Source organism: Paenibacillus chitinolyticus, from assembly GCF_045038035.1.
In the GTDB taxonomy this organism is placed as follows: domain Bacteria; phylum Bacillota; class Bacilli; order Paenibacillales; family NBRC-103111; genus Paenibacillus_F; species Paenibacillus_F chitinolyticus_A.
Genome location: NZ_CP173427.1, coordinates 1,723,199 through 1,838,541 on the forward strand (window position 1 = coordinate 1,723,199; position 115,343 = coordinate 1,838,541).

99 protein-coding genes and 1 other RNA gene (2 of these 100 running past the window's edge) are annotated in these 115,343 nt (G+C 56.7%); 91 read left to right on the forward strand and 9 right to left on the reverse strand.

Annotated elements, in window-relative coordinates:
* From ACI48J_RS07895 to leuS, 3 genes are all read left to right on the forward strand, one after another.
* Window positions 1–56 carry the 3' end of a class I SAM-dependent DNA methyltransferase gene (locus ACI48J_RS07895; protein WP_405082382.1) on the forward strand. It extends 733 nt beyond the left edge of the window, so 56 of the gene's 789 nt are visible here — the last part of the coding sequence; its start codon lies beyond the left edge, outside the window; the stop codon is at window positions 54–56.
* A gap of 137 nt (window positions 57–193) precedes the next feature.
* Window positions 194–325 carry a hypothetical protein gene (locus ACI48J_RS07900; RefSeq protein WP_405082383.1) on the forward strand — a complete coding sequence of 44 codons (132 nt, stop codon included), beginning with the start codon at window positions 194–196 and terminating at the stop codon, window positions 323–325.
* Window positions 326–481: 156 nt separating this feature from the next.
* Complete coding sequence (gene leuS / locus ACI48J_RS07905) at window positions 482–2,929, forward strand: leucine--tRNA ligase (RefSeq protein WP_405082384.1); 2,448 nt, start codon at window positions 482–484, stop codon at window positions 2,927–2,929.
* 309 nt (window positions 2,930–3,238) lie between these two features.
* Here leuS and comER read toward each other — a convergent pair whose 3' ends face one another.
* Window positions 3,239–4,069 carry a late competence protein ComER gene (gene comER, locus ACI48J_RS07910; RefSeq protein WP_405082385.1) on the reverse strand — a complete coding sequence of 277 codons (831 nt, stop codon included), beginning with the start codon at window positions 4,067–4,069 and terminating at the stop codon, window positions 3,239–3,241.
* Between the two features lie 240 nt (window positions 4,070–4,309).
* On the opposite strand from comER, the gene ACI48J_RS07915 reads away from it, so the two are divergent.
* The 7 genes from ACI48J_RS07915 (at window position 4,310) to holA (ending at window position 13,770) form a co-directional block, all read left to right on the forward strand.
* Window positions 4,310–5,020, forward strand: coding sequence for a ComEA family DNA-binding protein (locus ACI48J_RS07915; RefSeq protein ID WP_405082386.1), 711 nt, complete (start codon window positions 4,310–4,312; stop codon window positions 5,018–5,020).
* 139 nt (window positions 5,021–5,159) lie between these two features.
* Window positions 5,160–6,452: a homocysteine synthase gene (locus ACI48J_RS07920; protein WP_405082387.1), complete on the forward strand. Its 1,293-nt coding sequence runs from the start codon at window positions 5,160–5,162 to the stop codon at window positions 6,450–6,452.
* Window positions 6,453–6,460: 8 nt separating this feature from the next.
* Window positions 6,461–6,973 (forward strand): dCMP deaminase family protein, encoded by a 513-nt coding sequence (locus ACI48J_RS07925; RefSeq protein WP_009675401.1) that lies wholly within the window; start codon window positions 6,461–6,463, stop codon window positions 6,971–6,973.
* A 321-nt stretch (window positions 6,974–7,294) separates the two neighbouring features.
* A complete protein-coding gene (locus ACI48J_RS07930) occupies window positions 7,295–10,123 on the forward strand; it encodes a ComEC/Rec2 family competence protein (protein WP_405082388.1) in 2,829 nt (942 codons plus the stop codon).
* 577 nt (window positions 10,124–10,700) lie between these two features.
* Window positions 10,701–11,234 carry an RNA polymerase sigma factor gene (locus ACI48J_RS07935; protein WP_254634720.1) on the forward strand — a complete coding sequence of 178 codons (534 nt, stop codon included), beginning with the start codon at window positions 10,701–10,703 and terminating at the stop codon, window positions 11,232–11,234.
* A complete protein-coding gene (locus ACI48J_RS07940; RefSeq protein WP_405082389.1) occupies window positions 11,231–12,427 on the forward strand; it encodes a zf-HC2 domain-containing protein in 1,197 nt (398 codons plus the stop codon). Before ACI48J_RS07935 ends, ACI48J_RS07940 begins: the two co-directional genes overlap by 4 nt.
* Window positions 12,428–12,750: 323 nt before the next feature.
* Window positions 12,751–13,770 carry a DNA polymerase III subunit delta gene (gene holA / locus ACI48J_RS07945; RefSeq protein WP_405082390.1) on the forward strand — a complete coding sequence of 340 codons (1,020 nt, stop codon included), beginning with the start codon at window positions 12,751–12,753 and terminating at the stop codon, window positions 13,768–13,770.
* Between the two features lie 173 nt (window positions 13,771–13,943).
* On the opposite strand, the gene rpsT is transcribed toward holA, so the two are convergent.
* The gene (gene rpsT, locus ACI48J_RS07950) at window positions 13,944–14,216 is read right to left on the reverse strand and encodes a 30S ribosomal protein S20 (RefSeq protein WP_009675361.1); all 273 of its coding nucleotides are present in this window, start codon (window positions 14,214–14,216) and stop codon (window positions 13,944–13,946) included.
* Window positions 14,217–14,419: 203 nt separating this feature from the next.
* On the opposite strand from rpsT, the gene gpr reads away from it, so the two are divergent.
* The 20 genes from gpr to ACI48J_RS08050 all read left to right on the forward strand — a co-directional run bounded on the left by gpr (window position 14,420) and on the right by ACI48J_RS08050 (window position 38,393).
* Window positions 14,420–15,421 (forward strand): GPR endopeptidase, encoded by a 1,002-nt coding sequence (gene gpr, locus ACI48J_RS07955; RefSeq protein WP_326056696.1) that lies wholly within the window; start codon window positions 14,420–14,422, stop codon window positions 15,419–15,421.
* A 203-nt stretch (window positions 15,422–15,624) separates the two neighbouring features.
* Window positions 15,625–16,836, forward strand: a complete 1,212-nt coding sequence (gene spoIIP / locus ACI48J_RS07960; protein ID WP_405082391.1) for a stage II sporulation protein P — start codon at window positions 15,625–15,627, stop codon at window positions 16,834–16,836.
* Window positions 16,837–16,921: 85 nt separating this feature from the next.
* A complete protein-coding gene (locus ACI48J_RS07965; RefSeq protein WP_405082392.1) occupies window positions 16,922–17,419 on the forward strand; it encodes a hypothetical protein in 498 nt (165 codons plus the stop codon).
* Window positions 17,420–17,510: 91 nt separating this feature from the next.
* Window positions 17,511–19,328, forward strand: coding sequence for a translation elongation factor 4 (lepA, locus tag ACI48J_RS07970; protein WP_326054545.1), 1,818 nt, complete (start codon window positions 17,511–17,513; stop codon window positions 19,326–19,328).
* A 130-nt stretch (window positions 19,329–19,458) separates the two neighbouring features.
* Window positions 19,459–20,610: a radical SAM family heme chaperone HemW gene (gene hemW, locus ACI48J_RS07975; RefSeq protein WP_405082393.1), complete on the forward strand. Its 1,152-nt coding sequence runs from the start codon at window positions 19,459–19,461 to the stop codon at window positions 20,608–20,610.
* A gap of 213 nt (window positions 20,611–20,823) precedes the next feature.
* Window positions 20,824–21,285, forward strand: a complete 462-nt coding sequence (locus ACI48J_RS07980) for an N-acetyltransferase (protein ID WP_009675383.1) — start codon at window positions 20,824–20,826, stop codon at window positions 21,283–21,285.
* A 136-nt stretch (window positions 21,286–21,421) separates the two neighbouring features.
* On the forward strand, window positions 21,422–22,447 hold the full coding sequence (hrcA, locus tag ACI48J_RS07985; protein ID WP_009675428.1) for a heat-inducible transcriptional repressor HrcA: 1,026 nt from the start codon (window positions 21,422–21,424) through the stop codon (window positions 22,445–22,447).
* Between the two features lie 117 nt (window positions 22,448–22,564).
* Window positions 22,565–23,149: a nucleotide exchange factor GrpE gene (grpE, locus tag ACI48J_RS07990; RefSeq protein WP_326054547.1), complete on the forward strand. Its 585-nt coding sequence runs from the start codon at window positions 22,565–22,567 to the stop codon at window positions 23,147–23,149.
* A 67-nt stretch (window positions 23,150–23,216) separates the two neighbouring features.
* Window positions 23,217–25,061 carry a molecular chaperone DnaK gene (gene dnaK / locus ACI48J_RS07995; RefSeq protein WP_405082394.1) on the forward strand — a complete coding sequence of 615 codons (1,845 nt, stop codon included), beginning with the start codon at window positions 23,217–23,219 and terminating at the stop codon, window positions 25,059–25,061.
* A 129-nt stretch (window positions 25,062–25,190) separates the two neighbouring features.
* Window positions 25,191–26,315 carry a molecular chaperone DnaJ gene (gene dnaJ / locus ACI48J_RS08000; protein ID WP_326054550.1) on the forward strand — a complete coding sequence of 375 codons (1,125 nt, stop codon included), beginning with the start codon at window positions 25,191–25,193 and terminating at the stop codon, window positions 26,313–26,315.
* Window positions 26,316–26,519: 204 nt separating this feature from the next.
* Window positions 26,520–27,863, forward strand: a complete 1,344-nt coding sequence (locus ACI48J_RS08005) for an APC family permease (RefSeq protein WP_405082395.1) — start codon at window positions 26,520–26,522, stop codon at window positions 27,861–27,863.
* A 199-nt stretch (window positions 27,864–28,062) separates the two neighbouring features.
* A complete protein-coding gene (locus ACI48J_RS08010; RefSeq protein ID WP_326054554.1) occupies window positions 28,063–28,236 on the forward strand; it encodes a YfhD family protein in 174 nt (57 codons plus the stop codon).
* Window positions 28,233–28,604: a hypothetical protein gene (locus ACI48J_RS08015; RefSeq protein WP_405082396.1), complete on the forward strand. Its 372-nt coding sequence runs from the start codon at window positions 28,233–28,235 to the stop codon at window positions 28,602–28,604. Before ACI48J_RS08010 ends, ACI48J_RS08015 begins: the two co-directional genes overlap by 4 nt.
* Before the next feature lie 409 nt (window positions 28,605–29,013).
* Window positions 29,014–29,988, forward strand: a complete 975-nt coding sequence (gene prmA / locus ACI48J_RS08020; RefSeq protein ID WP_326054557.1) for a 50S ribosomal protein L11 methyltransferase — start codon at window positions 29,014–29,016, stop codon at window positions 29,986–29,988.
* Between the two features lie 9 nt (window positions 29,989–29,997).
* The gene (locus ACI48J_RS08025; RefSeq protein ID WP_326054558.1) at window positions 29,998–30,702 is read left to right on the forward strand and encodes a site-2 protease family protein; all 705 of its coding nucleotides are present in this window, start codon (window positions 29,998–30,000) and stop codon (window positions 30,700–30,702) included.
* Window positions 30,703–30,881: 179 nt separating this feature from the next.
* Window positions 30,882–31,712 carry a 16S rRNA (uracil(1498)-N(3))-methyltransferase gene (locus ACI48J_RS08030; RefSeq protein ID WP_405082397.1) on the forward strand — a complete coding sequence of 277 codons (831 nt, stop codon included), beginning with the start codon at window positions 30,882–30,884 and terminating at the stop codon, window positions 31,710–31,712.
* Window positions 31,713–31,716: 4 nt separating this feature from the next.
* A complete protein-coding gene (mtaB, locus tag ACI48J_RS08035; RefSeq protein ID WP_326054560.1) occupies window positions 31,717–33,078 on the forward strand; it encodes a tRNA (N(6)-L-threonylcarbamoyladenosine(37)-C(2))-methylthiotransferase MtaB in 1,362 nt (453 codons plus the stop codon).
* 291 nt (window positions 33,079–33,369) lie between these two features.
* Window positions 33,370–34,587 carry an LLM class flavin-dependent oxidoreductase gene (locus ACI48J_RS08040; protein WP_405082398.1) on the forward strand — a complete coding sequence of 406 codons (1,218 nt, stop codon included), beginning with the start codon at window positions 33,370–33,372 and terminating at the stop codon, window positions 34,585–34,587.
* A gap of 55 nt (window positions 34,588–34,642) precedes the next feature.
* Window positions 34,643–35,716: an aliphatic sulfonate ABC transporter substrate-binding protein gene (locus ACI48J_RS08045; protein ID WP_405082399.1), complete on the forward strand. Its 1,074-nt coding sequence runs from the start codon at window positions 34,643–34,645 to the stop codon at window positions 35,714–35,716.
* A 238-nt stretch (window positions 35,717–35,954) separates the two neighbouring features.
* Entirely contained in the window at window positions 35,955–38,393 is a 2,439-nt protein-coding gene (locus ACI48J_RS08050) for a PBP1A family penicillin-binding protein (RefSeq protein ID WP_405082400.1), read from the forward strand.
* A 219-nt stretch (window positions 38,394–38,612) separates the two neighbouring features.
* On the opposite strand, the gene ACI48J_RS08055 is transcribed toward ACI48J_RS08050, so the two are convergent.
* Window positions 38,613–39,572 (reverse strand): peptidoglycan-binding protein, encoded by a 960-nt coding sequence (locus ACI48J_RS08055; RefSeq protein WP_405082401.1) that lies wholly within the window; start codon window positions 39,570–39,572, stop codon window positions 38,613–38,615.
* 296 nt (window positions 39,573–39,868) lie between these two features.
* Between ACI48J_RS08055 and ACI48J_RS08060 the strand changes: the two genes are divergently transcribed.
* A complete protein-coding gene (locus tag ACI48J_RS08060) occupies window positions 39,869–40,312 on the forward strand; it encodes an NUDIX hydrolase (RefSeq protein ID WP_405082402.1) in 444 nt (147 codons plus the stop codon).
* Entirely contained in the window at window positions 40,309–40,986 is a 678-nt protein-coding gene (gene deoC / locus ACI48J_RS08065; RefSeq protein WP_405082403.1) for a deoxyribose-phosphate aldolase, read from the forward strand. The genes ACI48J_RS08060 and deoC overlap by 4 nt, the downstream gene beginning before the upstream one ends.
* On the opposite strand, the gene ACI48J_RS08070 is transcribed toward deoC, so the two are convergent.
* On the reverse strand, window positions 40,952–42,298 hold the full coding sequence (locus ACI48J_RS08070; protein WP_405082404.1) for a Na/Pi cotransporter family protein: 1,347 nt from the start codon (window positions 42,296–42,298) through the stop codon (window positions 40,952–40,954). The genes deoC and ACI48J_RS08070 overlap by 35 nt on opposite strands.
* Window positions 42,299–42,380: 82 nt before the next feature.
* Here ACI48J_RS08070 and ACI48J_RS08075 point away from each other — a divergent pair, with 82 nt between their 5' ends.
* The 4 genes from ACI48J_RS08075 (at window position 42,381) to ACI48J_RS08090 (ending at window position 45,283) form a co-directional block, all read left to right on the forward strand.
* Window positions 42,381–43,745 (forward strand): class I SAM-dependent rRNA methyltransferase, encoded by a 1,365-nt coding sequence (locus tag ACI48J_RS08075; protein ID WP_405082405.1) that lies wholly within the window; start codon window positions 42,381–42,383, stop codon window positions 43,743–43,745.
* A gap of 100 nt (window positions 43,746–43,845) precedes the next feature.
* Window positions 43,846–44,379 (forward strand): DinB family protein, encoded by a 534-nt coding sequence (locus tag ACI48J_RS08080; protein WP_405082406.1) that lies wholly within the window; start codon window positions 43,846–43,848, stop codon window positions 44,377–44,379.
* A gap of 122 nt (window positions 44,380–44,501) precedes the next feature.
* Window positions 44,502–44,951, forward strand: coding sequence for a sporulation protein (locus ACI48J_RS08085; RefSeq protein ID WP_405082407.1), 450 nt, complete (start codon window positions 44,502–44,504; stop codon window positions 44,949–44,951).
* Window positions 44,952–45,007: 56 nt separating this feature from the next.
* The gene (locus ACI48J_RS08090) at window positions 45,008–45,283 is read left to right on the forward strand and encodes a hypothetical protein (protein WP_405082408.1); all 276 of its coding nucleotides are present in this window, start codon (window positions 45,008–45,010) and stop codon (window positions 45,281–45,283) included.
* 66 nt (window positions 45,284–45,349) lie between these two features.
* Here ACI48J_RS08090 and ACI48J_RS08095 read toward each other — a convergent pair whose 3' ends face one another.
* Window positions 45,350–45,703 (reverse strand): hypothetical protein, encoded by a 354-nt coding sequence (locus tag ACI48J_RS08095; protein ID WP_326057206.1) that lies wholly within the window; start codon window positions 45,701–45,703, stop codon window positions 45,350–45,352.
* Window positions 45,704–45,827: 124 nt separating this feature from the next.
* Here ACI48J_RS08095 and ACI48J_RS08100 point away from each other — a divergent pair, with 124 nt between their 5' ends.
* From ACI48J_RS08100 to ACI48J_RS08145, 10 genes are all read left to right on the forward strand, one after another.
* Window positions 45,828–46,751, forward strand: a complete 924-nt coding sequence (locus ACI48J_RS08100) for an AEC family transporter (RefSeq protein WP_405082409.1) — start codon at window positions 45,828–45,830, stop codon at window positions 46,749–46,751.
* A 242-nt stretch (window positions 46,752–46,993) separates the two neighbouring features.
* Window positions 46,994–47,428, forward strand: coding sequence for a GNAT family N-acetyltransferase (locus ACI48J_RS08105; protein ID WP_326057204.1), 435 nt, complete (start codon window positions 46,994–46,996; stop codon window positions 47,426–47,428).
* A 215-nt stretch (window positions 47,429–47,643) separates the two neighbouring features.
* Complete coding sequence (locus tag ACI48J_RS08110; RefSeq protein ID WP_326057201.1) at window positions 47,644–47,862, forward strand: spore germination protein; 219 nt, start codon at window positions 47,644–47,646, stop codon at window positions 47,860–47,862.
* 119 nt (window positions 47,863–47,981) lie between these two features.
* Entirely contained in the window at window positions 47,982–51,566 is a 3,585-nt protein-coding gene (addB, locus tag ACI48J_RS08115; protein WP_405082410.1) for a helicase-exonuclease AddAB subunit AddB, read from the forward strand.
* Window positions 51,563–56,002: a helicase-exonuclease AddAB subunit AddA gene (gene addA, locus ACI48J_RS08120; RefSeq protein WP_405082411.1), complete on the forward strand. Its 4,440-nt coding sequence runs from the start codon at window positions 51,563–51,565 to the stop codon at window positions 56,000–56,002. The genes addB and addA overlap by 4 nt, the downstream gene beginning before the upstream one ends.
* 79 nt (window positions 56,003–56,081) lie before the next feature.
* A complete protein-coding gene (locus tag ACI48J_RS08125; protein WP_405082412.1) occupies window positions 56,082–57,269 on the forward strand; it encodes an exonuclease SbcCD subunit D in 1,188 nt (395 codons plus the stop codon).
* 15 nt (window positions 57,270–57,284) lie between these two features.
* Complete coding sequence (locus ACI48J_RS08130; RefSeq protein ID WP_405082413.1) at window positions 57,285–60,920, forward strand: AAA family ATPase; 3,636 nt, start codon at window positions 57,285–57,287, stop codon at window positions 60,918–60,920.
* Window positions 60,921–61,260: 340 nt separating this feature from the next.
* Window positions 61,261–63,696, forward strand: a complete 2,436-nt coding sequence (gene nirB, locus ACI48J_RS08135) for a nitrite reductase large subunit NirB (RefSeq protein ID WP_405082414.1) — start codon at window positions 61,261–61,263, stop codon at window positions 63,694–63,696.
* Window positions 63,697–63,750: 54 nt separating this feature from the next.
* Window positions 63,751–64,086 (forward strand): nitrite reductase small subunit NirD, encoded by a 336-nt coding sequence (gene nirD, locus ACI48J_RS08140; RefSeq protein WP_326057409.1) that lies wholly within the window; start codon window positions 63,751–63,753, stop codon window positions 64,084–64,086.
* A 116-nt stretch (window positions 64,087–64,202) separates the two neighbouring features.
* Window positions 64,203–64,991, forward strand: coding sequence for a formate/nitrite transporter family protein (locus ACI48J_RS08145; protein ID WP_326057411.1), 789 nt, complete (start codon window positions 64,203–64,205; stop codon window positions 64,989–64,991).
* 302 nt (window positions 64,992–65,293) lie between these two features.
* Here the strand turns inward: ACI48J_RS08145 and ACI48J_RS08150 are convergent, their stop codons facing one another.
* Window positions 65,294–66,019: a Crp/Fnr family transcriptional regulator gene (locus tag ACI48J_RS08150; RefSeq protein ID WP_326054340.1), complete on the reverse strand. Its 726-nt coding sequence runs from the start codon at window positions 66,017–66,019 to the stop codon at window positions 65,294–65,296.
* A gap of 294 nt (window positions 66,020–66,313) precedes the next feature.
* The gene (locus ACI48J_RS08155; protein ID WP_326054339.1) at window positions 66,314–66,841 is read right to left on the reverse strand and encodes a hemerythrin domain-containing protein; all 528 of its coding nucleotides are present in this window, start codon (window positions 66,839–66,841) and stop codon (window positions 66,314–66,316) included.
* A gap of 165 nt (window positions 66,842–67,006) precedes the next feature.
* Between ACI48J_RS08155 and adhE the strand changes: the two genes are divergently transcribed.
* The 34 genes from adhE (at window position 67,007) to rnpB (ending at window position 101,721) form a co-directional block, all read left to right on the forward strand.
* Window positions 67,007–69,616, forward strand: coding sequence for a bifunctional acetaldehyde-CoA/alcohol dehydrogenase (gene adhE / locus ACI48J_RS08160; protein WP_405082415.1), 2,610 nt, complete (start codon window positions 67,007–67,009; stop codon window positions 69,614–69,616).
* A gap of 194 nt (window positions 69,617–69,810) precedes the next feature.
* Window positions 69,811–72,081: a formate C-acetyltransferase gene (pflB, locus tag ACI48J_RS08165; RefSeq protein WP_326054335.1), complete on the forward strand. Its 2,271-nt coding sequence runs from the start codon at window positions 69,811–69,813 to the stop codon at window positions 72,079–72,081.
* A 40-nt stretch (window positions 72,082–72,121) separates the two neighbouring features.
* Window positions 72,122–72,880: a pyruvate formate-lyase-activating protein gene (gene pflA, locus ACI48J_RS08170; protein ID WP_405082416.1), complete on the forward strand. Its 759-nt coding sequence runs from the start codon at window positions 72,122–72,124 to the stop codon at window positions 72,878–72,880.
* Between the two features lie 326 nt (window positions 72,881–73,206).
* Window positions 73,207–74,151, forward strand: a complete 945-nt coding sequence (locus ACI48J_RS08175; protein WP_405082417.1) for a polysaccharide deacetylase family protein — start codon at window positions 73,207–73,209, stop codon at window positions 74,149–74,151.
* A gap of 173 nt (window positions 74,152–74,324) precedes the next feature.
* Window positions 74,325–75,734 (forward strand): hypothetical protein, encoded by a 1,410-nt coding sequence (locus ACI48J_RS08180; protein WP_326054331.1) that lies wholly within the window; start codon window positions 74,325–74,327, stop codon window positions 75,732–75,734.
* A gap of 20 nt (window positions 75,735–75,754) precedes the next feature.
* Window positions 75,755–76,471: a response regulator transcription factor gene (locus ACI48J_RS08185; RefSeq protein ID WP_405082418.1), complete on the forward strand. Its 717-nt coding sequence runs from the start codon at window positions 75,755–75,757 to the stop codon at window positions 76,469–76,471.
* On the forward strand, window positions 76,452–77,858 hold the full coding sequence (locus tag ACI48J_RS08190) for an ATP-binding protein (protein WP_405082419.1): 1,407 nt from the start codon (window positions 76,452–76,454) through the stop codon (window positions 77,856–77,858). The genes ACI48J_RS08185 and ACI48J_RS08190 overlap by 20 nt, the downstream gene beginning before the upstream one ends.
* Before the next feature lie 378 nt (window positions 77,859–78,236).
* Window positions 78,237–79,313: a ribosome small subunit-dependent GTPase A gene (rsgA, locus tag ACI48J_RS08195; protein ID WP_405082420.1), complete on the forward strand. Its 1,077-nt coding sequence runs from the start codon at window positions 78,237–78,239 to the stop codon at window positions 79,311–79,313.
* A gap of 132 nt (window positions 79,314–79,445) precedes the next feature.
* Complete coding sequence (locus tag ACI48J_RS08200) at window positions 79,446–79,766, forward strand: hypothetical protein (RefSeq protein ID WP_405082421.1); 321 nt, start codon at window positions 79,446–79,448, stop codon at window positions 79,764–79,766.
* A gap of 173 nt (window positions 79,767–79,939) precedes the next feature.
* A complete protein-coding gene (locus ACI48J_RS08205) occupies window positions 79,940–80,287 on the forward strand; it encodes a histidine triad nucleotide-binding protein (RefSeq protein ID WP_009675046.1) in 348 nt (115 codons plus the stop codon).
* Between the two features lie 122 nt (window positions 80,288–80,409).
* On the forward strand, window positions 80,410–80,583 hold the full coding sequence (gene rpsU, locus ACI48J_RS08210) for a 30S ribosomal protein S21 (protein WP_024094532.1): 174 nt from the start codon (window positions 80,410–80,412) through the stop codon (window positions 80,581–80,583).
* Between the two features lie 16 nt (window positions 80,584–80,599).
* A complete protein-coding gene (locus ACI48J_RS08215) occupies window positions 80,600–81,040 on the forward strand; it encodes a GatB/YqeY domain-containing protein (RefSeq protein ID WP_009675051.1) in 441 nt (146 codons plus the stop codon).
* Window positions 81,041–81,248: 208 nt separating this feature from the next.
* Window positions 81,249–82,019: an NfeD family protein gene (locus ACI48J_RS08220; protein ID WP_405082422.1), complete on the forward strand. Its 771-nt coding sequence runs from the start codon at window positions 81,249–81,251 to the stop codon at window positions 82,017–82,019.
* Window positions 82,020–82,071: 52 nt separating this feature from the next.
* Entirely contained in the window at window positions 82,072–83,055 is a 984-nt protein-coding gene (floA, locus tag ACI48J_RS08225) for a flotillin-like protein FloA (protein ID WP_405082423.1), read from the forward strand.
* A gap of 147 nt (window positions 83,056–83,202) precedes the next feature.
* Window positions 83,203–83,718, forward strand: a complete 516-nt coding sequence (locus ACI48J_RS08230; protein WP_405082424.1) for a hypothetical protein — start codon at window positions 83,203–83,205, stop codon at window positions 83,716–83,718.
* A 603-nt stretch (window positions 83,719–84,321) separates the two neighbouring features.
* Window positions 84,322–84,600, forward strand: coding sequence for a sporulation protein YqfC (gene yqfC, locus ACI48J_RS08235; protein WP_326050092.1), 279 nt, complete (start codon window positions 84,322–84,324; stop codon window positions 84,598–84,600).
* Between the two features lie 25 nt (window positions 84,601–84,625).
* Window positions 84,626–85,816, forward strand: coding sequence for a sporulation protein YqfD (yqfD, locus tag ACI48J_RS08240; protein WP_405082425.1), 1,191 nt, complete (start codon window positions 84,626–84,628; stop codon window positions 85,814–85,816).
* Window positions 85,817–85,822: 6 nt separating this feature from the next.
* Entirely contained in the window at window positions 85,823–86,794 is a 972-nt protein-coding gene (locus tag ACI48J_RS08245; protein WP_042230044.1) for a PhoH family protein, read from the forward strand.
* A gap of 42 nt (window positions 86,795–86,836) precedes the next feature.
* Window positions 86,837–89,053: an HD family phosphohydrolase gene (locus ACI48J_RS08250; protein WP_405082426.1), complete on the forward strand. Its 2,217-nt coding sequence runs from the start codon at window positions 86,837–86,839 to the stop codon at window positions 89,051–89,053.
* 33 nt (window positions 89,054–89,086) lie between these two features.
* Window positions 89,087–89,623, forward strand: coding sequence for an rRNA maturation RNase YbeY (ybeY, locus tag ACI48J_RS08255; RefSeq protein ID WP_326050085.1), 537 nt, complete (start codon window positions 89,087–89,089; stop codon window positions 89,621–89,623).
* A complete protein-coding gene (locus ACI48J_RS08260) occupies window positions 89,620–90,321 on the forward strand; it encodes a diacylglycerol kinase family protein (RefSeq protein WP_405082427.1) in 702 nt (233 codons plus the stop codon). The genes ybeY and ACI48J_RS08260 overlap by 4 nt, the downstream gene beginning before the upstream one ends.
* A 63-nt stretch (window positions 90,322–90,384) precedes the next feature.
* Window positions 90,385–90,789 (forward strand): cytidine deaminase, encoded by a 405-nt coding sequence (locus ACI48J_RS08265; RefSeq protein WP_405082428.1) that lies wholly within the window; start codon window positions 90,385–90,387, stop codon window positions 90,787–90,789.
* A gap of 17 nt (window positions 90,790–90,806) precedes the next feature.
* On the forward strand, window positions 90,807–91,706 hold the full coding sequence (era, locus tag ACI48J_RS08270) for a GTPase Era (protein WP_042230034.1): 900 nt from the start codon (window positions 90,807–90,809) through the stop codon (window positions 91,704–91,706).
* A gap of 112 nt (window positions 91,707–91,818) precedes the next feature.
* The gene (locus ACI48J_RS08275; protein ID WP_326050078.1) at window positions 91,819–91,965 is read left to right on the forward strand and encodes a YqzL family protein; all 147 of its coding nucleotides are present in this window, start codon (window positions 91,819–91,821) and stop codon (window positions 91,963–91,965) included.
* A gap of 49 nt (window positions 91,966–92,014) precedes the next feature.
* The gene (recO, locus tag ACI48J_RS08280; RefSeq protein WP_326050077.1) at window positions 92,015–92,761 is read left to right on the forward strand and encodes a DNA repair protein RecO; all 747 of its coding nucleotides are present in this window, start codon (window positions 92,015–92,017) and stop codon (window positions 92,759–92,761) included.
* A gap of 229 nt (window positions 92,762–92,990) precedes the next feature.
* Window positions 92,991–93,818, forward strand: a complete 828-nt coding sequence (locus tag ACI48J_RS08285) for a pyruvate, water dikinase regulatory protein (protein ID WP_326050076.1) — start codon at window positions 92,991–92,993, stop codon at window positions 93,816–93,818.
* Between the two features lie 103 nt (window positions 93,819–93,921).
* Window positions 93,922–94,365 (forward strand): YaiI/YqxD family protein, encoded by a 444-nt coding sequence (locus tag ACI48J_RS08290; RefSeq protein ID WP_326050075.1) that lies wholly within the window; start codon window positions 93,922–93,924, stop codon window positions 94,363–94,365.
* Window positions 94,366–94,426: 61 nt separating this feature from the next.
* Complete coding sequence (gene dnaG / locus ACI48J_RS08295) at window positions 94,427–96,253, forward strand: DNA primase (protein ID WP_405082429.1); 1,827 nt, start codon at window positions 94,427–94,429, stop codon at window positions 96,251–96,253.
* 39 nt (window positions 96,254–96,292) lie between these two features.
* Complete coding sequence (rpoD, locus tag ACI48J_RS08300) at window positions 96,293–97,417, forward strand: RNA polymerase sigma factor RpoD (protein ID WP_009671652.1); 1,125 nt, start codon at window positions 96,293–96,295, stop codon at window positions 97,415–97,417.
* Window positions 97,418–97,476: 59 nt separating this feature from the next.
* A complete protein-coding gene (locus ACI48J_RS08305; protein ID WP_405082430.1) occupies window positions 97,477–98,463 on the forward strand; it encodes an alpha/beta hydrolase in 987 nt (328 codons plus the stop codon).
* Between the two features lie 82 nt (window positions 98,464–98,545).
* Complete coding sequence (locus ACI48J_RS08310) at window positions 98,546–99,373, forward strand: hypothetical protein (RefSeq protein WP_405082431.1); 828 nt, start codon at window positions 98,546–98,548, stop codon at window positions 99,371–99,373.
* Window positions 99,374–99,376: 3 nt separating this feature from the next.
* Window positions 99,377–100,135, forward strand: a complete 759-nt coding sequence (locus tag ACI48J_RS08315; RefSeq protein WP_405082432.1) for a tRNA (adenine(22)-N(1))-methyltransferase — start codon at window positions 99,377–99,379, stop codon at window positions 100,133–100,135.
* The gene (locus ACI48J_RS08320; protein ID WP_405082433.1) at window positions 100,111–101,226 is read left to right on the forward strand and encodes a Nif3-like dinuclear metal center hexameric protein; all 1,116 of its coding nucleotides are present in this window, start codon (window positions 100,111–100,113) and stop codon (window positions 101,224–101,226) included. The genes ACI48J_RS08315 and ACI48J_RS08320 overlap by 25 nt, the downstream gene beginning before the upstream one ends.
* 80 nt (window positions 101,227–101,306) lie before the next feature.
* Window positions 101,307–101,721: RNase P RNA component class A (rnpB, locus tag ACI48J_RS08325), an RNA gene on the forward strand.
* A gap of 361 nt (window positions 101,722–102,082) precedes the next feature.
* Here the strand turns inward: rnpB and ACI48J_RS08330 are convergent.
* Window positions 102,083–104,164 (reverse strand): S8 family peptidase, encoded by a 2,082-nt coding sequence (locus ACI48J_RS08330; protein WP_405082434.1) that lies wholly within the window; start codon window positions 104,162–104,164, stop codon window positions 102,083–102,085.
* A 192-nt stretch (window positions 104,165–104,356) separates the two neighbouring features.
* On the opposite strand from ACI48J_RS08330, the gene ACI48J_RS08335 reads away from it, so the two are divergent.
* The 10 genes from ACI48J_RS08335 (at window position 104,357) to ACI48J_RS08380 (ending at window position 112,896) form a co-directional block, all read left to right on the forward strand.
* The gene (locus ACI48J_RS08335; RefSeq protein WP_009674001.1) at window positions 104,357–104,857 is read left to right on the forward strand and encodes a YpuI family protein; all 501 of its coding nucleotides are present in this window, start codon (window positions 104,357–104,359) and stop codon (window positions 104,855–104,857) included.
* 144 nt (window positions 104,858–105,001) lie between these two features.
* A complete protein-coding gene (locus ACI48J_RS08340) occupies window positions 105,002–105,211 on the forward strand; it encodes a DUF1540 domain-containing protein (RefSeq protein WP_016423477.1) in 210 nt (69 codons plus the stop codon).
* A gap of 47 nt (window positions 105,212–105,258) precedes the next feature.
* Window positions 105,259–105,675, forward strand: coding sequence for a hypothetical protein (locus ACI48J_RS08345; RefSeq protein ID WP_405082435.1), 417 nt, complete (start codon window positions 105,259–105,261; stop codon window positions 105,673–105,675).
* A gap of 141 nt (window positions 105,676–105,816) precedes the next feature.
* Window positions 105,817–106,740: an ABC transporter ATP-binding protein gene (locus ACI48J_RS08350; RefSeq protein ID WP_405082436.1), complete on the forward strand. Its 924-nt coding sequence runs from the start codon at window positions 105,817–105,819 to the stop codon at window positions 106,738–106,740.
* Complete coding sequence (locus ACI48J_RS08355) at window positions 106,737–107,510, forward strand: ABC transporter permease (RefSeq protein ID WP_405082437.1); 774 nt, start codon at window positions 106,737–106,739, stop codon at window positions 107,508–107,510. The genes ACI48J_RS08350 and ACI48J_RS08355 overlap by 4 nt, the downstream gene beginning before the upstream one ends.
* Before the next feature lie 123 nt (window positions 107,511–107,633).
* Window positions 107,634–108,419 (forward strand): lytic transglycosylase domain-containing protein, encoded by a 786-nt coding sequence (locus ACI48J_RS08360; RefSeq protein ID WP_405082438.1) that lies wholly within the window; start codon window positions 107,634–107,636, stop codon window positions 108,417–108,419.
* A 231-nt stretch (window positions 108,420–108,650) separates the two neighbouring features.
* Window positions 108,651–109,817, forward strand: a complete 1,167-nt coding sequence (locus ACI48J_RS08365) for a cysteine desulfurase family protein (protein WP_405082439.1) — start codon at window positions 108,651–108,653, stop codon at window positions 109,815–109,817.
* A 2-nt stretch (window positions 109,818–109,819) separates the two neighbouring features.
* On the forward strand, window positions 109,820–111,037 hold the full coding sequence (gene thiI / locus ACI48J_RS08370) for a tRNA uracil 4-sulfurtransferase ThiI (RefSeq protein ID WP_405082440.1): 1,218 nt from the start codon (window positions 109,820–109,822) through the stop codon (window positions 111,035–111,037).
* Between the two features lie 151 nt (window positions 111,038–111,188).
* On the forward strand, window positions 111,189–111,860 hold the full coding sequence (locus ACI48J_RS08375) for a TerC family protein (protein ID WP_405082441.1): 672 nt from the start codon (window positions 111,189–111,191) through the stop codon (window positions 111,858–111,860).
* A gap of 211 nt (window positions 111,861–112,071) precedes the next feature.
* A complete protein-coding gene (locus tag ACI48J_RS08380; RefSeq protein WP_405082442.1) occupies window positions 112,072–112,896 on the forward strand; it encodes an IucA/IucC family C-terminal-domain containing protein in 825 nt (274 codons plus the stop codon).
* 363 nt (window positions 112,897–113,259) lie between these two features.
* Here the strand turns inward: ACI48J_RS08380 and ACI48J_RS08385 are convergent, their stop codons facing one another.
* Complete coding sequence (locus tag ACI48J_RS08385; RefSeq protein WP_405082443.1) at window positions 113,260–114,468, reverse strand: MFS transporter; 1,209 nt, start codon at window positions 114,466–114,468, stop codon at window positions 113,260–113,262.
* 162 nt (window positions 114,469–114,630) lie between these two features.
* Between ACI48J_RS08385 and ACI48J_RS08390 the strand changes: the two genes are divergently transcribed.
* Window positions 114,631–115,343 carry the start of an alkaline phosphatase gene (locus ACI48J_RS08390; protein WP_405082444.1) on the forward strand. It continues 1,021 nt past the right edge of the window, so 713 of the gene's 1,734 nt are visible here — the first part of the coding sequence; it begins with the start codon at window positions 114,631–114,633; its stop codon lies off the right edge, out of view.

Consider the following 115,343-nt stretch of genomic DNA (forward strand, 5'->3'; position numbering starts at 1 on the left):
AGTTTTCGCCGGATTCCCGCAGACTTTTTTATGCGGCCCGCAAACCTCTTGCCTAAAAACAGCGCTTTACTTGACAAAGAGCTTCAAAATTGCCTATAATCATTACAAATTTGTGTAATCGCACCAGCTATGAAGAGGATCATCCCTTTGCACGCATGTTTCCAGAGAACCGGCGGTCGGTGGAAGCCGGTACATGATGAAGGCGAACTCACCTCCGAGCCGGAAGGCGAACCGCAGTACGGCCGTTTCCTTGCAGCTGTGCCTGTCATCCGGCAGGAAGCCGGACGGAAGCGAAGATGTACTGCCCAGTAACCGGACCGTCTAGCCCGCGTTAAGGGACTTGAGTGAACAACCGGCAAAGCATGCCGTTTGTTAACTAGGGTGGTACCACGGGGAATATATAACCTCTCGTCCCTAGCCGTAAGAGCTAGAGACGGGAGGTTTTTTGGTTGCGATGATAACGTCAGGAGGACCTACACACATGGCACATGAAAAAGAACAGCAGGGCTACAACCCTCAGGTAATCGAGCCGAAATGGCAGAAATACTGGGACGACAACCAAACCTTCCGGACTTCGGACGAAGCGGGTAAACCGAAATTTTACGCGCTGGATATGTTTCCGTATCCGTCCGGCGCAGGACTGCACGTAGGCCACCCGGAAGGGTATACAGCTACCGATATCGTTTCCCGCTTTAAGCGCATGCGCGGCTTCAACGTGCTCCATCCGATGGGCTGGGATGCCTTCGGTCTGCCGGCCGAGCAGTACGCGCTCGATACGGGCAACGATCCGCGCGAGTTTACGAAGCAGAATATCGAGAATTTCCGCCGCCAGATCAAATCGCTGGGCTTTTCGTACGATTGGGAGCGCGAAATTTCCACGACAGATCCCGAGTACTACAAGTGGACCCAGTGGATTTTTATCCAGCTGTACAAAAAGGGCCTCGCTTACGTGGACGAAGTTCCCGTGAACTGGTGTCCCGCGCTCGGAACCGTTCTGGCCAACGAGGAAGTGATCGACGGCAAGAGCGAGCGCGGAAACCATCCCGTCATCCGGAAGCCGATGCGCCAGTGGGTGCTGCGGATTACCGAGTACGCCGAGCGCCTTCTGGAAGATCTGGAGGAGCTGGACTGGTCCGAAAGCATCAAGGATATGCAGCGCAACTGGATCGGCAAATCCAAAGGGGCGGAAGTCACTTTTGCTATCGACGGGCATGAAGGAGACGGCCTGACGGTCTTTACGACCCGTCCGGATACGCTTTTCGGAGCGACCTACTGCGTTCTGGCTCCGGAGCATGAGCTGGTTGCCAAGATTACGGCGTCCGGGCAGGATGCCGACGTGAAAGCGTACCAGGAGAAAGCCGCGCGCAAAAGCGACCTGGAGCGTACGGATTTGGCCAAGGAAAAGTCCGGCGTATTTACCGGCGCTTATGCCGTTAATCCCGTGAACGGCGCCAAGCTGCCGATCTGGATCGCGGATTACGTGCTGGCCGGTTACGGCACAGGCGCCATCATGGCTGTACCGGGACACGACGAACGTGACTGGGAATTCGCCAAGCAGTACGACCTGCCGATCATCGAAGTCGTACAGGGCGGCAATGTGCAGGAAGCCGCTTATGACGGAGAAGGACCGCACGTGAATTCCGGCTTTATCGACGGAATGGGCAAGGAAGAGGCTATTGCGTCCATGATCGCCTGGCTGGAAGAGAACGGCAAGGGCAAGGGCAAAGTAACGTACCGCCTGCGTGACTGGCTGTTCAGCCGTCAGCGCTACTGGGGCGAACCGATTCCGATTCTCCATCTCGAAGACGGAACGATGAAAACCGTGCCCGAAGACCAGCTTCCGCTTCTGCTTCCGCAGGTTGAGCACATCAAGCCGTCCGGAACCGGCGAATCTCCGCTTGCCAACGTGGAAGACTGGGTAAACACGGTCGATCCCGAAACGGGCATGAAAGCCCGCCGCGAGACGAATACGATGCCGCAATGGGCGGGAAGCTGCTGGTATTACCTGCGCTTTATCGATCCGCGCAACAACGATGCAATCTGCTCCCCCGAGAAGCAGAAGGAATGGCTGCCGGTCGATCTTTATATCGGCGGAGCGGAGCATGCGGTTCTTCATCTGCTCTACGCGCGCTTCTGGCATAAAGTGCTTTACGATCTCGGCGTGGTCCAAACGAAGGAGCCGTTCCACAAGCTCGTCAACCAAGGGATGATTCTCGGCGAGAACATGGAGAAAATGTCTAAATCCCGCGGCAACGTGGTGAATCCCGACGATATCGTCAATGAATTCGGTGCCGATACCCTGCGTATGTACGAAATGTTCATGGGGCCGCTGGAAGCGACGAAGCCTTGGAACACCAACGGCGTGGAAGGCTCCTACCGCTTCCTAAACCGCGTATGGCGTCTGTTCGTGGACGAGAACGGGGCACTCAGCGGCAAAATTTCCGAGGACGAGAATGCCGGCGGAGACGCGTTCAAACGCACATGGCACCGTACGGTGAAGAAAATAACGGAAGATTTCGAAGCGCTCCGTTTCAATACCGCTATCAGCCAGCTGATGATTTTCGTCAATGAGGCTTACAAGACAGAAGCTTTGCCGAAAACAGCCGTGAAGCATTTTGTCCAAATGCTTTCCCCGCTCGCTCCGCATATTGCCGAAGAACTGTGGCAAAAGCTCGGCGGAACCGGCTCCATCACGTACGAAGCGTGGCCGGTTTACGAGGAGGCTTGGACGGTGGACGACGAGGTGGAGATTGTCGTTCAAGTGAACGGCAAAATCGCCGATCGCGTCAAAGTCGCCAAAGATCTCGACGAAGCGGGCATGCAGGAGCTCGCGCTTGGCTTGGATAAAGTAAAAGAGCTGAGCGCCGGCAAAACCGTCCGCAAAATCATTGCCGTGAAAGGCAAGCTTGTCAACATTGTAGTCGGATAAACAGCCCGATATTTAGGGGTGCCCGGCAGGTCCGTTCCCCGTAAGGGAAGCTGGAACTGCCGGAGGCCCTCCGGACAGCCCGAAACGGCGGAGCCGCCTTTCTTTTTCAGAAAAGCGGTCTTCGCCGTCGGACGGCCCCGGAAAACCATCTAGGGTTCAAGTTTACTTCGCATGTGTTCGCTTCAACAATTCCGCATCCGTCCTTTAACCCCGATCCGCCAGGCTCCCTTTTACCACAAGCTTTTAGGTTTGATTGCCCGATACCCCTACTGTTTTATCCCTCTCTATTTTACCGCTTTTTTCCACTTTCTATTGTTTTTTTGTCGTAAATACCACTTCCACTTTCTCCAGATCCTCTTCGTATTTCGCATGCGTGATCCCGATTAACCGGTTAAACATACCGTCCAGATCTTGCTCCATCAACCGCAATCCCTCAGCCGTAATTCCTCCCGGAACGCGTACCCTTTTTTGAAGCGAAACCGGATCGAAACCGCCCGTCGTCAGAAGTTTGCCCGTGCCGAGCGTCATTTCGGAAGCGAGAATCGTTGCTTCTTCGGAAGATATCCCCGTCTCCGCCACTGCGGCTTCGATATATTTTTGGAGAAAAAAGGCCAGGAAGGCCGGCGCGCAGCTCGATAAATCGGAACTGATCCGGGTATATGCCTCCGAGACTCTGACAGGTGTGGAGATGTGAGTCAGAAGATTTTCAATCCATTCCTTATCCTCGGGATACATGCGCTCCCCGTGTATACACAGAGTAGATCCGCTGAGCACGTAATTGGTGATGCTCGGTATAATCTTCGTCACCTTGCATGGAAGCTGATCTTCCAGATGCTTGAGCAGAACCGGGCTCGTAATGGATACGACGATTTGAGACGGCTCCAGGACCGGCCGGATTTCGTCAATGACTCGCTTATAGTCAAGGGGCTTCACGCATAAAAAAACGACATCACGGCCCGCTGCGGCTTCCGCATTGCTGGAGGCGGCGGTTAGTCCGGCGTAGGTTTCCGCCAACCGTTGTACTTTGCCGGGAGTGCGGTTTGCGGCGCAGATTTGCTCAGGATTGAGCGCTCCCGAATGGATGAGCGCTTCGATCAGAATACTTCCCATGCTGCCCGTACCGATAAATCCCGCTTTCATCGACAACCCTCCTCATGAAATAGTCGGACTGGTCTCCTTCCGGCAATAGGACCGGTGCCGTATTCCGGAACGGATTCATTACACCCGACTCGTTACAGAAGCGGGCGCCGACAAGTTTAGCTCTTAATGCAGAGACAAAAAACTCAGGAACGTTTTCTTAACGGTATGAACATTCTCACACAATTATGCCGTTTTCCTGCGGAGTAAATATGTTCAATCATAAAATCAAAGGAGTGTTTCATGTTGAACTGGAATTTTCAGAGTTGGAAAAGCCGGGGCGTTCTGGCGGGCTCCGCTGCCGTAATCGCGGCAGGATTGGGAATCTGGCTGCTAGTCGGCCCGCGAGGCACCGTGCCGCAAGGTTTCACCGCCTTGAACGCCTCCATGGCGCAAACGATTGAAGGAACCAAGCCGGTATCGCCTTCGGAGAAGTCTTCTTCACCGTCATCGTCACCGCCTGCGAAGGCGGAGGCGAAGGGAGAAGCCGGCGCCGGGAGTAAGCAGGCGGGGGCGGAGGATTCCGAGGCAGGCGCTGCCGGAGGCGGCCCGGAGCAGGTCCCGGTCTCGACCGGGAAAGAGGCGGCCGCCGATGACAAACCTGCGCAAGGGGATCGGCAGCGGACTGTCGGTGGAGGGAGCGGACCGGCTGCGGGACTGCAGGAACCCGGGAGCGGGGCGGCGGTTCCGGTTCCGGAAACAAGTACGGGAGGAGGACCGAAAAGATCCGCCGGAGACAAGAAAATCCCGTCGGGTCCCAAAATCGATATTAATACAGCCAACCTGCAGCAATTGATGGAACTGCCCGGAATCGGCGAAAGCAAAGGGAAAGCGATCCTTGCATACCGGGAACGGCACGGGAAGTTTAAAAGGGCCGAGCAGCTGCTGGATATAAAGGGAATCGGGGAAAAAATGCTCGCGAAGATGAAGCCTTACCTGCAAATTAATCCTTGACGGGATTCGGGAAGGTTGTATGAACAAATGAAGAATATGCGTAAATGTCGGAATTGAGAAAATCTACTAAACTTTCTTTCATTTTACGAGGAAATATGAGAAAATAGGCCCAATCAACGCGATAAAGGAGGAAAGAACCATGTCCGAACAACGTCCTTATTCTTTGGAAACCTTGGCCGTACACGCCGGCCAGCAAATCGATCCAACAACGCTTTCCCGCGCGGTTCCTATTTATCAGACGACCTCTTACGGGTTCCGCGACGCGGACCATGCCGCAGATCTGTTCGCTCTAAAGGAATTCGGCAATATCTATACCCGCATCATGAACCCGACGAGCGATGTTTTCGAGCAGCGGATTGCCGCGCTTGAAGGGGGAGCGGGAGCTCTCGCGACCGCATCCGGTCAGGCAGCCATTACATACTCGATTCTCAACATAGCCGGAGCCGGTGACGAGATCGTGTCCGCATCCAGCTTGTACGGGGGAACCTACAATTTGTTCTCGACCACGCTGGCGAAGCTCGGCATCCGGGTGAAATTCGTCGATCCTTCGGATCCGGAAAATTTCCGCCAAGCGATTTCGGATAAAACCAAAGCCTTATACGCCGAAACGGTAGGCAATCCGCGCGGAGATCTGCTCGATGTGGAAGCCGTCGCCGCCATTGCGCATGAGAACGGCATACCGTTGATCGTCGACAATACGTTCCCGACGCCTTACCTGCTTCGCCCCATTGAGCACGGCGCAGACATCGTCGTGCATTCCGCGACGAAGTTTATCGGCGGACACGGGACTTCCATCGGCGGTGTGATCGTGGACGGGGGCAAATTCGACTGGAAGGCCAGCGGCAAGTTCCCCGGGCTTACGGAACCGGACCCGAGCTACCACGGCGTCGTTTACGCCGATGCCGTAGGACCGATCGCCTATATCATCAAGGCCCGCGTCCAGCTTCTCCGCGATATGGGGGCATCCATTTCGCCGTTTAACTCCTTCCTGCTTCTGCAAGGGCTGGAGACGCTTCACCTCCGCATGGAGCGTCACAGCTCGAATGCGCTTGCGGTGGCGCGTTTTCTCGAAGCCCATGAAGCGGTCGATTGGGTCAGCTACCCCGGTCTGGAAAGCCACAGCTCGTACAAATTGGCGCAAAAATATTTGCCTAAAGGCCAGGGAGCGATCCTGACCTTCGGTATCAAAGGCGGGCTGGAAGCCGGCCGCAAAGTGATCGAACAGGTTAAGCTGTTCTCTCATCTTGCCAACGTAGGCGATTCCAAATCTCTGATCATTCATCCGGCAAGCACGACTCATCAGCAGCTTAGCGAGGAAGAACAGCTGAGCGCGGGAGTAACGCCCGGGATGATCCGTCTGTCGATCGGTACGGAAGCAATCGACGATATCTTGCATGACCTGGAGCAGGCCATCTTGGCCAGCCAGCAGTAGGTGCGGCCATGACGGGGCGCAAAGACTGGGACACTTACTTCATGGATATCGCCTATATGGCTTCCACGCGCTCGCAGTGCAGCCGCCGGCATGTCGGGGCTGTGCTCGTGCAGGGCAAGAAGCTTCTCGGCACGGCATACAACGGGGCGCCCATGGGAGTTCCGGACTGCTCCGAGGAAGGATGCATGCTTGTCGAGGAGTACGAACTGCACGTCGCGGACGGTAAGGAAGAAATGATCCGCAAGCAGCGCTGTATCCGTACGATTCATGCGGAGCAGAATCTGCTTCTGTTCACCGACCGCGAAGACCGCGAGGGTTCCAGCGTCTACGTGACGGACCAGCCGTGCTGGACCTGCTCGAATATGCTGGCCAACAGCGGGGTGCGGGAGATCGTTTTTCACCGGCCCTATCCGAAGGACAGCGACAAGGTGAATGCCTTGATGGCTGCGAGGGGAATCGCTTTCCGCCAAATACAGGGATACGAGCCGCCCGAGGGAACGGACCACCGGATTGTCAACTGAACGAGTTCGGCGAACGGCTCGTTGTCTGCGGGATACGAACCCCGGCAAGCCGTTTCACCCAACGGAACACAAATAGCGTGAGGAAGAACCTCCGCCGCTCCAGTAGAGCAGCGGGGGTTCTTTTTGTTGTCCGGTGGAACAAAGGATACGGGATGTGGTCCGCCGCGTGAGGGATGCGTTTACCCGGCGACGGAAGGAAGCGTCGGCGATTACGAGGTTTCCCTGTCTAAGCAGGAGCGGAGTGAAATGGACTGAGAAAACTTGCGTGTTCTATTTCCGCAACGAATGAGCTTATCACACATATAGGGAGAGGGATGAGAAATGCGTTTAAACCGTAATGACATAGTAGGTTTGACGGTTTTGTGGGTTATCGGCTACGCGGCGGCCATATACGCGTCCAAACCGTGGATGACCGCCTGGAGCGGCGCAGCTTTCGCCGCCGCGGCCGCGGGCGTCATGGCGCTTCGTCTGCCGAAGCGCCGATGGATCGCTGCGGCGCTTGTCGCCGCCGCAGCCTGCTGCTATTACGCCGATACGGACCGGCGTAACAGCACCGCTCTGCCCGCCGCAGCCGCGGCTGCCGCACACGGCAGCCAGGTGAGCGTGGCGGGCACGCTGGCCTCTCCTGTCGCCGTCGACGGCGACAGAGCCTCCTTCGAGCTGCGCGTCTCGCAGCTCGGGGAGAGCGGCAGCGAAGCAGGCGCCGCCGCAGGAGCTCCGCCGGAGGAGCGGGTGCAGGTGTCCCTGCGCCTGCTGAGTCCGGCGGAGCAGACCGCCGCCGCAGCCTGGCGGCGGGGGGACCGGCTCGCCATGCGGGGCGAGCTGCAGGAGCCCGCTGCCGCGCGGAACTTCGGCGGATTCGACTACCGCCGCTATTTGCGCCAGCAGGGCAAGCACTGGCTGCTGGTCGTCAAAGGCGCCCAGCAGGTGCGGCACGGTCCGCCGGCGGCTATAGCCGCCGCTCTCACGAGTCCGCGGCTGGCGGCGGAGCGCCTCCTGCGGACGACGGATGCCCTCCGCGGCTATCTGGGGAGCCGCATCGACGGGATTTTCACGCCCGGGCAGGCGGGCTTTATGAAAAGCATGCTCATCGGATTAACCGATGATATGGACCCCGACCGGTACGGCCAATTTTCGAATCTCGGGCTGACTCATATTCTCGCGATTTCGGGGCTGAATGTGGCTGTTTTTCTGGGCGTTCTGATCTGGGTCCTGAAAAGGCTCGGACTGCCCAAAGAAACGTATCTGCTCGTTGCCGTCTTTCTGCTGCCTCTTTATATCCTTCTGACGGGAGCTTCTCCGTCCATTGTGCGGGCGGGCCTGATGACGATGATCGGCCTTCTCGCCGTCCGTAAAAACCGGATTAAAGATATTTTGCAAATCGCCTGCCTTGTCGGGTTGGGGCTTTTGATCTGGAACCCCTATTATTTGCTGGACGTCAGCTTTCAGCTTTCTTTTCTGGTGACGCTCGGATTGATCGTCGGCGTTCCCCGCGTTACCGCCCTTTTGCCCCTCAAGCACGGCATACCCCGCAATACCGCTGCCATTACCCTTGTGTCCCAGCTCGTTTCATTTCCCGTCTCTATCTATTATTTCAATCAATTCTCGCTGCTTTCCTGGCTCGCTAACGCGGCCCTCGTGCCTGTTTTCAGCCTGCTCATTTTCCCGGCGGGCTTGATTGCCACATGTCTCGGACTGGTGTATGTTCCGCTCGGCCGTTTGGGCGCTTGGGTAACCGAAAGCGGGACCGGATTTGTTTTCCGCATCGTCGAGTGGCTGGATCAGTGGGAGGGATTCCGGACGATCTGGCCGTCCCCTCCGGTTTTTTGGATAGCGGTTTACTATCTCCTGCTTGCCGGCATTTGCGGGGGCCTCGAGCGTCTGGTACGGAGCCGCCGCGCTCAAAACGAGGACGGCATTCCGCAGCTTCATGTGCCCGCTCCCGGGCGGAGTATGTTTTCCCGGTACAGGACGTCTTCAGCGGCCGTAATCGCGCTCGGTCTCGGCTGGTTCGGGCTTCTTTATTACGGTTATACGCCCGATCGCTGGAGCTCGGAGGCTTACGTGGATATGATCGACGTCGGACAGGGAGACAGCATCCTCATAAGGACACCGGAGCGTAAATATATACTGGTAGACGGAGGAGGGACCGTATCTTTCCGCAAGCCCGGAGAGGAATGGAAGCTGCGCGCCGACCCTTACGAGGTAGGAAGGAAAACGCTGGTCCCCCTTCTGAAAAAAAGAGGTGTCCACAAACTCGATGCCGTTATCCTGACCCATGAAGATGCCGACCACAGCGGGGGGCTTCAGGCTGTCCTCGAGGACATCCCGGTGGAGACGTTCATTTTCAACGGCACCTACAAGTCCGGTCCCCAAGTAGAGAAGCTGTTCCGTACCGCTATAGATAAAAAAATACCGCTTATTTCCGCCGCTTACGGGAAAACACTCCGCATGGACAACCGGACACGGCTCGATTTTCTCGCCCCTCTGCCGGAGAACGGGCAGCTTCCGGCGGGGACGGATTCGTCTCCGGACTCGCCCGGAAACGGGGAGAATGCACTTCCCGGTCAGCTCACGGCAGAAAAAAACGGAGCCGGGCCTGCACCGCCGGCCGTACCGGATATTTACGGCACCACCGGTAACCCCATCGTTCTGGAAAACGAGCAGAACGGAGTTTCCGTCGTTTTTCTGCTGGAAATGGAAGGGACTAGGTGGCTTTTTACCGGGGATATGGATGTGAAAGCGGAGCGCCGTGTCATGGAACTTCTGCAATCGCGGAAGTCCGCAAATGAAACGCCCGGGATGAAACCTCCACAGTCTGACAACGGCACGAAAGAACCGGACGGCACGGAAAACGGTACCCCGGCGGCTCCCGGGATCGATGTTCTTAAAGTGGCCCACCACGGCAGCAAAACGTCAACCGGAAGCGACTGGCTCGGCTACTGGAAGCCACGGACCGCGCTTATTTCCGCAGGGGTCAAAAATATGTACAGACATCCTTCACCGGACGTAGTCGCAAGACTGGAAAGAAATGATATCCGGGTCCTCCGGACGGATTTACTGGGGGAAATCCAACTGCTGGTAAAAAACGGGCAGATTTATGTCCGTTCGGTATTGTCCGGTAAGCCTGCAGTTTCAGGGGATAGTTGATCGACGTGCCGCAATCTGCGAAGAATGTGCGCACTCTCGTGCGTTCGGGATCTTCCGCACGGTCCGAGACTCCCCGGCGCACGGTGCTGGGCGTTACATGAGGGCGGCCGATACATGCAGGGTGCGCATGGCACGACGCAGGACGGAGATTTGACCGTCGATCCTTAGCGTACGGCTGAAAAGCCGTTATGCCGTTGCCGCAGTGCGCAGAAAGCCTTCCGCGATGCGAACGGAACGCGTGCCCGGATTGGCGGGCATTGGAATTTTTTCTTGTGGACAGGGGGCAATTTTAAGGTTGTTTTCAGCCGAAAGAAACATTTTAGCAACAATCTTATGCTATTGTTAAGGGACGGAGTTTTTTAATGCGGAAGATTCGACCGGGAGTTGGGAATTGTTCGCTTATTACGCGTACTTTCCCCATTTTGTTAATTATCTCCGGCTTAAGTGTACCTCCGGAAAATTTTTTGATATTCTTATAGAATGAAAGTCCTAATTTTGATGATGAGTTGCAACATTCGTGAACATAAATGCGTCTGTATAGTTGCAAGAGAGGGGGATTCTTGTGGTAGCGCCCGAAATGGTAAAAGCGGCACAATCGGGTGACCGGGAAGCGCTAGTTACCTTATTAAGACAAATTGAAACCCATGTCTACCGCACGGCTTATTACCTGCTGGGTAATGAGCAGGATGCCCTCGATGCCTCGCAAGAAGCGCTTATTCGTATTTATACGAAAATCCAGTCTTATGAAGAGAAAGCTCTTTTTAAAACGTGGGTTCAGCGTATTGTGACCAATATCTGCATCGACAAATTCCGCAAGACGAAGCCGACCGTATCCATTGAAGAACACGAACTTACGTTCACCACCCCCAAGGACGTTGAGGACGAAGTGATGATCGGTTACTTGGCGCAGGATATTCAAGAGGCTATCGAGAAACTGCCCGAGCACCACCGATCGGTCGTTGTTTTGCGGTATTTGCAGGATTTCTCCTATCACGAGATTGCGGATTGCCTGGGGCTTCCGCTGAACACGGTTAAATCCTATCTTTTTCGGGCGAGACAGCAGCTTCAAGGGTTACTTCATGAATATCAGAAAGGAGGTGTTCGGGGATGAATTGCAAAGAGGTGAAAGAGCTGATGCAGAGAGATCTCGACGGAGATTTGAACGATCTGGAGCGGCAGCGTCTCAATCAGCATGTCCAGCAATGTTCGGAATGCGGGACCATGCTGCAGCGGCTGCGCATACTGTCCAAGGAATTGGAGAACCTTCCGAAAATCATGCCGCCATTCAGTATCGTCGATTCGATTCTTCCGCAGCTTGAGCGGCTGGATGAAGAAAAGTCCAACCAGCGCGAAGAAGCCGCAGGTCTGTCTCGCGCAGTCGGCCGTTCCCCGCGTTCCCCGGAACAGCTTCCTTGGACTCGCCGCATAGCCGCGCATGTCTCCTGGAAAACAGTCAGCGGCGTTGTGGCGGCCGGCTTTGTACTCGGATTTTTCGCGTTCAACATGGACCGTCCGGCTCAATCGGGTCCGGCGGGCATGTTTTCGGCCTTGACCGGAGCGAAGACGGAAAACGCGGATACGACGGCAAAATCGGTGCAGCCGACCACCGTTCCGGATGCGAGCGGATCGGGCAAGCAAAGCGACGTTACGCCGACGGCGCCGCCTGAATCCCATACGCCCGGAGATTCCAAAAGCGCCGGCAAGCCGCAGACGGATTCAAACGGCGAAGGGAATCAGACGGACCGCACCGCATCGACCGGAGATACAGACAAGGGAAGCGGTGCAGGGCAGCAGAAATCGGGTGCGGATTCTCCGAAAGAGGAAGGATCCCGCAAGGAACAACCGGGCACGACTTCTACTCCGCAGCCGGATAAACAGCCGGATGCTTCTGCGAACGAAGGCAAGGTTTTGGGCGGTACCGACAATCCGCCTGCGGACCGCGGAGTCTCTCCGGGCCCCGGCGATACGTCCGGCGGTACTTCGGGATCGGGAGACGGACAGACGGGCGGCAAGATCGCCACGACCGATCCGGACAAGAAAGACGCCCATACATTCACTGCGGCAGGAACCGGAGGAACGTCTCCCGACGGCAAGCTGAACGCGAAGATCGAAGAGCGCAGGCTTACGATTGTCAAAACGGACGGAACTTCCGTTTACGTATCCGCCAAGCAGTGGAAAGAAACCGATACGCTGCGTCTTGTCGGCTGGAACGGAAATGACGAGTTCGTCTACGAAGTAAGCAGCGGAAGCACGAAGCAGGAGTATGTCGTCTCCTTGAAAACAAAGCAGGAGCGTGCCAAATAAGGCATGCTTCTTTTTGTGTCTGACACGCACCTTTGGCGGGTTAGCGCGTATGCTGTATTAACAATCGGTCAAAGAGAAGTTATCGCAAAGCTGAGGAGAATGACGGGAGAAAACGCGGGTTTACTGTCACTCGGTCAAGAGTTTCTAGAGCTCTTCTCCGGTGTTTAAATAGATGCTGCTCGTACGGGTAACATGCGGTGGCAGCGTATTCTCTTTCTGCTCGGGCAAAGGGATTACGGCAAGACGGTGGGATTCCGTTTTGACGTAATCCCTTTGTCATTGGTAAGATGAGAGCAGGGATTTATGCAGAGGGGAACGAACGAATGGATTACAAACAAGCGATGAAAAGCATAGATGAACAAAAATTCGCTCCGGTGTACGTCACCTACGGAAGCGAGTCGTATCTGATCGAGCAGTTTATCCGGAAACTTACCGACAAAATGATCGAACCGGAACATCTCGATTTTGCGGTAAGCAAATACGATTTGAACGAGGTTCCGGTGCAGAACGTGATTGCCGACGCCGAGACGCTGCCTTTTATGGTGCCCCGCAAATTGATTATAGCCGGGAATGCCCAGTTTCTCACAGGCAGCAGGGACAGCGGCAAGGTCGACCACCAACTGGATCGTTTAACGGAGTATTTAGGGGCTCCCGTCGATTTCACCGTCCTTGTCTTTACGGTTTCCGTGGACAAGCTCGACGAGAGGAAAAAGCTGGTGAAGCAGCTCAAAGACAAAAAAGCGCTCGTGCCCTGCCTTCCGCTGACGGCCGAAGAGCTGCAAGCCTGGGTACGCCGGCAGGCGAAGCGGGAATCCTTCGAGCTTGCGGACGGAGTCGTCGACCAGCTCGTGCTGTACACGGGCGGACATCTTCAGTCGCTGGCGGCGGAGATCGAGAAGATTTCTCTCAACGTAGGGCGGGGTGGGACAGCGACCCCCGAACTGATCGATTCTCTCGTCGTTCGCAGCACGGAGCAGAATGTGTTCATTCTGATCGAGCAGGTGGTCCAGCTGCGCCTGGACCGGGCGTTTGCGCTTCTGGAGGAGCTCCTCAAGCAGAAAGAGGAGCCGATCAAGATCGTGATGCTGATGGCCCGCCAATTCCGGATCATGCTCCAGGTGAAAGAGCTCTCCAAGCAGAGCTATTCGCACCAGCAAATCGCAGGGCAGCTTGGCCTGCACCCGTACGCCGTGAAGGTAGCGGAGGGACAAGCCCGGGCATACGATATCGAAAAGTTGAGCCGGATCGTGTCGCAGCTGGCCGATCTCGATTTTAAAATGAAGAGCGGCGGAATCGACAAAGTACTCGGCCTTGAGCTCTTTCTTCTCGGCCTGGCCGCTTAAGCCGATCTTTTTGCACGACCGAATCGTCAATGGGGCGCCGAATACTTGCGTACAGCAGACCCGCAAAATATATGCGCGTTCCCTTGCGGACGGCGAGGCTCACCATATGTACAAAAAAAGACCGGAGCCAGGGGCTCCGGTCTTTTTTATCACCTATGTGTAGGTCCTGCTTATTAGCCTTGTGCGGAAAGAGCGTTAAGCTTCTTCGCTAAACGGGACTTCTTGCGGCTAGCTGCATTTTTATGGATTAATCCTTTAGAAGCTGCTTTGTCCAATTTTTTGGTAGCGTTGATCAGAGCTTCTTTAGCGGAATCTACGTTATTGCTGGCAACCGTTGTTTCGAAAGCTTTAACAGCTGTACGAAGAGCGGACTTCTCGGAAGCGTTGCGCAGGCGACGTTTTTCACTTACTTTCACTCTTTTGATCGCGGATTTGATGTTTGGCATTGACATTCACCTCCTACTTCAGGTACACAATCGAACGTTTTCCATGATTGTTGACAACTCTAGGTATTTTAACACGCGGACTTTTAAAAATCAATAGCTGACGGGGAGCTTTCCGCACCCGCTCTTTGAAAACATTCATCAGTATAAATTAGGGTCCGTGTCCGCAAACTAGGGTCATACAGAATGGACAGGAGGAGATCTTAATGGCGGATCTTAGCGCGTATACGGTCCGGACCGATCTTGCGCTCGAGGCGAGAGAACTGGCGTCCGAAGCGAGGAAAAGCCCCGAAATACCGGGAGTGGTCTCGGATATATGGGAAGACGGCGGCATGCGCATTACCCAGATTCAAGTTTTAAACGATGAAGGGGCACAGGCCATCGGCAAGATGCCGGGTCAGTATATGACGATCGAAGTGCCTGAATTGAGAAAAAAAGATACGCAGCTCCAAGACCGTGTAGCTACAAAGTTCGCCCAGGTGTTCGAGCAGTACTTGCAAAAAGCGGGAATCGGCAAAGATTCCAAGGTGCTCATCGTCGGGCTCGGCAACTGGAACGTGACTCCCGATGCGCTCGGTCCGCTCGTGGTTGAAAACATCCTCGTCACTCGGCACTATTTCGAGTTGATGCCGGGCCAGGTGAGCCCCGGCTACCGTCCCGTCAGCGCGGTTGCTCCGGGCGTGCTGGGCACGACAGGCATTGAGAGCAGCGAAATCGTCGAAGGGATTGTCGAGAAGTCGAGACCAGATCTCGTCATCGCCGTGGACGCGCTTGCTTCGCGCGCGCTGGAGAGGGTGAATACGACGATCCAGATCGCAGACACCGGGATCAATCCCGGTTCCGGTATCGGCAACAAACGCCGCGGCCTGACCCTGGAGACACTTGGCGTGCCGGTCATCGCAATCGGCGTGCCGACGGTCGTGTACGCATCCACGATCGTGAATTCGTGCATCGACATGATGCAGCACCATTTCCGCACCCAGACGTCCAACACGCATGAAATTCTCGGCATGCTGGACGATCTGCCGGAACAAGAGCGGCTGTCGCTTGTCCGCGAGGTGCTGAATCCGCTCGGGCACGATCTTCTCGTCACCCCGAAGGAAATTGACGAATTTATCGAAGATATCGCGAATATCATCGCTTCCGGGCTGAATGCGGCACTGCACGAGGCGGTAGATTCGGCTAACGTGGCCGCCTATACGCATTGATAGATCGGAGAACAGCGTGGTGGCTGGGGCCGGTTCCGGGAGGAGCCGGCTTTTTTGCGTGTGCGGCGGCGGATTTTTTTTCGGAGAGAGAGTTCTAGTGAAAGAGCGAAGTTCATAGATTGGGAGTAAATAGATTCTCCGCCGCGAGGCGCGAGACGCCTAAATCCGGACATGTCTAAGCCCATTCGCTAGGAGGAATCCCCATGAAAAGGAATGCCGTCACCTTCAATCTCAGCAAAATCCGCCAAACGTTCCAGAGCGCCGGAGTCATCGGAAAGACCACGATATCGCTCAGCTTGTTTACCCTCTGCCTGTTTATCCTGCTCGGAGTCGGGAGCGCGCTGCAATCGAGGCTGTCCACCTCTCCCGTTTCCTCCATGAAGGGGTTGGCGGCTTCGGTCTCCAATCAATTTTTTCTAGACATGCTCGGATTGGAAGTCCCTCATTTGAGGAACGACACCCGTAAATTCACTTTTTCCCAGCAAAATATGATGAGCTTTGCCGTCCGGTTCCTGACCGATGTAAATCCCGGCGATCCGAAAAGTCTGATTGCCCAGGAGGTCCCCGGCCTGAAAGCGGACAAGAGCACCGTGCTGCGCTCGGGCAAAGACGGCGACGCAAGCGGTCCGGTCGAATACACACCCGCGGAAGGAGCAGTGAACGGGACAACCGGCGGCACCTCCCCGGAAGCATCCTCCGCTCCGTCTCCCGCGCCAAGCCAGGCCCCGGCGGACCAGAAGCCCAAAGGACCCGGCCGGAATATCGCCTTCATTTATCAGTCTCACAGCAACGAATCGTTCCTGCCCGAGCTCAAAGGCGTTACCGATCCGGACAAAGCTTACGACGCCAAAACGAATGTGACGATGATCGGCAAGAAGCTGGCGGAAGCGCTGGAGAAAGAAGGGGTAGGGGCCGTTCATTCCGATGCCATTTACCCGAATACGATTAAAGATTTCAAATATGCCTACTCTTATAAATATTCTCTCCAGACGCTGGAAGCCGCCGCGAACGCACATCCGGACCTGAAGTTTTTCTTTGATATCCACCGCGATTCCCAGGAACGCAAACGCACGACGGTTACGCTGAACGGCAAAGACTACGCCCAGGTGTATTTTATTCTGGGAGGAGACAATCCCAAGTGGAAAGAAAACGAAGCTTTCGCGGGGAAAATCCACGACGCGCTGGAAGCGAAGGCGCCCGGCGTTTCCAAGGGCATTCACGCAAAGACAGGCCACGAGGTAAACGGCGTTTACAATCAGAACTTCTCGCCGAACAGCGTGCTGATTGAAGTGGGCGGTCCTTACAACTCTCTGGAGGAGTGCTACCGGACGGTGGAGCTTCTGGCAAAAGCGGTGTCGGAAGTGATTCTCGATGCGGAAAAAGTAACGGCTCCCGCGCAAGGCAAAAAGTCGTAAGCCGCGTGCCGGTTAAGGCTGGAAGCGGAACGGACAAGGGATGTCCAATCACGCAAAATTCAAATCAAGAACCGGAGGGATCATTATGCCGCGCTGGTACTGGAAGCTTTTCGTATACGGAATTGTTCTTTGCTTCTGCACCATGTTCGGGGTGGACCTGGCCTCGCGCGGCATGAACCGCATTGAGGGCCCGGGAGGCGGCTCCGGGGGAGCGGCGCAAACAAGCGGAAGCAGTCCCGCCGCGCCCGGCTCCCTGCCGGAAGAGACGTCCATCCGGAGCGGCGGGCAGCAGCCTGCCGTTCCAAGCCATGCGCCGGGACCGGGGGCTGCCGCGCCAAGCCCGGCGGCAGGCTCGGATGCGGCGGCCGGTAACGCCGGTTCCGCCCGGACGGCGGAAAGCGCGAACCGGCCCGCGGAGACGCCGGCTCCGCCGAAACCGACGCCCCGCCCGCTCGGGACGGGAGATCCGCTTGAAGCCGGATCGATGAACCACCTGGGCAACAAGCTGGGAGATTTGCTGCAAATGACCGCTCAAAGCGGAATGGACGGCGTGGTTTCGATGTTCGAATGGGTCGTCAAATAAGGTAAAACGCCCCATAACGGTTTAGCATTGCCGCGGCCCCGCCGGACTGATATAATAAAAGGTACTGTATGTAACTGTGTGGGGGTTAGGCATGACTGACATTCGGCAAAGACAAAAGCAAATTCGAAACTTTTCGATTATCGCACATATTGATCACGGTAAATCCACGCTCGCGGACCGCATCCTTGAATTCACAGGGGCTCTTTCGTCCCGTGAAATGCAGGAACAAGTTCTCGACCAGATGGACCTTGAACGGGAACGCGGTATCACCATCAAGCTTCAGGCGGTACGCCTGAACTATAAGGCCGATGACGGTCAGGAATATATCCTGAACCTGATCGACACTCCGGGGCACGTCGACTTTACGTATGAAGTTTCGCGGAGTATGGCGGCCTGCGAAGGCGCCCTGCTCGTCGTGGACGCGGCCCAGGGGATTGAAGCCCAGACGCTGGCCAACGTATATCTGGCCCTGGACAACAATCTGGAGATTCTCCCGGTCATTAACAAGATCGACCTGCCGAGTGCCGATCCGGAGCGCGTCAAGCAGGAAGTCGAAGACGTGATCGGACTGGATGCGAGCGAAGCGGTTCTGGCTTCCGCCAAAGCCGGTATCGGCATCAAGGAAATTCTGGAGCAGGTGTGCCAGAAGGTACCCGCCCCGCAGGGCGATCCGGACGAGCCGCTGAAAGCGCTCATCTTCGATTCGCACTATGATCCGTACAAAGGCGTTATCGTGTACGTGCGTGTCGTGGACGGCGCTATCAAGGCCGGCACGAAAATCAAGTTCATGGCGACGGGCAAAGTGTTCGACGTGATCGAAGTCGGCGCCTTCAAGCCGCGCATGTCCATCGTGGACGAGCTGAACGTAGGCGATGTCGGCTTTATCGTGGCCGGGATCAAGAACGTCGGCGATACGCGCGTCGGGGATACGGTCACGAACGCCGTCAAACCGGCGACGGAACCGCTGCCCGGCTACCGCAAAATCAATCCGATGGTATTCTGCGGGCTGTACCCGATCGAAACATCGGATTATAACGATCTGCGCGAAGCGCTCGAGAAGCTGGAGCTTAACGACGCGTCGCTCACTTACGAGCCGGAGACGTCCTCCGCGCTCGGCTTCGGTTTCCGCTGCGGATTCCTGGGCCTTCTCCATATGGAGATCATCCAGGAACGCATCGAGCGCGAATTCAACATTCCGCTTATTACGACGGCGCCAAGCGTTATTTACCGCATCACGATGACGAACGGCGAGATCATGGAGATCGACAACCCGTCGAATTATCCGGATCCCCAGCGGATCGACTTCGTTGAGGAGCCTTACGTGAAGGCGTCGGTCATCGTGCCGAACGACTTTGTCGGCGCGATCATGGAACTGTGCCAGGGCAAACGCGGCGAGTTCATCAACATGGAGTACCTGGACACGAACCGGGTAACGCTGTCTTACGACATTCCGCTTGCGGAAATCGTGTATGACTTCTTCGATCTTCTGAAATCCCGGACGAAGGGTTACGCCTCGTTCGATTATGAAATTTCCGGGTACAAGAAATCCAACCTGGTCAAAATGGACATTATGCTGAACGGCGAGCAGGTGGATGCCTTGTCTTTCATCGTTCACCGGGACGGCGCCTACAACCGGGGCCGCATTATTTGCGAAAAGCTCAAGGAGCTTATCCCGCGGCAAATGTTCGAAGTGCCGATCCAGGCCGCAATCGGACAGAAAATCATTTCGCGCGAAACCGTCAAGGCGATGCGGAAGAACGTTCTGGCCAAATGTTACGGCGGCGACATCTCGCGGAAACGGAAACTGCTGGAGAAGCAGAAGGAAGGCAAGAAGCGGATGAAGCAGGTCGGCAGCGTGGAAGTGCCGCAGGAAGCGTTCATGGCGGTACTTCGTATCGACGACAACTAATATGAGTGTATGACCGAGAAATAGGAGCCGTGTGCTCCTATTTTTATTGCCTTCGATCTTTTCCGCTTTTCATAGTACAATGAAGGAACGGCCGTGAGGCCCGACCCTTTCTGGAAAGGAACTATCTGCAATGAACACACGTTATACCGCCCCCGAGGCGGTTTATATCCATATCCCTTTTTGCACGAACAAATGCTTTTACTGCGATTTCAATTCTTATGTCCTTAAAGGCCAGCCCGTCATGGACTATCTGGACGCTCTTGAGCGTGAGATGGAGCGTACGGTGCAGGCGCAGCCGCCCGGAAAGATCGCGACGATCTTCGTGGGAGGAGGCACGCCGACGGTTCTGCTGCCGGATCAGATGGCGCATTTTCTGAAGCTGGTGAGAACGTATTTCCCGGATCAGCATGAGAATCTGGAATTTTCGATGGAGGCGAACCCCGGGACGACGGACCTTGAAAAGCTGACAGCCATGAAAGAAGGCGGCGTCAACCGCATTTCGTTCGGCGTCCAGTCGTTCGACAACGGCCTGCTGGAGACGATCGGCCGCATTCACAACACGGACGACGTTTACCGGAGCCTGGAAAATGCGGCGAAGGCGGGCTTCGACAACATGTCGATCGACTTGATGTTCGGGCTGCCTAACCAGACGCCGGAAATGATGGAGAAGACGCTGGACGCGGCACTGGCCCTTGATCTCAAGCATTATTCGATCTACGGCCTGAAGGTGGAAGAGAACACCTTGTTCCACACGATGTACCACAAAAACCAGCTCCCGCTCCCGAGCGAGGACGACGAGCTGGACATGTACCTGCTCATTATGCGCCGGTTGAAAGAAGCGGGCTACGGGCAGTATGAAATCAGCAATTTCGCGCGTCCCGGTTACGAAAGCCGGCACAACACGACGTACTGGCGCAATCAGCCTTATTACGGCCTGGGCGCGGGGGCACACGGCTACGCCGAAGGACACCGTCATGTGAATGTCAAAGGCGTCCAGCCTTATATTGACCGGACGAAAGAAGGCCTCCCGCATCTGGAAAGATTCCGTGTGACGGAGCAGGAGGCGATGGAGGACTTCATGATGGTCGGCCTTCGTCTCTTGGAAGGAATCAGCGGAGACGATTTTACCGCTCAATTCGGTGTTCCGGTGGAGGAGAAATTCGGCGGGATTCTGGACAGTCTGATTAAACGCGGACTTCTGGAGCGTGCCGGAAACAAGATCCGTTTGTCGGAACAAGGTATTTTGTTCGGCAACGACGTGTTTGCTTCGTTCCTCGAATAGCGGCAGGCAGGGGCGCGTGGCCCAGGTTGGAGAACGTCCGTCATTTACGCTTTAAAATCCATTCAAAATTTTACAAAAATCCACTTGTGCGATTATGCATGCTGATGTATATTTATTCAATATACTATTACCGCATAACGATCGTGCAAGTGGTTTTTTTGATTTGTTCCTATTTTTTCATACATTTTCAGCAGGCGAATGGTGGGATGCGAGATGACAGTGGCTTGCCGCAGAGCAACGGAAGACGATATAGAGGAACTCGTACATATTATACAAGGTTATGCACGTCAGGGGATTATGCTTCCCCGAGACCGCGAGATGGTCCGGCAGCATTTGGATACTTTCGTAGTCGCGGAAGACGAGGGCGCGCTGATCGGCTGCGGGTCGCTGACGAGGCTCGGCGAGAATCTGGTGGAGATTCGCTCGCTGGGCGTTTCCGAGGATTACAAGGGACAGGGCGTCGGTACCAAACTGGTGGATTCCCTGCTGGAAGAGGCGCAGCGCCTGACCGTTACGAAGGTAATGGCCCTCACTTACGAAGTGAAATTTTTTCAGAAAAACGGCTTCAGAATCGTACCGAAACATATCTTTCCGGAAAAAGTGTGGACCGATTGCATCCACTGCAAAAAACAGTACTGCTGCGACGAGATTGCGGTACTCCGGGAGTTGGATTGAACTTGACAACAGGCCGAAAGGTCTGTTATTTTTGTATTAGGAATTAGCACTCGTTAAGGTTGAGTGCTAACGAAGCAGATGGTGCCCGAGCGGCGCATTCATGCGGCGGTTACCTGAATGTAAAGGAGGAGTTACTATGTTGACGGAGCGTCAGCGGATGATTTTGAATGCCATTGTAGATGATTATATTCGTTCCGCAGAGCCGATCGGTTCCAGAAGCATTTCCAAACGGGGCGATGTCGGTTTCAGTCCGGCCACGATTCGCAACGAAATGTCGGATCTCGAAGAATTGGGCTTTCTGGAGCAGCCGCATACGTCAGCAGGCCGTATTCCTTCTCATAAAGGGTACCGTTATTATGTAGATCATCTGGTGCGGCACGGCACTCTGGACGCTCACGAGCTGGAGACAGTCAAACTGTTCTTCGCGGAGAAGGTCCAGGAGATGGAAGAGGTCATCCAGCATACGGCGAATATGCTGTCGGGATTGACCAATTACACATCAATCGTGCTGGGCCCCGAGGTTTTTACGAATACGCTGAAACATCTGCAGATTATTCCGCTTAACGACAAGACCGCCGTTGCGATTATCGTGACGAACACGGGGCATGTTGAGAATAAAACCGTTGCGATCCCCCCGGGATTGCCGATGAACGAAATCGAGAAGGTCGTCAATTTGTTGAACGCGCGCCTTCAAGGAGTGCCGCTGCTGCAGTTTAAGTCGAAGCTCTATACGGAAGTGGCCGGCGAGCTGAATAAATACGCCGTGGGCTACCACGAGCTTCTGAACATGGTCGAAAGCGTGCTTGAGAATGACGAGAAAGACCGCATTTTCCTGGGCGGCACGACCAATATGCTGACACAGCCGGAATTTAAAGATGTGGATAAAGTTAAAAATATTTTGGATCTGCTGGAGCAAACTCCGGTTTTATTCAAATTGGTGACTTCATCGCCCACAGGACTCCAAATCAAGATCGGTTCGGAGAACAGTCTGGCCGCCATGAACGATTGCAGCCTGATTACGGCGACCTATTCGTATGACGATCAGCCGCTTGGAACGATCGGGATACTCGGACCTACGCGGATGGAATATGCCAAAGTGATCCGGCTTCTCGAGCACTTGTCCGCCAATATGGAAGTTCTTCTGTCCAGGTGGTACAAATAACGAGATAGGCTTACAATGAGATTTTGCACGAAGTTTAAGCGGGATTAGCTGGGGCAAACTTAAACGTGGCCGACTGACGCCGGCCCGTCCACTCTTTCAAGGAGGTGAACACGACAAGTGAGTACCGAAGAAACAAAGAACATCAACCCGGATACGAACGCCGCGGAAGCAGAAGAAGCTACATATGACGCGGAACAAGCAGAAACTGCCGAAGCAGCGGCTCCCGATGCGGAAGGCGCGGCCTCCGGCCCGAACGCGGAGCTGGATGAGCTTCGTAAAGCGGCCGAGGAGAGCCAGCAGCGTTTGCTGCGCGCTCAGGCCGATTTCGACAATTTCCGCCGCCGCACACGCCAGGAGAAAGAAGAGTTTGCGAAATACGCTTCTCTTAAGCTGATCGAACAAATGCTGCCGGTCATCGACAATTTCGACCGTGCGCTGGTTTCCAGCCGCGAGACGCAGGATTTCGAAGCTCTCACCAAAGGGATCGAGATGGTGTACAGACAGCTCGGGCAGCTGATGACCCAGGAGGGTCTGACGCCGATCGAAGCGGTAGGCCAGCCCTTTAACCCGGAATTTCACCAGGCGATCATGCAGGTGGAATCGGATGATTATGAAGAAGGCATCGTTGTGGAAGAAGTCCAGAAGGGCTATATGCTGAAGGATAAAGTGATCCGTCCTTCGATGGTTAAAGTCAGCATGTAAGCCGGAAGGGCTTTAGGCCCGGCGAATTCATATATACGCACCCCTAATAAGGAGGAAATAGATTATTATGAGCAAAGTAATCGGTATTGACTTAGGAACCACCAACTCCTGCGTAGCCGTAATGGAAGGCGGCGAAGCCGTCGTTATCCCTAACGCCGAAGGAAACCGCACCACTCCGTCCGTAGTGGGCTTTAAGAAAGACGGAGAGCGTGTTGTGGGCGAGACGGCAAAACGCCAGTCCATCACGAATCCGGACCGTACGATTATCTCCATCAAGCGTCACATCGGTACGAACCATAAGGAATCCATTGACGGCAAGGACTACACGCCTCAAGAAATTTCCGCGATCATTCTGCAAAAGCTGAAAGCCGACGCGGAAGCTTACCTGGGATCTCCGGTAACGCAAGCGGTTATCACGGTTCCTGCTTACTTCAACGACAGCCAGCGTCAAGCGACCAAAGACGCCGGTAAAATCGCCGGTCTCGAAGTGCTCCGTATCGTCAACGAGCCTACGGCGGCCGCACTCGCTTACGGTCTGGAGAAATCCGAAGATCAGACGATCCTCGTATACGACCTTGGCGGCGGTACGTTTGACGTATCTATCCTTGAACTCGGCGACGGCTTCTTCGAAGTTAAAGCGACAAGCGGCGACAACAAGCTGGGCGGCGACGACTTCGACCAAGTGATCATCGATTACCTGACGGCTGAATTCAAGAAAGAGCACGGCATCGACCTGAGCAAGGACAAAGCGGCTGTACAGCGTTTGAAAGATGCGGCCGAGAAAGCCAAGAAAGAACTTTCCAGCGTCCTGACAACAACCGTTTCCCTGCCTTTCATTACCGTTGTCGACGGAGTGCCTCAGCACTTGGAGCTTAACCTGACCCGCGCCAAGTTCGAAGAGCTTTCCGCTTCTCTGGTTGAAAGAACACTGGGCCCGACTCGTCAGGCTCTGAGCGATGCAGGCTTGTCCCCAAGCCAAATCGACAAAGTCGTACTGGTCGGCGGATCGACTCGTATTCCGGCTGTTGTCGAAGAAATCAAAAAGCTCATCGGTAAAGATCCTCACAAAGGCGTTAACCCGGATGAAGTTGTGGCTCTGGGCGCCGCTGTCCAAGCGGGCGTTCTGACCGGCGACGTTAAAGACGTGGTTCTCCTGGACGTGACTCCGCTGTCCCTGGGTATCGAAACGGCCGGCGGTGTATTCACCAAAATGATCGACCGCAACACAACGATTCCTACCAGCAAATCGCAAGTGTACACCACTTACGCGGACAACCAGACGAGCGTGGAAATCCACGTTCTGCAAGGCGAACGCGCGATGGCTAACGATAACAAAACACTCGGACGCTTCATGCTGGGAGACATTCCTCCGGCGCCGCGCGGTATTCCGCAAGTCGAAGTTACCTTCGATATCGACGCGAACGGCATCGTGAACGTATCGGCTCTCGATAAGGGCACAGGCAAAAGCCAGAAGATCACGATCACTTCTTCCAGCGGCCTGAGCGATGAAGAAATTGATAAAATGATGAAGGATGCGGAGGCGCACGCCGAAGAAGACCGCAACCGCAAAGAACTCGTTGAAGTCCGCAACCAGGCTGACCAGCTTGTTTACAGCACGGACAAAACGATCAAGGAACTGGGCGACAAAGTAGACCAGGGCGAGATCGACAAAGCGAACGCGGCGAAAGAAAAAGTGAAGCAGGCGCTCGAAGGCAACGACCTGGCTGCAATCAAAGCGGCTACGGAAGAGCTGACCGAAGTGGTTCAGCAGCTTTCCGTGAAGCTGTATGAGCAGGCTGCCCAGCAGCAAGGAGCGGGCGACGCGGCAGGCGAAGCGTCCGAAGCCGGCAAGAAAGACAACGTAGTCGATGCGGATTACGAAGTCGTTGACGAGGACAAAGACAAGAAATAAGGGAATTTCACACCGGGAACTGTCTGACACAAAGAGAAGTCAAAGCCGTCCGAAAACGGCTTTGACTTTCCCTATGTTTCGACAAGACCATCCGGTTGAGGTTGCCGTTAAAGCAGCGGGGGTGGAGCGATGAGTAAACGGGACTATTACGAAGTGCTGGGCGTCGGCAAGGACGCGTCCGCGGAGGATGTCAAAAAAGCGTACCGGAAGCTGGCGCGCCAGTATCATCCGGACGTAAATAAGGCAGACGATGCCGAAACGAAGTTCAAAGAGGCCAAAGAAGCGTACGACGTATTGAGCGACGATCAGAAGCGCTCGACGTATGACCGTTTCGGGCATGTCGATCCGAATCAGGGAATGGGCGGCGGAGGTATGGGCGGCGCCGATTTCGGAGGATTCGGAGACATCTTCGACATGTTCTTCGGAGGCGGAGGCGGCGGCCGGCGCAATCCGAACGCGCCTCAGCGCGGAAGCGATCTGCAGTATAACCTGCAAATCGAATTCAAGGAAGCGGTATTCGGCAAGGAGCTTGACCTGCAGATTCCGCGCACGGAAAACTGCGACAAGTGCTCGGGTTCGGGCGCCAAACCGGGCACTCACCCGGAGACTTGTACCACCTGTCAAGGTTCGGGCCAGCAGGAAGTGGTTCAGAATACGCCGTTCGGCCGTATCGTGAACCGCCGTCCTTGCTCGACTTGTAACGGCCAAGGCAAAATTATCCGTCACAAGTGCGGAGAATGCGGCGGCTCCGGCAAGGTCAAGAAACAGCGCAAGATACACATCAAAATCCCGGCCGGCGTAGACGACGGCGCTCAGCTGCGCGTTAGCGGAGAGGGCGAAAGCGGTACGCGCGGAGGCCCGGCGGGCGACCTGTACGTCGTCATCCACGTGAAGGCGCACGAATATTTCGAGCGCAGGGACGACGATATTTATCTGGATATGCCGCTGACCTTCGTTCAGGCGGCGCTCGGCGCGGAAGTGGAAGTGCCGACCCTGACGGAGAAAGTGAAGCTCAAGATTCCGGCGGGCACGGACACGGGAACGTATTTCCGTCTGCGCGGCAAAGGCGTACCGAAGCTTCGCGGCTACGGACAGGGCGACCAGCACGTGCGCGTCGTGATCGTGACGCCGAAAAACATGACCGAAGAGCAGAAGGATCTGCTCCGCGAGTTCGCGAAAGTAAGCGGTGAAGATACGAAAGAGCATGAGGAGTCCTTCTTCGACCGGATGCGTAAAGCGTTCCGCGGAGATTGATTCCCGGATAGATAACCGCATGGCGCATGCCTGCGAAGCAAGCACCTTTCCCTGGGGGAGAGGTGCTTTTTTCGTGTGCGAATGGTTAAAATTTCGGACTGGAACATCATGCAATTTCCTGTATAATAATTCGTTGTGCCCTTACAGAGGCGCTCCGGCACAGGAGCGCGGACGGCAATTTTCAACGCAAAAGGAGAATCTTACTTGAAACCCAACATGGAATTGCAGCGGACGCTGAAGCTTTGGCATATCGTGGTCATCGGCCTCGGATATATGGCTCCTATGGCGGTGTTCGATACGTACGGGATCGTGTCGGAGGAAACGGGAGGGCACGTCCCGGCCGCTTATGCGCTGACTTTGCTGGCGATCCTTTTCACGGCGTCCAGCTACGGCAAAATGGTGAGGGTTTACCCCACGGCGGGCTCCGCTTACGCATACGCGCGGAATACGATTCATCCGTATGCGGGCTTCCTGGTCGGCTGGGCGGCGCTGCTGGATTACTTATTCCTGCCCATGATCAACGCCCTGCTGACGGGCATTTATTTGTCCGCGGTTTTCCCGGAAATTCCGGCCTGGATCTGGATCGTCGGTTTCGTCCTCTTCATTACGGCGCTGAACCTGCTGAAGGTGAAAATAACGGCTTCGGTCAACACGTTCCTCGTGCTTTTCCAGATCGTCGTCGTGGTCCTGTTCGCCGCACTCGCCGTAAAAGGCCTCATGAACGGGCAAGGAGTCGGAGAGGTATTCACCGCCCAGCCTTTCTACGCCCCGGATATGTCCATCCCGGCCCTGCTCGTTGGCGCCTCGATCCTCTGCTTCGCTTTCCTCGGATTCGATGCGGTATCGACGCTGACCGAAGAAACGGTGGACCCGGAAAAGAACACGCCGCGGGCTATCATTCTCGTCGCGATGATCGGCGGAGTCCTGTTTATGACGGCTTCCTACTTCACCCAGTCGCTGTTCCCGGACGTATCCGTATTCGAAGACCCGGAGGGGGCTTCGCCGGAAATCGCCCTGTTTATCGGGGGCAAGGTGTTTCAGCTCGTGTTCCTGGCCGCGGCGCTTTCGTCCACACTGGCCTCGGGCCTCGTTTCCCTGACTAGCGTTACCCGGCTTTTGTACGCCATGGGGCGCGACAGCTATCTGCCGAGGAAATTTTTCGGATATGTGCATCCCAGAACGGGGACGCCGGTCTATAACGTCCTGTTTATCGGCTGTATATCGCTGATCGCGTTAAAGCTCGATCTCGTGACGGCGACCTCGTTTATTAACTTCGGGGCGCTTATTGCGTTCACGTTCGTGAACCTTTCGGTCATTATCCATTATATGTTCAAAAAGAAGCAGAGAAGCTTCGGCGATTATATGCGGTATTTGGTCGCCCCTCTAATCGGAGCGGGATTTGTGGCGTACATCTGGACGCATCTGGACCGCCATTCGATGACGCTGGGATTGATCTGGACGGCAGTTGGGGTCGTTTATCTGATTTATCTGGTCGCGGTCGCGAAGAGAGATGTGAAAAAAATCCAAATGGACGATTCCGGCAGTTAATTACGAAGTCGGCGGACAAATTCCAAGAGATCGAGTACGTCTGCAGCGGCGGGTTATGGCCGCAAGTTTTGTCCGCTGTCTTTGCGCCGCTAAAAGCGTTCGCTTAAATCCGCGGACTGGCCGAGCACGCTGCCTGCTGCATAAAAAAAGCCTCTGTAAAGCATGCTAATTTTTAGCTTGCATAAGGAGGCACAAAACGATGAGCGAAAACCGGAACGAACATGAAGAAATCTCCGAGCAGATTTCGCAGCTGATTCCGATCGGCAAAAACGAGGATGTGGAGTTCAGCTCGGAAGAAGCCGACTCGGAAGATCTGGAAGCCCTGCAGCGCGCAAATGCCGCGGACAGCCGCCAGGAGCGGCAGGGTTCATGAGCGAGAAGAGCATACTCGCGACTTTCCGCTCCCCCGAGGAAGCCGAGGGAGCGGCCGCCAAGCTGAAAGCGCTGCGGGTGATCGACATGCAGATCGCGCGGTTCGACCGCTTTCAGGGAGAAGACGTTCAGCGGCAGATGAATCCGCTGACCGGGGATTTCGCGAGCCTCGGCAACTTGACGCAGAGTGCCGAGTGGTATTCGCGCGACGCCGGCATTCTCGCGGCGGCGGACCCTACCGCCAGCGGAATGAGCGACGGCGGGTCGGGGATGCCGACCGGCCGCGATATTCTGCTGACGGTCGTAGTGGACGAGAGCACGCATCATCAGGCGATGCGTGTGATCCGCGAATGCGGGGGCGAGATCTGACGTCCCGCCTGCAACCGGGCCGGACGCTCTATGCCGGGTGCTGCTGGCCCATGCCGCCGTTTGGAAGCCCGGCACCGGCTTAGGCACGTGCATGAACATCCGGGCGTGCCGTCGATGAAAGCGCACTGCCGAACAGGCCGCCGGCGGCCGTCAAGCTGCGAAACACCGCACGCCGTGAGCTGCGCGCGGTCCGCAGCCTGAAGGCGGCCAAAGCCCGCAACGGCCATGGCAAAGCCCTCACCCCTCCGGGTTTACAGCGGAGGGGCGAGGGCTTTCTTGCATGCTCCGCATGAGCCGGAATCGCGCTCGGCCGGTGCGGACGGTTTTACCGGACATGTAAAGTATAGTACAATAACAAGATATGTGAGCGGATAAGCAAGGCTAAATCCGCAAGGGGGAACAAGTCGCGATGCGTTGGCATGAAATTACGGTAAACACGACGGAACAAGCCGTCGAAATGATCTCCAATTTTCTTCACGAATTTGGAGCCGGAGGGGTTTCCATCGAAGAATCCGGCACTTTGAATAAGAAGCGGGATACTTCGCTCGGACAGTGGTACGAGCTGCCTTTTAACGATATTCCGGAAGGCCGTGCCGTTATCAAAGGGTACTTCGTGGAAGGAACCGAGCTGGATTCCATTATGAGCACGCTCAAGCAGTCGGTCGAGGGGCTGGCCGAATTCGGCATCGATACGGGAAATCCGTCTTACGAGCTGCGCGAGGTGGACGACGAAGACTGGGCGAACGCCTGGAAGCAGTACTTTAAACCTGTCCGCATTACGGAACGTTTAACGATTAAACCGACATGGGAAGAATATACGGCAGCGGAAGGCGAAATGATTCTGGAGCTCGATCCGGGAATGGCTTTCGGAACGGGAACCCATGCCACCACGTCGCTGTGCCTCAAGACCCTGGAAGAGGTCATTAAGGGCGGCGAAGATGTGATCGACGTGGGCACGGGTTCCGGCATCCTGTCGATCGCTGCGGCCAAGCTCGGAGCCCGGCGCGTCCTTGCCGTCGACCTTGACCCGGTTGCGGTTTCGAGCGCAAGCGAGAACTCCAAGCTCAACGGCCTGGAGGATACGATTCACGTGAAGCTGAGCGATCTCCTGGGCGTTTTCAAAGAAAGCGAAGCGGGCGGGGGCGCGGATCTCGGCGTGAAACTCCCCGTTCAGGTGGTCGTCGCGAACATTTTGGCGGAAATTATTCTGCTCTTCCTTGACGATGTGTACAAAGTGCTGGCGCCAGGCGGCTACTATGTCGTGTCCGGCGTTATTCTAAGCAAGCAGAAAGATGTGGAAAACGGCCTCCTCGCAGCCGGCTTCGAAGTCGAGGACGTGCGCCGCGACGGAGAGTGGGTCGTGCTGATCGCGCGGAAAAGGTAGGCGGGCCGCATGGGGGATTTCAGCGCCATTTTACAGCTGCTGCCGTTCACGCTGCTCGTGCTCATCATCGCCTTTACGGTGCATGAGTTCGCGCACGCCTACTCGGCTTACAAATTCGGGGACCCTACCGCTTACAAGGAGGGCCGGGTGACGCTCAATCCCCGCGTCCATCTCGATGTGCTGGGGACGCTGCTGTTCATCATCGCCGGGTTCGGCTGGGCGAAGCCCGTTCCCGTCCGGCGCTCCAATTTCAAGAGGCCCCGCCTCATGGGCGTCGTCGTCAGCTTCGCGGGGCCCTTCAGCAATCTGGTTCTCGGTTTCCTCGGCATTATCGTGTTTTATGTGCTGCTTAACTACACGGGAATCGTCGGTTGGTCCGCGGGCGTGCAGAAGGCCGTGCTTATTTTTATGATCCTGTTCGTGAAAATGAACGTGCTGCTGTTCATCTTGAACCTGCTTCCGGTTCCTCCGCTCGACGGATACCGGATTCTGGAGGATGTGCTCCCGGCCGCCGGGCGCGAAAAGCTCAGGCAATACGAGCAGTGGGGAATGCTTGTCCTGCTGCTGGTTGCGTTTATTCCGCCTTTGTACCGGGTAACGCTGGGGCCGATTTTTTCGCTTCAGTATGATATCATTTATGCGTTTAACGATCTGATCGGCTCGCTGTTCGGCGAACGGCTGCCTATCGACCAGTTTTTCAGACTGATCGGATAAAAGGAACTCCGGGCTATCCCGCCGGACCGAATACGCCGGCGTACCTAAGGCCGATAGAGCTTAGCGGGCCTTTGACGGCTCGATGAAAATTTGTGCCAGCGGTAGCTTTTGAGACGAGAACATTGTAAGATGAAATGTACGCGATTTTTAGCATTTTCGACAAAGAAAGAGTGGCCGCAATGCAAAGATATTTCATTCCAGCCGGAGATTTCGGCGCGGATTCCGTCGCGATTACAGGCGACGATGCTCATCATCTCGCGCGCGTCATGCGTGCCGAAGAGGGCGACCGCTGCATCTGCAGCGACGGCGTCAGCCGTGAAGCGATCGTTGAAATAACGGCGGTCGACAAAAACCGCGTCGAAGCGAAGATCGTCGAGACGCTGGAAATGAGCGCGGAGCCTGCCGTCGAGGTATGGATCGCGCAAAGTCTGCCGAAGGGCGACAAGATGGAGACGGTCATCCAGAAGGGGACCGAAATCGGCGCCGCGCGTTTTCTGCCGTTCGTGTCCGAACGGACCGTCGTCCAGTACGACGCGAAGAAAGAAGCCAAGCGCACCGAGCGCTGGAATAAAATAGCCAAGGAAGCGGCGGAGCAGGCGCACCGGAACCGGATTCCGGTCATCGAGCCCGTGCTTTCGTGGAAAGCTCTTATGAAGCTGGTTTCCGAAGCCGCCGACGGAGCCTGGATTTGTTACGAGAAAGAAGACGGATTCGGCATCGGAACGGCGATCCGCCGTTATTTCGGATCCCGGGACAGCCGGACGGACGAAACCGGAGCTTCGCGGAAAACGGCGGAGGGAGCCGGTGCGGACAGCGCAGCGGACGGCAAGCCGGCCAGGCTGCTGCTGCTCGTAGGCCCCGAAGGGGGATTCACCGAGCAGGAGATCCGCGAGGCCGAGGCCGCGGGCTGCGTGTCCGTGTCGCTCGGACGGAGAATTTTACGCACGGAGACGGCCGCTATGGTCGGGCTTGCGTGCATCCTATACGAATCCGGAGAGATGGGAGGATAACATCATGTCAACTGTGGCATTTCACACCTTGGGGTGCAAAGTTAATTTTTACGACACCGAAGCGATCTGGCAGAAGTTCAAAGGCGAAGGATACGAACAGGTAGATTTTGAACAGACGGCGGACGTTTATGTGATCAATACGTGTACCGTTACGAATACCGGCGACAAGAAAAGCCGCCAGATGATCCGCCGGGCCGTCCGGCGCAATCCGGAGGCCATCGTGGCCGTTACGGGCTGTTACGCGCAGACTTCGCCGGCCGAAATCATGGCGATTCCGGGCGTCGATCTCGTCATCGGGACGCAGGACCGCGACAAAATCATTTCCCTGGTGAAGCAGTTCCAGCAGGAGCGCCAGCCGATCAACGCCGTACGCAACATCATGAAAACGCGCCAGTTCGAGGAACTGGACGTGCCTGATTTTGCCGACCGCACCCGGGCGTTTCTGAAAATCCAGGAAGGCTGCAACAATTTCTGCACCTTCTGCATCATTCCGTGGTCGCGCGGCCTGATGCGAAGCCGGGAACCGGAAAGCGTAGTCAAGCAGGCGCACATGCTCGTTGACGCGGGCTACAAAGAAATCGTGCTGACGGGCATTCACACCGGCGGCTACGGCGAAGATATGGAAAATTACAGCCTGGCCCGCCTGCTGTGGGACCTGGACAAGGTAGACGGCTTGAACCGCATCCGGATCTCCTCGATCGAAGCGAGCCAGATTACGGACGAAGTATTGGAAGTGCTGGGCGCCTCCGATAAAATGTGCCGTCATCTGCACATTCCGCTCCAGGCCGGCAACGACCAGGTTCTGGCACGGATGCGCCGCAAATATACGACCGCCGAATACGGCCGCAAAATCGAGCTGATCCATAAAGCGCTCCCGGGCGCGGCCATCACGACGGACATCATCGTCGGCTTCCCGGGCGAAACGGACGAAATGTTCCGCGAAGGCTACGCCTTTATGGAACAGATGAAGTTCGCGGAAATGCACGTGTTCCCGTATTCCAAACGGACCGGAACGCCTGCGGCGCGGATGCTGGACCAAATCGACGAAGAGATCAAGAACGCACGCGTTCACGAACTGATCGACTTGTCGGAGAAAATGCAGCTGGACTACGCCAAGCAGTATGTGGGCAAGCAGCTGGAAGTCATTCCGGAGCGCGCCTACAAAGGGGCCGCCGAAGACAGCGGCCTGCTGATGGGTTACAGCGACAACTATATGCAGATGGTATTCGAAGCGCCGGAAGAGATGATCGGCCGAGTATGCACGGTGGAAGTGCAGGAAGCCGGCGTGAACGAATCCAAAGGCAAACTGATCCGTGTGACGGAAGAGCAGCCAACATCCGCGAACCGGATCAAAGCGATTGTCTGAGAAACGTTTTAAAGGGTTGACAGACCCTGGGCGCGGTGTTAAGATGGTTTACAATTCCATCGATTTCCATCTACCGGACAGCCGGAGACATAAGCGAGAGCTTATTGTTTCCGGCTTTTTTGCGTAGCCGAGAGGAGTGAAACGGGCGGCCCTCGCGAAGAGGGGCATTTTTGCAGGGAAGGGGGCGTGAATGAGGGAGGTTGTCTTTCCATTTGCCTTTAATCCGACTAAGTGCATATGAAAAGTTTGCTATTCGCGGGATGAATTATGAACATCGAAGGAGCGTGGAACATGGGAAACGCGGTTCGGGAAGTGGAATTCGGCTGGTTTATTCCGACCACGGGAGACGGCAAATATATCGGAGTCGAGCCGGAAAGAGAATCATCCGCCGACTATATGATTCAAGTGGCGCAAGCGGCGGAGGAAGCGGGCTTTACATTCGCCCTCATCCCCACGGGCGGATCTTGCCTGGATGCCTGGATTGTCGGCTCCATCGTCGCCTCGCATACGAAGACGCTCAAGCCTCTGGTGGCGATGAGACCGGGGCTGATCGCGCCGGTTCTTGCCGCCAGAATGGCCGCCACGCTCGACGTCCTGTCCGGCGGCCGGGCGCTGATCAACGTCGTAACGGGCGGATCACCGTCCGACTTGTCGGCTACGGGAGATCCCCTCGCAGACGATCATGACGAGCGGTATGTGCGCACCCGGGAATTTCTGCATATCGTCCGCAGCGTGTGGACGCGCTCAAACGACGGCGGGGAGAAATTTCTCGCCGGCGGCGGGTACAAGTACGGCGATTCGGAGAAGGTCGAGTTCAGCGGCAAGTATTACCGGCTCGAAGGAGGGGCGGCACTGCCTCTGCCCGTGCAAAAGCCTTATCCGCCTCTTTATTTCGGAGGCAGCTCCGAAGCCGGGAAGCGGACGGCCGTCGAAACCTCGGACGTCTACCTGATGTGGGCGGAGCCTCTTGCCTGGATACGGGAGCAGATCCGGGAAGTGGAGGAGATCCGGGCCGAAGTGAAGGCGTCCACGGGGAAAGAGCGCGAGCTCCGCTACGGGCTGCGGGCGCAGGTGGTTGTCCGCGAAACGGAGGAAGAAGCCTGGAAAGACGCGTGGGAGATTATTTCCAAAGTGGAGGACAGCGCGATCGAATGGTCCAGCCACCGCTTTAAGGAAACGGATGCGACGAATCAGCAGCGCCAGAACTCGCTGCGGGAAGGTTCCCGGGCGAACGGGTATCTGATCGGCCCGAATTTGTGGGCGGGCATTTCCATTGTGCGCGGCGGCGGCGCCATGACGTTCGTCGGCAGCGCCGAGCAGGTGGCGGACCGTCTGCTGGAATTTACGGATATCGGCATTTCTTCGTTTATTCTTTCGGGATATCCGAATCTGGAAGAAGCCCGGATTACGGGAGATTTGCTGCTGCCGGTTTTCAAAAGAAAGCTGGCGGAGCGGGAAGCGGCGGCGGAGATTACTTTTTCCGGGCAAAAGGAGAAGATTGAGGCGTAGGCTCGCTCAGGGTGGACGTACAGGAGACTCGAACCGGAACGAAAGGAGAGAAAGAATGAAAGCTTCACGCATAACGGCTCCGGCGGCGGATGAGAGAAGGTGTGGGTGCAGGCGGGCCGTACCTTTTGCGCTCCTGATGATTCTGCTGCTTTCGGGCTGCGTCGGCAGCGGGGAGCAAGCTTTAACGGAAGGGGCGGCCCCGGCCGGAAAAAGCGGGAAAGACAAAGTGACGGTGAGCATCGGAATCCAGCAGAGCCTGGGACCGCTGCTGATCGCCCGGGAGAAGAAATGGTTCGAGGAAGCATTCGCGGAAGCGGGGGCGGAGGTCAAGTGGCAGGAGTTTCAGAGCGGCCCTCCCCATTTCGAGTCCATTACGGCCGGGCGGCTCGACTTCGGGATCGTCGGTAACGGGCCTGTCATCGCCGCCCAGGCAGGCAAGGTGGAGTTTAAAGAAATCGCCGTAAGCGGCGACGGCAAGAAAGGGAACGCGATTCTCGTCCCGAAAGGCAGTCCGCTCCAAACGGTGGGAGACCTGAAAGGCAAAAAAATCGCCGTGGCCAAAGGCAGCAGCGGCTGGATTTTCCTGTACAGGGCAATCGTCCAAGCCGGTTTAAAGCCCGACGACATTAAAATCGTCCAGCTTCAGCCGGACGAGGCGCGGCCCGCATTCCAGAGCGGGGCGGTAGATGCCTGGGCGATCTGGGAGCCGTTTATAACGAGCGAAGTCGTAACGGGAGGCGCATCGGTGCTGGCGGACGGCAAGCAGCTTGATCTGCTCGGGCCGGGCTTTATCGTCGCGCGCAGCGAGTTTACCCGGGAACACCCGGATTTGACGGTGCTTTTCCTGAAAACGTACGAGGAAGCGAGGCTTTGGCTGACGGAACATCAGGAGGAGGCGGTCGGAATTTTGGCCAAGGCCAAAAAGCTGGACCCCGAGATCGTGCGGAAAGTGCTGGGCAATCTCGAAGCGCTGAACGCGGTCATTACGCCGGAATTTGTGGAGGCGCAGCAGTCGACGGCGGATTTTATGCTCTCGCAGGACGCGATCAAGCAGAAGATCGACGTGACCCGCGTGGTGGATAATTCTTTCATCGAGCAGGCGCTGAAGCAGGCTGCGGCAGGCAAATAAGGGGCAGGCGGAGCGCAAGCGCGCCAAAGCGGTTTGGCTGCACAAGTTTTTTGAGAACGGCTGCGCACTTTTTTTATCGGATAGGAAAAACAGAGAGAAAAGAAGCCGCGGATCGGCCGCCTGCAGGGGCGGAGGTCCGTTTTTTCATGGGCAAAACGCGCCGTGTGTTTAAAACCTCTTTTTCCGGTGGTAATAGGTAGCAGGCATGTTACATACACAGCTGGATGGAGGGGGACGCATGACCGACACCGAGCAGACGGATAAGCCCGGGAAGAAAGACCGAACGACACCGAAGAAGAAGAAGAGAAAAGCGCGTAAAATTGCCGGTTTTGTCGTTCTGGGAGCGTTAGTCGTTGTACTTGGTGCAGGCGCGTGGGCAGCGAAGACGGGAATCGAGATGTACCGGCAGACGGATCTTTCGAAGCTGGCGCAGGAGCCGCCGATGCCGCTGCGGATTTACGATGCGAATAAGGAGCTGATCACGGAGCTGACCAATTCCAGAATGGAATATGTTCCGTATTCGGCTTTTCCGAAAGAGTTGACGAATGCGATTGTTGCGGTGGAAGATTCCCGGTTTTACGAGCATGACGGGATTGATTACAAGGGGCTGAGCCGCGCGTTGTTTACAAATGTGAAAAACGGGGAGGTTGTGCAGGGCGGGAGTACGATTACCCAGCAGCTTGCCAAAGTGAAGCTTTTCAGCTCGGAGCAGACGCTTGAGCGCAAAATCAATGAAGCGGTCGCCGCGCTCAAGATCGAAAACAATTACGGCAAAGAGCAGATTCTGGAGCTTTACCTCAATTATATTTATTACGGGCGCGGCGCATGGGGGATCGAGCGGGCTTCGCAGATTTATTTCGGGAAAAACACATCCGAGCTTACGCTGGCGGAGGCGGCTCTGCTTGCGGGCCTGCCCAAGTCGCCGAATGCGTATTCGCCGCTTAACAATCCCGATAAAGCCAAAGAGCGCCGGGACCTCGTGCTCGGCATGATGGCGTCGCAGGGGAAAATTACGGCCGAGCAGCGCGACCTTGCCCAGAACGAGCCCATTAAGCTGACGGAGAATACGTCTCTTTCGGCAAGCAACAAGTACCCCACTTACGTGGATTATGTCATTCAGGAGACGCTGGATAAAACGAAAATGTCCGAGCAGGAAATTTTATCGTCGGGGCTGGAGATTTACACGAATCTAGACCCGAAAGTCCAGGATGCGGCGGAAGCCGTCTACCGGGACAAGAAAAATTTCCCCGGGGACAAAGGCGGGCTGCAGAGCTCCGTCGTCGTCCTGGATGCGAAGACCGGCGCGGTTAAAGGGCTGGTCGGCTCCCGCAGCGAAACGAAGGAGTTCCGGGCGTTTAATTACGCGACGCAGCTTCAGCGCCAGCCGGGCTCGACGATCAAGCCGCTCGTCGTGTACACGCCTGCGCTGCTGGCCGGATTCAAGCCCCAGGATCTGATCAACGACACGGAAACGGAATTCGCCGGAGGCTACAAGCCGAACAATTACGGCCACCGGTTCCACGGCTGGGTGACGATGGAGGAGGCGCTGGCCGAGTCTTACAACGTCCCCGCCGTGGCGCTGATGAAGGAAGTGGGCATCGAGAAGGCGCTGGCATTCGGGCGTAAAGCCGGACTTCCGCTAGAGGACGATGACCGTGTTTACGGCCTTGCCCTGGGCGGCATGAAATACGGGACTTCCCCGCTTGTGATGGCGCAGGCGTACACGATGTATGCGAATGGCGGCAATCTGGCCCGCGCTTATGCGGTCACTCAGGTGAAGGACCGCAGCGGCAACGTTATTCTGGAGCAGAAAACGAACACGGAGCGCGTGATCGACGCCAATACGGCCTACACGATGTCGGAGATGCTCCAGAAAGTCATTACGGAAGGCTCGGGCCGCAACGCAAGGCTTAACCGCGATGTGGCGGGCAAGACGGGTACGACGCAGCTTCCCGATGTGGCCGAGTTCCGCACTTCGTCCGGGGGCGTTATCGACGGCTCCAAGGATGCGTGGTTTGTCGGCTATACGCCGGAGCTGGTGACGGCCGTGTGGGTCGGTTACCCGGTGACGAACCGCGAGCATTACCTGACGACAGGCGGCGATAAGCTTCCGGCCGCCATCTTCCAGAAAATCATGAGTCAGGCGCTCAAGGGACAGCCGGTCACCGCATTCAGAGCTCCACAAGGCTACCGCCTTGCGGGAGGAAAAATCCAGCGGATCAACGGAGAGAACGGCAAAGCCTACGCCTCCGTCGATTCCAGAGAGCGCAAAAGCGGAAGCCGCACGCGGACGGAGGATTCTACGGCCGGGGAAGCGCCCGCGACTCCGCTGCCGCCGTCGCCGTCGCAAACGCCGGCGGGTGGTGCGGACACCGCTCCCGGAGGGAAAGAGATCCCGGCGGGCACCGGAAGCCCGCCTCCCAAGAGCGGGACGGGAAGCGCGAAACCTCCCGTCGCGGGCAAAGAGCCGCCGGTAGGCACAGAGAAGCCTTCCGGGGAGGCGACCCCGCAGCCTTCTCCGGGAGCCAAGCCGCCGGACGGCGAGGCTGTGCCTACGGCCTCCTCGAAGCCGACGCCGAAGCCACCGGCGAAGAAGGAGGAGGGAGGCGCTGCGGGGTCCGGGGTGAGCGCTTCCCGGCCGAGTACCGTTCCTTCGCCTTCACCGGCCGGTAACTGAACCGGCGGGTGCTTGACCGGAGACGGGGAAGGAAGGTGCGCCCCGGTTCGGAGCCGGCACGAAAAAGCTTGCCGGAAAACGAGTAAACAAGGACGGTGCAAGCCGGAACAGCTGCCTTAAAGAACAAACAAGAACAGCAAACCCGGAAGAGCCCGCTCACAATTAAAGTGAGCGGGCTCTTTTTTTATTAAGAAGAGAATCATCGTCCGGGTCCGGAAATTATTGTCTTAATTTGGACCAGGTAGCGGAACCGACGATTCCGTCCGAAGTAAGCGAGTTAGCCGCCTGGAAATTCTTCACGGCCGTTTCCGTCCCGCTGCCGAAAATTCCGTCGGCCGTTACCGCGTAGCCTTTTTTGGTCAGCAGGCGCTGAAGAACTTTCACTTCGTCGCCGGAGCTGCCCGAGCGGAGGACAGTCGTCGTGGTGGAAAGCGTGTCCAGCTTGGCGTTGGTCGCCACGCCTACGATTCCGTCGGAAACCAGGCCGTGCGCGGACTGGAACTGCTTCACCGCGGTATCCGTACCGCTGCCGAAGATGCCGTCCGTGGAGACCGTGTAGCCGACTTTGTTAAGCTGCTGCTGCAGCTCCGTTACTTCCGGACCCTGGTCTCCGAGCCTCAGCACGCCGTCGTCCGGTGTGGTTGAACCGCCGGCAACAATATGGTGAACGCCGTCGGTCGTCGGAAGCGGGAAGCTGAGGCCGGCCTGCGCCGCCACGTCTTTCAGCTGGCTGTTGACGAACGTTCTGCCGTTCAGGGCATTGCCCGCCGAGTCTCTTACGGTGGCGTCGAACGCGATGCCGCGGGTGTGCGGAGCGGTATTGCTGGGCTTCGCGACTTCCGTGCCGAGTCCGTGCGCCGCTTTTTCCGCCGCCACGCAGGACGATTTGGAAGCATTCTGGACGATTTCATACAAATGCCGTTGATACTGGTACGGACGGTAAGCCGAGTTGAAGGTGATCGTCCAGTTTTTCTGTTTCAGCAGGCTGACGTACTTGTCCCGTTTTTGAATCAGGACGGGGTCTACATTGTCCCAGATCACTTTCTCTCCGTTTTCCATTCTGATGGCGAGAGGATCTGTCATGTTGGACAAATATCCCCCGCACGTCTCGGTTGCGGATGCGGAGTTGGCTATCATCAGGGAAGAGAACATGAGGCCCGTACATGTGACTGCGATCATTGATTTTTTTCCTAACATAAGTTACCTCCTGTAAAATGTAAATTTGGGCAACATACCCAAGTTTAATTAAACAGAATAAATTGATTTTAAACAATATATTCCATATTAAGATTTTATAAACATAATTTCAAAAGTTCCTAATCTAAAGAAAGCGTCTAAGTTTTCCGCTAACCGGTAAGTTTCGAAAATCTCGCCCAAAAAAAAGAAGCGCCGCCGGTTTCTTTCCGTTGCTTGTCTCCCCGTTTATTCGTTAGAATGTAAAGAATGACCCCGGCGCAGGCCGGAGGCTGGAAAGGATGGTTCCGATGAAAGAGATTTCGGGAGGCGGCGTTGTGTTCCGCAAGCAGGAGGAACGCACGGAGGTGCAGCTGATTCAGGACCGTTTCGGGAAAATGACGCTGCCCAAAGGAAAGATGGAGCCGGGCGAAACGATAGAGGAAACGGCGCTGCGGGAAATCGCGGAGGAAACGGGCATTACGGGCCGGATCGTAGAACCGCTGGATGTGATCTCGTACCGTTACGAGCATCTGGAGCATGGCACCGTGGAGAAGGAAGTTCACTATTATCTGGTGGAAGCGGTCGGAGGCGACCTGCAGGCTCAGATAGAAGAAATCAGCGGAGTGGAATGGATGAGTCCGGAAACCGCTTGGAAGAAGCAGGCGGAATCGGGATACGATAACAACGACGGGGTTGTGCTTGCGGCTTTGCAAAAACTCGGATACGAGGTGAGGCTCGTATGACGGAGGCCGGCGATCTGGCGTCTTATATCGACCATACGCTCTTAAAACCGGAAGCGCAGAGCGGCGATATCCGCAAGCTTTGCGGGGAAGCGAAGGAGTTCGGCTTCTACAGCGTGTGCGTGAACAGCGGTTGGGTGCCCCTATGCAGAGAGGAGCTTCAAGGCACTGCGGTGAAAGTATGCGCGGTTGTCGGTTTTCCTCTCGGTGCGTCTCTGCCGGAGGTCAAAGCTTTCGAAGCGGCAAAAGCGGCGGAGTACGGAGCGGAAGAGATTGATATGGTGCTGGCGGTGGGCGCCCTGCTGGAAGGAAACGCCGAAGCGGTGCGGGACGATATCCGGCAAGTCGTGGATGCCGTGAAAGGCCGGGCGATCGTGAAGGTGATTCTGGAAACGGGATTTCTGAGCGACGAACAGATTGTTCTTGCCTGCCGTCTTGCCGAAGAAGTCGGTGCCGCTTTCGTGAAAACCTCAACCGGATTCGGACCCGGAGGAGCGACTGCCGAGCACGTGCGTCTCATGCGGCAATCCGTATCCGCAGCCGTGCGTGTCAAGGCTTCCGGCGGTGTCCGCGATTTGGAAACGGCCCGCAGCATGATAGAAGCCGGAGCGCAGCGTCTGGGCACAAGCTCCGGCGTCGCCCTTATGTCCGGGGCTGCAGGTTCTTCTTCCTACTGAAGGGGAGATAGCAGAACGGCAGCGCAATCAGCGAACTGGCCACGTTAAAAAGCGTCTGGGCGCGGGCGATTTGGGCCGACGGATCGGCGGTCATCCAAGTCGAGACCTCATGAAGCAGGCCGATCAGCGGGAAGAAGAGCACCGTGCCTCCCACGTTGAGCAAAATATGCGACCAGGCTACGAACACGCCTGCCCGCGTGCCCCCGATGCTGGCGAGCCAGGCGGTTACGCACGTCCCGATGTTGGAGCCCAACGTGACGGCGATGCCGAGCTCAGGCGATATGACCCCGCTTGCCGCAAAGCCCATCGCTATCACGATGACCGCGCTGGAGCTGTGGATCAGAGCGGCGACGGCCGCGCCGGCGATAACGCCCCACAGCAGGCTGACCCGGGCCTGCTCGATAAACCAGGCGAACAGGCCCTGATGCTGGAGTGCCGGACCGATGCTCTGCATGATCCGGATGCCGATCAGCACCAGGGCGAAGCCGGCCGCGGCGAGCGCCGCATAGCGGACGGCGTGCAGCCAGCCGCGCCCGGCGTGAGGCTCCGGAGCGGGGCCTTGGGCGACGGCCTGCCGCGAAGCCGGACGGACACCGTCCCGCTCGGGGGAGTGCCCGGTCGGTTCCGAACGCACCGGCGGAAGAGCGCGGTCCGGCGCCGGGCAACCGGCTGCGGGGCCGCCGCTTGTACGCGCTGAGCCGGGAGGCCGTTCCTCCTCGATGCCGCCGCCCCGCGCAGCCGGCGCCGGAGTACCGGCCAGGCCCGTCTTTGCGCCGCCGGAAGCGTAGCCGCCGGGCCTGGTTCCGCCGCCGGCCGCCGCGCCCGCGCCGACCCGGCCCGGGGCCGTGCCGGGCAGCCAGCTGGCGAGCCACACGGCGCTGGACGCCAGGAGCAGCGGCAGCGCGGCTGCGCCGAGGTTGAGCCCGATCAGCTCGGTCGTCAGGCACGTGCCGATGTTCGTGCCGAGAATGATGCCGAGCGTTCTAGGGAAAGTCAGGACGCCGGCGTTGACCAGGCCGATCGAGATCACCGTGACGGCGCTGCTGCTTTGGAGCAGCGCCGTCAGCGCGGTTCCGGTGACGAGGCCGTGGGCCGGCGTCCGGGTGGCGGTTTCGAGAAACCGGTATATTTGGGGACCGGCCAGCTGGTTTAAGGCCAGCTCCATCATTTTCATCCCGAATAAGAAGACAGACAGCCCCGCGAGTAGGGGGAGAGCCAGTGATAGCCACATACGTCCTGCTCCTTTGATCGTTATTCCGCATAGAACGGGTTGTCTTAGCAGTATATGAGCGGGCGGCGGAGGGCATGACAAGCACCCCCGCCCGCCCCTATTGATTTAAAGTGCTTCCCGTCCAGGCAGGACGGGGGTTTTGGCAGGAGGAAGGAGCCTTACAATGGCAGCAATCGTCTTACAGAAAAAAAGAAAAAAACGGCTTGAACAGGGTCATCCCTGGATCTTCGCAAGCGAAATCGAACGCGTGGAAGGCGAGCCCGTTCCCGGACAGGTCGTGGAAGTGCGGACCCATGCCGGGCAGCCGCTCGCGTCGGCTTATTACAATCCGAAGTCCCAGATTACCGGACGGGTAGTCAGCTATAAACCGCTTGAAGCGATGACTAAGGAGTTTTTTGTCGAGCGTTTCGGGCGCTGCGCCAGACACCGGGCGCGGTTTATGCGGGATTCCGATTCTTACCGCCTCGTATACGGGGAAGCGGATTTTCTGCCCGGGCTTACCGTCGATAAATTTGCGGACGTCCTCGTGGTGCAGATTTTGACGCTCGGCATGGATATGTGCCGGGAAGCGATCACGGCGGCTTTGGTGGAAGTGTTCGCGCCGCAGGGCATTTACGAGCGCAGCGACGTGCCGGTGAGAGAGCTGGAGGGTCTGACGCAGACCACCGGTCCGCTTTACGGGGAATGTCCGCGTTATGTCCGCATTCTCGAGAACGGTCTTCATATCGAGGTCGATATCGAGCAGGGGCAGAAGACGGGCTATTTCTTCGACCAGCGGGAAAACCGCGCGGCAACCGAGCCGCTTATGAAGGGCTGGGGAGGCGAAAGCGGCATCGCGGTCCGCGAGGTGGAGCACGAAGGACAGATGCGGCGTCTGCCCGTTAACGCGAACGGCAAAGTCGTCACGTTCCCGTACTGGGACGGGGCCACGGTGCTCGAATGCTTCTCGCATACCGGCAGCTTTACGCTGCATGCGTGCAAATACGGGGCGAAGAAAGTCACCTGCCTGGACATTTCCGAGCATGCGGTGGAGAGCGCCTGCACAAACGTGTCGCTGAACGGGTTTGAAGACCGGGTCGAGTTCGTCGTGGCCGACGCTTTCGATTACCTGCGCAGGCAGGTGAAGGGAGTCGAGGAACGGCGCCAGAGAGCGCTGGCCGGACAAGGCGCGAAGGTCGACACCTCCAAACCTGTCGGGGAAGGACGGACGTGGGACGTTGTCATTCTCGATCCGCCCGCGTTCGCGAAGACGCGCGGCGCCGTCGAGGGCGCCTGCCGCGGCTACAAGGACATTAACCTGCACGGGATGAAGCTGGTCAACGAAGGCGGCTATCTGGTGACGGCTTCCTGTTCGTACCACATGGCGCCGGAGCTGTTCCTGGAGACTGTCCACGCGGCCGCCGTCGATGCCGGAAAAATACTCCGGCTGGTCGAATTCCGCGCCGCGGGCAAAGATCATCCGCGCCTGCTCGGGGTCGACGAAGGAAATTATCTGAAGTTTGCCATTTTTGAAGTACGGAGCCGCTGACCGCGGTCTCCGGCTTTTTTTATTCCGGCAACCGGCGTGGTACAATAGAGGATAAAGCAAACAGACGAGCAGAACGACACGAAACCCGGAGGGGATTAGTTTGGTAACCTTTAAAGATATCGTGCCTTATATGGATAATGTGCGCCGCCAGCTTATGGAAGCTCTGAATTCGTTCGGCCCGGACGAAAAGCAGCTCCGCGAGAAGCCGGACGGCTGGACCGTGACCGAAGTGGCGGAGCATCTGGCGAAGCTGGAAGGAATGATCCTGTATCAGCTTAAGCAGGTTGCCGGCCAAACGCCGGCCGGACCTTCCGAGCCGCCGGACGAGAAGGTGACGGACGTGATGGGCATTCTTCAAGCCAGCGGAATTATCGGCAAAAAGATCGAAGCTCCGGACCCGGCCAAGCCTACGGGCACCCTGTCTTACGAAGATGCGCTGCAAAAGCTGGATGAAGTGCGAGCGGCGACGAAGGCGCTCATCCCGAAGCTGGCCGAACGGAACACCAACGATCTTCTGTTCCCGCATCCGTCGGGTTTTGAAATGAACGCCGCCCAGTGGGCGCATTTTATCGCCATCCACGAGACGGCCCACGTCAATCAGCTTAAAAGAATCCGCGAAGCCAACCGCCGATAAGCGTCGGCTGGCGGAATTAACCGCGCGGGGCGAAGCCCTGCGGCGGTTTTTTTGCGTCCGGAAAGCGCGTTTGTATGATACAATGGCAAGGATAGCCACTACATAGAATGCGGATGGACACCATGACCCAAACACGAAAAAAGAACAAAAAAACGGTCTCGATTTTTCTTTTTCTGCTGATTGTTCTCGTCTCGGTCATCGCCAAAAACACCGGTTTGTTCGACGGCGGGACGGGCAAGAGCACTTCTGTAGACCGGACAATCTATTTCCCGAGCGACAAGTATCCCGAAACCGCCAAGCACATCAAAGACGCGGTGGCAAAAGGAGCTTCGCCCGTCTGCACGATCGACCGGAAGGGAGCCGAAGAGAACCGCAGGCAGTCCCTGGCCGGTGTCGCGACCAAAAAAAATTACGACCGCGACGAATGGCCGATGGCCATGTGTGCCGAAGGCGGCAAGGGAGCGGATATCGCTTACATCAAACCCGCGGACAACCGGGGGGCCGGATCGTGGATCGGCAATCAGCTAGATAAACTTCCCGATGGAACGCGGGTCGAGATCGTGGTAAAGTGAAGAGTCGGAACAACATTGACGGATTTTAATTTGCACACACAGGGGAGTTAATGAAGATGGGTAAAAGAAAGAACGCAGGCGGCGAGTCGCTGGACAAGCTGGATTACCGGGTTAAGGTCCTTTTGAAAGAATGGGCCGGACTAAGCGGCTTTTACGGATATAAATCCATGAGCCTTGACGAGATTTTGGAGCTGGTGAATACGGACGGTTGGGAAACGAAAGTCGATAAATCGGACCCCTCGGTCAGAAGAGTGATGATGGTTAAAGAAGATACCGTCCGGAAGGCGAAATTTTTTCTCGATGAAAAGGGAAGAGCGCTGAAGGCCGACTAAAAACAGCGAAAACAAAAAACAACCACTGAGAAACGATCAGTGGTTGCTGCGTTTTCACGTGCCTGTTTAAAATGAAGGATAAAGACTGACGGGCCCCAAGCTGCCGTAGCTGCCTTGGAACTCTCCTTTAATCACATACGTTCCCGGGGATAAGTAACCTACGGAAATTTCTACCGGGCTTGCAACGGCCGGACCGATAGCTACGCTTTTGGAGTAGACGGGGCTCAGCTGTCCGTTCGGGCTTTTGGAATAAACCGTCAGCTGGACGATCTCGTTCGTTGTGCTCCACAGCCCCACGCTCGCTTTGTGCGGCGCGGCCTGGCTGACGTACAGGTCTTGAGAGACGGCCGTATAGGCTGCCGATGCATTGGCGGAAAAAGCGAAAAAAGCGGCAAAGATCAGGACGATGATTTTTTTCATTCGTTTACCTCCTTTCTTGCTTAATAGGAGAACCGATTTCGATTTCACTTGGTAATTTTACCATATATGGGTTTTGTTTGTCCGATTTATCTTTCCCGACTAACTGACGAGAAGTGATGATAGCATGACCTATTTTATACCTATCTTTCTCAACAATATCGTGCCGCTGGCGGTAATGATTCTGATCGGCGCGGCCATGTTCCGTGCGTTCCGCCTGGATATCAAGACGTTGTCGAAATTGAATTTTTACGTATTTGCTCCCGCGCTGGTTTTCGTCAAGCTGTACGAATCGGAGTTGTCCGTGGCGATTCTCGGTCAAGTGCTCTTGTTCTTCCTGCTGTTTTTCACGGCCATTTCCGTAATGACCGAATTGTTCGTGCGCATTCGCAGGTACAAGGGCGGAATGAAAGGAGCCATGCGCAACAGCATTATTTTTTACAACAGTGCCAATTATGCGATTCCGCTCAATCAGATGGTATTTGTCGAGGATGCGTTCACCTTGTCCGTGCAAATGATCGTGATGATGATGCAGAATCTGCTGCCCAATACGCTCGGTGTTTACAACGTAAACGCCCATAAGAGCAGCTGGAAAGATATGTTGAAAACGGTCGCCTATTTGCCGACGATATACATGATTCCGCTCGCTTTCGTTCTGCGGCATTATCAGATCGCGGTGCCCCAGCCGCTTAATATTCCGCTGCATTATATCGCGGACGGCTTTATGGCGACGGCTCTGCTCACCCTGGGTGTCCAGCTCGGCAGCATGAAGTGGACCTTCCGGTTCTCCGACGTGCTCTGGTCGAATTTCTTTCGGCTGTGCATGGGCCCGCTGATCGGTCTGGGCGTCGTCACCCTGCTGGGACTTCATGGCGTGATGGCGCAGGCGCTTGTCTTGTCCTGCGCCGTGCCGACCTCCCTCAGCAGTGTCCTGCTGGCGGTCGAGTACGACAACGAGCCGGAGTTTTCTTCGCAGGCCGTGTTTATGTCTACCGTGCTCAGCATGTTTACGGTTACGCTTGTAATCTACCTTCTGCCTTACATCGGGTAAACGGGATAGGCTTGCGCCGGAAAGCTTAAAGGATCGACCGGGCGGGCAGCCGGATAGCCCCGGACACGTATACTTGACGCACGGACAGGCATGCTTGTAAGAGGTGCAGGGAGTCAAGGCGGCAAGGCCGGACGGTAAGCGGAGGCGTCTATACATACACCAAGCAACAACGGACACGAACTAACAGATCGTTATTTTAAGAATTTTATGAAATTACACGGACTGCGAACGGAGGGATTTTCATGCTCAAACATATAAAATCGCAAACGGATCAGGAAAAAGTCAGGGAACTGCTGGGCTATGCCGTGTTTCCGGACCCTGAATCCGTGGAAGAAGCGGTGCGGTTCTACGGGCAGGCACCGGAGCGCGAGCTGTACGGATACGAATCGGAGGGAGACCTTATCGGGCTGGTCGGCTTTTCGGCGGATGCGGGAGGGGTTCTGACGATCCACCACTTGGCCGTGCATCCGGAGTGCAGGGGAGCCGGTTACGGCCGGGGACAGATCCTGGAGCTGATCCAGCTCAAAAAGCCCCGGGAAATCGTGGCGGAGACGGATGAGGACGCCGTCGATTTTTACCGCAGCATCGGCTTTACGGTAAGTTCGCTGGGAGAGAAATACCCCGGCACGGAAAGATTCGTCTGCCGCTACGAGGCAGAGCCGGAAGAGGAAGAGTAGGCGGAAGCGTTTCCTTACGGAAACGGGACGTGTGCCTGCGTTTCTTCCTGCAAACGTGATGAACGGGGCGGTCTTCGGACCGCCTTTTTTGGTGCGAAAAAAACGTCTCCGCCAAAGCGCCTCAACCATCCGGAAGGAAATAAAGCGGGAAAGTGACACTTGGGCCCTCTCTTACATACAATGAAACACGGTCAGTCTGGTTTGGAGGGGGTCGGATGGTGGGTTCAATTATCGGGAGTATCAAAATCAATAACGTCTCTAACAGTTCCAACGTTCAAATCGGAAACGCCGCTTATATCGTGATGTCGAGCAACAACAAAATGAGTGGAGGAGCCTCCTCGTTTTCACCGGGTGACTCATTCGGAAGCTTAAACAACTATCCTAACAACGTGACGTATGAACCGAACGTGGGCTCGCGGGCTTTGAACGGCTAAATTGAAAATAGTCCCATGCCCGCCGCTTGCCTCCCCTCTCGCAACTTATGTTACAATAGCGATAGAGAACATAGATTCCCCACGGGGACAAGTGACATGGTGAAAGGGGCGTACCCGACATGCCCGTACGTTTTATAACCGGCCGTGCAGGGAGCGGCAAAAGCAAGCTCTGCATGGATGAAATCATAGAGAACTTAAAACAGCGGCCGGAGGGGCCGCCTTTGATTCTGATCGTACCCGAGCAGGCGACTTTCCAGACGGAGCTGGCGCTTGTCGATCATCCCGATGTAGGCGGAACGATACGCGCGCAGGTGCTCAGCTTCCGCCGTCTGGCCTGGAGGGTGATGCAGGAGAGAGGCGGAACGGCCCGCCAGCCTATTGACGACGTAGGGAAAAAGCTTCTTCTGCACAAGCTTTTACATAAGCGGAAAGGCGACCTGCGTTTCTACCGTTCGGTGTACGAGCAGACGGGCTTCGTCGACCGGCTGAACGATCTGTTCGCGGAGTGGAGACGCTACTGCGTGACGGGAGAGAGTCTCCGTGAACATGTGGACAGGTACGACGATTTTCTCGGCAGCAAAAAGCAGCTTCTGCGGGATAAAATGCGGGATCTCCAACTGATTTACGGGGCTTTCGAACACGAAATTTCGCTCCGGTATCTCGACGGGGAAGGAACGCTGGCCAAATTGGCCGAAGAGCTCGGGCAATCTGCGCTCGTTCGAGACGCGCAGATTTGGATCGACGGGTTCCACGGCTTTACGCCCCAGGAGCTGATGGTGGTAAAGGGGCTTTTTGAGCACGGAGCCGGGACCACGGTGTCGCTCTGCGTGGACCGGCCTTATTATGCCGGAGAGATTCCGGACGAGCTGGACCTGTTCCACCCGACGGCACGTACGATGGCGCAGCTCCAGGAGCTGGTGGATGCCGTAGGCGCCGGGCCGGCGGAGACCGTGTCCGTACAGCCTGTCCTGTCGCCCCGGTTCGCCGCCAGTCCGATGCTCGCCCACCTGGAGAGCTCGTTCGAGCAGCGCATCGGCCGGTACGGCAGCCCGTATCTTCCGGCCGGACCCGGCGAGCGGGAGCAGCTTTCGCTTTACGCCGCCGTCAACCGCAGGGCCGAAGCCGAAGGCGTGGCCCGGGAAATGACGAGGCTGGCCCGCGAACAGGGAGTCCGCTGGCGGGATATGGCCGTGATGGTCCGCAACATGGCGGACTACGAGGATCTGCTGGAGACCGCGTTTACCGATTACGGGATTCCGCACTTTTTTGACCAGAAAAGAACGGTGCTGCATCACCCTCTTGCGGAATTCATCCGCTCGGCACTGGAAACGGTTTTGCATAACTGGGGCTACGATGCGGTATTCCGCTGCGTAAAAACAGACCTTCTCCTGCCTTGGAACGGGGACGCCGAAGAAGCGGGGGCGAAGACGCTGACGGAGCAGAGGGCGGCGATGGACCGCCTCGAAAATTACGTGCTTTCCTACGGAATCCAGGGAAACCGGTGGACCGACGGCAAGCCGTGGACTCACCGCAGCAGGGCCTCGCTGGAAGACGAAGAGACGGCGGCGAATGAGGCGGAGGAGCTTTACTTGCAGGAAATTCAGCAGACCCGGGAATGGGTGGCGGAGCCGCTGCTGAGTTTCCAGAAAAATCTCAAGCGGGCCAAAACGGTCCAGTCGAGAACGCAGGCGCTGTACGAGCTTCTGGAAGACGTGCATGCGCCGGAACGGCTGGAGCAGTGGTATGCGGAGGCGGCCGCAGACGGCCGGCCGGAGAAAGCCCGGGAGCACAGCCAGATCTGGGGCAGCCTGATGGATCTGCTTGATCAGCTGGTCGAGCTGATGGGCGAGGAAGAAATATCGGCGGAGCTGTACGGCGAGCTGCTGGAAACCGGGCTGGAGAGCATCAAGCTCGGCCTCGTTCCTCCGGCGCTTGACCAGGTGCTTGTCGGCAGCATGGATCGTACCCGTTCGATGAAAATCCGGTACGCCTTCATACTCGGCGTCAGCGACGGGGTCATTCCGGCGTCGCCGACGGAAGACGGCGTTCTGGCGGAAGCGGAACGCGAGCTGCTGCTTCAGACGGGGCTGCCGATGGCGGACGGAAATCGCCGGAGGCTGCTGGACGAGTCCTTCCTGATCTACTCTTCGCTGGCCGTCCCGAGCCGGCGGTTGTCCTTGTCTTACCCGCTTGCCGATGAAGAAGGCAAATCGCTGCTTCCCTCGGAGCTGATCCGCCAAGTGAAGGGACTATTTCCCGAGCTGCGCGAGGTCCAGTGGATGGGCGAGCCTTCGCCGCTTATGTCCGCAGAGGAACAGCTTTCCTATATGCAAAACCCCTCGCGGGCGATGTCTTACCTCGGCGTCCAGCTGAAGCAGTGGATGAGAGGGGCGGCCATCGGCGACTTGTGGTGGGGCACCTACAATTATTTTGCGGGGGAGCCGGAGTGGAAGGGCAGCATGAACCGCCTCGTTCAAGGGCTGCTGTATGCCAACCGGGAGGACAAGCTGCCACGGGAAACGAGTCGTCTCCTGTACGGCCGTCATCTCCGTGCGAGCGTCTCCCGGATGGAGCGCTACGTGGCGTGCCCGTTCGCCCACTTCCTGACGCATGGCCTCAAACTCAAAGAGCGCAGGGTATTCCGTCTGGAGGCTCCGGATATCGGGCAGTTGTTCCACGGTGCGCTCAACTTGTTCGTGCGCGGGCTGCAGGAGGACAAGGTCGATTGGGCCAGCCTGAGTACGGAAGAAACCTACCGCCGGACATCCGACGTCGTTGACCGGCTTGCGCCACGGCTGCAGGGCGAAATTCTGCTGAGCTCGAAGCGGTACCGGTATATTTCCCACAAGCTGAAGCAGGTCGTGGGCAAGGCGGCCGTCATGCTCGGCGAACACGCGAAGCGCAGCCGGTTTTCACCGGTGGGGCTGGAGATCGATTTCGGACCGGGCGGCATGCTGCCCTCCCTGACCTTCCAGCTCGACAACGGCTGCACGATGGAAATTATCGGACGGATCGACAGAGTGGACCAGGCCCAGGGGGACAGCGGTCTGCTGCTTCGCGTGATCGATTACAAGTCAAGCCCTACCGCGCTGGATTTGTCCAGCGTCTACTACGGCTTATCCCTTCAGATGCTCACGTATCTGGACGTGATCTTAACTCATGCGCCCCAATGGCTCGGCATGAGCGCCACACCGGCGGGGGTGCTGTATTTTCATGTGCACAATCCCCTGCTGCAGTTTACGAACGGCATGACCGTCCAGGACGTAGAGAAAGAACTGCGCAAGCGGTACAAGATGAAAGGGCTCCTTATGGCCGATCCGGAAGTCGTGAAAATGATGGACAGCGACCTTGCGGGCGCAGCGGGCCACTCCCAGCTGGTACCGGCCGCCTTGTCCAAGGATGGAGGCTTTTATAAATCGTCCTCCGTCGCTTCGGAAGAGCAGTGGGATACCCTGCGCGGTTATGTGCGGGACCGGATTCGCGATATCGGTACGGAGATTACGGAAGGACGGGTGGATATCACCCCTTACCGGACGGGAAATAAGACGGCTTGCCAGCACTGTTCTTACAAGGCGGTGTGCCAATTTGATCCCGCGCTGGACGGCAACGAGCCCAAGCATCTGGCCAAAATCGGACGCGACCGCGTCTGGGCCGAGCTTACCAGGAAAGAGACGGGAAGCGGAAAGGAGGAGCAGAACCGATGACAACGACACCGAGAACGAAGCCTCCGGGAACCACATGGACGGATGAGCAGTGGGACGCCATCGCCCTGCGTGGGCAAAACATGCTTGTGGCCGCAGCGGCCGGCTCGGGAAAAACGGCCGTACTGGTCGAGCGGATTATCCGCCGCATTTCCGACGAGGCTTCTCCCCTGGATGTGGACCGTCTGCTGGTCGCGACCTTTACGAAAGCAGCCGCAGCCGAAATGAAGCAGAGAATACGCGAGGCGCTGGAAAAAGAGCTGACGGCAAACCCGGACTCTCAGCACTTGAAGCGGCAGCTTGCCCTGATGGGACGGGCTTCCGTGACGACCCTCCATTCCTTCTGTCTGGAAGTTATCCGCAGGCATTACAGCCTGATTCGGCTCGATCCCGGGTTCCGCATCGCCAACGAAACGGAAGCGGAGCTGATGCGGCACGACCAGCTCGAAGAAATGATGGAACAGTACTACGGGGAAAGCGGAGAAGACAGCCCGTTCTGGCGGCTCGTCGATACATTTGGCGGCGAGCGCAGCGATGTTCCCCTCCATCTGCTGATCCAGAAGCTGTACGACGAGTCGCGCAGTCACCCGTGGCCGGAACACTGGCTGCGCGAGATGGCGCTGATGTTCGGACCGAAGAACTACGAGCTGATCACGGGAAGGGATGCTTCCGGTGAAGACGAGCGGACGGCCGCCTTGGCGGAAGTCAGCGAAGGCTATGCGGAAGCGGCTGCGGCTTCGAATTCGGCTGATGTCGGAACTGCGGAGGAAGCCGCTTTGGCGAATGCGGCGGACAGTAAGGATAACGCTGAACGGAACGAAAACGAAGGGGAAGGCGGAGGCGCGCCAGCCGAATTCTGGCTCAAGGGCCTCACCGACGATGTCCGTCTGGAGCTTCAGGGGACCGCCGAACTCTTGAAGCAGGCTCTCGAAATCACCGGTCAGCCGGGCGGCCCGCTTCCTTACGCGACTGCCGTGCAGGACGATCTGACCATGGTCGAGGGACTTGCGGACATAGCCGAGAACTATCCGTGGGACATTCTGTTCAGCGCGTTTCAGTCCGTGTCTTTCGGGAAGCTCAAGCCGTGCAAGAAAGACGAAGTGGACCCGCAGCTCCAGGAGCAGGTGAAACAGCTGCGCAGCCGGGCCAAGGAACGCATCACCTCCCTCCAGGAAGAATTGTTCGGGCGGCCGCCGGAGCGGTTTCTGGAGGAAACGCGGGAAATGGCGCCCGTCATTCACGCGCTGGTCGATCTCGTCATCGACTTCGGAGGGCGTTACAGCAAGGCCAAGGCCGCCAAAGGTCTGGTCGATTTCGCCGATCTGGAGCATTTCTGCCTGCGCATTCTGCGCGCCGAAGAGTCTGCGCCGGATCGTCTGATCCCTTCGCGGGCGGCGCTCGAATACAGGGAGCAGTTCGCGGAGGTGCTGCTTGACGAGTATCAGGACACGAACCGCGTCCAAGAAGCAATCGTCGAACTGATCGCCGAACCGCTCCCGGGCAACCGATTTATGGTCGGCGACGTGAAGCAGAGCATTTACCGCTTCCGACTGGCGGAGCCCGGGCTTTTTCTGGAGAAGTACAAAAGCTTCACCGGGGACGGCAGCGGTCCGGGAAGACGGATCGACCTGGCCCGGAACTTTAGAAGCCGGGCGGAGGTAGTCGATGCCGTCAACTTTATTTTCCGGCAGATCATGAATGAGGGCGTCGGCGACATTGCTTACGACGAGCGGGCGGAGCTGGTGAACGGCGCGTCTTATCCGGAGGCCGAAGGCCAGAACTTGTCCGTCGAAATGATGCTCATCGACCGTGCGGCAGCCGCACAGGCGTCAGACGGGGAAGAGAGCGATGCGGAGGAAGCGGCCGTGGAGATTTCAGCCGAGGAGCAGGAGGGCGAGCCGGGCGGCATCCTGGAAGGCCAGGAGCTGGAAACCGCCCAGATGGAAGCCCGGGCGATCGCCCGCAAGATACAGGCCATGCTGAGTCCGCAGGACGGGCGGCCCTACCTCGTGTACGATAAGCGGTCCGGCTCCATGAGGCCCGCCACGTACCGGGATATGGTCATTCTGCTGCGCGCTACCCAGCAGTGGTCGCCGATTTTTATTGAGGAATTGAGGCAGCTTGGCATCCCGGCTTATGCCGATTTGAATACCGGGTATTTTACGGCGACGGAAGTCGAAGTCATGCTCTCGCTGCTGAAAGTGATTGACAACCCGTATCAGGATGTTCCGCTTGCGGGCGTCCTCCGTTCACCGATCGTCGGCCTGACGGCGGATGAACTGGCTTCCCTGCGTATTTCCGGCAAAAATATCCCGTTCTACGAGGCGGTCCGGGCTTATGCCCAAGGTGTCCGTCCTCTGGGGAACGCGGAGAGCGGAAGCGGCTTGCAGGATGCCGGCGAGTGGAAGCCGGACGAAGAACTGCGCGGTAAAATCGCAGACTTTCTGCGGCGCCTGGAAGAGTGGCGGAGCGAAGCCCGGCAGGGGGCGCTCGCCCGTCTTATCTGGAAGGTGTACGGAGACACCGGCTACTTCGATTTCGTGGGAGCGATGCCCGGAGGGCAGCAGCGCCAGGCGAACCTCAGGGCGCTTTACGACCGGGCGCGGCAGTACGAGAACACCTCGCTGCGCGGGCTGTTCCGGTTTCTCCGCTTTATCGAGCGGATGAAGGACACCGGAGGCGACCTCGGGACCGCCCGGGCGCTGGGCGAGCAGGAAGACGTCGTGCGGATCATGTCCATCCACAAGAGTAAGGGACTCGAGTTTCCGGTCGTTTTCGCAGCCGGACTCGGCAAAATGTTCAACCAGCGCGACCTGCTCGACCCGTTCCTGATCCATAAGGAACTGGGCTTCGGTCCGCGCTTTGTGGATACGAAGCTGCGGGTCGGCTATCCGACCCTGCCGCAGCTTGCGATCCGGCGCCGGATGCGCATCGAGACGCTTGCCGAGGAGCTGCGCGTCCTGTACGTGGCGCTCACCCGGGCACGGGAGAAGCTGTTCCTGCTCGGCACGGTCCGCTCGCTGGACAAGCAGCTCCAGGGCTGGGGCCGGCACCTGGAGAAGAACAGCTGGCCGCTTCCGGACGATGAAGTCGCGCGTGCGCGCAGCTACCTGGACTGGCTGGGACCCGCACTCATGCGGCACCGGGATGCGTCTTTGTGGAGAGAGAAAGCCGGGCTTCAGGATCACAGTCCTCCGGCACTGGCGGCAGACGGCTCCAAGTGGCGCTTCGAAGTGATTGCGCCCGAGGAGCTGGCGGCCATGGGGAAAGCCGACGAATCCGTCACGATTCAGGCGGACCGGCTGGAGGCGCTGAAACACCTGAACAAGGTGCCGACTTTTACCGGGGAATGGGACGTTGCGCTTGCGAAATCGCTGTCGTGGACGTATCCGTTTGCCCAGGCGACCGCTTATTTTTCCAAAACGTCCGTTTCCGAGCTGAAAAGGCAGGCAGACCGCAGTACGGCTTCCGATCACGAAGAAATTCCGTCGGCCGAGCTGATGCCGAGCCCGGGGAGCGGACTCATTTTGCCGACCCGTCTGCTGAAACTGGCGGGGGCGTCGGAAGCGTCCCGGCTGAACGGGGAGCATTTTCCCGGTACGCCGGCCCTTCCGGGCGATACGGAAGGGAACCGTACCGGAGGGAATTCGGTTTTTCCTCTGACGACTTTTATGGACAGCCCTGCGCCCATACAGGCGGAAGAGCGGCGGAAGCGGGAAGCGGCCGAGACGCCAGACGCATGGGACGTACGGGAGCCGCAAGAGACACAAGGCACGCAAACAGCGGGCAATCCGATTTATCCGTCCGGTGAAACAAGCGGAGAAGTTACTTCCGGTGCCGCCGTACCCGGTACACCTTCGGCCGGTTCTTCGGCAAGAACGTCGCTTCTGCGGCGTCCCCGCTTTATGGAAGAGAAGAAATTGACCTCTGCGGAGCGGGGGACCGTTTTTCACGCCGTCATGCAGCATATGCCGCTGAAGGAAGTGACGCCGGAAGCGGTGGAAGCTGTTATCCGGGAAATGATCGACAAGGAACTGCTTACCCCGGCTCAAGCAAGAGCGGTGGATACGACAGTCCTTGCGGGCTTTTTCCGGACGGACATCGGCCTAAAGCTTGCCGCCTCTACCCGGGTTTGGCGTGAAGTGCCTTTCAGCCTGGGGCTTCCCGCCGGCCGTGTCTACCCGAATGCGGATGCGTCGACCCGCCGGGAAACGGTGCTTGTGCAGGGTGTGATCGACTGCCTGTTCGAATCGGACGGCAATCTGATTATGCTCGATTACAAGACCGACCGTGTCAAAGACGTCGGCCTCGAAGCGCTTCGGGAAAGATACCGGATCCAGCTCGGCTTGTACGGACAGGCAGTGGAAAAAATCTGGAAGCGCAAGCTTGCGGGAACCTACCTGTTTTTCTTTGACGGCGGGCACGTGGTGGAAATTTGAATGGAAGAGGCCGGACAAACCCGCTCGATAAAGGCGGGCCGGCCGTTTTTACAGATACAATCAGATTTGGGGGATAGGTATGCGCATACTGCACACCGGTGACTGGCACTTGGGGAGGACCCTGGAAGGGCGGAGCCGGTTTGAGGAACAGGTTGCTTTCGTGGATGAACTCGTCTGCATTGTCAGAGAAGGGAATATCGATCTCGTGCTGCTGGCGGGAGATGTGTATGACACGGTCAATCCGCCTGCCGCTGCGGAGCAGCTTTTTTACGACGCTTTGTCCAGGCTGGCCGAGGACGGCCGCAGGGAAGTTGTCGTCATTTCCGGCAACCACGATCATCCGGACCGTCTGGGTGCGTCTTCCCCGATTGCCAAGGCGCAGGGAATCTCTCTGATCGGGCTGCCGAAAGCGGGCCTGATGGAGATCGGGATTCCGAGAACCGGCGAAACGGCCAAACTTTTTGCGCTGCCGTATCCGTCCGAGTCGCGGCTGGGCGAGCTGCTCAGCGACGACGCCGGCGAAGAAGTGCTCAGGAGAGCTTACTCCGAGCGGGTAGGCGAGCTGGTCAAGGCTCAAACGGCGGGCTTTCGTCCCGACACCGTGAACCTGATCATGAGCCACATTTACGTGCTCGGGGGAAAAGAAAGCGAATCGGAGCGTCCGATTCAGGTCGGCGGAGCGTACACGGTCGATACATCGGCACTCGATGTCGGCGCGCAGTATGTGGCGCTCGGCCACCTGCATCGTCCGCAGACGCTTAAAGCGCAGAGCCCCATCCGCTACTGCGGTTCCCCGCTTGCGTACAGCTTTTCCGAAGCGGGTCAAGCCAAGTCGCTGACCGTTCTGGACGTCAAACCGGGAGAACCGGCCTCGATTGAAGAAATCTATTTGACATCCGGCCGTCCTCTGGTGAACTGGAAAGCGAAGGAAGGGCTGGCGGAGGTGCACCGCTGGCTGGATGATGGGCGGGACGCAAACGCGTGGATCGACCTGGAAATCCACATCGCGGAAGCGATGTCGCTGCACGACATTCAAACCCTGCGCAAGGCGCACAGCGGGTTTATTCATATCAAACCGGTCTATCCGCAGCTGGAGCAAGCCGAGGAAGAAGCAGCCTTGCTGTCAAGCGCGGGTCTGCCGGTGGACGAGCTGTTCCGCCGGTTTTACGAACGGCAGACGGGCGGGGCCAAGCCCGAGCCCGAGCTCGTGCAGCTCTTTATGGAGCTGCTGCAGGATCATTCGGACGGCCCGGAGCAGGCCGAATAAAGGGAGGCGAAACGTATGCGTCCGATACGGCTGCAAATGTCCGGTCTGCAAAGCTACCGGGAATCACAGGAAATCGATTTTACGCAATTGTGCGATGCCGGCGTGTTCGGTATTTTCGGACCGACGGGAAGCGGAAAGTCGTCCATTCTGGACGCCCTGACGCTGGCGCTCTACGGCAAAGTCGAACGGGCCTCCGGCGGTACGCAGGGGATTATGAACCATGCCGAGAATACGCTGGCGGTCTCGTTCACTTTCGAACTCAGCCATCCTGCGGGCGCCGTCCGGTACCGGGTGGACCGCCAGTTCAAGAGAGGCTCGGACGTTTCGGTTACGAATACCGTAAGCCGTTTTGTCCGTATGAGTGGGGATGAACCGGTCGTACTGGCCGATAAATCCACGGACGTAACCAACCGGGTCCATCAGGTGCTCGGGTTGTCCATGCAGGATTTTACCCGCGCCGTGGTGCTTCCTCAAGGGAAATTCGCCGAATTTCTTTCGCTGACCGGCAAAGACCGGCGGCAGATGCTTCAGCGGCTGTTCCATCTTGAGGCTTACGGCGATCATCTCAGCGCGCGCGTAAGCGGACGGCTGAAAGAAGCCGACGGCCTGCTTAAACAGATCGCCGCCGAGCAGCAGGGACTGGGAGACGCATCCGAAGAAGCGCTGGCCCAGGCCGGTGAAAGGTTGAAGGAGGCGGCAGAGCATGCCGTCGTCCAGCGCAAGCTTTTTCAGCAGGCGTCCGCCCGTTACGAAGAAATGAAGCAGATTGTAAGCGTGCAAAAGGATGAGCGTCAGACGGAGTTGGAGCTTCGCAAAGCCGAAGAAGAAGAGCCGGAAATCCGGCAGCGCGAAGATAACCTGAAGCGCGCGGAGGAAGCGGAGAAGCTGCGTCCTTATGCTGAGCACGCGGAAGCTTCGGCGAAAGCGGAGGCGGAGCACCGGGGGCGGATCGCTCAGGCAAGGGGCCGCTCCAGCCTGGCCGAAGTGAAATTAGACACGGCCTTGCAGGCGTCCGAGCAGGCCCGGCAGGAGCTGGCTGGAAGCGAGGAGCCGCTGCTGATCCGGTTGGAGCGTTTGAACCAAGCACTGGAGCAGGAGCGTCAGCTTGCCGACCTTCACAAGCAGTGCGAAGGCCTCAAAGCGAGCGAGGAACATCTGCTTTCACAGCTTTCCGCGGTGAAAGAGGCATTCCGCAAGGAACAGGAGACGAAGGAAAAGGCGCTGGGCAAGCAGGCGGAGCTGAAAGAAGCGCTGAAAAGCGTAGAGGTCGGCTACGAGCAGCGCAGCCTTCTCCAAGAAGCGTGGGACGCCAAAAGGGAGCTGGATATGCAGCAGCGCCAGCTTCAGGAACTCCGGCAGGAGACCGGCGGAAGACGCCGGACGATGGAGGCCGGGGAGCGCGAGCTGGCGGTCCGTGCCGGGGAATTGACCGCTTGGACGGAACACTTTGCCCGCTGGCTCGGTGAACTCGGCGCCGGCAGGACGGAAGCTCTGCAGCTGCGTCAACGTCTGGCGAAGCAGGAAGAAGCGGCGGCCGCGCTGCTTCAGATCCGCAAACGGGAAGACCGCGAGCGCGAGCTGCGGAATCTGGCCGGGAAGCTGGCACACGAACTGCACGAAGGGCAGCCCTGCCCCGTGTGCGGCGCTGTGGAGCATCCGGCTCCTTACCGCGAAGAAGAGATGGAGGCGGAGAAGGCTCTCCCTTCCGCAGAGGAATGCGAAACGCTCCTTCGCGCCATCCGGGAAGCCGGAATGGAGGCGGACCGTCACGTATTCGGCCTCGATAGTCTCGCCAAGCGGGCGCTTGAGCACGAGCGCGCCGGAACGGATCACGCCCAGGCCGCAGCACACAAGCCTGCCGCCAATTCCGCTTCAAGGGGCGAGACCGGCCATGCGGCCGCAGAAGCGGCTCTCATGCTGGCGGAAGCGGCTGCGGCGGTTCAAGCGGATCTGGAGCTGCCGCCTGATAAGTCCCCGGCAGATTCCGCGGACCGGGGAGGCAAAGCCGACGGCATACCGGAAGCGGCTGTGTCCTCGGCTGCGGCAGGGAGCTTCGCTGCTACCGCCGGTATCCGGCAGGACGAAGCCGGAATCTCTGCGGACGAGGCGCTGCGTCAGCTGGCCGCGTTGGAGCGGCCGCAATCGGAGACCGCGCGTATAGGCCGTTTGGCGGCAGAGCTCGAAGCGGGCTTCCAAGCCCTCCTGAAACGGCTGAAGCCGCTTGAAGCCGGCATGCAGGCCGCCGAGGCGGAACTGCGTTCGCAGCGCGCGGCCCTTCAGGCCGACGAAGCCAAAGCGCAGGCTTTGGAGCAAAGCATCCGCGGCCGGGAAGACGCCTGGCGAGAGCGGTTCGGCGCCCGGGGCCTGGAGCTGGACGCCGTGGAGGCCCGCCTGAAGCAGCTGGGCGAGCAGGAGCGCCAGGCGGAAGAGCTGCGCGGCCGCATCGAGAAGAGCATCCCGTTCATCGACGGGGTGCTGGCGAAGATCGAGCAGCTCCGCACCGAGGCGGCGGAGCTCGACAAAACCGCCCTGCAGCTCGCGACCAAGCTGCAGGGGCTGTCCCAGCTCGCCGCCGAGAAGGCGCAGCAGCTGCACGACCGCGTCGGCGGCGAGCCGGTGCCGCGCCAGATCGCGGCGGCTCAGGCCGAGCTCGACGCGCTGCGCACCCGCGCGGAGCAAACCAGGCTCGCGCACGAGCAGGCCCGCCGCGAGCAGCAGGAGGCGGCCCAGGCGCTCAGCGCGGCCGAACAGGCCGCCGCATCTGCCGCCGGGCAGCTCGCAGAGGCGCGGGAGCGGCTGGACCGCGCGCTGCAGGCTTCCTCCTTCGCGGATGCCGACGCCGTGCGGAGCGCGTACGTCGCCGAAGCGCAGCGCGCCGAGTGGAGCGCGGAGGCGCGGCGTCACCGCGAACGCGAGCAGGCGCTCCGCTCCCGGCTCGCGCAGCTGCGGGAGCAGCTTGCCGGGCGGACGGTCAGCGAAGAAGACTGGACCGGCATGCTGCTCGGGCTGCGCGAAGCCCAGGAGCGCGACGAGGCCGCGCTTGCGGTCCGCGCCAAGGCGGAACGCGACTGCGAGGAGCTGCAGGCGAAGCACGAGCAGTGGCGCCGGCTTGAGGAGCGGCGCAGCGCGCAGCAGACCTTGCACGGTCGGCTGGCGAAGCTGCAGTCCGTGCTGAAAGCGAACGCCTTCGTCGAGTTCCTCGCGGAGGAGCAGCTGATGCAGGTGAGCCGGGCCGCTTCGCAGCGGCTCGGGCAGCTCACCCGGCAGCGCTACGCGATCGAGGTGGACTCCGGCGGCGGCTTCGTGATCCGCGACGACGGCTCCGGCGGGGTGAAGCGCCCGGTCGGCACGCTGTCCGGCGGCGAAACGTTCCTGACGTCGCTCGCGCTCGCGCTCGCTTTGTCGGCGCAGATCCAGCTCAAGGGCGAGGTGCCCCTGGAATTTTTCTTCCTGGACGAAGGGTTCGGTACCCTGGACCAGGATCTGCTGGATATGGTGGTCACCTCCCTTGAGAAGCTCCACATGGACCGGCTTGCGGTCGGCGTTATCTCGCACGTGCCGGAGCTGAGGGCTCGTCTGCCGCGCAAGCTGATCGTCGAGCCGGCCGAACCGTCCGGTCGCGGCAGCCGGGTAAGGCTGGAGCTGCATTAAGGCCGACGGGGCGCATATGGCTGACGGCGGCTCTGCAGTGCGCTGCCTGCGTTTTTAGGCGTGTAGAACGGCTGTTTTCAAATAAATACGATTTAACGGTATCTTGGCTTGTCCACGGAATCCGATAAAGAAAGCACATTCCCGGTTTACCGGTACGGATGTGCTTTTTTTGCATGGCGGCAGTTTCGGTTCGCGTTTCTTTCAAGCGATGTTCACATCTGCTTCCCGTCCTGTGACTTTTCTCACATCTGACCGGCGCCGGAGACGTTTATACTAAGTATGTGCTTAATTTCACAAGTGGAGCTTTTTAAAGATCGACCAAGGCAGGGGGCGTTAGGCAATGAATTGCAGAAAATTAGTGCTTATCGGAAACGGAATGGCAGGCGTGGGTGTGATCGAGCAGATTTTAAAAATCAACACCGGCTTGTTTGATATAACGATTGTGGGGAGCGAGCCTCACCCGAATTACAACCGGATTCAGCTCTCTTATGTGCTTGAGGGCAGCAAAACGACGGATGAAATCGTCCTGAACGATTGGAGCTGGTACCGGGAAAACGACATTGAGCTTCTGACGGGGACGACAGCGACGGCACTGGATACGACGGCCAAAACGGTCACGACCGACCGCGGGGATGTCCTTCCCTACGACGTCCTGATTTTGGCGACGGGCTCGAAGCCGTTCATTCTGCCGGTTCCGGGGGCGGATAAGGAGGGAGTCGTCGGTTTCCGCGATATTGCCGACTGCGAAGCGATGACGGAAGCGGCCCGGACTTATCGGAAGGCGGCCGTCATCGGCGGCGGCCTCCTCGGTCTCGAAGCGGCCAAGGGCCTTTTGAAGCTGGGCATGGAAGTGACGGTCGTTCATCTGATGGACGATCTGATGGAACGCCAGCTGGACCCGGCGGCTTCGGGGATGCTGCGGGCGGAGCTGGAGCGCCAGGGACTGCGGTTCGCGACGGGGAAACAGACGAGGGAACTCACGGGCGGCGTGCGTGTCGAAGGGCTGGCGTTTACGGACGGAACCGCGCTGGAAACGGACTTTGTCGTCATGGCGGCGGGAATTAAGCCGAACAGCGCTCTGGCCGCGGCCGGGGGCCTGGAAGTCAATCGCGGAATCGTCGTGGACGATTTTATGCGGACCTCGGCGCAGGACGTGTATGCCGTCGGAGAATGCTGCGAGCACCGCGGCGTATGCTACGGGCTTGTCGCCCCGCTTTTTGAACAGGGCAGCGTGCTAGCCAAGCATTTGTGCGGGGTGCGGACGGCTCCTTACGAGGGAACGGTGCTGGCCACCAAACTGAAAATATCGGGTGTGGACGTATTCTCGGCCGGCGAGTTTATGGATCGTCCGGATCTTACGATCGTCAAAATGCAGGATGACTGGAGAGGCGTGTATAAAAAGGTGCTCGTCCGCGGCAGCCGGATCGTAGGCGGCGTGCTGTTCGGCGATGTCAGCCAGGCGACCCAGCTTCAGCAGTGGATACGGAGCGGCCGCGAAATGACCGAAGACGTGCACGCCGTCCTGATGGGAATTTCTGCTGGAGAGGAAAGCGGCGGCGGGGCGGAGCTTCTGGCCGACGAGGATATCGTATGCGGCTGCAACGGGGTGACGAAAGGAACCATCGTGGAAGCCGTCCGCGCACAGGGACTGAAAACAGTCGACGAAGTGAAAGCCTGCACCGGAGCTTGCCGCTCGTGCGGAGGTTGCAAGCCGCTTGTCGAGCAGATTCTGGCCGGCGTGCTGGGCGACGGCTACGAAGCGGGCACAGCGGCCCATGGTATCTGCGGCTGCACGCAGCTCGGCCGGGATGAAATTGTCGCAGCCATGCGTGAGCGGAAGCTGACGACGATCCGCGAGACCATGGCCGCTCTGAATTGGAGCAACCCCGAGGGCTGCTCGAAGTGCCGGCCTGCGCTCAACTACTACTTGACGATGTTGTGGCCGGAAACCTACGTGGACGAAAAAGAATCGAGATTCGTCAACGAGCGACTGCATGCGAACATCAACAAGGACGGCACTTATACGGTCGTACCGCGGATGTACGGCGGCGTAAGCTCGGCGGAAGAGCTGAAACGGATCGGCGATGTGGCCGTGAAATATAACGTCCGTGCCGTCAAAATGACCGGCGGACAGCGGATCGACCTGATGGGCGTTCGCAAAGAAGATCTGCCGAAAGTCTGGGAAGAACTCGGTATGCCATCGGGCTACGCGTACGCGAAAGCGCTCCGGACGGTCAAAACGTGCGTAGGCTCGACCTTCTGCCGGTTCGGCACCCAGGATTCGATGGGGATGGGACAACTGCTGGAGAAGAAATTCGAAAGAATCGACATGCCCGCCAAGTTTAAAATGGCCGTGAACGGCTGCCCGCGCAACTGTGCGGAATCGTGCACCAAGGATGTCGGAATCGTCGGCAATGACGGCGGCTGGGAGATTTACGTCGGCGGCAATGGGGGCATTAAACCGCGGCTTGCCGATCTTGCGGCAAAGGTGAAGACGGATGCGGAGCTTCTGGAGATTACCTCGTCGCTGATCCAGTTTTACCGGGAAACCGCCAATTATCTGGAAAGAACGTCGGATTGGGTTGAGCGGCTGGGTCTGGCTTATATCCAGAACCATGCGATAACGGATGAAGCGAACCGGCGGGAGCTTGTAAACCGCATGGAGACCGCCCTGACACGCGCGCACGATCCTTGGCAAAAAGTGATCGGCGACCGCCAGCTGCGTCAGGAGCTGTATGAAGGTGTCAACGTGCCGGCAGGGCCGCCGACGGAATAAAGCGCATCGCACAGACAGGGGCTGCCAAGCAGCTCCCCAAAGGAGGAGAAATCGATGAACCGACAGCTTCAGGAAAAACCGGAAACCTACGTTTGCATCGGCAGACAAGGTGATTTTCCGGCCCGGCTGGGAAAGACTGTTTTCGTGGGAGAAGAAGAAATCGCCGTATTTCATTTGACCGACGGCCGTCTCTTCGCGCTTCAGAACCGGAGTCCTCACCGTAGAGGAGGTCCGCTCTGCGAAGGAATGATATCGGGGGACCTGCTTTACGATCCCCTGTATGACTGGAAAATCAACCTGCTGGACGGTAAAGTACAGGCGCCGGATACGGGACAGGTGAAAACTTATCCGGTGAAACTCGACGGGGAGCATGTCTGGATAGGGCTGTGATGCCCCTTACGGCCGTGGCTCCGCCCTGTCGGCTTGTACGCACGAGAGGTTTATCCGGAACATCCTTCGTCCGGCTTAACCTGTTCTGTTTTCAACCCGTGAGGAGATGACGCATAATGTTTACTGAAACCGTGGAAAAAATGGCCGCCGCGGCGGCGCAGAAAAAGAAGTTTCTCTCCGAAAGCCTTCTTCGCTACCTGACGGCGGCGGGTCTGGCCGGTGCTTACGTAGGACTCGGCATCGTGCTTATCTTTTCCGTGGGGGCCCCGCTGTTTGCCGCAAAATCGCCGGTTACGACAACGGTTATGGGCCTGTCGTTCGGAGTGGCCCTCACCCTGGTGATTTTTGCCGGATCGGAGCTTTTTACGGGAAACAACATGTATTTCACCATCGGGACGCTTTCGCGCAAAGTCACGTGGAAGGATACGCTCGTCAACTGGTTCTGGTGCTACCTGGGGAACCTGACGGGGGCCATGGTCCTCGTTCTGCTGGTCGTCGGTGCCGGAGTGTTTGCCAATATTAAGCCGGACCATTTGTTAATGACCATCGCCGCCAAAAAAATGAACATGGACGCCACGCAGCTGTTTTTCCGGGGAATTCTATGTAACTGGTTCGTCTGTCTGGCGATCTGGACTTCGATGAGAGCCAAAGAGGACACGGCGAAGCTGATTCTCATCTTCTGGATGCTGTACGGCTTTATCGCATCGGGGTATGAGCACAGCGTGGCGAATATGACGGTGCTGGGGCTGGCCCTGATTCTCCCGCATCCCGAAACGGTTACCCTCGCCGGCTGGTTCCACAACATGATCCCGGTGACGCTGGGGAACATCGTCGGCGGGGCCGTGTTTGTCGGGCTGCTGTATTACTTCATCTCGCCTGTGAAACGGGCGGACGGAAAGCTGTAAACTGACTTAAGCGCAGCAGGCATAGCCCCGCAAGCGCGGAAAACTCCCTGATTTCAAACAGGGAGTTTTTTTGCGGCCCGCAGCCGCGTGCCCGGGGGCCGTCATCCCCCGCAGGAGCTGGCCGTTCGCCGCCATGCTCTTGCGCCTGCGCCATGCCGTTCCCGGCCCGCGCCTCCGGGAACCCCGCGCCCGGGCTGCCCGTGCCGGCAGCGTTGGCCCCACTTGCCGGGGCGCCCGGACATTTCAGCGCCGGACGACACGGGGAGCCGCCTCGTCCGGCCCAAATATAAAAAGTGTGCCGGTTACATCCGGCACACTTCTATGGGGCAGTTTTCGCAGTGGCAAATGCCCTTTAAATAATTCAAATCGCGAATGATAATGTAGCCGTTATCCATTTCAATGGCCTGAGCTTTGCGCAGGTCGCTGAACATGCGGTTCACGCTTTCGCGGGTGGAGCCGATCATATCCGACAGCTCCGAGTGGGTGAGCTTTTTCGTAATGCGGATCGTCCCGTCCTCTTCGGGCCGGCCGTACGTGTTCGACAAGCGGATGATGGTGGAGCACAGAGCCCCGGGTTTTCCGTACAGCATCATATCGCGGTATTTCGTCTGCGTCATCCGGTGGCTGAGTCCCATCCAGCGCATAAATTCCAGAGCGAATTCGCCGCTCTGCCAGATCAGCATTTCCACGTCTTTCTTGTGCGCCACGCCGATCAGGGTTTCTTCCAGCACTTCGGCGCTGTACCAATGCTTCGTGTCGTCGTAGGGATCGATCATGCCGATCAGGTCGCCCTGCTGGTATAAGTAAAGCACGAGATCCTTGCCTTCGTCCGTGGACTTCGTAGCGCGTACCCGGCCGTTTTTTATAAAATAAAGCTTGTCAGCCGTATCGCCTTCCCAAAACAAGTAGGCGCCGGGTTGAAGCTTCTGCTCATGCATAATATCCGTCAGCTTCTGCAAATTTTCCGTCTTAAAGGCAGCCGTGTTCCGGGGATTCGTATAGTAAACGGGATTTGTGCCGGTGTTCATGATGGCTTCCCTCCTCTTTGACTTCTGCTTCCAGTATACCGGATATGACGTAAATCATATATGATAAAAATCACACTTTCCGTACAATATTGTTTACCACGCCTGTCCGTATTCAACGCAAACCTGCCGTTTACAGGCAAACGGACACAAAAAACCGGAGTTCCGTCTGCATTCGGCGGCTCCGGTTTTTTATAAGCGGAAAGAGGGGGCGGTTCCAAGTTGCGGCCGGCTTGCACGAAATCCCGTGTTCCGGTTCGCTTTATGACCGATTCGGCTATGCCGCAGATCCGCTTTCTACGAATAAAACTGTTCGATATCGGTCAGCATCTGCTCGGCGAGCGGAAACACCCATTCTTTTTCTTTACGCATATGCTCAAGAAGAATGAAGCACGACTGAAGCACGTGGGATACCGAGCGTTTGGCGCACAGGGGATCGAGGGTTTGGCTGTCTTCTTTGAGAGCCTGGAAGAAAAGGCGCAGATTGTGGACGGCCATGTTGTACTCCTGCTTCATAACGGCGGTAGGGCCCATTTTGTCGCCCGTGTACAAATCGACGATAGGGAAAAGCGTTTCCTGTTCATCCTGCTGATACTGCTGGAAAAATTTCAAGAACCGTTCGGCGCGTACCTTCAGCTGGTTTAAATCGGTTTTGAGCGTATCCCGGCTTCCGGCGGCTCCGATTCCGCGTGCGAGCATTTGCAGCTCCAGCAGATCGGCCTCGAGAAATTCGTGCTGCTGCTTCAAATAATATAGGGCGTCGGACAACTGGCTGCCGGGGTCCATGGCGGCATACGGCAGACGTTCCACGGTCATTGTGCTCATTGTCGTTTCCTCCTGTCGGGTCCTGCGGATGATGGTAAAGCGCGCGCGTTGTTTCCTGTCTTCACCATAAGGCGGGGGCGCTCTTTTGTCTGTGAGAAATGTCATAGTGAAAAAATTCACAATCTCCTACAATGAAGGTGTAGAAAGAACAGAGGAGGCGGAGAGATGGCTGTACAGGAAAATGAGACCGTAAAACCCGCAGCTGCGGCGGCCAAAGAACAGGTAGACCGGCTGGTGCAGAACGCGAAGAAAGCGCAGGCCGCTTTTGAAGGCTTGGACCAATCCCAGGTCGACCGCATCGTACAGGAGATGGCGCTGGCCGGCGTAGACCGGCATATGTACCTCGCCAAGCTTGCGGTGGAAGAAACGGGGCGCGGCGTATATGAAGACAAGATCATCAAGAACTTGTTCGCGACCGAGTATATCCATAATTCCGTGAAGTACGACAAAACGGTCGGCGTAATCGACGACGATCCGACGACCGGCCTTACGTCCATCGCCGAACCCGTCGGAATTATCGCCGGCGTCACCCCGGTAACCAATCCGACCTCGACGACGATGTTTAAGGCGCTGATCGCGATGAAGACGCGGAATCCGATTATTTTCGCCTTCCATCCGTCCGCGCAGAAATGCAGCTCCGAAGCGGCCCGCGTTCTGTACGAAGCGGCGGTAAGCCACGGGGCGCCGAAAGATTGCATCCAGTGGGTGGAGAAGCCTTCCATGGAAGCGACGCACGAGCTTATGCACCACGAGGGAGTGGCCCTGATTCTGGCTACCGGCGGCTCCGGCATGGTCAAATCCGCCTACAGCGCGGGTAAACCCGCTCTCGGCGTCGGCCCGGGCAACGTGCCGTGCTTCATCGAGAGAACCGCGGACCTGCGCCAGGCAGTCACGGACTTGATTCTCTCGAAGACGTTTGACAACGGCATGATCTGCGCATCCGAGCAGGCCGTTATCCTGGACGAAGCGATCGCGGCGGAGGCCAAGGCGATGCTGAAGGCGCAGGGCTGCCATTTCCTGAGCGCCAAGGAAACGAAGAAGCTGTCCCAGTTCGGCATGAACGCCGGATGCGCCGTGAACGCGGCGATTGTGGGCCAGCCCGCGGCACGCATCGCCGAAATGGCGGGGTTCGAGGTTCCCGCCGGGACGAAAATCCTGATCGCCGAGCTGGACGGCGTCGGTCCGGCCTACCCGCTGTCCGCCGAGAAGCTGAGCCCCGTGCTGGCCTGCTACACGGCCGCCAGCGCTCAAGCGGGCATCGCCCGGGCCGCGGAGATTGCCGCATTCGGCGGACTCGGCCACACCTCGGTCATCCATTCGAACGACGACGGGGTGATCGCCGCTTTTGCCAAGGAGCTGCCGACCTGCCGCATTATCGTTAACGCGCCTTCGACTCATGGGGCGATCGGGGATATCTACAACGCCAATATCCCCTCGCTGACGCTTGGCTGCGGCTCGTACGGCCGCAATTCCACTTCTTCGAACGTGACGGCGGTCAACCTGATCAACGTTAAAAAAGTCGCACACCGGACGGTGAATATGCAGTGGTTTAAAGTACCCGAGAAAATTTATTTCGAGCGAAACGCCACCCAGTACCTGGCGAAAATGCCGGACATCACCCGTGTATTGATCGTGACGGACCCGATGATGGTGAAGCTCGGCTACGTGGAACGCGTGGAACATTATTTGCGCCAGCGCCGGATGCCGGTAGCCATCGAAGTTTTCAGCGATGTGGAGCCGGACCCTTCAGTCGACACCGTCGAACGCGGTACGGCCATGATGAACGCTTTCCAGCCGGACTGCATTGTGGCGCTCGGCGGAGGATCGCCGATGGATGCGGCCAAAGCGATGTGGCTGTTCTACGAGTACCCCGACGTCGCGTTTCATTCGCTGAAACAGAAGTTCATGGACATCCGCAAGCGGACGTTCAAATATCCGAAGCTGGGCAAGAAGGCGAAGTTCGTTGCCATCCCGACGACTTCGGGTACCGGTTCGGAAGTGACTTCGTTCGCCGTTATCACGGATAAAAAGAACGGCCACACGAAATATCCGCTCGCCGATTACGAGCTTACGCCGGATGTGGCTATCGTCGATCCCGAATTCGTTTACTCGCTCCCGAAAACAGCCGTGGCCGACACCGGCATGGATGTGCTCACACACGCGATCGAAGCTTACGTCTCCGTCATGGCAAACGACTATACGGACGGGCTCTGCCTGCAGGCCATCAAGCTCGTGTTCCGCAACCTGGAGCAGTCCCATGCGACGGCCGACAAGCTGGCCAGGGAGAAAATGCACAACGCGTCCACGATCGCCGGCATGGCCTTTGCGAACGCCTTCCTGGGCATCAACCACAGCCTGGCGCACAAATGGGGCGGGCAGTACGGAACGGCGCACGGACGGACCAACGCGATCCTGATGCCTTACGTCATCCGGTATAACGCGGCAAAGCCGTCGAAATACGCGTCGTTCCCGAAATACTCGCACTACTGCGCCGACGAGCGCTACGCCGAAATCGCCCGGTTCTTGGGACTTCCGGCCGCCACCATGGAGGAAGGCGTCAAGAGCCTCATCGACGCCATCCGCGAGCTGAATCGGAAGCTGGGCATTCCCGCTTCGTTCAAAGAACTCGGATTCGATGCCGATGATTTCGAAAGCCGTGTGGAGTACCTGGCGGACAAAGCGTTCGAAGACCAGTGCACGACCGCGAATCCGAAAATGCCGCTCGTCAGCGAGCTGGCCGAAGTGTACCGGGACGCCTTCTACGGCAGAATCTGAGCAAGCGGACAGGGACTTTTCTGCTGCCTGAATAAGCGGGAGCATCGAGCGGCGCCCCAGCAGCCGGTGCGGTGAAACGGACACAAAGACAGTGATCATGACGGCGCGCGCAGTAAAATTTGCGCTGAAACGAAATCAGCTTTGCCGGGCGGCCGCTCCGCGGTCCGTCCGTTCATTCCAAGGAGGGAACAAAAATGGCTATCGAAGAGCGCGAGATGCGCATGAAGTCTGCTGAAGAGGGAGTATACCGCGGGTTCCGCAAAGGAAAGTGGCAGCACGGGATCGACGTCCGTGACTTTATCGAGCTTAACCTGACGCCTTATGAGGGAGACGAGGCTTTTCTTGCCCCTCCGACGGAAGATACGAAGGCGCTCTGGGAAGTCGTCAAGGACCTGACCCGGCGCGAAAGGGAGCAGGGAGGCGTGCTCGATGTGGATGTGAACACCGTGTCCACGATCGTTTCCCACGCGCCGGGCTATCTCGACAAAGACAAGGAGCGCGTAGTCGGGCTCCAGACGGATGAGCCGTTCAAACGCTCCGTGCAGCCGTTCGGCGGCATCCGGATGATGGAGGACGCCTGCGAAGCATACGGCTTCAAGTTGCCGCAGGACATGGTCCGGCTGTTCACGGACATCCGCAAGACGCATAACCAGGGCGTGTTCGACGCCTACACCGGCGACATGCGGGCCGCCAGAAAAGCCGGCATCATCACGGGCTTGCCGGACGCTTACGGGCGCGGTCGGATTATCGGGGATTACCGCCGGGTAGCGCTGTACGGCATCGACGCCCTCGTCGCCGATAAGAAGAAGGATCTTCTGCTTCTTGAAGTGGATGCGATCACGGAGGACGTTATCCGTGCCCGCGAGGAGCTGTCCGAGCAGATCCGGGCGCTCGCCGAGCTGAAGAAGATGGCCGCCGACCACGGTTTTGACATCTCGGGGCCGGCCTCCGATGCCCGCGAAGCGTTCCAGTGGCTGTACTTCGGCTACCTGGCGGCGATCAAGGAACAGAACGGCGCGGCGATGAGTCTGGGACGGGTGTCCTCTTTCCTCGATATTTATATCGAAAGAGACCTCCGCGAAGGAACCTTGACCGAAACGCAGGCGCAGGAGCTGGTGGACCATTTCGTCATGAAGCTGCGGATTGTCAAATTCCTGCGTACGCCGGATTATAACGAGCTGTTCAGCGGCGACCCCACCTGGGTGACCGAGTCCATCGGCGGCATGTCCTTGTCGGGCCGGACCCGCGTGACGAAAAACTCCATGCGGTTTCTTCATACGCTGTATAACCTGGGTCCCGCTCCCGAGCCTAACCTGACGGTGCTCTGGTCCGAGCAGCTGCCGGAGGCATTCAAGAAATACTGCGCCAAAGTCTCGATCGAAACGAGCTCCATTCAGTACGAGAACGACGACCTGATGCGTCCTTTCTACGGCGACGATTACGGAATCGCCTGCTGCGTATCCGCCATGAGGATCGGCAAGCAGATGCAGTTCTTCGGAGCGCGGGCCAATCTGGCCAAAGCTCTCCTGTATGCCATTAACGGCGGCGTGGACGAAAAGCTCGGGGTCCAGATCGGACCCGAAAGCGTGCCGATTACCGCCGATGTGCTCGATTACGACGAGGTTATGCATAAATTCAAGGGTGTCATGGAATGGCTGGCGAAGCTGTATATGAACACGCTGAACGTGATTCACTATATGCACGACAAATACTGTTACGAGCGGATCGAAATGGCCCTTCACGACCGGGAAATCGTCCGAACGATGGCCTGCGGAATCGCGGGATTGTCCGTAGTCGCCGACTCGCTGAGCGCGATCAAATACGCCAAAGTGCGCCCGGTCCGCAACGAGAAAGGAATCGCCGTCGATTTCGAAATCGAAGGTGATTACCCGATGTACGGCAACAACGACGACCGCGTCGATTCCATCGCCGTTTCTCTCGTCGAAGCGTTCATGGGCATGATCCGCAAGCACAAACCTTACCGGGATGCGGTTCCGACCCAGTCGGTCCTGACCATTACGTCCAACGTCGTTTACGGCAAAAAAACCGGCTCCACGCCGGACGGCCGCAAAGCGGGCGAACCGTTCGCGCCGGGCGCGAACCCGATGCACGGACGCGACCGCAAAGGCGCGCTGGCCTCGCTCGGCTCCGTCGCCAAACTGCCTTACGAGCACAGCCTGGACGGCATCTCGAACACGTTCTCGATCGTGCCCAAAGCGCTCGGCAAAGAGCCGCAGGCGCGCAAGGACAATCTCGTCCATATGCTGGACGGATACTTCGAAAGCGGAGCGCACCATCTCAACGTGAACGTATTCGACCGGCAGCAGCTTCTGGACGCGATGGAGCATCCCGAGCAGTACCCGCAGCTCACCATCCGGGTTTCGGGCTATGCGGTCAACTTTATCAAACTCACCCGCGAGCAGCAGCTCGACGTTATTAACCGGACGTTCCACGGCGCCATGTAAAAAGGGACCGGGGCACGCCGAAGCAAAGGACGTGTTAGTCATGAAAGGCAGAATCCATTCCATCGAAACGTTCGGCACGGTAGACGGCCCCGGTATCCGGTTTGTTCTCTTCATGCAGGGATGCGCCCTGCAGTGCGGCTACTGCCACAACCCCGATACGTGGGACACCTGCGGAGGACGGACGGTGACCGTCGATGAAATCCTCGCCGAAATGGAGCCTTATCTTCCGTACTACCGGAAGTCGGGCGGGGGAATCACCGTAACGGGAGGAGAGCCGACGCTGCAGGCGGCGTTTGTCGCGGAGCTTTTCAAAGCGTGCAAGGAACGCTTCGGCGTGAACACGGCGCTTGACTCTTCGGGCTTCTGCGAAGTGGGCCACGAGCATGTCCGCGAGCTTTTTGAAGAAACGGACCTTGTTCTGCTTGATCTGAAAATGATGGACCGCGACAAGCATATCGCGCTGACGAGCCAGCCCAACGACAAGATCCTGCGCACGGCGCGCTGGCTTTCCGATCACGGCAGGCCGATGTGGATCCGGCGGGTGCTCGTTCCCGGAATGACGGATTCGGAAGACGAGCTGGAGCGGCTCGGTTCTTTTCTGGCCGGTCTGACGACCGTGGAAAAATTCGAACTTCTTCCTTATCACAAGCTGGGAACCTATAAATGGGATCTTCTTCACCGGGAATATCCGCTCAAAGACGCCCGCACACCGACGGAAGAAGAAGTCGCGGGAGCATACGAGCTTATCAAGCGTGCGCGAAGCCAAAACGTTTCGCGGCCGACCTGCCAGTCTCTCTAAAAATTGGTCTTTACAGGAAATAAAACTTCCTCTATATTTAAGCTTTCGGCCCTCCGCCGGAAGCTTTTTTCGTCATGCTTGTACATTTTTTTACAAGTGTAACGGGATCGTAACGGCTTAATTGTTCAAATGTAATGGTTTCGTAACTACTTGTGTCGAAAGTTGGAGTACACTTAGGATAAGGAAACACGTTGAAGGGAACGGACCCGGGGAATACAGGAGAAGACGCGTTGACGCGTCAGTCGTTCCTATGTGCTGGAAGTCATAGACAGGCTGGTAGGTTTATAGAAATCAGCTGAGGAAACAAATGGGAGATGGAAGGAATCATGAAAAAAAGAAAAGTGTTCAGACTGCGCTATGTCCTTATGATAGCGCTGGGGCTGTTTATTGCATACAATGTCAGCCATGCATTGTTGACCAAGGAAACGGCTGCCGGCTCCTCGCAGGGAGAAACGGCGGCTACGCCAAGCCCTACGCCGGTCCCGACCGCGAATGAACCGGAGAAGAAGCCGGATAAGAGCGCGCATCCCGATCCTACGCCGACGCCGGAGCCGACTCGGAAGCTGGATTCTACGCCGGTTCCGACGGCCACGCCCGATCCTACGCCGTCGCCGCAGGCAACGCAAGCTCCGCAGGGCGGCGGGTCGGCAAACATGGCCACGCCGATTTATTCGGTTTCGACCAAAAATAAACTCGTTGCGCTTACGTTCGACGACGGTCCGGATCTGCACTGGACGCCGCAGGTTTTGGAAGTGCTGAGCAAGTACAACGCGAAAGCGACGTTCTTCCTGGTCGGTCGCCAGGTCGATAAATATCCCGATATGGTGAAGCGGATCGTGGACGAGGGCCATGCGGTCGGTAACCACACCTGGAGCCACGCGCAGCTGCCTAAGCTGACGCCTGAACAGGCCCGCGAACAGATGACGAGCACGGACGAGGCGCTGAAGAAAGCGCTCGGCAAGGGAACGTACCTGTTCCGCGCCCCGTACGGTGCCGTCAACGATAACGTCAAAGCGGTAGCGGCCCAGCAGGGGCAGCTTATTATCGGCTGGTCGATCGACACGAAAGACTGGGCGGGTAATACGCCGGATCAGATTATGAACAATGTGAAACAGCATATTCATCCCGGCAGCATTATTCTGCAGCACAGCTTCGGAGGCAAAGGCGGGGACCTCAGCAATACGGTGGAGGCCACCCGCAGAATTTGCGAGTATTTGCAGGCTCAGGGCTACCAGTTTGTTACCGTGCCGGAATTGTTGGCTGCGAAATAATGAAATGCCCGGACCGGTTTTGCGGAAGGCCGCCGAACCGGCGGAAGCGAGCCGTCCATGCCGTATTTGCCGGCATCGGGCGGTTTTTTCGTTCGCGTCCATGCAGAATTTTCAGGTCCTGCTTCCGGGGCAGCTTTGCTATAATGGAACCAGCACTAGAAAAGGGGAATGTCATGAAGAGAAGAATCAAATGGATACCGCGACCCGCAGCGGGCCTGCTGACGGCCGGACTCTCCATGCTGCTGCTCAGCGGCTGCCAGCTCATATCTTCTTCTCCCGCCGCTTTGCTGAAGGCTCCGGCTATGAGCTCGAGCCTGTATCAGCTCAAAGAGGCGGTGACCCACTATCTGCCTCCGGGCGCGGTGCTCAATACGCCGCTCAAGCTGCCCGACAACTCGGCGGCCGGCCCGATTTACCAGGTGGACCTCAACGGGGACAACCAGAAGGAAGCCGTCGCCTTTTACAGGCTGCAGAAGAACGAGTTCGAACTCGGGGCCCTCATTCTCGAACAAGTGAACGAAGAATGGCGGAAGGTCACCGATATCCATGAGCTGGGCAGAGAAATCGACCGCGTCGACTTCGTGGACGTTACGGGAGACGGGGCTCCGGAAATGCTCGTAGGCTGGAGCGCCGGAGAAGCTGTCAATCTCAATAAAGAATTGTTCGTTTATTCCATGAAAGGCTCGGTGGTGAGCCAGATGGAGAAAATTCCGTACACCGAGATCGCGATCGGCGATTTGACCGGAGACGGAGTGCCTGAGGTGGCCGCCCTGCTTCTCGACCGCGACAAGCTGGATGCTTCCGCTTCTTTATACTCGTTCAAAAACGGGGAGAAGAAGCTGCTGCAGAAGCTGCCCATGGACGGCGGCGTCAACGGTTACTACCAGGTCATGATCGGCAAAGCCACCGATTCGCAGAACGGGATTTTCGTGGACGCGGGGCTTGGGGCCAATACGTCCTATACCTCTCTCTTGGTCTGGAACAACGGCAAACTTAAAGACGTTTTCAGTGCCAAGGACGAACAGGGGAACGTTCAAACCTTCAAGGAATACAAAGGAAGATCCCAAGACATCAACGGAGACGGTATTATGGAGATCGAGCTGCTTAAGATCCCTCCTTTTATCGAGAACAGCAATCCGACCGATATGCCCTGGATCCACCAGTGGTATCAGTGGGACGGCGCGAACGGGCTCAAATGGGTGCACGAAAATTACTACGACAACAATGTCACGTACCGGTTTGATTTTCCCGAATCGTGGAGAGGCAAAATTACGCTGGAACGGTCCAAAAGCGATCGTGCCGACGGGTATACGACTTTTTATTATTTAAGCGCGAACCGCAAGGAAAAGGCGGAGCTCCTGACCATCCGGTATTACCCGACGGAGCAGTGGGAGAACATGAAGAACGAGCTGCAGAAGAAGGAAATCGACTTCGTGGAACTTGATACGTCGTACGGACGCAAAACCGTAGCGTTTTTGCCGGAGAAGCCGACGAACCTGTCCGTCAAATCCTTGCAGGAATATAACCAGATGAAACTCGGATTGAAAGATATACAGGAGCGGCTGAAGCCGGTCTATTATTAGAGAAGGGGAGGGAGACCGGAATGAGAGTACTGATTTTGGAAGATGAAGAATCGATCCGCGGATTTATCCGGATTAATCTTAAACGCAACGATATTGATGTTACGGAGGCGGCGACGGGCGAGGAAGCCCTCCAGCTTGTAAAGGATGAAGGCCCTTTTCACATTGCCATTCTGGATGTTATGCTCCCGACTCAATTATCGGGATTCGACGTGTGCGCGCAGCTGCGGAAAATGTACCCGAAGATGGGCATCATCATGCTGACCGCGAAATCGCAGGATACGGACAAAGCCGAAGGTCTGGAGATCGGAGCGGACGATTACGTGACGAAGCCGTTCAGCCCGGTAGAGCTCATCGCGAGAATTAAGGCCCTCTACCGGAGGCTGGAAATTCCCGAGCAGGAATCGGTCAAACAGAGCCTGAGCTCCGGCATCTTTACGCTGCAATTGAAGGAACGGAAACTGTTTAAGGGACGGACCGAAATCGATATCACGCCGACCGAGTTTGCCATTCTGAAGCTGTTCATGGAACAGCCCGACCAGGGGATTTCCCGGGATGAAATTCTGGATGCCGTATGGGGTAAGCATTTTGTCGGCGATTTAAAAATCGTGGACGTCAACATCCGCCGTATCCGCCAAAAAATCGAGGTAGATCCGTCGCACCCTGCACATATCGAAACCGTTTGGGGTTATGGGTACCTCTGGAAGAAGGAATCCGCCCTTGAGCAGCATAAGGAGTAAAGTCGTCTGGAATTTTCTGCTGATCATCGTATTTATTGTGCTGCTTCTCGGAGGCTTGTTTCTGGGAACCATCTACCAATATTATTACGGAAGCGCCCTTCAGGCCCTAAGTGAACGGGCCAAATTCACAGTCGACTACAACAACCGCTACAATTCGCTTTCTCCTCTCCAGGAGAGGGCCCGCAACATTTTAAAAGAGCTTGCGAAGGACGAAATCAGCCGGGTCGAGGTGTTGGACCTTGAAGGGAATCTGATCCGGGATTCGTACGGGTTTACCTCCAAACGCAAAATCGATACGTCGGACGTCCAGTCCGCTTTGCTCGGAGAGCCCGGCAAGTGGATCGGGTTGAATACCGACACCAAAGAGAGGATCATGGCGCTTTCCTATCCCCTCAAGAACGGGGACCGCGTCGTCGGCGTCCTGCGCTACACGACTTCGATCGAGCAGGTAGACCGGATGGTCATGCGGACAGCCTGGATCATCATCGGCATCGGCGTGGCCGTCATTCTCGTATCGCTGGCGGTCAGTCTGCTTCTCGCCAACCGGATCGTGAGACCTATCCGCGAGGTCACGGACGTCGCCCAGAGCATGGCCCAGGGGGATTTCCACAACAAGGCCGTCAAACGGCATGACGACGAGGTCGGGCATCTGGCGGATACGCTCAACTATATGGCGGACGAAATTCTCCGCAACGACCGCCTGAAGAACGAGTTTATTTCCTCGATCTCCCACGAGCTGCGGACGCCGTTAACGTCGATTAAAGGCTGGAGCGAGACGCTGGTTTCGGGTGACCTGAACGAGAAGGAAGAAACGCTTACGGGACTTTCCGTCATTTCCAAAGAAACGGATCGTCTGATCGGGCTGGTCGAAGACCTCCTCGATTTCTCCAAGCTCCAGTCCGGCAATATGAAAATGCACCGTGAACCGGTGGACGTCAACCGCCTCGTGAAAGACATTTATCAGCAGTTTGCGGGGAACTGCCAGAGGCGCAGAATGGAGCTGCAAATTTCCCTTGCGGAAAACAGCCTCTACGTTTTCGGGGATCAGAACCGGCTCAAGCAGGTGTTGATCAACTTGCTTGACAATGCGATGAAATTCACGCAGGAAAACGGGGTAATCCGCATCATGACCCGCACGGAAGGCAGCCTCGTGCAGCTGATCGTGGAAGATGAGGGCGAAGGGATTTCACCGGAAGCGGTGAAGTATGTGACGGAGAAGTTTTACAAGGCCGACAACCGGCAGCCGGGCAGCGGCCTGGGTCTGTCCATTTGCCAGGAAATCGCCCAACTTCACGGAGGAACGCTGCAGGTCACGAGCGAGCTCGGGCAGGGAACGAACGTAACGGTCGAGCTTCCGCGCATGCCGGAAGAGGAGAAGGTTCTGTAAACGGAATGCCGCGCGGCCTGTCACGAACGTTTGCGTTCAGACCAACGGGAGATCGCTTCGGCCGGCGGCGTTTGACGAGCATTTTTGCGGTAACGCCGGTTCCCGGCACGCAGCAGGGCATTACATAACGGTGATCGGCCTTATGCGAGCGGCACGCCGGTTGCACCGGTTCCGCTTGTTCATGCAACCCTCGGGGCAATCCCCGGGACAGAACTACACCGACACATTCAACTAAGAGACCCGATGGAATTCCGTCGGGTCTTTTTTGCCGTTTGCGGCCGGGAGGTAAAAAACAGCTATGAATGATTGTTTCCCGGTTAATTCGGAGCTTTTCCTGCTAGACTGGGAAGCAGATAGGATGAAAGGTGTGTTCACGGATTGAATTTAACTGAATTAGGCTGGAACGAAGAGCTCCGGCAAGCTTTGACGGATATGTCGGCGGAAGGTCTCACGGCAGGCCGCGTCGCGCTTGAACATAAGAGAATGTACCGGGTCAAAACCGGCTCCGGCGAAGTGCTCGCCGAGGTGTCGGGCAGTATGCGCTACCAGGCGCGCAGCCGGGGAGATTACCCCGCGGTCGGCGACTGGGTGGCCTTAAGCGTGCGCGAGGAAGAGGGCCGCGCCACCATTCACGGCGTCCTGCCGAGAAAAAGCATGTTCGTCCGCAAAGTGGCGGGCAACGTGACCGAAGAGCAGATTGTCGCCGCGAACGTCGATGTCATCTTCCTCGTCAACGCGCTCAATGCGGATTATAATCTCCGCCGGCTGGAGCGCTACCTCGTCATGGCATGGGAGAGCGGCGCCTCTCCGGTCATCATCCTCAGCAAGGCGGACCTGTGCGCCTCGCCCGAGGAAGTGGCCCTCCGGGTCGCCGAGACGGAGGCCATAGCGCCGGGCGTGCCCGTCCATGCCGTCAGCTCGCTCCTCGGCGAAGGGGTGGAGGGCCTCCGCGCCGCCTACCTCGGCATCGGCCGGACGGCCGCAGTCGCCGGGTCCTCCGGAGCGGGGAAGTCCACGCTCATCAACGCGCTGCTGGGCCGCGAGGCGATGGACACCGGCGAGATCCGGGAGGACGACGCCCGGGGCCGCCATACGACGACCCACCGCGAGCTTCTCCTGCTCCCCGGCGGGGGCGTGCTGATCGATACGCCCGGCATGCGCGAGCTTCAGCTGTGGGAGGCGGACAGCGGGCTCAGCCAGTCGTTCGACGATGTCGAGACGCTGGCGGCCTCCTGCCGCTTCCCGGACTGCCGCCACAACAGCGAACCGGGCTGCGCCGTGAGAGGCGCCATAGAAGACGGGACGCTGGACCGGGCGCGCTATGACAGCTACGTCAAGCTGCAGAAGGAGCTGGCCTTCCTGGCCCGCAAGGAGAGCAAATCCCTTCAGACTGCGGAGAAGGACAAGTGGAAGAAGATCCACAAGGAGATGAGGCGCAAGCCCCCCAAGCCATAAAAAGCGGCGGAACCGCGATCCGGGCGCGAGTGCGGACCCGGTTCCCCGGATTCACCTCCTGTTCAACTAAATGCGCGAATCAGTGGCCTTTCGCCCAGCCGTGCATATGTTGAAGGCAGGGGGTGTTTGTTGATGCAAAAGCACGAAGCGAAGTCCTTGTGTCAGCAGCATAAATACCGGTACGTTCTCATTCAACTGAACGACGGTACTGTGCATGACGGAATAATCGAGAATGTCGACGATGATTATGTATATCTGGCCATTCCCGTGGGCGGCAGAGCGGACGGAGAAAGCGAGACACGGGCGTTCGGCTGGGGATACCCGTATTACGGCTACCCTTACTATGGATATTTTCCTTACGGCGGGTACCCTTATTATCCGCGGCGCCGCTTTTACCGGGGGATCTTTCCTCTGGTGGCTTTGACGGTCCTTTCGCTGCTTCCGTACTATTGATGCAAAAATCCAAAACCGCCCGCAGAGACATCCGTCTTCCGGCGGTTTTACCTTTTTCCGGAACGCCGCTCACTTTTTATTTTCTTTTTGACCCGTTATTCAGTATGATAAAAATATACATACAAATCTATGCATATGAGCATGTACGACTCGATAAAGGAGGAGACGAAACAGTGGATTGCTTATTCTGCAAAATCAGAGACGGACAAATTCCTTCCAAGCAGGTATACGAAGACGAGCAGGTGCTGGCTTTTCACGATATCCAGCCGGCCGCTCCGGTGCATATCCTGATCATTCCGAAGAAGCATATCGCCTCGATGAAAGACGCCGGAGAAGAAGACTGGGCGCTGATCGGTTCGGTTCACAAGGCCGCGCAGCAAATCGCCCGGGATTTCGGTATCGAAGAGAGCGGCTACCGGCTCATCAACAACTGCGGACCCGACAGCGGACAAGTGGTTTTCCACATCCATTACCACCTGCTCGGCGGCACGAATTTGGGCCCTCTAGTAGCTCAAAGATAATTCATAGAATTTATTGTCATAGGAGTAAAGCTTTTAGGTTGACACCTAGAAACGTTTTCCCCTATAATGAAGTTTGATGAACCGCTTTGATTGGACGGTCTGTTCGGAGGGAGGGAAAACTGGTGTCAGAAACTCGAGTTCGCAAGAATGAAACCATAGATGCTGCACTTCGCCGCTTTAAGCGTTCCATTGCTAAGGATGGCGTATTGGCGGAGATTAAAAAGCGCAAGCACTACGAGAAGCCGAGCGTTAAGCGCAAAAAGAAATCTGAGGCTGCTCGTAAGAGAAAGTTCTAGGAGGCAACCCAAGTTCATGAGCTTAAGCGAACGTTTGAACGATGATATGAAGCAAGCGATGAAGAGTCAAGACAAGTTTACACTCTCCGTAATCCGTATGGTAAAAGCATCTATCAAGAATATCGAGATAGACCAGCGACGAACCTTAGATGACAATGAAGTGCTTGATGTTCTGAATCGCGAAGTCAAACAACGCAAAGATTCCCTCCAAGAATTTAAAAACGCCGGCCGGGACGATTTGGCCGACAGCCTGCACGCTGAGATCGACATTCTAATGAAGTACCTGCCGCAGCAGTTAACAGAGGAAGAAGTAAGCGCAATTGTAAAGCAGACCATCCAAGAAGTTGGCGCTTCCTCCAAAGCGGATATGGGAAAAGTAATGTCGGCCCTCATGCCGAAAGTTAAAGGTCGGGCTGACGGGAAATTAGTTAACCAACTGGTGCAACAGAACCTGTAATAAACCGACGGGGTCGGAAGCAGTGATGCTTCCGGCCTTTTTTCATAGCCGGAAAACGGTAAAACGGAGGCCGCCGAGCAAACAAGATAAGCGGCTGCTTCGGCTTGTCCGCGGAGCCTGCCGCCAACTTATGAACATTTGGTGAAACGTTTTTCATCCCGTTACGTAAAAAAGACTATAAGACAGTTACAGGGTTAGGAGGTAAGCCATGATCAGCTTACGGAGAACATTTCTGGGCTGTGCCGGGGTCGTCGGATCAATCGGCTGCCTGCCCGGTTTGGCGGCGGCATCAGCCGCGACTGCGGCGCAGCAGGGCTTTACGAGTGCGCTTGGCGGTTTCCTGACACATCCGGCCGTTGCCGCGATCCTGCTTCTGATCGGAATTGTCGGAATCGGGCTCGAGCTGCTTTTCTGGACGTTCGGTCTTCTCGGGTCGGTCGGGGTTATCGGCTTCGGGCTGTATTTCCTCGGCAATTATCTTGTCGGGGGAGCGGGGTCCGGAGATATCGGGCTGTTCGTTTTGGGCGTGCTGCTTCTGCTGCTTGAACTGATCATTCCGAGCTTCGGCATACTCGGCATAGCCGGTAGTATCTCCTTGTTCAGCGGAGTGATTCTGGCGGCCGACAACCCTCAGACGGCTGCGCTATTGCTCGTCATCGCTTTCGTTGGGGCGGCTGTTCTTCTCTTTATCGCCGTCAAGAAGTTTCCGGCAAGGGGAGTATGGAACCGTTTTATCCTCAAGGAGGAGCTGACTACCGAACAAGGCTTTGTGTCCAGTTCGTTCAAGCTGCATCTTATGGGGCAGACGGGAACTTCGCTTACGCCGCTTCGTCCGTCCGGTACCGCCCAATTCGGGGAAGACCGCGTGGATGTGGTAACGGAAGGCGGATTTATTCCTGCCGGACGCCTGGTTAAGGTCGTTCTCGTGGAAGGCAGCAGAGTTGTGGTGCATGAAGAAGTAGCCGGCGCAGAAAAATAAGGTACAGCCGGAAGAGCGCCATTTAATTACGTAAAGGGAGGTTTTTTGACACATGGAATCTTATTTTTATCTGTTGATTGCCGCAGTGGTTCTGATTTTGTTGATGGTATTTTTCACGTTCGTTCCGGTTATGCTCTGGATCTCCGCTCTGGCATCGGGCGTACGTATCAGTATTTTGACGCTGGTGGCGATGAGGCTGCGGCGCGTTATTCCGAGCCGGATCGTGAATCCGCTCATTAAAGCGACGAAAGCCGGGCTGGGACTGAACATTAACCAGTTGGAAAGCCACTATCTGGCTGGCGGTAACGTTGACCGCGTTGTCAATGCCCTGATCGCGGCACACCGCGCGGATATCCAACTGCCGTTCGAGCGGGCGGCTGCCATCGATCTGGCCGGCCGTGACGTGCTCCAGGCCGTTCAAATGAGCGTAAACCCGCGTGTCATCGAGACACCGACCGTTTCCGCGGTGGCCAAAGACGGGATCGAAGTGAAAGTTATCGCCCGGGTAACGGTTCGGGCGAACATCGACCGCCTCGTCGGGGGTGCCGGCGAAGAAACGATTATCGCCCGTGTCGGCGAGGGGATCGTGACGACTGTCGGTTCCAGCGGCTCGCATAAGGACGTTCTTGAAAATCCGGATATGATTTCCCGGACCGTACTCGGTAAAGGTCTGGATGCGGGTACCGCTTTTGAGATCTTGTCTATTGATATCGCGGATGTCGACGTAGGCAAGAACATCGGAGCGCACCTTCAAACCGAGCAAGCCGAAGCCGACAAGCGGATCGCGCAGGCCAAAGCGGAAGAACGCCGCGCCATGGCCGTTGCCCAAGAGCAGGAAATGAAAGCCCGCGTCGTGGAAATGAGAGCGAAAGTCGTCGAGGCCGAATCCGAGGTGCCTCAGGCAATGGCGGATGCTATGCGTAACGGCAAGCTCGGCGTAATGGACTACATGAATTATAAAAATATCGATGCCGATACGCATATGCGCAGTTCCATCGGCAAAATGTCGGAAGAGGGCAAAGAAGACAAAGAATAAAGGCGGTAGAAAATCTCCGGGCTCTGCCCGGCAGATGTGCCGGTTCCACCCGGACACGGAGGGAATCGGCATCCCTTTATTAGTTGCTTCACCGAAGTTTACCGGGGGATCTCTTGTCGAGATTGATCCGGGAAAGGGGGCGTGGTGATGGAGCGTCTGATCGAACTGATCGCGAACAATTTCTTTTTCGTTATAATGATCGGTATTTTTCTGGTGTCCATGCTGTCTGGCAAGCGCAAAAAGTCCGGCAATCCGAACCGGATGCCGGATTTCAGCGGCCAGGGCCTTCCGCGCCGTCCGGCCGCATCTACCCGGCCTGCGTCCGGGACCGGCCGGGAGCTCGACGGGCGCATGAGCGCTCCGCCGCAAACGCGGCGTCGTGATCGGTCCGCCGAAAATGCGGCGGACGATTGGACCGCGGCCGAGCCGGCAGCGGCCGGGCGCGGGCGCAGCGGCGGCTTTGCCGCCAGCGAGGCCCGCGGCAGCTTCGCAACGCCGGCGGAGACGCCGCGCAAGCGTGAAGCCCGCGCCGTGCGCGAAGAGGCTGCCGGCAGCGGGGGCTCCGCCGCCGGTGTCGACCTGCACCCGCGTCAGGCGGTGCAGGGGGTTATCTGGGCCGAAATACTCGGCCCGCCGCGGGCTAAAAAGCCGTTCCGCCGGTAAGTGAAGTGCACCCCTTAGAATGGACATTTGGAAAAACCCCTTGGGTAATCCGAAAAATTCTAGGGGTGCATTTTTTTATCCCGGAGAAATAAGGACAAAAGTTCAAGCACTAAACAAGCTGACGCCGATGAAATATCGACGCCAGCTTTCAGTCCAGGCTTTTCGTTTGTCCGTTAAATGGGGTCTTGACCAATACCGGACGGACAGGCTTTTTTGTGCCTGAGCGAGCCGTACCGCCGAGCCGGCGTCCCAAAGACCGTAGAATGCCCGCAGAGGCATTCTACGGTCTTTTCCAATATTATACTCATCAGAAAGATTGGCGTCTCCCAAGGGTATTTGGAGGCGTTTTGCGCGTGTCCTCCAGCAGTCGGGCAAAATCTTTCACTGCCGCTTCGCCACATGCCGAGTAATTTCAGCTATAACCAATCGCATCCCTTATAAACACGTAATGCTCCAATTCGCGGCCGCAGGATAGGGACGAAACACCGCTCATAAATCACGTGCGGCTCGCATAGATTGGAAAAAGCAGCGTCTGAACAAGAAGCGCCTGAATTTGCGCCTGCGTGCTGAAAGCATGGGGCAAAGGCTGGGAGGGACGAGAGAATGCGCCGGCTCACGCAAAAGTGGAAGCAAATGACTGCTAATATGCTCGACCTTCCGCAGGATGTCGTACAAGATATTCCCCGGATCACGATGATCGGCAACGTCCAGCTTTACGTGGAGAATCACTGCGGCGTTATGCATTTTTCCAGCGATATGCTGCGTCTGCAGCTTACACGGGGGAAGCTTGAGGTAAGCGGGAAGGAATTGGTGATCCGCGCCATTTTAACGGAAGAAGTACTTATCGAGGGAATTATCGCGGATATCAGATATATGCCATAACGGGTCCGGAAAGGGGAGTTTCGGCGTGCAATCGGCGGTGTTAAAGTGGATACAGGGATACGTGAAGATCGAAGTGAAGGGCGAGAGAGCGGCGGAGTTTATCAACCGCGCACTTTCCAAAGGGTTTTCGTTATGGGACATACGGGTGTCGGGAGACAGGCTGGTCGAGCTCTGCCTGCCTTGCCGGGATGCGCTGCGTCTCCGGCCGCTTCTGAAAGAGACAGGCTGCCGGATGCATCCGCTAAAGCGCGAGGGACTGCCTTTCGCTGCCCGGAAATTGGCCAAGCGTAAAACTTTCCTGGCCGGCGGCGTTGCTTTTATCGCCTCCCTTTTCATTCTGTCTTCTTTCGTATGGACAATTAAGGTCGAAGGCAACGAAAAGATCGGGACCCAAACCATTCTGGATGCCGCCCGCAAAGAAGGGCTGTATCTCCACCAATGGAAATACCGGATGGGCGATTCAGAGAAGCTTTCGTTCGGCCTGCAAACCCAACTGCCCGGCACATCGTGGGTCGGAGTGGAGATTAAGGGCACCCAGGTTACGATCAAAATTGTCGAAGCGGACAAGCCGGAAGAAAAACCGCTCGTCAGCCCTCGCAATCTTGTGGCGTCCAAACACGCTGTCGTGACGGAAATCCAGGCGAAAAAAGGCCGTCCGCTCGTCCAGCCCAATGCCTACGTCCGCAAAGGGGACGTGCTTATTTCCGGTACGCTCGGCGACGAGGCGAATCAGAAGATCGTCGTAGCGGACGGATATGTGAAAGGCATGGTCTGGTACACCTCCAAAATCGAGGTGCCGATGATCCAGACGTACGAAACGTATACGGGCGATTCGAAGACGCGGAATTATCTCGTGTTCGGCTCCAAAGGGATCCAGGTAAGCGGGTACGGGAAGCTTCCGTTCGAACACTATCAGACGATTCCGGAGCAGAAAACGCTCCAATGGCGCTCTTTTAAGCTGCCTGTCGGCTGGCTAAGCGAGAAGCTTATGGCTTCCGAAACGGTCGAGCGGAAACTGGACCCGGCCGAAGCAAAAGCCATCGGTCTGGAACGGGCCCGGGCCGATCTTATGAGCGAAGCGGGGAAAGACGCGCGCATCGTCACCGAAAAAATTTTGCATGAAAAATCAGAGAATGGTAAAGTTTATATGGAAGTGCATTTTGAAGTGGAAGAATTTATCATGGAAGAGCAACCTATCGTACAGCAAGGAGAATGAGGCCTTTTGGGAGAAAACGCTAAAACCATTAAAGTAGCACTTGCAGATACTTCGGTAGCGCAGGCCGTATTCGGTCCGCAGGACCGCTTTCTGCATCTGATCGAGCAGGAAACGAACGCGCGTATTTTTACCCGGGACGCGGAGCTTACGATTCAGGGGGATGCGGAAGAAGTCCGCAAGCTGGAACATTTATTCGAGGTACTGCTGGAGCTGGTCCGCAACCAGTATCCGCTTTCGGAACGCGATGTGCTGTATGCCGTCGAGCTCGCCAAGCAAATGAAAGCGGATCAACTGCTGGAGCTTTTCAAAGGGGAGATTACGACCACCCACAAAGGAAAGCCCATTCGCGTTAAAACGATCGGACAAAAACAGTACGTCTCCACCATACAGAAGAAAGACATCGTGTTTGGAATCGGACCGGCAGGTACGGGAAAAACGTACTTGGCGGTTGTTCTTGCCGTTACGGCTTTGAAGGAGGGCAAGGTTAAACGGATCGTTCTGACCCGGCCCGCGGTTGAAGCGGGAGAAAGCCTGGGATTCCTGCCGGGAGACCTCCAGGAAAAGGTTGACCCCTATTTACGTCCGTTGTATGATGCTCTTAACGATGTTCTGGGCCCCGAGCAGGTCGTGAAATCGCTGGAGCGGGGGCTTATCGAGATCGCGCCGCTCGCTTATATGCGCGGCCGTACACTTGACGATTCCTTCATTATTTTGGATGAAGCGCAGAATACGACCCCGGAACAAATGAAAATGTTTCTGACCCGTCTGGGATTCGGTTCCAAAATGGTGGTAACGGGTGACGTGACGCAGATCGACCTTCCCCGCGGCAAAACGTCGGGCCTGATCGAGGCGCAGCGCATTCTGAACGGCATTGAAGAAATCGGATTCATTACATTTGCGGAGCAGGATGTCGTCCGTCATTCCTTAGTTCAAAGAATCATCGTCGCTTATAATGAGGACTCGCTAATATCGGGTTGAGTTACAGGGAACGAAGAGGCAAGAGAGGGATGACCTTCCATCATGAAAAAAGAAGTTGCGGTACAAGATATGCAAGCAAACACGAAGCTAAGCGGCTGGAAAACGAGTTTTCCGGTTCGCTTGCTTCTGCTTTTCGCGCTTTTGCTCATTTTCTGCGTGACTTTGTTTTCCAGGCTTATTCCACAGACATTTGACATCAAATTGGGCGCGGTTGCGGAAAAGAACATCTATGCCCCTTTCCAGATCGAAAACTCTGTGGCGACCGAGAAAGCGAAGGAAGATGCGGCCAAGAAGCTGCAACCAGTCTATAAAATCGCGAATCTTCGGAACGAAGCGATGATCGATGCGATTTACGACCGGATTTTGCAGATCAATGCGGATCCCGACGTAAAGTTCGAAGATAAGGTAAGCGTCTACCGGACCGTTATTCCGGCGATTATTTCGGATACGGAAAAAACGGCGATTCGGACAATCGGCGAAAATAATTTCGGCAACGAAGCGTTGATCGATGAAATCAATTCCAAAGTGAGCGACCAGAAATATCGGATTCCGGAAGAAATTTATTACAAATTTCCGCGCTTAACCAAGGAAGATGTAGCTGCGATGGCGCCCATTACCCGGGAAATTGTTTCCAAGCTGATGAGCGATCAGATTTCGGATGCCCAGACGGCCCGTGCGAAGGTAGCCGAGCTCGTCAATTCGTCCGACTTGTCCAAAAATACGCTGCGCGAACTGGTTCAGGAAATCGCCAGAGTCGTCATCACGCCCAATAAGTTTCTGGATCAGAAAGCAACGGACGATGCGAGAGGCGAAGTCCGCGAGAACGTCAAGCCCGTTTATATCAACCAAGGGGACATTATCGTCAACGAGGGCGATGTTATTACCGACGAGATCTATAAACGTCTGAAAGCGGCCGAGCTGCTTAAGGAGAAAGCGAACTATTGGCCTCACGTCGGTCTCGTGCTGCTGGGCCTGCTGTTCGTTATGATGATCTATCTGTTCGTTCGGCAGAGTACGCTGCCGATCCGGACGAACAATTCACAGCTTCTGATGTTCGTTCTTATTTTCGCCATTAACATGATCGGCATGAAAGTGGTGGCCCTTGGGCAAAATCCGGAATATCCGTTCATCGGATATTTGGCGCCGGCAGCTATCGGCAGCATGCTGATCACGATTCTGCTGAATGCGCAGCTCGCCTTTATCGCCAGTGTCCTGTTCAGCATTATGTCCAGCATTATTTTCAACATGCACGGGACCCAGCTATTCGATTACAGATACGGGCTGGTCACGCTCGTTACGTGTTTCGCTTCGGTCTTCGTTATTCAAAAGGCCAGCCAGCGCTCCTCCATTCTGAAAGCGGGAATTCTCATCTCGTTTATCGGCATGATTACGATCATTTCGCTGATGCTTCTGGATAACGTGACGCGCCAAGATATGCTTTACTCGCTGTCATTTTCGGCTGCCAGCGGTATTCTTACCGCCGTGTTTGTAATCGGGCTCCTGCCCTTTTTCGAGACGGCGTTCGGGATCTTGTCCCCGCTCAAGCTCGTGGAACTTTCGAATCCGAATCATCCGCTACTGCGCAAGCTGCTGACGGAGACGCCCGGGACGTATCACCACAGCATCATGGTCGGTAATCTCGCGGAATCGGCGGCCGAATCCATCGGAGCGGACGGTCTGCTGTGCCGGGTCGGTTCTTACTACCATGACATCGGCAAAACAAAGCGGCCGAGCTATTTTATCGAAAATCAGACGAATATCGAAAATCCGCACGACCGTATCGATCCCGCGCTGAGCAAAAGCATTATTACCGCCCATGCACGTGACGGGGTAGAGATGCTTAAGGAATACAACATTCCGAAGCCGATTCGGGATATCGCGGAGCAGCACCATGGAACGACGCTGCTTACGTTCTTTTATCACAAAGCAAGGAAACTGGCCGAGGAAGAAGGCCGTGAAGTGCGCGAGGAGGATTTCCGTTACGAGGGGCCCAAAGCGCAGTGCAAGGAAGCGGCCGTAGTCGGAATCGCCGATTGCGTGGAGGCGGCGGTTCGTTCCCTGCGCAATCCGACCATCGAGCAGATCGATACGATGGTCCGCAAAATCATTAAATCCCGTCTGGATGACGGCCAGTTTAACGATTGCGATCTGACGCTGAAAGAACTGGACACCATCGCGAAGACGCTGAACGAATCTCTGCTGGGCATTTTTCACTCCCGGATCGAATATCCGAGCGAGCTTCCCGCCAAAGCGAAATAACCATTTGACCTATACATCTAGGAGGAATTAAACGTGGCCCTGATTTTAGCCTGGAACGACGAGCAGGACATCCTGCCGATCTCGCCTAAATTCGCCGAGAAGCTGGAAGAGCTGCTGAAGCTTGCAGGAGAAGAGGAAGGCGTTGAGGACGGGGAAGTCGCCCTGACGTTTGTAGACGACGAGACGATTCACGAGCTGAATCGCACGTACCGGAACATCGACCGTCCGACGGACGTTCTGTCCTTTGCGATGCTGGAGCAGGGGGAGGACGAACCCGCTATTCTATACGGCGAGGAAGAGCCGGATGAAGATTCGGCGGAAGGCGATGCCGGCGCTGACGGGGACGGGGAAGAAGGCTTTGAGGAGCCGCTCGGCGATATCGTCATTTCGGTTCCCCGGGCCGCAGCGCAGGCTGACGAATACGGCCATTCCGTGGAGCGCGAGCTCGGATTTTTATTCGTTCACGGATTTCTGCATCTGATCGGATACGATCACGACAACGAGGAGGCCGAACGGGAAATGTTCGCGAAGCAGGAACAGATCCTGCAGAAAGCGGGGCTTACCCGTTGAGTTCCTTTCAGCGTTTTCTGCGGGGCTTTCGCTTCGCTTACGAAGGAATTAAATACGCTTTTGATACTCAGCGCAACATGAAATTTCATTTCGTTGTTGCCTTTCTTGTATTTCTGGCCGCCGTAATTTTGGGACTGCCGCATTGGGATGTGCTTTTCCTGCTGCTGGCAGTCGTTCTTGTCATCATGACCGAACTGATAAACACGGCGGTGGAAAAGGCAGTGGATCTGGCCATGCCGGGTCTGCACCCGCTGGCGAAGATCGCGAAGGACACGGCGGCCGGGGCCGTTCTCGTGGCTGCCCTGTTCGCGGTCGTCGTCGGCATGGTGGTCTTCTACGGACCTGTGGACCGGATGCTCCGCAGGGCGCAGGAGGCGGCCGCAGCCAACATGCCGGGCATGATATGGACGCTTATCGCGCTTGTCGCTCTTGTCACGATTGTAATCGAGACAAGGTTCAGCGACCGCGGGAAGCTGGTCCGGCCCAGCCTGCTGGCGGCGGTTCTGGCGGCGCTTGCGACTTTGATCGCCGTGATCGCCGGCCAGACGATCGTGACGCTGCTCTCCGGCACGCTTGCGGCGCTCGCCCTGATGGTTCTGGCCGAGCGGAAGCACCGGGCGCTGTCGTCCCTGCTGCTCGGTTCCGTTATCGGGGCAGCCGTCACCCTGCTTGCCTGGTTGTGGAGAGGCTGGGGGTAGATGCCTGACCGGCCGGCCTGAATGGTTACATTTTGTGGTTTAACGGAAAGGAAAAGATGCCTTATGAAACCGGAAGAACTGCTGGAACATGCGCGGCAGGCACGCCTGAAAGCTTACATCCCGTACTCGAATTTCGGGGTGGGTGCCGCTCTGCTGGATCAGAACGGTCACGTCCATCACGGCTGCAACATCGAAAATGCGGCTTACGGGCCGACGAACTGCGCCGAACGCACTGCCGTTTTCCGCGCCGTCGCGGACGGGCACAAGCCGGGGTCCTTCCAATCTATCGCGGTTATAGGCGATACGGAAGGTCCGATTTCCCCTTGCGGGGTATGCCGGCAGGTTTTAATCGAACTTTGTGGACCGGACATGCCCGTTATTTTAGGCAACTTAAGAGGTGACTATACCGTAACGACAACGGGTGAACTGCTGCCTAGCGCGTTTACGTCGAAAGATTTGCAGTCCTAGGAGGAAATAATACCAGCATGAACAAAGAAAAATTCAAATCCGGATTCGTTTCGATTATCGGACGGCCGAACGTAGGGAAATCCACCCTGATGAACCAGGTAATCGGTCAGAAGATCGCGATTATGTCCGATAAGCCGCAGACCACACGCAACAAAATTCACGGCGTGTATACGACCGACAATTCCCAAATTGTATTTTTGGACACGCCGGGTATTCATAAACCGTCTTCCAAGCTGGGCGATTACATGATGAAAGTTGCCCACAGCACTTTGGGGGAAGTCGATGCCATTCTGTTTCTTGCCGACGTTTCGGAAGGAATCGGCGGCGGAGACCGCTATATCATCGAGCAGCTGAAGAATGTTAAAACACCGGTCATTCTAGTGCTGAACAAAATCGATCAAGTGCATCCCGAAGAATTGCTGCCGATCATTACGACCTATAAAGATCTGTACGAATTCGCGGAAATCGTACCGGTTTCGGCTCTGCTCGGCAACAATGTGAACACGATGCTGGAACAGGTCGTTAAATATTTGCCGGAAGGCCCGCAGTACTATCCCGCGGATCAGATAACCGACCATCCCGAGCAGTTTGTTTGCGCGGAGCTTGTCCGCGAGAAGATCCTCCATATGACAAGAGAAGAAATTCCCCACTCCATCGCGGTAGCGATCGAGGATATGAAGGTCGAAAAAAACGGCGTGGTTCATATTTCAGCCGTCATTTACGTAGAGCGTGATTCGCAGAAAGGCATTATTATCGGCAAGCAGGGCTCGCTGCTGAAAGAAATCGGCAAGCAGGCGAGACATGATATCGAAGCGCTGCTCGGCTCCAAAACGTTCCTCGAGTTGTGGGTGAAAGTCAAAAAAGACTGGCGCAATCAGGAACGTGTGCTGCGGGATCTGGGCTTCCGAAACGAGTAACCGCAAGGCTTTCCCCGCCGTTCCATTAATTGCCGGGCATAAACTGCTTCAACGGGTACATCCTAAGGGTAATCATCAACACGAACATCTTACGGAGAGAGGATGATCCAGAGTGAGAGATTTTACCTGGCAGTATTTTTGGTCGACGGGGGAAGTGGACGCTTACCTGCTGTACAAAGATTTAGCGTCTGATCCCGAATTTGCAGGAGAAGAGCTGATGCAGCCAGAGCAGGAAGCCGTGCATTCGGTCGAAGCCTGAGAACGCCTGGAGACTGATCCGGCGTTTCCGGAAAGGAAGCGCATGAGACATGCTGAACCGGGTGCAAGGGATTGTTCTCCGTAGCGTCGATTACGGGGAAGGAAACAAAATTATTACGATCTATACCCGTGAACTGGGCAAAGTAGGGGTGATCGCGCGCGGAGTGAAGAAGGTGAAGAGCCGGCTCGGCGCCGTCACCCAGCTGTTCACGTACGGGGATTACGTTTTTTATAGACAGGGTAAGCTTGGAACGCTTAACCATGGGGAGATCATAGAACCCCATCACAAATTGAGAGAAGATCTTTATAAATCTGCGTATGCCTCTTACCTGGTTGAAATGGTTGACCGGATGCTAGGAGAGGAGGATCGCAGTTTATTCTTGTTCGATCAATTGGAAGCGGGACTCATGGCTATCGAGCAGGAGAAGGATATGCAGATCGTCGCGCATGTTTTCGAGCTTAAGATGCTTGCGGCCTCCGGGTATACGCCGATTCTCGATAAATGCGCGTCCTGCGGGCGCACGGAAGAACTTGCCGCTTTCAGCGCGGCAGCGGGCGGCGCAATGTGCAGCCGCTGCAAGCATCTTGATCCTTATGCCGCGGCCGTGACGGAAAGTACGCTGAAGCTTATGCGCCTTTTACAGCAGGTCGATCTCAGCCGGATCGGCAATGTTAACGTAAAGCCCTCTACCAAATCTCAGCTGAAACACAGCATGAGGCTGTATATGGACGCCCACGTGGATGTCCGCTGGAAGGCCAGAAGCTTTTTGGACCAGATGGATAAGTACAATATTTAAAACCTGCTGGTTTGACAAACGTAAGCGGGTTCCTTATAGTAAGTGATTGGAAGCAGTAACTGGTACGGATAACTGGAAGAACAGAGTACTACAATGTTGCCGTGGTGATAAACCGCCGGGACCTTAGGGTCGTACGTGGCGGCCGCTTTGATTTTCGAAGCTACCACGGTCCTTTTGTCTTCGTTTCCGCTTAGCTATTCCCGAATAGGTACAGGGAGGGACAACTTTTATGAATCCTTCAAACAATCCGGTTATCGTTTATGTGGTATCGGATGCGATCGGAGAGACGGGAGAATCTGTCGTCAATGCCGTCGCGCTGCAGTTTTATCCCGCCCCGGTTGTGATTGAGCGGGTTCCTTTTGTGCATGATACGGAGGAAATCGACCGCCTCCTGGCCAAAGTCGCCCGTCAGCAGGGAATCATCGCGTTTACGCTGGTCATTCCCGAGCTTCGCGATTATTTGACCCAGAGAGCGGAACAAGCGGGCTTCGCTTACGTCGATCTGCTGGGGCCGCTCATTCAAACGTTCGAAAAAGCGTTTAACCGCAAGGCTCGCCATCAGCCGGGAGGCAACCATCCTCTGGATGAGGATTATTTCAAAAAAATGGAGGCGATCGAGTTCGCCGTCAAATACGACGACGGCCGCGATTTCAGCGGGATCGTCAAGGCGGATATCGTCCTAGTCGGCGTATCCCGCACGTCGAAAACTCCGCTTTCCATGTACCTGGCCCACAAAAAATACAAAGTTGCTAATGTGCCCCTCGTTCCCGAAATGCAGCCGCCCGACGTTCTTTTCAAAGTGCCTAAAAACAAGGTGATCGGCCTGCTTATCGACCCGGATAAACTCAACGCGATCCGCCGGGAACGGCTGCGCACTCTCGGACTCGCGTCCAATGCAACTTATGCCAAAACGGAACGTATTAAACAAGAGCTGGAGTTCGCGGGAACGGTGCTTTCCAGGATCGGATGCCACGTCATCGACGTATCCAACCGCGCCGTCGAAGAAACGGCGAGCCTGGTTCTCGAACAAATCCGGCGTCATCCTCATTTATCCTGAACTTGCAGGATTTTTCGCGCGATGAGCGTATATACTAGTACAGCAGGACTATTAGCAGGTATCGGGGGCATTATTCATTCAACATTCATCCTTTCAAATTGTCGTGGATGCGGATGCGTGTCCGGTTAAGCCCGAGATCATCCGGGCGGCCGCGCGGTATTCGGTTCACGTGCTTATGGTGGCTTCGTTCGACCACCGGCTGAAGGAGCAGGAAGGGATTGAGGTGATCCAAGTCGACCGTTCGGACCAGTCCGTCGATTTGTTTATCGCCAATCATATCCGGCGCGGAGATATCCTGGTAACGCAGGATTTCGGTCTGGCCGCCATCGGTCTGGGCAAAGGGGCGGTATGCCTCTCGAACCGCGGACAGGAATATACCGACCGGACCATTGATTTTCTTCTTGACCGGCGTCATACACAGGGCAAACTGCGCCGTGGAGGCAAGCATTCCAAAGGACCGAAGCCCTTTACGGACGAGGATCGCGAATTTTTTCTACACGGTTTGACAAAAGTTTTACTTCGTTTGCAGGAGAATAGGCCTGTTTAGCGAATACGTATAGTTGTTTACCGCACAAGAAGCTTTTTTATAAGGATTGAAGGTGGGGGAAATGGGTTACGGACGCATTCCGGATGAAGTGATCGAAGCTGTTCTGCAGCGTCATGACATTGCCGATGTGATAGGAAAGTACGTCCATTTGACCAAACAGGGCCACTACCTAAAGGGGCTTTGTCCGTTTCACTCGGAAAAATCGCCTTCGTTTACGGTAACGCCCGAGAAACAGATTTACCACTGCTTCGGATGCGGAGCGGGGGGCAATATGTTCCAGTTTCTCCGGGAAATCGAAGGCTACACGTTTGCCGAAGCCGTCCGGCACCTGGCGGAGGAAGTGGATATCCCCGTTACGTGGGAGGAGTCATTGTCCGCGGACAACCCGCAGCAGAAGGACCGGTCCAAAATGCTGGAGGCCAATGAGAAAGCGGCCAAACTGTACCGTTATATTCTAATGAATACCGATCAAGGCAAGAACGCACTCGATTATGTGCGCAACCGGCAGATGTCGGATAAATTGATCGACGCTTTTCAGATCGGATATGCTCCCGCCATGTGGGATACGCTTGTACAGCAGCTTCAGAAAGCGGGTTACGATCTTCCGCTGATGGAACGGGGAGGGCTCGTTTCGGCCCGTTCCGAGGGAGACGGTTATATCGACAAGTTCAGGGACAGAGTGATTTTCCCGATCTGGGACGCGCAGGGCAAAGTCATTGCCTTCGGCGGCCGGGCGCTCGGGGATGTGCAGCCTAAGTACTTGAACAGCCCTGAGACGATGCTCTTCAACAAAAGCCGTGTGCTGTATAATTTTCACCAGGCACGTCCGCAAATCCGGAAAACGAATACCATGGTATTGTTTGAAGGTTACATGGATGTGGTAAAAGCTTGGGAAGCTGGGGTGAGAAACGGTGTCGGTACGATGGGTACCGCGCTGACCCCCGAGCATGCGGAACTGATCCGGCGCAACGCCGGACGGGTCGTGATCTGTTACGACGGAGATTCGGCCGGACAGAATGCGGCTTACAAGGCAATCCCCCTGCTGGAACAAGCAGGCTGCGAAGTGAAAGTGGCTATGCTTCCGGATGCCAAAGATCCGGATGAATACATTACTGCATACGGCTCCGAGAGATTTGTACGGGAAATCATTGATTACGCCGTACCCTCGATCAAATACAGGCTGCACTACATTCGCCGGCATTTCCGTTTGCAGGAGGAAGGCGATCGGATACGCTACCAGCAAACGGCCTTGAAGATGATTGCGGACTTGAGCTCGATCGAACGGGAGCATTATTTAAAACAGCTCGCCGGGGAGTTTGAGACCTCTTACGAGTCGCTCAAGCAAGATTTGGCCAACCTCCGGATGAAATCGGAAAAAAACCGGACAGTCAGGGATAATATCGACGTTCCGTGGAATAATGGTAGGCATAATAGGAAAGAAACGCCAAAAGCGCCGCTTTATCCGGCTTATCATAACGCGGAACGGCAGCTTCTAGCCGTCATGATGCACGATCGGGATGTTAGCGCCTATGTGGAAGAACGGTTAGGCGACGAATTTAACGTGGATGCTCATGCCGTTCTGGCGGCTTATTTATATGCTTTTTACGCCCAAAACTCCACACCGAGCGTGAGTCGTTACATGGCGATGATTCAGGACGACAAGCTCGAAAATCTGGCGAGTTCCATTGCGATGATGGGCGCGCACCACGGAGTGAACGAAGTCGTCATCGACGATTACATCAAAGAAATCAAAAAATATCCGAAGCAGCAGGAAATATCCAGAAAAAAAGAAGAAATGATCCGTGCGGAGCGCTCAGGGGATCCTTTGCGGGCTGCGCAAATTCTTAGTGAAATTATTGCCCTAGAGAAACAGCTTAAATTTTCGTAACGCAGGTTCCGGATAATCTAGGGAGGAGGGAGTTGGATTATGGCGAACGATCAACATACTGAGATCGAAACCGAGTTGACCCTGGAGCAGGTAAAGGAGCAGCTCATCGAGTTAGGCAAGAAGCGCTCCTCGCTCACTTATAAAGACATCACAGAACGGCTGGCTCCTTATGATCAAGATCCGGAACAGATTGACGAGTTTTTCGAACAATTGTCCGAAATGGGAATTGACGTAGGGAACGAGTCCGATGAGGACGAGGGAAGAATGCGTCCCGAGGGCGATCAAGAGAACGATGAATTCAGCTTTGAAGATGATCTGACTCTCCCGCCGGGCATCAAAATCAATGACCCGGTGCGGATGTATTTGAAAGAGATCGGGCGTGTTCCCCTTCTTTCGGCAGAGAATGAAGTGGATCTGGCGAAAAGAATCGAGCAAGGCGACGAGGAAGCGAAGCGACGTTTGGCCGAAGCGAACCTTCGTCTCGTCGTGAGCATCGCCAAACGCTATGTCGGACGGGGCATGCTGTTCCTGGATCTGATCCAGGAAGGAAACATGGGTCTGATCAAAGCGGTGGAGAAATTCGACCATACCAAAGGGTATAAATTTAGTACGTATGCCACCTGGTGGATTCGCCAAGCCATTACGCGCGCCATTGCCGACCAGGCGAGAACGATCCGTATTCCGGTTCACATGGTGGAAACCATCAACAAGCTGATCCGGGTATCCCGTCAGCTGCTGCAGGAACTGGGGCGTGAACCGACGCCGGAAGAAATCGCGAAGGAAATGGAACTGAGCACGGATAAAGTCCGCGAAATCATGAAGATCGCGCAGGAACCGGTATCCCTGGAAACTCCGATCGGTGAAGAGGACGATTCCCATCTGGGCGACTTTATTGAAGATCAGGAAGCGCTGGCACCGGCGGATGCGGCGGCTTACGAGCTTCTTAAAGAACAGCTTGAAGATGTCCTCGATACACTGACCGAGCGTGAAGAAAACGTGCTTCGTCTTCGCTTCGGTCTGGATGACGGGCGTACCCGGACTCTAGAAGAAGTGGGCAAAGTTTTCGGGGTTACCCGTGAACGGATTCGCCAGATCGAAGCCAAAGCGCTTCGCAAGCTGAGGCACCCGAGCCGCAGCAAACGGTTAAAAGATTTCCTTGAATAGAATCCGAATGCCCGCCTCCGGCGGGTTTCTTTTTTTCAAATAGAAGGAGGAATGTTGAAATGTCAAAGACCCTGTTGATCAGTTTGTGCATACTTGCGGTTCTTGCTGTGGCTTTGACAGCGGCAGCCTTCTATATGTTCGGGCTGGGGATACGCCGGAGCAGCAAGGAATTTCTGCAGAACAGCCCGGATCTGGCGGGTCACATGGAAGAAATCGCGGTAGATCCGTCACCGGCTACGGCGGATAACTGGCTTGCCCGGCAGACGCTCGAGCAGGTATCCATTCAATCGGCGGACGGCCTTCGTCTGAACGGCTGGTACCTGGAAGCCGAGCGGCCTTCGGACGTAACGGCGCTGCTGGCGCACGGCTATTCCGGGCAGGGCAGGGACATGGCCAGCTTCGCTCAAATTCATCACGAGCTCGGATATAATGTGCTGATGCCGGACAACCGGGGTCATGGGCAGAGCGAAGGGGAGTATATCGGCTTTGGCTGGACGGACCGGCTGGATTACGTCAACTGGGTCCGCTACATTCTTCAGCGGAGCGGCGAAGACGCCCGGATTCTGCTCCACGGCGTATCCATGGGCGGCGCGACGGTACTGATGGCAGGCGGCGAAAGACTTCCGGAACAGGTGAAAGGAATCATCGCGGATTGTTCCTATACGTCCGTCAAAGACATTCTGAGCTACCAGCTCAAACGGATGTTCAAGCTGCCCGCGTTTCCGCTCATTCCCCTTACCAGCCTGATCTGCAAAATAAAAGCGGGCTATTTCTTCGGGGAAGCTTCTGCGCTGAAGCAGGTAAAGCGTACGGAAAAGCCGATTCTTTTTATCCATGGAGAAGCGGATACGTTCGTCCCGTTTTTTATGGTGCACGGCTTGTATAAGGCGGCTCCCGCGGGCAAAGATCTGTTCATGGTGCCCCGTGCGGGACACGGGCTTGCTTTTATGACGGACAAGGACGGCTACCGGAGCAGGGTGACCGATTTCGCCAAGCAATGCCTGGAAGAAAAACAAAAGGTCCTGCAGGCACGGTCAGAAGCTTAAATCCGCAAATGCAGGCTCATCGGATTTCCTTCTCAAATTCGGAAGGCGGCGAACCGATAAAGTTGTTGGGAAGGTGAAGCTAATGGATGACGAGAAACGAACGGCTATTATCAAAGAAATCGAACACTGGCGGAGATCTAAGCTTCTGCCCGCACAGTACTGCGACTTTCTGCTCAATTTGTACATGGAAACGGGTGCGGACCATTCCAGAAGGGTTTTGGGCATATCGACCAAATCCATCCGGGGGAGCCATTGGAAATTCTGGGTAGCAGCCGTCGTGACTATCATTGTTTTATCCTTGACATTACTTAATTTTAACTCTTTTGGAATTTCTTTGCAAATTGGCGTTTCCGCCGTATTTGTTGTATCTTGGTATATAATCGGCTTCCGGCAAAAAGAAGAGCAGCCTTTCAGGGCCCAGCTTTCGACGGGCATCGCTTCGGCGTCGCTGATCGGTTTCGGAGTCTGGATCCTTTATGGTAACGGCTTGACCGCGCAGTTGTACCTCGGGTCCTTCGTAGCCCTTTGCGGACTCGTCTGGCTGCTTGTCGGTCTTCTCGGGCGGACGCCGCTGCTTCAATACTGCGGATGGCTGGCACTGCTTATTACGTATGGGTTTGTATTAAGCCAGCGTCTGGAGCCTGCTACCTGGTACAAGCTGCAGCTTGCCTGGCTCCCGCTTTCTTTTATCCTCATGTGGATCGGGTGGCTCATTCAGCACCGCTGGAAGAAACCCGGCCTGGTTCTGTTGCTAGCGGGAGCGACCGTATGGATCGCGCCCGAGCTGTTCGGACTGGCCTGGGGCACCTCTGCGCAGCAGCTTCTTCAGCTTTCGCTTGCGGGTAAAGTGGCGGCGGCGGGAATCGCGCTGTTTGCTTATCGTAAAAATTGGACGGAATGGGTTGCTTAAAATATGGTGAAATTGTCTCAACGTTTATTGGAAATTGCGAAAAAAGTCCCTCAAGGGGCAAAACTTGCGGATATCGGATCCGACCATGCCCTGCTGCCGACCTTTCTGGTGCAGCAGGGCACTGTTCCGTCTGCGGTTGCGGGCGAAGTGAATCGCGGTCCGGCCGAGGCGGCGCAGCGGCAGGTCCGTGATGCCAATCTTAGCGGACAGATCGAAGTCCGGCTCGGGGACGGCCTTTCCGTGCTGCGGCCGGGGGAAGCGGATGCGGTGACAATCGCCGGAATGGGCGGGGCATTGATCGCGTCCATTCTCGATGCGGGCGAGGACAAGCTTGCAGGCGTGACCACGCTCATTCTGCAGCCGAACGTAGGCGAGGACATCGTGCGCAAATGGCTGCGCAGTCACGGCTGGCACCTGGCCGGCGAGACCATTCTGGAGGAGGACGGCAAAATTTATGAAATTTTGCTGGCCGTTCGGATGAAGCCGGAGGATGAGGGGGATGCCGCGTTATATGCGGATCGTCTTCTTGGCGGGCTCCGGGTAACCGGCGATACGCTCCTGCAGATGGGTCCCTATCTGATTCAGGATCCCCCGGCGGTATGGTTTGCGAAATGGGAGTACGAACTCGATAAACTGGCCATGATCCGCAGACAGTTGGACCGTTCGGTTTCCGAAAATGCGGAAGAGAAGCGGGCCGAGCTGGAGGCGGAAATCTCGCGTATCAAGGAGGTCCTGGAATGTTTGCGAAAGGACAAACCGTAATTCAATTGTTCGAAAAGCTGGCGCCCAAGCACTACGCGGTGCCTGACGATAAAATCGGCTTGCAGCTCGGTACCTTGCAGAAGGAAATCAAAAAGATCCTCGTGGCGCTGGACGTTACCGACGAGGTTGTGGATGAAGCGATCCGGACGGGCGCGGATCTGATTATCGCGCATCATGCGATCATTTTCAGACCTCTGGCCCACCTGCAGACGGATACGCCGGCCGGCCGGCTGTACGAGAAGCTCATCAAGAACGATATCGCGGTCTACATCGCGCATACGAATCTGGATGTGGCGGAAGGAGGCATCAACGACCTGATGGCCGAAGCTCTCGGCTTAAAGGACCTGGTGCCTTTGGACGAGGTTCACACGGAGAAGCTCAGCAAGCTTGTCGTCTTCGTGCCGGAAAGCCATCACGAGAAGGTACTGCAGGCTCTCTTCCAGGCCGGAGCGGGCTGGATCGGCGACTACAGCCACTGCTCGTTCAACATTCCCGGCACGGGGACGTTTATGCCCCGCGAGGGCACGAAGCCGTTCCTGGGCGAGCGGGGCAAACTGGAGCGCGCGGACGAGGTGCGCGTAGAGACGATCGTGCCCGCGGGCATCCAGCGGGCGGCTGTGCAGGCGATGCTGAAGGCGCATCCGTACGAAGAGGTCGCTTACGACCTCTATCCGATGGACCTCAAAGGCCGTACGTTCGGCCTTGGACGCGCCGGCAAGCTGCCGGAGCCTCTTACGCTGCGCGAGCTTGTCGCCGCCGCGAAGGAGGCCTTCGACGTGCCGATGGTGCGCGTCGTCGGCGATCTGGACCGCACCGTCCGTAAGGCGGCGGTGCTGGGAGGCTCCGGCGGCCGGTATGTGCGCGGCGCGATGTTCGCGGGAGCCGATGTCCTCGTGACCGGGGACATCGATTACCACACCGCGCACGACGCGCTGGCCGCCGGCATGTGCCTGATCGACGTGGGGCATAACGTCGAGAAAATCATGAAGCGCGCGGTAGCGGATTACATGAACCGCGCGCTTGCGGAAAAGAAATACGAAACGGTTGCGGCGGCATCGGAACCGAGTACGGAACCGTTCCAATTCCTCTAAAAAACGCGAATTGGCTGCATTCCCAGTCATTCGTTGTTGAATTCGGCGCCGATAACCTGTATACTAGCAAATGTTCTCGGAAAGTTTGACAGACAATCGCTGGCGATGCTTGCATCGCGAGAGGAAAGTCCGGGCTCCATAGGGCAGGGTGCTGGATAACGTCCAGTCAGCGCGAGCTGAAGGATAGTGCCACAGAAATGGACCGCCGATGGCGTCGCAAGACGCACAGGCAAGGGTGGAACCGTGGTGTAAGAGACCACGAGGGGTACTGGTGACTTTACCCCTGGTAAACCCCACTTGGAGCAAGACCTAATGGGACGCGGTCTGCAGGCTTGCCTGACAGACAGCCTTAGCCCGAGGCGCGTCCGGGTTGGTCGCTTGAGCTGTATAGCAATGTATGGCCTAGATAGATGATTGTCACTTCAATGGTGGGAGGGTATCGTAGCCCGATGCACCACCGGAAGTACAGAACCCGGCTTACGGCAAGCTTTCCATCCTTACGACATCGAAAAACCGCCCGTTATCTTCGGATAACGAGGCGGTTTTTGAGTTGTGCGCCGGCACGCTATTTTTTTCGCGCTTCTTTCATACTTTTAAAGTACGGCGGAGTTATAGTTTATCACCCGGCCCATTCTCCTCAGTCTTGGCCTTGAATGTATCCCGGTCGGAGACGCGCGACGCGCGTTGGGAGCTTACGGGTGCGGTTGCGGCAATTTCCGATACGAGAGGGGGTCTTTTGTTTTATCCCCGGGCTATTTGTCTGGAGCCTCGGCTTGAATGCGGCCTTGGTCCGGGCGCAGGGAGGGTTTGATGCCGCAGCCCCCGGCTTACATGTCCCCAGGACAGGACAGCATAATTACGGGGCTACGGGCGCCGGTTTCGTGCCCGGAAAGCCGGCCTGTACGGGACCGCGGCCAAGGGCGGCTTCCACGGCTTTGTCGACATTGATGAGCCCGAACCCGAAGTAAGTGTCGCGGCCTTTGTCTCCGATATCCGTGGCTGTCTGGCGCATCAGCTCCATCACCTCGGTATTTTTGAGGGAAGGATTCGCCGAACGGAGCAGGGCCGCCAGTGCCGTTACATGCGGACAGGCCATGGATGTGCCGGAGAGCGCCGCGTACTGGTTCTGCGGGTAGGTGCTGGCGATGCTGACGCCCGGAGCGGCGACGTCGATATAGTCTCCGTAGTTCGAGAAAGACGCCCGCCCGTTGCTTGAATCCGTAGCGGCTACCGCGAACACTTCGGGGTAAGCCGCGGGGTAGCCCGGCCGTTCCGTGTTGTCGTTGCCGCTTGCGGCGATCAGGACCACGTCGCGGTCGTAAGCGTATTTGATGGCATCGTGCAGGAAATCCGAGCTGGCGTAGTTGCCGAGACTGAGGTTAATCACCCTGGCGCCGTGGTCGGTGGCCCAGATGATTCCCTGGGCAACGGCATACGTGCTGCCGACCCCGCTGCTGTCCAGAGCCTTGACCGGCATAATTTTGTTATACCAGGTCATACCGGCTACTCCCAATCCGTTATTAACCTGAGCGCCGATAATTCCGGCTACGTGCGTGCCGTGTCCGACATCATCCATCGGCTGCGCGGTCGGATCCAGGACGTTGTAGCCTGCGATGAGCTGACCTTTCAGGTCCTCATGATTGACGTCGGCTCCCGTATCCACGATCGCAACCTTGACATCCTGAGTGCCCTTGTTGAAATTCCAACCTTTCAGCGTATTCGTGATCGGAAGGTTCCACTGATATTTGTTGAAAAGAACGTCATTGGGAATGACGTCCGGCTGCTCGGCCGCCTGCTCCCCGGCTCCGGAACGTGCCGGTCCGGAATTATCTCTTCGGCTGCCGGGCCACCAGTCAAAAAACCAGCTTAGCGGTTTGGTGCCCCGGGACAAGTCATTCGTTTCGTAAATATAGTGAGGCTCCACAAAGCGGACATCCTGGCGTTTGCGGAAATAATCCATTAGCTGCCTGGCTTCGAGGCTGCGGGCGGTAATAATATACGTATTTCCGATAAGCTTGATCTTGGTAGCGCCGATCTCGGTCCGGATACGGGACAGCTCGGCTTCGCGCGGAGGACGGTTAAACTGGACCACAACGTCATGACGCTCGTAATGGCTGGTGCCTTCATGGTCGTCGGGATGAGTCACCCGTTTGCTGCGCAGCGTGTCGGTATCGACACTTTCGATTTTCCAGCGGCTTTTATCGGAATGGAAAGATTGCAGGCGGAGATTTTTACGCTGATGATTGGAAACCTCCTGCAAAATATGCTGGCGTACGACGGCAACGACTGAGCTTTTCTTGTCGGGAGCGGGCACGTTCAGCACAAAGTACGGTTTATCCGCTACCGTGAAATTAGGCGACTGATAAGCGGTTCCTTGCGAGGCCGCTTTTTTCGCCTCCTCGATATAAGGCCGGGCGCTCTTGGCAAGTTCTTTGGACAGTTTGCCGGAGACGATTTCGGAAGCGCCGGCAGCGGGACCGGAAGCGTCCGGTCCGGACGGAGCCGAAGATGCGCCGGGAGTTTCGGGAGCACCGGCAGTACCGGAGCCGCCGGATGTGCCCGAACCGGTCTTGGTGGAACTGTTGGATAGAACAGAAGAAGGCGATGTGCCCGGTGCAGCACCCGGATCAGACTTCGCGGGAATCCAGTTCAGCATAATAATGTGGCCGTGCTTGCTCTGCATGTCCTTCAGCGTTTCTTTGATCTTTTTAGGATCGGCTTGGTTCAGGGAAGCATACATTTGGTTAACATGGAGCAGGCATTGGTTCCGGCACAATTGGTCGGTTACGGCGACATCCTGTTCGACAAGCGCTTGTTTATATTTCAGCTCGGCTTCCGGCTGTACGTTCCTTGCTTCGGGTTTCGTCTGGCAGGCGCTTGTTACGACAAGCAGGCTGCCGAGTATCATGCCGCCTAGGGCGGCAGTGGGGCGTCGCATGGGTCGGAGGCCTCCTTTCCTTCGTCTGGACTGCATAAAAGTAGGGTGGGAAAGGGGCGCTTTTTTTATACGGAAGCCGGACATTTCCCCTCAAGAATCGGGTACCTTTTCCAGAGAAAGTGTGATACTATATGGATGGGCTGAGCCGGGTGCGAGTTCCCGCTCTGTTAACTAGAGGAGGTCATAACCGTAATGGCAATGGATAATGTTAAGAAGGCGTGCGAGACAACGAGAAAGAAACTGAAGGAAGCGGCGGACCGTATCGAGTCGTTTCTGAACACCTACTCTCTTCCGCAGTTGAATGCAGAGTCCGATTCCGAAATGGAAGAGTTTTACCGCGGCTATTTGCAGGATACTCGTCACCTGCTTGTTTTCTGCGAGGTGGCTTACGAGAAGCTCGGAGTCAGCTTACGCAGGCCGACCTTCAATGTGGACTTTACCGAAAAAGTGCTGTATGAAGTGTATCACAACTGTATCAGCCCTTTCTTTTACCCGAAGAACGAGTGCTACTCCGAAGACGGCCGTTACGCCTATACCGGACAGGATGCCATTCGCTTCCGCAAAAAACCGAATCGTGAAGTACGCGATCTGACGATCGAATTGTCCAAAATTTTCGAAGAGCTCCGCGAAGAACTGTCTTACTATGAAAATGACTACATTACCCAGCGCCGCATGCAGGGCGAACGGGTTTAAAATAAGAGAAATGAAGCCTCCGCGCGCGGGGGCTTTTTTGTTTGCGGTCATGGTTGCGTCAAGTCCCGCTGTCAGGTTGTGACAGGGCTCCCCGCGGATATCCGCCCAGCCTTCGTGAGACCCTACTGTTTGGGGGTGATCGATATGCCAGAAGTCAAATGCGCCGTTTCGAACTGTGCCTACTGGGGACAGGGCAACAACTGCCGCGCGGATATCATTATGATCGAAGTGGACGAGCATGCGAATGCCGACCTGTCTTCCGAGTTTGCCGGTGAAGAATTTGATACGCGTCATAAGGATCAGGCTGCGGACCGTGCCAATACGTGCTGTCACACGTTCAAAGAGAAGAAGTAACACGCGCACCCGAAATTCCTCAGCACAGTAAGAGGAGGTTTTCACGTATGTCTCACCACAAAAGCCGTAAGAAGCAGGAGCACACGGGGGAACATTCTCAAAAGCATGACCCGGCTAAAGCGAATTCTTCTGCGGGTCGGGAGCACGCGGGGCGTTCGGACCGTGAGGAATATGCCGGCGAGCTGGCCCCGGGGCTGGCGGGACGCAATGTGGAAGACGCAGGCGCCCGAAGCAGGGAGGAAGCCGACTCGGATTCGTGGGTTAGCGCACGTACGCTCGGAATGATGGCGCTCGTGTCGTCCGTTCTTTCGTTTTTCCTTCTGCCGTTTGTGCTCGGACCCCTTGGGGCGATTCTCGGGTACATGGCGTTTGCGGACGGGAGCCGGAAAGCCGGCGCCTGGGCAATCGCAATCGGACTGATCAGCTTTTTTTCCAATTTGTTTTTCGTCCCGTTTGCGATCTAGCGAACGGCGAAAAAAGGGGCCTCCGGGCCCTTTTTTTATATCGGTCATGAAAGCGACGAGACAGACGAAATTAGACGAAACCCCTTTAAACCGTTATAATTTGCTCAGACATGCTAGTGCTGGATAGAATTGGAGGATCAAATGGAAACCGAACAAGCTATGGAACTGGTAGGCGTATCGAAAACGATAGGCGGAAAACCGATTATCAAGGACTTGTCCATTTCCGTCCGGCGGGGGGAAATTTGCGGTTTTCTGGGACCGAACGGTTCCGGTAAAACGACGACGATCCGCATGATGGTCGGCTTAATGTCTATGAGCGCGGGCGAAATCCGGATTGCGGGCTTTCCCGTAAGGACACAGCGTTCCGAAGCGCTTGCCCATGTAGGCGCTATTGTCGAGAACCCAGAGCTGTACCCGTATATGTCGGGCCATAAAAATCTCGTCCACTTTGCCCGGATGGCGGCTGAACGCATCCCGCAGGGACGGATAGAGGAAATCGTAGAGCTGGTCGGGCTGACCGACGCGATTCACGACAAAGTCAAAACGTACTCGCTCGGTATGCGGCAGAGGCTGGGAATCGCCCAGGCGCTTCTTCACCGGCCGACGGTGCTTATTCTGGATGAACCGACCAACGGTCTCGACCCGGCCGGAATACGGGAACTCCGCGATTATTTACGCAATTTGGCAAAAACGGAATCGATTGCGATCCTTATCTCCTCCCACCTTCTGGCGGAGGTCGAGCTGATCTGCGACCGTGCCTTGATCATTCAGGAAGGCCGGCTTGTCGGCGAACGTATCGTTCGCGGCGGAGCGACCGCAGAGGACGAGCTGGTGCTGGTCGAATTCGAACTGAAGGGAATCGAGGCGGGAGAGCATACGGCCGGGGAATACGGGCTGCTGAAGCGCGAGAACGGGCTGTATACCGCCAATTTGTCCAAGTCTGCGATTCCGGAAATCGTGTCCCGGCTTGTCGGGCAGGGGATAGATGTGTATCAGGTGGCCATCCGCAAGCCGACGCTGGAAGACACCTTCCTCCAGCTGACGAAAGGAGAGGACAGCCGATGAAATTCCTTTCGCTCGTACAAAATGAAATCATGAAAATCACAAGCAAAAAATCGACTTGGATTTTCTATATCTTTCTGCTGCTGCTCAGTCTGTTTGTCGGTCTTCCCATTAAACTGTGGATTCCCGGCTATTCGGACGGCCACAATTATATCAGCTTCGCCGGCACCGTTTTTATGGTCTGCTCGCTGTTTGTTACTTTGTTCGCCCTTGTTCTTGGGGCGCAGACGGTGACGGAAGAGTACAAGGACGGAACGATCAAGCAGCTGCTGATCCGCCCGGCCAGCAGGACGGCCGTCCTGCTGTCGAAATATGCGGCCTGCGTGATAATGGTGCTCATCGCTTACGCGGTACTTTTTCTGAGCTCCGTTGCGGCAGGGGCCGCACTGTTCGGGACGGCCGAGCTGCCTAACGAGCATTTTATCGTTCTGTCCAGCTCGTATTGGTATTCGCTGCCGGACATGCTCTTTATGTTCACGCTCGCCTTCTTTATCGCGACGGTATTCCGCAGCAGCGCGCTGGCGATTACGGTGGCCATTGTCATGAATTTGGCGGGTTCGGCTTTTGCGGCCCTGCAGAACAATTGGGCCAAGTACCTGATTTTCAATAATACGAACTGGAAGATCTACGATCCGAATCCGCTGGTTAACCAAGGAACGCCGCCTCCTTTTCCGGGCATGACACTCGGGTTTTCGCTGACGATCTATGTGCTGCATCTGGTCGTTCTCCTGGGCGTTACGATCCTGGTCTTCCGGAAAAGAGACGTGGCCTGAGCGAATAATTCCGGTGCGAAGCCGGATTTTCGGCAAATTTGGCAAAAAGGGTTCAAAACGGGACGATTTGTGCCGATATAAGGTTTATAATTTGCTTAGGGGCTTACAAACGGGGATGAGAAAATGGTATCTATTGATCCGCGATTAATGAAAGAGCTTTTAAAACTGGAGATGCTGAACAAATCGACGCTGTTTTCCGGCGCCGGCGGAGCAGCGTCGGGTGCCTCCGAATCCGGCGAGGAATTCAGCTCGCTCCTCAACACGCTTCTCATGGAGCAAAGCGGCCTGTCCGCCGATCCGGCCGTGGAGGATGCACTCGGCATTCTGCCGCTGGAAGCGCTGCAGGGCGCGTGGACGGGCTCGGCTGGCGCGGTTCCCGCTGCCGCGGGCACGGGCTTAAGCGTTCAGCGGCAGGCGAAGGCACTCCGTTCCTACGAAACGGCCGCCGGAGCCGTACAAGCTTCCCTGCCCGCTTCCGCGCGCGAAGCGGCTTACGACGCTTATATCGTACAAGCGAGCGAGCGTACGGGCGTAGATCCCGCCCTGATTAAAGCGGTGATCCGCCAGGAATCCTCCTTTAACCCGAATACGGTTTCGAGAGCGGGAGCCAAGGGGCTTATGCAGCTGATGGACGGGACGGCAAACGGACTGGGCGTCACGAACGCCTACGATCCGCAGCAGAATATCCAGGGCGGAGCGCAGTACTTGTCCTACCAGCTTAAGCGTTTCGACGGAAATGTCGGCGTCGCTTTGGCGGCCTATAACGCGGGACCCGGACGGGTCAACAAGCTGGGCATCAAAAACGATTCCGATTTACTAGAGAAAATGCATCTGCTGCCGAACGAAACGCAGCAGTATGTGAAAAAGGTTATGAATGCCAAGGAACGGTACGACAGGGAGTTTACTTAAGTCTGAATAACGTTGCAAAGAAGCGGTTTCTCCGGCGTGGGGAGGCCGCTTCTTTCGTTTTTTTCAGAAGGTCCGGCAACGAGCGGAAGCGGTCTTGGAAAAGGCAGCCGGCTTGCTTTGAAGATAAAGGCGGCTTGTGTTCGGGGTAGTTTTGCGATTTAATGAGGAATATGCACGTGACAGTCAATTCCCTTAACGCGATCTTTTTTCAATAAGAAAGGACAGAGATAGATGCTTTATTTGGATAACGCGGCAACAACCCAGCCTTACAAGGAAGTGGCGCAGACGGTTGCGGACGTGATGCTCCGGCATTTCGGCAATCCGTCTTCGATTCATAAATTCGGCCTGGACGCCGAGAAACTGGTTAAAAAGAGCCGCGAGGTGATTGCCTCCGCTCTTAAGGCCCGGCCGGAAGAAATTATTTTTACGTCGGGCGGTACGGAGAGCAGCAATCTGGCCATCAAAGGAGCGGCTTACCGATACCGCAGCCGGGGCCGTCATCTGATTACAACCGCTGTCGAGCACGCTTCCGTAACGGAGGCTTTCCGTCAATTGCAGGCGGAAGGCTTTGAAGTGACGGTGCTTCCCGTAGACGAAACGGGTCAAGTCCGTGTGGAGGATGTAAAGGCGGCCGTCACCGGGGAGACCATTCTCGTCAGCGTTATGCATGTGAACAACGAGATGGGGCGGATACAGCCGATCGGTGAGATCGGCCGGTGGCTGCGCGAGAAGCAGACCGTGCTGTTTCATGTAGACGCCGTACAGGGGGTAGGTAAGCTGCCTCTTTCTCCGGACGAGCTGGGCATCGACCTGATGAGCGCGTCCGCTCACAAGTTCAAAGGCCCCAAAGGAGCGGGCTTCCTCTATAAGCGGACGGGCATCGACCTTCAGGCCCAGCTTGCCGGGGGAGGCCAGGAACAGGGAATACGCTCCGGCACCGAGAACGTGCCCCTGATCGTCGGGATGGCTAAAGCGCTTCGGATCGCCACCGATAATCTGGAAGAAGACATCCGGCGTAAGCGGGCTTTCCGCACCATTGCGGTCGAAGGCATTCTCGGGCTTCCCGAGCTGGCTCTGACAGGCTCCCGGGATGAGGAAGACATGGCGCCCCATATCGTTCATTTTACTTACCCGGGCATGAATTCCGAAGTTGTCGTACATGCTTTGGAGCAGCGGGGCATATATATATCAACGAAGTCGGCTTGTTCTTCGGGGGAGCCGGAGCCCAGCAAAGTGCTGCTCTCCATGGGACTGGACCGGGCGCATGCTTCAAGCGGCCTGCGGGTCAGCTGGACCGAAGAGCATTCGGAAGAGGATGCCCGCCGGTTCGTAGAAGCGCTCCGCGGCGTAATCGCCGAGCTCGTACCGGTGTCTGCGCGGGCGAAAGGGGGACGCTGATCATGATGTCTCCTTTGAAGCCCGATCTTCTGCTCGTCCGTTTCGGAGAAATGATGCTGAAGGGCAAAAACCGCTCGCGGTTTGAAAAAAAGGTCGTCAGCCAGCTCCGCGGCGTTCTTGCGCCTTTTGCGCAGGTCAAGCTGGTGACCGAATACGGCCGGGTGTATATCCGGCTCTCCGATGCGCCCGTCGAAGATGTAGGCAAAGCCGTCTCGAAAGTGTTCGGCATCGAAACATACAGTCCCGTGTACACGGCTCCATCCGACAGCGAAGCGATTCAGGCGGTGGCGGTCGCGCTTATGAAGAAAATCGTGAAGCGTCCGCAGACGTTTAAAGTGGAAGTCAAGCGCGTGGATAAAAGCTTTCCGTTCGATACGCCGGAAATGAACCGGATCGTCGGCGGCGCCGTGCTCCGGGCTTGTCCGGAGCTCAGCGTAGACGTACGCAGCCCCGAAACGACCCTGCGGGTGGAGCTTCGGGAGAAAGGGGCGCTGCTGTTCGTGGAGACCTTCGAGGGAGCGGGCGGTTATCCGCTCGGCACGAACGGCAAAGCCGTGCTCCTGCTCTCCGGCGGGATCGACAGCCCGGTAGCGGGCTGGCAGGCGATGCGCCGGGGGCTTGAGCTGGAAGCGGTGCATTTCCACAGCTTCCCGTACACGAGCGAGCGGGCCAAAGAGAAGGTGATCGAGCTGGCCCGCAAGCTGTCCGCGTACAGCGGCGGAAGCATCAAGCTGCACCTCGTGTCTTTCACGGAGGTGCAGACGTCGATTTATGCCGCGTACAAGGACAATCTGCTCGTCACCATTCTCCGCCGCGCCATGTACCGCATCGCGGAGACGATTGCGGAGCGGGAGAAGGCGCTGGCGCTGGTGACGGGAGAAAGTCTCGGGCAGGTGGCGAGCCAGACGCTGCCGAGCTTGAACGCGATCGGCCGGGCCGTATCGCTTCCTGTCCTGCAGCCTTTGATTGCGACGGACAAGAAGGAGATCATCCGCATGGCCGAGCAAATCGATACGTATACGTTATCGATTCAGCCTTACGAAGACTGCTGCACGCTGTTCCTGCCGCCGTCGCCGAGCACCAACCCGAACCTCCGGGTCATCGAAGCGATCGAAAGAGGCCTCCCGCAGTTAGAGGAATGGATCCTGCGGGCCGCTCAGGAGGCGGAAACCGTCGTCGTGACTCCTGAGGATCAGGCGGAGGAGGACGCCTATTTCTGATTCCTCCCGTCACGGACGGATGTGGAAAAGGAAGGGGAGTCAATCCCGGCAATGTGAGGCGGCGGCCGGCTACGGGCAGCTTTAAGCTTCTAGGCTTAGGCGGCTTTGCTTTGACTACGAGTGGAGCCCGAAGCGGAAGGGGAGAAGCGGTGTGCTCGAACAGATCGGACTGTTTCTGCAAATCATGCTGATCAACATCGTACTCAGCGGAGATAACGCCGTCGTCATCGCGATGGCAAGCAAAAATCTGCCGGCCGCGCAGCGCAGGCAGGCCGTATGGTGGGGAGCGTTCGGCGCGATCGCCCTGCGGCTCATATTGACCATTATCGCCGTGGGCGTTCTGAAAATCCCTTTTATCCAGGCAGCCGGCTCGGTATTCCTGTTCTGGATCGCCGTGAAGCTGCTGATGGACAACGATGCCCATTCGTCCGTCCCGCAGGCCGGTACCCTGTCGAAGGCGGTCTGGACGATCATCGGGGCCGATTTCGTCATGAGTTTGGACAATGTGCTGGCGATTGCCGCCGCTGCCGGGAATAATTTGACCATTCTGATCCTGGGGATCGGGCTGAGCATTCCCATCATCATCTGGGGAAGCGCCGTCGTCGTGGAGCTTCTGGAAAAGATGCCGGTGCTCATTTACATGGGGGCGGCCGTTTTGGGCTTTACCGCCGGAGAGATGTTTCTCAGCGATTCGAAGCTGAGCGGCTGGCTTCTCGGAGAATGGCCGCATTGGCCGGTTCCGTGGCTGGGGGCCGTTCTGGTCGTTGGCATCGGTCTCTTGAAAAAATGGCTGCTTCCGGCCAAAAGAAAAACCGTATTCTGACATGACATCGCGGTCCAGGCTGCTTTTCATAGGTGTGTACGGAATCTGGTCATTCAAACGGCCGGTCCTTCGGGGCCGGTCTTTTCTTGCCGGATGCGATATGGTAAGATGGATACAATTGATAACGGTTCTCATTTTCGTGAAAATAGTGAAGACAGTGAGGACAAGACACTGCCGGCCCGGCAGGTTGATTTTACGGGGGGTGAGAGATGTGCAGACGGCAAACAATTACGCATGGACGGAAGATCCGGCGAAATTCCGGGAATTTTATGCCAAACAGTTTCGTGTCCTTCTAGGCGGAGAGAAACTCCTTGAGAAAACGACCGGAGGAAGCGATTTTTTGCAGGAAGGCTTGCTGGAAATGATCGGGCATTACCAGGACGTGTATAAAACCGAACACCTTCGCGCAATCGGCGCCACTCTATCGAGCTACCTGAGCCTGATACCTGCCGCTTTTCTACACGCCATGTCGCATCATAACATCGCTTTGCCGCTGGATCTGTCTTCAACGTCCATTCAGTACGATCAAGAATCGTTCTATCTGCAGCTGCAGGGAAGCCCCTCCACCTTTGCGGGGCCGGAACTTTCGCGGGAAGAGTGGCGGGCACAGTTGGTCGGCGGTTTGTTCGACTCTTATATGAAGCCTGTTTTTCAGAGACTCCGGGAACTGACCGGGATCGATAAAAACTCCCAGTGGTCGTACGCGGCCTTAACGCTGCAAAGAAGCTATGATAATTGGATGGATAAGGCTTCCGCGGAGAAACTTAAATATCTTCTCCGGGAAGACTTCGAATATGTCGTCGAAGTCTCGGACCCTGCCTGGTTCGAATGTTCGGGAATCCGGGACCGGCACCCGCTGGATCTTCCTTTCAAGTTTGTGCCGGACGTTTATAACGAAGGCAAAACGGTGCGCATGAAATACCGCTGCTGTCTGTATTACAAGCTGACGGGCACCTACTGCTACACGTGTCCGGCCATTACGGAAGAACACCGCTCCCGCCGTGCGGAAGAAATTATTTCGGCCCGAAGCAAGTAGACTGCGGGCAATCCCGCCGCGTCTGCAATCCCGGCCGTTTAACCCGCCTCGCGAACCAAAACCCGCCGTTGCTCTCGGAGCAACGGCGGGTTTTATTTGGGTTCGAGTCATTTGGCAAGCTTGCAGCCCGAATCTGATGCAGGGTCAGCTTGCGACGGATGTGGCGCATATGGCTGACGGCCGGCATGCGATCTTGCATCGTGCGCCGGGAGTTCGCGCTGTACGGCCCCCGGAAACCGGAATTCTAGTCGCTGAGGTGTTTTGTTTTGCGCGGCGTGCGCCAGGTTTGCCGCGTGTCTGGCTAAGCCGCTGCCTTGAGTTGCCTTAAGTCACTTTAATGCTACTTTCAGCCACTTTAAGCCTTTAAGCGGCTTTAAGCTGCGCGCTTTTGCGCCGCGTCAGCAGCAGATAGGTGCTGTAAATGACGAGCAGCAGCACGATGAGCAGCACGGACCAGCGATAGGCGGTCCCGTAGCCGCCGACAAGAGAAGCGAAGGCGCCGATCAGCATCGAGCCGGTCCCGATGCCCAGGTCGTTGGCGGAGTAGAACGTGCCGTTGGCCGCTCCCCTTCTGGACGGCTCCGTCCGGTCGATCGTCCACGCCAGCAGGGCGGGCTGCACGGAGCCGAATCCCGCTCCGAAGACAGCCGCAGCCGCGGCAAGCGACGACGCGGAATGGGCGTAGGAGAGCAGCCACAGACCCGCGCCGGTAAAGAAGGCGCCCGGAAACAGCACCCACGCCGGCCCCTTGCGGTCATAAACCAGTCCCGTCAGCGGACGGGTGATCAGCAGCATGACCGCATTGCAGACGAAGAACCAGCCGACGTTGCCGATCCCGGCTTCTTTACCGAACAGGGTGAGGAAAGTGACGATTCCGCCGTAGCAGACGGCCGTACAAAACAGCAGAAGGGACGGAAGCAGCGCCCCCGGCTCGATCAGCCCTTTGCGGAACCCGCGCCATGAGAAGGTTGCCGAAGAAACGGGTGGTTTTTTACGCCCCGAACTGATAAACAAGGAGAGCAGCAGAGCCGAGAAAGCGAGGACGGTGGAGAAAATGAACAACGGGTGAAAGCCGTACTCCGCGGCGATCCACAAGCCCGTCAAGGGGGCCAGGGCCATCGCCATCGTATTGGACAATCCGTAGATGCCCATCCCTTCGCCCCGGCGCTCGGAAGGGATGATATCCGAAATCACCGTCCCGAGCGAGGTGGTGGAAATTCCCCAGCCGATTCCGTGAATAAACCGGAGTGCAAGCAGCATGGCGACAACGGCGGCAGCCGAATAACCGAGCACGGCCAGTCCGCACAAGGCGAGCCCAGCGGAAAGCACATGCCTCCGGCCGATCGTGTCCAGCGCTTTGCCCGCGAATGGGCGCGTCAGCAGAGAGGCGACGGTAAAAGTGCCCATGGCAAGCCCGATTTGGGTCTGCCCGCCGCCGATACCGGACGCATAAAGCGGAATGGTCGGAATGAGCAGCTGAAAACTGAAAAATAAAAGCAGGTTCGAAAGGGAGGTTACCGCAAAGTCTCGGGTCCAGAGCGGTTTTTTCTTGGATTTCCGGTTCGTAGCCATCTCCGTTCTCCTGTCCTTCTGGTTACCGGTAGTATCCCCTTTTTACATAGGCTTTATAGTATCCCCTTAATTTAACAAACTTGCGCGTTTTCTTTTAACTGCGGGAAATAGTAAAGCCGTACGATGAGACTTGTTGGGAACTTAAAGTCGGAGGGGATTCTTTTGAAAAAGATCATTCATCGTTCGATGATTGCCGGAACGGCAATCGCACTTCTTCCATTCACGCTGGCAAGCGGCGCACTGGCCGCAGGCACAACGGCTGCAGAGAAAGAACAGAAGGCGCTATCCAAGAACGTGATCGTGCTGATCGGCGACGGAATGGGACCGGCCCAGGTGTCGGCCGGACGTACGTTTTCCAAAAATAAGCTGGGCAAGGATCATTTGGAGTTGGACTCCTACTACGTCGGACAAGCCACTACATATGCGGACCGAGGAGAAGACGGCGGCACAATCGTTTCCGGTGAAGTGACGGACTCCGCTTCGGCGGGAACGGCTTTCGCGACGGGCAATAAAACGTACAACGCCGCAATCAGCGTTTCGAACGAAGACGTGTCCAAGCCGTTCGCTTCCGTGATCGAAGCTTCCGAGCTGGCGGGCAAAGCGACGGGACTCGTCACCACCGCTCGTATCACTCACGCTACACCGGCCGTTTACGCTTCTCACGTGCGCAACCGCGACAACGAGAGCGCTATCGCGTCCCAATATTTGAACGACGGGAATGTGGACGTGCTGTTCGGCGGCGGCAAGCAGTTTTTCCTGAGCAAGGACGAGAAGGGCAAGCGGACGGACAAAACGATCATTCCGGACTTCGAAAAAGAAGGCTACAAAGTCGTGTACGATAAGCAGGGGCTGTCATCGCTGGACAACAAAACCGG

Bases quoted from the DNA above. Each gene is read 5' to 3' on its own strand.
- ACI48J_RS07900 (WP_405082383.1), top strand. From the start codon at position 194: ATGATGAAGGCGAACTCACCTCCGAGCCGGAAGGCGAACCGCAGTACG.
- leuS (WP_405082384.1), top strand. From the start codon at position 482: ATGGCACATGAAAAAGAACAGCAGGGCTACAACCCTCAGGTAATCGAG.
- comER (WP_405082385.1), bottom strand. From the start codon at position 4,069: ATGAAAGCGGGATTTATCGGTACGGGCAGCATGGGAAGTATTCTGATC.
- ACI48J_RS07915 (WP_405082386.1), top strand. From the start codon at position 4,310: ATGTTGAACTGGAATTTTCAGAGTTGGAAAAGCCGGGGCGTTCTGGCG.
- ACI48J_RS07920 (WP_405082387.1), top strand. From the start codon at position 5,160: ATGTCCGAACAACGTCCTTATTCTTTGGAAACCTTGGCCGTACACGCC.
- ACI48J_RS07925 (WP_009675401.1), top strand. From the start codon at position 6,461: ATGACGGGGCGCAAAGACTGGGACACTTACTTCATGGATATCGCCTAT.
- ACI48J_RS07930 (WP_405082388.1), top strand. From the start codon at position 7,295: ATGCGTTTAAACCGTAATGACATAGTAGGTTTGACGGTTTTGTGGGTT.
- ACI48J_RS07935 (WP_254634720.1), top strand. From the start codon at position 10,701: ATGGTAAAAGCGGCACAATCGGGTGACCGGGAAGCGCTAGTTACCTTA.
- ACI48J_RS07940 (WP_405082389.1), top strand. From the start codon at position 11,231: ATGAATTGCAAAGAGGTGAAAGAGCTGATGCAGAGAGATCTCGACGGA.
- holA (WP_405082390.1), top strand. From the start codon at position 12,751: ATGGATTACAAACAAGCGATGAAAAGCATAGATGAACAAAAATTCGCT.
- rpsT (WP_009675361.1), bottom strand. From the start codon at position 14,216: ATGCCAAACATCAAATCCGCGATCAAAAGAGTGAAAGTAAGTGAAAAA.
- gpr (WP_326056696.1), top strand. From the start codon at position 14,420: ATGGCGGATCTTAGCGCGTATACGGTCCGGACCGATCTTGCGCTCGAG.
- spoIIP (WP_405082391.1), top strand. From the start codon at position 15,625: ATGAAAAGGAATGCCGTCACCTTCAATCTCAGCAAAATCCGCCAAACG.
- ACI48J_RS07965 (WP_405082392.1), top strand. From the start codon at position 16,922: ATGCCGCGCTGGTACTGGAAGCTTTTCGTATACGGAATTGTTCTTTGC.
- lepA (WP_326054545.1), top strand. From the start codon at position 17,511: ATGACTGACATTCGGCAAAGACAAAAGCAAATTCGAAACTTTTCGATT.
- hemW (WP_405082393.1), top strand. From the start codon at position 19,459: ATGAACACACGTTATACCGCCCCCGAGGCGGTTTATATCCATATCCCT.
- ACI48J_RS07980 (WP_009675383.1), top strand. From the start codon at position 20,824: ATGACAGTGGCTTGCCGCAGAGCAACGGAAGACGATATAGAGGAACTC.
- hrcA (WP_009675428.1), top strand. From the start codon at position 21,422: ATGTTGACGGAGCGTCAGCGGATGATTTTGAATGCCATTGTAGATGAT.
- dnaK (WP_405082394.1), top strand. From the start codon at position 23,217: ATGAGCAAAGTAATCGGTATTGACTTAGGAACCACCAACTCCTGCGTA.
- dnaJ (WP_326054550.1), top strand. From the start codon at position 25,191: ATGAGTAAACGGGACTATTACGAAGTGCTGGGCGTCGGCAAGGACGCG.
- ACI48J_RS08010 (WP_326054554.1), top strand. From the start codon at position 28,063: ATGAGCGAAAACCGGAACGAACATGAAGAAATCTCCGAGCAGATTTCG.
- ACI48J_RS08015 (WP_405082396.1), top strand. From the start codon at position 28,233: ATGAGCGAGAAGAGCATACTCGCGACTTTCCGCTCCCCCGAGGAAGCC.
- prmA (WP_326054557.1), top strand. From the start codon at position 29,014: ATGCGTTGGCATGAAATTACGGTAAACACGACGGAACAAGCCGTCGAA.
- ACI48J_RS08025 (WP_326054558.1), top strand. From the start codon at position 29,998: ATGGGGGATTTCAGCGCCATTTTACAGCTGCTGCCGTTCACGCTGCTC.
- ACI48J_RS08030 (WP_405082397.1), top strand. From the start codon at position 30,882: ATGCAAAGATATTTCATTCCAGCCGGAGATTTCGGCGCGGATTCCGTC.
- mtaB (WP_326054560.1), top strand. From the start codon at position 31,717: ATGTCAACTGTGGCATTTCACACCTTGGGGTGCAAAGTTAATTTTTAC.
- ACI48J_RS08040 (WP_405082398.1), top strand. From the start codon at position 33,370: ATGGGAAACGCGGTTCGGGAAGTGGAATTCGGCTGGTTTATTCCGACC.
- ACI48J_RS08045 (WP_405082399.1), top strand. From the start codon at position 34,643: ATGAAAGCTTCACGCATAACGGCTCCGGCGGCGGATGAGAGAAGGTGT.
- ACI48J_RS08050 (WP_405082400.1), top strand. From the start codon at position 35,955: ATGACCGACACCGAGCAGACGGATAAGCCCGGGAAGAAAGACCGAACG.
- ACI48J_RS08055 (WP_405082401.1), bottom strand. From the start codon at position 39,572: ATGATCGCAGTCACATGTACGGGCCTCATGTTCTCTTCCCTGATGATA.
- ACI48J_RS08060 (WP_405082402.1), top strand. From the start codon at position 39,869: ATGGTTCCGATGAAAGAGATTTCGGGAGGCGGCGTTGTGTTCCGCAAG.
- deoC (WP_405082403.1), top strand. From the start codon at position 40,309: ATGACGGAGGCCGGCGATCTGGCGTCTTATATCGACCATACGCTCTTA.
- ACI48J_RS08075 (WP_405082405.1), top strand. From the start codon at position 42,381: ATGGCAGCAATCGTCTTACAGAAAAAAAGAAAAAAACGGCTTGAACAG.
- ACI48J_RS08085 (WP_405082407.1), top strand. From the start codon at position 44,502: ATGACCCAAACACGAAAAAAGAACAAAAAAACGGTCTCGATTTTTCTT.
- ACI48J_RS08090 (WP_405082408.1), top strand. From the start codon at position 45,008: ATGGGTAAAAGAAAGAACGCAGGCGGCGAGTCGCTGGACAAGCTGGAT.
- ACI48J_RS08095 (WP_326057206.1), bottom strand. From the start codon at position 45,703: ATGAAAAAAATCATCGTCCTGATCTTTGCCGCTTTTTTCGCTTTTTCC.
- ACI48J_RS08100 (WP_405082409.1), top strand. From the start codon at position 45,828: ATGACCTATTTTATACCTATCTTTCTCAACAATATCGTGCCGCTGGCG.
- ACI48J_RS08105 (WP_326057204.1), top strand. From the start codon at position 46,994: ATGCTCAAACATATAAAATCGCAAACGGATCAGGAAAAAGTCAGGGAA.
- ACI48J_RS08110 (WP_326057201.1), top strand. From the start codon at position 47,644: ATGGTGGGTTCAATTATCGGGAGTATCAAAATCAATAACGTCTCTAAC.
- addB (WP_405082410.1), top strand. From the start codon at position 47,982: ATGCCCGTACGTTTTATAACCGGCCGTGCAGGGAGCGGCAAAAGCAAG.
- addA (WP_405082411.1), top strand. From the start codon at position 51,563: ATGACAACGACACCGAGAACGAAGCCTCCGGGAACCACATGGACGGAT.
- ACI48J_RS08125 (WP_405082412.1), top strand. From the start codon at position 56,082: ATGCGCATACTGCACACCGGTGACTGGCACTTGGGGAGGACCCTGGAA.
- ACI48J_RS08130 (WP_405082413.1), top strand. From the start codon at position 57,285: ATGCGTCCGATACGGCTGCAAATGTCCGGTCTGCAAAGCTACCGGGAA.
- nirB (WP_405082414.1), top strand. From the start codon at position 61,261: ATGAATTGCAGAAAATTAGTGCTTATCGGAAACGGAATGGCAGGCGTG.
- nirD (WP_326057409.1), top strand. From the start codon at position 63,751: ATGAACCGACAGCTTCAGGAAAAACCGGAAACCTACGTTTGCATCGGC.
- ACI48J_RS08145 (WP_326057411.1), top strand. From the start codon at position 64,203: ATGTTTACTGAAACCGTGGAAAAAATGGCCGCCGCGGCGGCGCAGAAA.
- ACI48J_RS08150 (WP_326054340.1), bottom strand. From the start codon at position 66,019: ATGAACACCGGCACAAATCCCGTTTACTATACGAATCCCCGGAACACG.
- ACI48J_RS08155 (WP_326054339.1), bottom strand. From the start codon at position 66,841: ATGAGCACAATGACCGTGGAACGTCTGCCGTATGCCGCCATGGACCCC.
- adhE (WP_405082415.1), top strand. From the start codon at position 67,007: ATGGCTGTACAGGAAAATGAGACCGTAAAACCCGCAGCTGCGGCGGCC.
- pflB (WP_326054335.1), top strand. From the start codon at position 69,811: ATGGCTATCGAAGAGCGCGAGATGCGCATGAAGTCTGCTGAAGAGGGA.
- pflA (WP_405082416.1), top strand. From the start codon at position 72,122: ATGAAAGGCAGAATCCATTCCATCGAAACGTTCGGCACGGTAGACGGC.
- ACI48J_RS08175 (WP_405082417.1), top strand. From the start codon at position 73,207: ATGAAAAAAAGAAAAGTGTTCAGACTGCGCTATGTCCTTATGATAGCG.
- ACI48J_RS08180 (WP_326054331.1), top strand. From the start codon at position 74,325: ATGAAGAGAAGAATCAAATGGATACCGCGACCCGCAGCGGGCCTGCTG.
- ACI48J_RS08185 (WP_405082418.1), top strand. From the start codon at position 75,755: ATGAGAGTACTGATTTTGGAAGATGAAGAATCGATCCGCGGATTTATC.
- ACI48J_RS08200 (WP_405082421.1), top strand. From the start codon at position 79,446: ATGCAAAAGCACGAAGCGAAGTCCTTGTGTCAGCAGCATAAATACCGG.
- ACI48J_RS08215 (WP_009675051.1), top strand. From the start codon at position 80,600: ATGAGCTTAAGCGAACGTTTGAACGATGATATGAAGCAAGCGATGAAG.
- ACI48J_RS08220 (WP_405082422.1), top strand. From the start codon at position 81,249: ATGATCAGCTTACGGAGAACATTTCTGGGCTGTGCCGGGGTCGTCGGA.
- floA (WP_405082423.1), top strand. From the start codon at position 82,072: ATGGAATCTTATTTTTATCTGTTGATTGCCGCAGTGGTTCTGATTTTG.
- ACI48J_RS08230 (WP_405082424.1), top strand. From the start codon at position 83,203: ATGGAGCGTCTGATCGAACTGATCGCGAACAATTTCTTTTTCGTTATA.
- yqfC (WP_326050092.1), top strand. From the start codon at position 84,322: ATGCGCCGGCTCACGCAAAAGTGGAAGCAAATGACTGCTAATATGCTC.
- ACI48J_RS08250 (WP_405082426.1), top strand. From the start codon at position 86,837: ATGAAAAAAGAAGTTGCGGTACAAGATATGCAAGCAAACACGAAGCTA.
- ACI48J_RS08265 (WP_405082428.1), top strand. From the start codon at position 90,385: ATGAAACCGGAAGAACTGCTGGAACATGCGCGGCAGGCACGCCTGAAA.
- era (WP_042230034.1), top strand. From the start codon at position 90,807: ATGAACAAAGAAAAATTCAAATCCGGATTCGTTTCGATTATCGGACGG.
- recO (WP_326050077.1), top strand. From the start codon at position 92,015: ATGCTGAACCGGGTGCAAGGGATTGTTCTCCGTAGCGTCGATTACGGG.
- ACI48J_RS08285 (WP_326050076.1), top strand. From the start codon at position 92,991: ATGAATCCTTCAAACAATCCGGTTATCGTTTATGTGGTATCGGATGCG.
- dnaG (WP_405082429.1), top strand. From the start codon at position 94,427: ATGGGTTACGGACGCATTCCGGATGAAGTGATCGAAGCTGTTCTGCAG.
- rpoD (WP_009671652.1), top strand. From the start codon at position 96,293: ATGGCGAACGATCAACATACTGAGATCGAAACCGAGTTGACCCTGGAG.
- ACI48J_RS08305 (WP_405082430.1), top strand. From the start codon at position 97,477: ATGTCAAAGACCCTGTTGATCAGTTTGTGCATACTTGCGGTTCTTGCT.
- ACI48J_RS08310 (WP_405082431.1), top strand. From the start codon at position 98,546: ATGGATGACGAGAAACGAACGGCTATTATCAAAGAAATCGAACACTGG.
- ACI48J_RS08315 (WP_405082432.1), top strand. From the start codon at position 99,377: ATGGTGAAATTGTCTCAACGTTTATTGGAAATTGCGAAAAAAGTCCCT.
- ACI48J_RS08320 (WP_405082433.1), top strand. From the start codon at position 100,111: ATGTTTGCGAAAGGACAAACCGTAATTCAATTGTTCGAAAAGCTGGCG.
- ACI48J_RS08330 (WP_405082434.1), bottom strand. From the start codon at position 104,164: ATGCGACGCCCCACTGCCGCCCTAGGCGGCATGATACTCGGCAGCCTG.
- ACI48J_RS08335 (WP_009674001.1), top strand. From the start codon at position 104,357: ATGGCAATGGATAATGTTAAGAAGGCGTGCGAGACAACGAGAAAGAAA.
- ACI48J_RS08340 (WP_016423477.1), top strand. From the start codon at position 105,002: ATGCCAGAAGTCAAATGCGCCGTTTCGAACTGTGCCTACTGGGGACAG.
- ACI48J_RS08345 (WP_405082435.1), top strand. From the start codon at position 105,259: ATGTCTCACCACAAAAGCCGTAAGAAGCAGGAGCACACGGGGGAACAT.
- ACI48J_RS08350 (WP_405082436.1), top strand. From the start codon at position 105,817: ATGGAAACCGAACAAGCTATGGAACTGGTAGGCGTATCGAAAACGATA.
- ACI48J_RS08355 (WP_405082437.1), top strand. From the start codon at position 106,737: ATGAAATTCCTTTCGCTCGTACAAAATGAAATCATGAAAATCACAAGC.
- ACI48J_RS08360 (WP_405082438.1), top strand. From the start codon at position 107,634: ATGGTATCTATTGATCCGCGATTAATGAAAGAGCTTTTAAAACTGGAG.
- ACI48J_RS08365 (WP_405082439.1), top strand. From the start codon at position 108,651: ATGCTTTATTTGGATAACGCGGCAACAACCCAGCCTTACAAGGAAGTG.
- thiI (WP_405082440.1), top strand. From the start codon at position 109,820: ATGATGTCTCCTTTGAAGCCCGATCTTCTGCTCGTCCGTTTCGGAGAA.
- ACI48J_RS08385 (WP_405082443.1), bottom strand. From the start codon at position 114,468: ATGGCTACGAACCGGAAATCCAAGAAAAAACCGCTCTGGACCCGAGAC.